The 115,343-nt window shown below is 56.8% G+C and carries 105 protein-coding genes, 1 tRNA gene, 1 other RNA gene and 1 pseudogene (1 of these 108 running past the window's edge); 31 read left to right on the plus strand and 77 right to left on the minus strand.

Annotated elements, in window-relative coordinates:
* Nucleotides 1-163: 163 nt before the first annotated feature.
* A complete protein-coding gene (amiC, locus tag AC3WOK_RS11025) occupies nt 164-1,417 on the minus strand; it encodes an N-acetylmuramoyl-L-alanine amidase AmiC (RefSeq protein ID WP_023309036.1) in 1,254 nt (417 codons plus the stop codon).
* Nucleotides 1,418-1,644: 227 nt separating this feature from the next.
* Here amiC and argA point away from each other — a divergent pair, with 227 nt between their 5' ends.
* Nucleotides 1,645-2,976: an amino-acid N-acetyltransferase gene (gene argA / locus AC3WOK_RS11030; protein WP_059311720.1), complete on the plus strand. Its 1,332-nt coding sequence runs from the start codon at nt 1,645-1,647 to the stop codon at nt 2,974-2,976.
* A gap of 53 nt (nt 2,977-3,029) precedes the next feature.
* On the opposite strand, the gene recD is transcribed toward argA, so the two are convergent.
* The 12 genes from recD to rppH form a co-directional block, all read right to left on the minus strand.
* On the minus strand, nt 3,030-4,850 hold the full coding sequence (gene recD / locus AC3WOK_RS11035) for an exodeoxyribonuclease V subunit alpha (protein WP_492354521.1): 1,821 nt from the start codon (nt 4,848-4,850) through the stop codon (nt 3,030-3,032).
* Complete coding sequence (gene recB / locus AC3WOK_RS11040; protein ID WP_492354522.1) at nt 4,847-8,389, minus strand: exodeoxyribonuclease V subunit beta; 3,543 nt, start codon at nt 8,387-8,389, stop codon at nt 4,847-4,849. Before recB ends, recD begins: the two co-directional genes overlap by 4 nt.
* Nucleotides 8,386-11,268 carry a pitrilysin gene (gene ptrA / locus AC3WOK_RS11045; RefSeq protein WP_492354523.1) on the minus strand — a complete coding sequence of 961 codons (2,883 nt, stop codon included), beginning with the start codon at nt 11,266-11,268 and terminating at the stop codon, nt 8,386-8,388. Before ptrA ends, recB begins: the two co-directional genes overlap by 4 nt.
* Nucleotides 11,269-11,532: 264 nt before the next feature.
* Nucleotides 11,533-14,907 carry an exodeoxyribonuclease V subunit gamma gene (recC, locus tag AC3WOK_RS11050; protein WP_492354524.1) on the minus strand — a complete coding sequence of 1,125 codons (3,375 nt, stop codon included), beginning with the start codon at nt 14,905-14,907 and terminating at the stop codon, nt 11,533-11,535.
* A gap of 12 nt (nt 14,908-14,919) precedes the next feature.
* A complete protein-coding gene (locus tag AC3WOK_RS11055) occupies nt 14,920-15,243 on the minus strand; it encodes a prepilin-type N-terminal cleavage/methylation domain-containing protein (RefSeq protein ID WP_059311715.1) in 324 nt (107 codons plus the stop codon).
* Nucleotides 15,228-15,629: a DUF2509 family protein gene (locus AC3WOK_RS11060; RefSeq protein ID WP_492354525.1), complete on the minus strand. Its 402-nt coding sequence runs from the start codon at nt 15,627-15,629 to the stop codon at nt 15,228-15,230. Before AC3WOK_RS11060 ends, AC3WOK_RS11055 begins: the two co-directional genes overlap by 16 nt.
* Entirely contained in the window at nt 15,626-16,186 is a 561-nt protein-coding gene (locus tag AC3WOK_RS11065) for a prepilin peptidase-dependent protein (RefSeq protein ID WP_059311713.1), read from the minus strand. Before AC3WOK_RS11065 ends, AC3WOK_RS11060 begins: the two co-directional genes overlap by 4 nt.
* Nucleotides 16,180-16,641, minus strand: a complete 462-nt coding sequence (locus tag AC3WOK_RS11070) for a prepilin peptidase-dependent protein (RefSeq protein WP_063956925.1) — start codon at nt 16,639-16,641, stop codon at nt 16,180-16,182. Before AC3WOK_RS11070 ends, AC3WOK_RS11065 begins: the two co-directional genes overlap by 7 nt.
* Before the next feature lie 184 nt (nt 16,642-16,825).
* Nucleotides 16,826-17,620, minus strand: coding sequence for a thymidylate synthase (gene thyA, locus AC3WOK_RS11075; protein WP_063429820.1), 795 nt, complete (start codon nt 17,618-17,620; stop codon nt 16,826-16,828).
* Nucleotides 17,621-17,626: 6 nt separating this feature from the next.
* Nucleotides 17,627-18,502 (minus strand): prolipoprotein diacylglyceryl transferase, encoded by an 876-nt coding sequence (gene lgt / locus AC3WOK_RS11080; protein ID WP_063429818.1) that lies wholly within the window; start codon nt 18,500-18,502, stop codon nt 17,627-17,629.
* A 206-nt stretch (nt 18,503-18,708) separates the two neighbouring features.
* Nucleotides 18,709-20,955 (minus strand): phosphoenolpyruvate--protein phosphotransferase, encoded by a 2,247-nt coding sequence (ptsP, locus tag AC3WOK_RS11085; RefSeq protein WP_063429816.1) that lies wholly within the window; start codon nt 20,953-20,955, stop codon nt 18,709-18,711.
* Between the two features lie 12 nt (nt 20,956-20,967).
* The gene (gene rppH, locus AC3WOK_RS11090) at nt 20,968-21,498 is read right to left on the minus strand and encodes an RNA pyrophosphohydrolase (protein ID WP_013098553.1); all 531 of its coding nucleotides are present in this window, start codon (nt 21,496-21,498) and stop codon (nt 20,968-20,970) included.
* 442 nt (nt 21,499-21,940) lie between these two features.
* Between rppH and AC3WOK_RS11095 the strand changes: the two are divergent.
* The 4 genes and pseudogenes from AC3WOK_RS11095 to AC3WOK_RS11110 all read left to right on the plus strand — a co-directional run bounded on the left by AC3WOK_RS11095 (nt 21,941) and on the right by AC3WOK_RS11110 (nt 24,393).
* Nucleotides 21,941-22,096: pseudogene (locus AC3WOK_RS11095) on the plus strand (hypothetical protein).
* 85 nt (nt 22,097-22,181) lie between these two features.
* A complete protein-coding gene (gene mutH, locus AC3WOK_RS11100) occupies nt 22,182-22,874 on the plus strand; it encodes a DNA mismatch repair endonuclease MutH (RefSeq protein WP_492354526.1) in 693 nt (230 codons plus the stop codon).
* A gap of 128 nt (nt 22,875-23,002) precedes the next feature.
* Nucleotides 23,003-23,221, plus strand: a complete 219-nt coding sequence (locus AC3WOK_RS11105) for a YgdI/YgdR family lipoprotein (RefSeq protein ID WP_032643191.1) — start codon at nt 23,003-23,005, stop codon at nt 23,219-23,221.
* 131 nt (nt 23,222-23,352) lie between these two features.
* Nucleotides 23,353-24,393 carry an NADP(H)-dependent aldo-keto reductase gene (locus tag AC3WOK_RS11110; protein WP_047347983.1) on the plus strand — a complete coding sequence of 347 codons (1,041 nt, stop codon included), beginning with the start codon at nt 23,353-23,355 and terminating at the stop codon, nt 24,391-24,393.
* A 93-nt stretch (nt 24,394-24,486) separates the two neighbouring features.
* On the opposite strand, the gene lplT is transcribed toward AC3WOK_RS11110, so the two are convergent.
* A complete protein-coding gene (gene lplT, locus AC3WOK_RS11115; protein ID WP_492354527.1) occupies nt 24,487-25,680 on the minus strand; it encodes a lysophospholipid transporter LplT in 1,194 nt (397 codons plus the stop codon).
* Nucleotides 25,673-27,832, minus strand: a complete 2,160-nt coding sequence (aas, locus tag AC3WOK_RS11120) for a bifunctional acyl-ACP--phospholipid O-acyltransferase/long-chain-fatty-acid--ACP ligase (RefSeq protein ID WP_492354528.1) — start codon at nt 27,830-27,832, stop codon at nt 25,673-25,675. The genes lplT and aas overlap by 8 nt, the downstream gene beginning before the upstream one ends.
* A gap of 625 nt (nt 27,833-28,457) precedes the next feature.
* On the opposite strand from aas, the gene galR reads away from it, so the two are divergent.
* Entirely contained in the window at nt 28,458-29,474 is a 1,017-nt protein-coding gene (galR, locus tag AC3WOK_RS11125) for an HTH-type transcriptional regulator GalR (protein ID WP_047347980.1), read from the plus strand.
* Here the strand turns inward: galR and AC3WOK_RS11130 are convergent.
* The 4 genes from AC3WOK_RS11130 to AC3WOK_RS11145 form a co-directional block, all read right to left on the minus strand.
* Entirely contained in the window at nt 29,435-29,911 is a 477-nt protein-coding gene (locus AC3WOK_RS11130) for a GNAT family N-acetyltransferase (RefSeq protein ID WP_063429806.1), read from the minus strand. The genes galR and AC3WOK_RS11130 overlap by 40 nt on opposite strands.
* Nucleotides 29,908-30,681, minus strand: coding sequence for a GntR family transcriptional regulator (locus AC3WOK_RS11135; protein ID WP_447856157.1), 774 nt, complete (start codon nt 30,679-30,681; stop codon nt 29,908-29,910). Before AC3WOK_RS11135 ends, AC3WOK_RS11130 begins: the two co-directional genes overlap by 4 nt.
* 90 nt (nt 30,682-30,771) lie before the next feature.
* Nucleotides 30,772-32,199, minus strand: coding sequence for a glycoside hydrolase family 1 protein (locus AC3WOK_RS11140; protein WP_492354529.1), 1,428 nt, complete (start codon nt 32,197-32,199; stop codon nt 30,772-30,774).
* A gap of 7 nt (nt 32,200-32,206) precedes the next feature.
* Nucleotides 32,207-33,532, minus strand: a complete 1,326-nt coding sequence (locus AC3WOK_RS11145; RefSeq protein ID WP_447856159.1) for a PTS sugar transporter subunit IIC — start codon at nt 33,530-33,532, stop codon at nt 32,207-32,209.
* Between the two features lie 300 nt (nt 33,533-33,832).
* On the opposite strand from AC3WOK_RS11145, the gene AC3WOK_RS11150 reads away from it, so the two are divergent.
* Nucleotides 33,833-34,870 (plus strand): LacI family DNA-binding transcriptional regulator, encoded by a 1,038-nt coding sequence (locus tag AC3WOK_RS11150; protein WP_047347975.1) that lies wholly within the window; start codon nt 33,833-33,835, stop codon nt 34,868-34,870.
* Here the strand turns inward: AC3WOK_RS11150 and lysA are convergent.
* Nucleotides 34,840-36,102 (minus strand): diaminopimelate decarboxylase, encoded by a 1,263-nt coding sequence (lysA, locus tag AC3WOK_RS11155; RefSeq protein WP_059311702.1) that lies wholly within the window; start codon nt 36,100-36,102, stop codon nt 34,840-34,842. The genes AC3WOK_RS11150 and lysA overlap by 31 nt on opposite strands.
* Nucleotides 36,103-36,223: 121 nt before the next feature.
* Here lysA and AC3WOK_RS11160 point away from each other — a divergent pair, with 121 nt between their 5' ends.
* Nucleotides 36,224-37,150: a LysR family transcriptional regulator gene (locus AC3WOK_RS11160; RefSeq protein WP_059311701.1), complete on the plus strand. Its 927-nt coding sequence runs from the start codon at nt 36,224-36,226 to the stop codon at nt 37,148-37,150.
* Here AC3WOK_RS11160 and AC3WOK_RS11165 read toward each other — a convergent pair.
* The 7 genes from AC3WOK_RS11165 to AC3WOK_RS11195 form a co-directional block, all read right to left on the minus strand.
* On the minus strand, nt 37,145-37,837 hold the full coding sequence (locus tag AC3WOK_RS11165) for an aspartate/glutamate racemase (protein WP_492354654.1): 693 nt from the start codon (nt 37,835-37,837) through the stop codon (nt 37,145-37,147). The two genes, AC3WOK_RS11160 and AC3WOK_RS11165, sit on opposite strands and share 6 nt — an antisense overlap.
* A gap of 91 nt (nt 37,838-37,928) precedes the next feature.
* The gene (gene wzz(fepE) / locus AC3WOK_RS11170) at nt 37,929-39,053 is read right to left on the minus strand and encodes an LPS O-antigen length regulator Wzz(fepE) (protein WP_059311699.1); all 1,125 of its coding nucleotides are present in this window, start codon (nt 39,051-39,053) and stop codon (nt 37,929-37,931) included.
* Nucleotides 39,054-39,262: 209 nt separating this feature from the next.
* Entirely contained in the window at nt 39,263-40,696 is a 1,434-nt protein-coding gene (araE, locus tag AC3WOK_RS11175) for an arabinose-proton symporter AraE (protein ID WP_346417728.1), read from the minus strand.
* Nucleotides 40,697-40,989: 293 nt separating this feature from the next.
* Nucleotides 40,990-41,751 (minus strand): 2-dehydro-3-deoxy-D-gluconate 5-dehydrogenase KduD, encoded by a 762-nt coding sequence (gene kduD, locus AC3WOK_RS11180; protein WP_059311697.1) that lies wholly within the window; start codon nt 41,749-41,751, stop codon nt 40,990-40,992.
* A 63-nt stretch (nt 41,752-41,814) separates the two neighbouring features.
* The gene (gene kduI / locus AC3WOK_RS11185) at nt 41,815-42,651 is read right to left on the minus strand and encodes a 5-dehydro-4-deoxy-D-glucuronate isomerase (RefSeq protein WP_492354530.1); all 837 of its coding nucleotides are present in this window, start codon (nt 42,649-42,651) and stop codon (nt 41,815-41,817) included.
* A gap of 236 nt (nt 42,652-42,887) precedes the next feature.
* Nucleotides 42,888-44,066, minus strand: coding sequence for an acetyl-CoA C-acetyltransferase (locus tag AC3WOK_RS11190; RefSeq protein ID WP_047347967.1), 1,179 nt, complete (start codon nt 44,064-44,066; stop codon nt 42,888-42,890).
* Nucleotides 44,067-44,159: 93 nt separating this feature from the next.
* On the minus strand, nt 44,160-45,026 hold the full coding sequence (locus tag AC3WOK_RS11195) for a LysR family transcriptional regulator (RefSeq protein ID WP_059311695.1): 867 nt from the start codon (nt 45,024-45,026) through the stop codon (nt 44,160-44,162).
* Nucleotides 45,027-45,131: 105 nt separating this feature from the next.
* On the opposite strand from AC3WOK_RS11195, the gene AC3WOK_RS11200 reads away from it, so the two are divergent.
* Both AC3WOK_RS11200 and AC3WOK_RS11205 read left to right on the plus strand, forming a co-directional pair.
* Nucleotides 45,132-45,593, plus strand: a complete 462-nt coding sequence (locus AC3WOK_RS11200; protein WP_492354655.1) for a multidrug/biocide efflux PACE transporter — start codon at nt 45,132-45,134, stop codon at nt 45,591-45,593.
* A gap of 119 nt (nt 45,594-45,712) precedes the next feature.
* The gene (locus tag AC3WOK_RS11205) at nt 45,713-46,942 is read left to right on the plus strand and encodes an amino acid permease (protein ID WP_059311694.1); all 1,230 of its coding nucleotides are present in this window, start codon (nt 45,713-45,715) and stop codon (nt 46,940-46,942) included.
* A gap of 37 nt (nt 46,943-46,979) precedes the next feature.
* Here the strand turns inward: AC3WOK_RS11205 and AC3WOK_RS11210 are convergent, their stop codons facing one another.
* A complete protein-coding gene (locus AC3WOK_RS11210) occupies nt 46,980-47,432 on the minus strand; it encodes an Lrp/AsnC family transcriptional regulator (protein ID WP_021242030.1) in 453 nt (150 codons plus the stop codon).
* Between the two features lie 115 nt (nt 47,433-47,547).
* Here AC3WOK_RS11210 and AC3WOK_RS11215 point away from each other — a divergent pair, with 115 nt between their 5' ends.
* The gene (locus AC3WOK_RS11215; protein ID WP_447856161.1) at nt 47,548-48,159 is read left to right on the plus strand and encodes a LysE family translocator; all 612 of its coding nucleotides are present in this window, start codon (nt 47,548-47,550) and stop codon (nt 48,157-48,159) included.
* 27 nt (nt 48,160-48,186) lie between these two features.
* Here the strand turns inward: AC3WOK_RS11215 and AC3WOK_RS11220 are convergent, their stop codons facing one another.
* Nucleotides 48,187-48,459: a GNAT family N-acetyltransferase gene (locus AC3WOK_RS11220; RefSeq protein WP_008499687.1), complete on the minus strand. Its 273-nt coding sequence runs from the start codon at nt 48,457-48,459 to the stop codon at nt 48,187-48,189.
* Nucleotides 48,460-48,469: 10 nt separating this feature from the next.
* The gene (yjdI, locus tag AC3WOK_RS11225; protein WP_008499689.1) at nt 48,470-48,700 is read right to left on the minus strand and encodes a 4Fe-4S mono-cluster protein YjdI; all 231 of its coding nucleotides are present in this window, start codon (nt 48,698-48,700) and stop codon (nt 48,470-48,472) included.
* A 176-nt stretch (nt 48,701-48,876) separates the two neighbouring features.
* Between yjdI and AC3WOK_RS11230 the strand changes: the two genes are divergently transcribed.
* The 8 genes from AC3WOK_RS11230 (at nt 48,877) to AC3WOK_RS11265 (ending at nt 57,693) form a co-directional block, all read left to right on the plus strand.
* Nucleotides 48,877-50,517: an ATP-binding protein gene (locus tag AC3WOK_RS11230; protein ID WP_492354531.1), complete on the plus strand. Its 1,641-nt coding sequence runs from the start codon at nt 48,877-48,879 to the stop codon at nt 50,515-50,517.
* Nucleotides 50,501-51,196: a response regulator gene (locus AC3WOK_RS11235; protein WP_059311690.1), complete on the plus strand. Its 696-nt coding sequence runs from the start codon at nt 50,501-50,503 to the stop codon at nt 51,194-51,196. Before AC3WOK_RS11230 ends, AC3WOK_RS11235 begins: the two co-directional genes overlap by 17 nt.
* Before the next feature lie 168 nt (nt 51,197-51,364).
* The gene (locus AC3WOK_RS11240; protein WP_492354532.1) at nt 51,365-52,453 is read left to right on the plus strand and encodes an ABC transporter substrate-binding protein; all 1,089 of its coding nucleotides are present in this window, start codon (nt 51,365-51,367) and stop codon (nt 52,451-52,453) included.
* Nucleotides 52,454-52,533: 80 nt separating this feature from the next.
* Nucleotides 52,534-54,303, plus strand: a complete 1,770-nt coding sequence (locus tag AC3WOK_RS11245) for an ABC transporter permease (RefSeq protein WP_492354533.1) — start codon at nt 52,534-52,536, stop codon at nt 54,301-54,303.
* Nucleotides 54,296-55,366 carry an ABC transporter ATP-binding protein gene (locus AC3WOK_RS11250; protein ID WP_492354534.1) on the plus strand — a complete coding sequence of 357 codons (1,071 nt, stop codon included), beginning with the start codon at nt 54,296-54,298 and terminating at the stop codon, nt 55,364-55,366. The genes AC3WOK_RS11245 and AC3WOK_RS11250 overlap by 8 nt, the downstream gene beginning before the upstream one ends.
* Before the next feature lie 404 nt (nt 55,367-55,770).
* The gene (locus AC3WOK_RS11255) at nt 55,771-56,601 is read left to right on the plus strand and encodes a winged helix-turn-helix domain-containing protein (protein ID WP_059311686.1); all 831 of its coding nucleotides are present in this window, start codon (nt 55,771-55,773) and stop codon (nt 56,599-56,601) included.
* Complete coding sequence (locus AC3WOK_RS11260; RefSeq protein ID WP_492354535.1) at nt 56,598-57,080, plus strand: YqeJ family protein; 483 nt, start codon at nt 56,598-56,600, stop codon at nt 57,078-57,080. Before AC3WOK_RS11255 ends, AC3WOK_RS11260 begins: the two co-directional genes overlap by 4 nt.
* A 346-nt stretch (nt 57,081-57,426) precedes the next feature.
* Entirely contained in the window at nt 57,427-57,693 is a 267-nt protein-coding gene (locus tag AC3WOK_RS11265; RefSeq protein WP_063428517.1) for a hypothetical protein, read from the plus strand.
* Between the two features lie 18 nt (nt 57,694-57,711).
* On the opposite strand, the gene AC3WOK_RS11270 is transcribed toward AC3WOK_RS11265, so the two are convergent.
* Together AC3WOK_RS11270 and actS are read right to left on the minus strand one after the other, a co-directional pair.
* Nucleotides 57,712-57,785, minus strand: a tRNA-Gly gene (locus AC3WOK_RS11270).
* 80 nt (nt 57,786-57,865) lie between these two features.
* Nucleotides 57,866-58,609 (minus strand): amidase activator ActS, encoded by a 744-nt coding sequence (gene actS / locus AC3WOK_RS11275; RefSeq protein WP_059311680.1) that lies wholly within the window; start codon nt 58,607-58,609, stop codon nt 57,866-57,868.
* A gap of 164 nt (nt 58,610-58,773) precedes the next feature.
* Here actS and idi point away from each other — a divergent pair, with 164 nt between their 5' ends.
* Nucleotides 58,774-59,316, plus strand: a complete 543-nt coding sequence (idi, locus tag AC3WOK_RS11280; protein WP_492354536.1) for an isopentenyl-diphosphate Delta-isomerase — start codon at nt 58,774-58,776, stop codon at nt 59,314-59,316.
* Nucleotides 59,317-59,354: 38 nt separating this feature from the next.
* On the opposite strand, the gene lysS is transcribed toward idi, so the two are convergent.
* The 5 genes from lysS to xerD all read right to left on the minus strand — a co-directional run bounded on the left by lysS (nt 59,355) and on the right by xerD (nt 65,448).
* Nucleotides 59,355-60,872, minus strand: a complete 1,518-nt coding sequence (lysS, locus tag AC3WOK_RS11285) for a lysine--tRNA ligase (RefSeq protein ID WP_492354537.1) — start codon at nt 60,870-60,872, stop codon at nt 59,355-59,357.
* Between the two features lie 9 nt (nt 60,873-60,881).
* Nucleotides 60,882-61,980 (minus strand): peptide chain release factor 2 gene (gene prfB, locus AC3WOK_RS11290; protein ID WP_129995030.1). Its coding sequence is split into 2 segments (ribosomal slippage): nt 60,882-61,904 and nt 61,906-61,980, totalling 1,098 coding nucleotides; the frame shifts between segments, so codons are not numbered across the junction.
* A 90-nt stretch (nt 61,981-62,070) separates the two neighbouring features.
* Nucleotides 62,071-63,804, minus strand: coding sequence for a single-stranded-DNA-specific exonuclease RecJ (gene recJ / locus AC3WOK_RS11295; protein WP_063428499.1), 1,734 nt, complete (start codon nt 63,802-63,804; stop codon nt 62,071-62,073).
* A gap of 5 nt (nt 63,805-63,809) precedes the next feature.
* Entirely contained in the window at nt 63,810-64,523 is a 714-nt protein-coding gene (gene dsbC / locus AC3WOK_RS11300; protein WP_492354538.1) for a bifunctional protein-disulfide isomerase/oxidoreductase DsbC, read from the minus strand.
* Between the two features lie 28 nt (nt 64,524-64,551).
* Entirely contained in the window at nt 64,552-65,448 is an 897-nt protein-coding gene (xerD, locus tag AC3WOK_RS11305; RefSeq protein ID WP_047347949.1) for a site-specific tyrosine recombinase XerD, read from the minus strand.
* Between the two features lie 101 nt (nt 65,449-65,549).
* On the opposite strand from xerD, the gene fldB reads away from it, so the two are divergent.
* Complete coding sequence (fldB, locus tag AC3WOK_RS11310) at nt 65,550-66,071, plus strand: flavodoxin FldB (RefSeq protein WP_059311675.1); 522 nt, start codon at nt 65,550-65,552, stop codon at nt 66,069-66,071.
* Between the two features lie 6 nt (nt 66,072-66,077).
* On the opposite strand, the gene AC3WOK_RS11315 is transcribed toward fldB, so the two are convergent.
* Complete coding sequence (locus AC3WOK_RS11315; protein WP_059311674.1) at nt 66,078-66,488, minus strand: protein YgfX; 411 nt, start codon at nt 66,486-66,488, stop codon at nt 66,078-66,080.
* The gene (sdhE, locus tag AC3WOK_RS11320; protein WP_013098615.1) at nt 66,469-66,735 is read right to left on the minus strand and encodes an FAD assembly factor SdhE; all 267 of its coding nucleotides are present in this window, start codon (nt 66,733-66,735) and stop codon (nt 66,469-66,471) included. The genes AC3WOK_RS11315 and sdhE overlap by 20 nt, the downstream gene beginning before the upstream one ends.
* Nucleotides 66,736-67,029: 294 nt before the next feature.
* On the opposite strand from sdhE, the gene ygfZ reads away from it, so the two are divergent.
* On the plus strand, nt 67,030-68,010 hold the full coding sequence (gene ygfZ / locus AC3WOK_RS11325; RefSeq protein WP_447856163.1) for a tRNA-modifying protein YgfZ: 981 nt from the start codon (nt 67,030-67,032) through the stop codon (nt 68,008-68,010).
* Between the two features lie 84 nt (nt 68,011-68,094).
* Here ygfZ and trhA read toward each other — a convergent pair whose 3' ends face one another.
* Nucleotides 68,095-68,754: a PAQR family membrane homeostasis protein TrhA gene (trhA, locus tag AC3WOK_RS11330; RefSeq protein ID WP_047347945.1), complete on the minus strand. Its 660-nt coding sequence runs from the start codon at nt 68,752-68,754 to the stop codon at nt 68,095-68,097.
* A gap of 165 nt (nt 68,755-68,919) precedes the next feature.
* Entirely contained in the window at nt 68,920-69,231 is a 312-nt protein-coding gene (gene yqfB / locus AC3WOK_RS11335; protein WP_492354539.1) for a N(4)-acetylcytidine aminohydrolase, read from the minus strand.
* A gap of 51 nt (nt 69,232-69,282) precedes the next feature.
* Here yqfB and AC3WOK_RS11340 point away from each other — a divergent pair, with 51 nt between their 5' ends.
* A complete protein-coding gene (locus tag AC3WOK_RS11340) occupies nt 69,283-70,014 on the plus strand; it encodes a MurR/RpiR family transcriptional regulator (protein ID WP_252000882.1) in 732 nt (243 codons plus the stop codon).
* Between the two features lie 116 nt (nt 70,015-70,130).
* The gene (locus tag AC3WOK_RS11345; protein WP_492354540.1) at nt 70,131-71,564 is read left to right on the plus strand and encodes a 6-phospho-beta-glucosidase; all 1,434 of its coding nucleotides are present in this window, start codon (nt 70,131-70,133) and stop codon (nt 71,562-71,564) included.
* A gap of 78 nt (nt 71,565-71,642) precedes the next feature.
* On the opposite strand, the gene AC3WOK_RS11350 is transcribed toward AC3WOK_RS11345, so the two are convergent.
* The 8 genes from AC3WOK_RS11350 to AC3WOK_RS11385 form a co-directional block, all read right to left on the minus strand.
* Nucleotides 71,643-72,386, minus strand: a complete 744-nt coding sequence (locus AC3WOK_RS11350) for an SDR family oxidoreductase (RefSeq protein ID WP_492354541.1) — start codon at nt 72,384-72,386, stop codon at nt 71,643-71,645.
* Nucleotides 72,387-72,456: 70 nt separating this feature from the next.
* Nucleotides 72,457-75,330 carry an aminomethyl-transferring glycine dehydrogenase gene (gene gcvP / locus AC3WOK_RS11355; RefSeq protein ID WP_447856165.1) on the minus strand — a complete coding sequence of 958 codons (2,874 nt, stop codon included), beginning with the start codon at nt 75,328-75,330 and terminating at the stop codon, nt 72,457-72,459.
* A gap of 127 nt (nt 75,331-75,457) precedes the next feature.
* Nucleotides 75,458-75,847, minus strand: a complete 390-nt coding sequence (gene gcvH / locus AC3WOK_RS11360) for a glycine cleavage system protein GcvH (protein WP_014885143.1) — start codon at nt 75,845-75,847, stop codon at nt 75,458-75,460.
* Nucleotides 75,848-75,870: 23 nt separating this feature from the next.
* Complete coding sequence (gcvT, locus tag AC3WOK_RS11365; RefSeq protein WP_063428535.1) at nt 75,871-76,965, minus strand: glycine cleavage system aminomethyltransferase GcvT; 1,095 nt, start codon at nt 76,963-76,965, stop codon at nt 75,871-75,873.
* A gap of 398 nt (nt 76,966-77,363) precedes the next feature.
* Complete coding sequence (gene ubiI, locus AC3WOK_RS11370) at nt 77,364-78,566, minus strand: FAD-dependent 2-octaprenylphenol hydroxylase (protein WP_063428481.1); 1,203 nt, start codon at nt 78,564-78,566, stop codon at nt 77,364-77,366.
* 12 nt (nt 78,567-78,578) lie between these two features.
* The gene (ubiH, locus tag AC3WOK_RS11375) at nt 78,579-79,757 is read right to left on the minus strand and encodes a 2-octaprenyl-6-methoxyphenyl hydroxylase (protein ID WP_447856166.1); all 1,179 of its coding nucleotides are present in this window, start codon (nt 79,755-79,757) and stop codon (nt 78,579-78,581) included.
* Nucleotides 79,754-81,067: a Xaa-Pro aminopeptidase gene (gene pepP, locus AC3WOK_RS11380; RefSeq protein ID WP_123138897.1), complete on the minus strand. Its 1,314-nt coding sequence runs from the start codon at nt 81,065-81,067 to the stop codon at nt 79,754-79,756. Before pepP ends, ubiH begins: the two co-directional genes overlap by 4 nt.
* 31 nt (nt 81,068-81,098) lie before the next feature.
* The gene (locus tag AC3WOK_RS11385; protein ID WP_072250677.1) at nt 81,099-81,677 is read right to left on the minus strand and encodes a YecA/YgfB family protein; all 579 of its coding nucleotides are present in this window, start codon (nt 81,675-81,677) and stop codon (nt 81,099-81,101) included.
* A gap of 167 nt (nt 81,678-81,844) precedes the next feature.
* On the opposite strand from AC3WOK_RS11385, the gene zapA reads away from it, so the two are divergent.
* The 3 genes from zapA to AC3WOK_RS11400 all read left to right on the plus strand — a co-directional run bounded on the left by zapA (nt 81,845) and on the right by AC3WOK_RS11400 (nt 83,020).
* Complete coding sequence (gene zapA, locus AC3WOK_RS11390) at nt 81,845-82,174, plus strand: cell division protein ZapA (protein ID WP_014071673.1); 330 nt, start codon at nt 81,845-81,847, stop codon at nt 82,172-82,174.
* A 41-nt stretch (nt 82,175-82,215) separates the two neighbouring features.
* Nucleotides 82,216-82,399, plus strand: a non-coding RNA gene (gene ssrS / locus AC3WOK_RS11395) — 6S RNA.
* 24 nt (nt 82,400-82,423) lie between these two features.
* Entirely contained in the window at nt 82,424-83,020 is a 597-nt protein-coding gene (locus tag AC3WOK_RS11400; RefSeq protein WP_063428471.1) for a 5-formyltetrahydrofolate cyclo-ligase, read from the plus strand.
* 96 nt (nt 83,021-83,116) lie between these two features.
* Here AC3WOK_RS11400 and serA read toward each other — a convergent pair whose 3' ends face one another.
* Nucleotides 83,117-84,349, minus strand: coding sequence for a phosphoglycerate dehydrogenase (gene serA, locus AC3WOK_RS11405; RefSeq protein ID WP_047347934.1), 1,233 nt, complete (start codon nt 84,347-84,349; stop codon nt 83,117-83,119).
* Nucleotides 84,350-84,616: 267 nt separating this feature from the next.
* The gene (rpiA, locus tag AC3WOK_RS11410; RefSeq protein WP_047347933.1) at nt 84,617-85,276 is read right to left on the minus strand and encodes a ribose-5-phosphate isomerase RpiA; all 660 of its coding nucleotides are present in this window, start codon (nt 85,274-85,276) and stop codon (nt 84,617-84,619) included.
* Between the two features lie 127 nt (nt 85,277-85,403).
* Between rpiA and argP the strand changes: the two genes are divergently transcribed.
* Nucleotides 85,404-86,297, plus strand: coding sequence for a DNA-binding transcriptional regulator ArgP (gene argP, locus AC3WOK_RS11415; protein WP_003860089.1), 894 nt, complete (start codon nt 85,404-85,406; stop codon nt 86,295-86,297).
* Nucleotides 86,298-86,339: 42 nt separating this feature from the next.
* On the opposite strand, the gene AC3WOK_RS11420 is transcribed toward argP, so the two are convergent.
* The 7 genes from AC3WOK_RS11420 to tkt all read right to left on the minus strand — a co-directional run bounded on the left by AC3WOK_RS11420 (nt 86,340) and on the right by tkt (nt 94,705).
* Nucleotides 86,340-87,071: an oxidative stress defense protein gene (locus AC3WOK_RS11420; protein WP_063428467.1), complete on the minus strand. Its 732-nt coding sequence runs from the start codon at nt 87,069-87,071 to the stop codon at nt 86,340-86,342.
* 91 nt (nt 87,072-87,162) lie between these two features.
* Nucleotides 87,163-87,798: an arginine exporter ArgO gene (argO, locus tag AC3WOK_RS11425; protein ID WP_447856167.1), complete on the minus strand. Its 636-nt coding sequence runs from the start codon at nt 87,796-87,798 to the stop codon at nt 87,163-87,165.
* A 145-nt stretch (nt 87,799-87,943) separates the two neighbouring features.
* Nucleotides 87,944-88,798, minus strand: a complete 855-nt coding sequence (gene mscS, locus AC3WOK_RS11430) for a small-conductance mechanosensitive channel MscS (RefSeq protein WP_047347930.1) — start codon at nt 88,796-88,798, stop codon at nt 87,944-87,946.
* 185 nt (nt 88,799-88,983) lie between these two features.
* Complete coding sequence (gene fbaA, locus AC3WOK_RS11435) at nt 88,984-90,063, minus strand: class II fructose-bisphosphate aldolase (protein ID WP_042715531.1); 1,080 nt, start codon at nt 90,061-90,063, stop codon at nt 88,984-88,986.
* Between the two features lie 92 nt (nt 90,064-90,155).
* Nucleotides 90,156-91,319 carry a phosphoglycerate kinase gene (gene pgk, locus AC3WOK_RS11440; RefSeq protein ID WP_492354542.1) on the minus strand — a complete coding sequence of 388 codons (1,164 nt, stop codon included), beginning with the start codon at nt 91,317-91,319 and terminating at the stop codon, nt 90,156-90,158.
* Between the two features lie 49 nt (nt 91,320-91,368).
* Nucleotides 91,369-92,388: an erythrose-4-phosphate dehydrogenase gene (gene epd / locus AC3WOK_RS11445; RefSeq protein WP_059311658.1), complete on the minus strand. Its 1,020-nt coding sequence runs from the start codon at nt 92,386-92,388 to the stop codon at nt 91,369-91,371.
* Nucleotides 92,389-92,713: 325 nt separating this feature from the next.
* Entirely contained in the window at nt 92,714-94,705 is a 1,992-nt protein-coding gene (gene tkt / locus AC3WOK_RS11450) for a transketolase (RefSeq protein ID WP_492354543.1), read from the minus strand.
* A 272-nt stretch (nt 94,706-94,977) separates the two neighbouring features.
* Here tkt and loiP point away from each other — a divergent pair, with 272 nt between their 5' ends.
* On the plus strand, nt 94,978-95,736 hold the full coding sequence (gene loiP / locus AC3WOK_RS11455) for a metalloprotease LoiP (protein ID WP_248225861.1): 759 nt from the start codon (nt 94,978-94,980) through the stop codon (nt 95,734-95,736).
* Between the two features lie 208 nt (nt 95,737-95,944).
* Nucleotides 95,945-97,213, plus strand: coding sequence for an OprD family outer membrane porin (locus AC3WOK_RS11460; protein ID WP_063428465.1), 1,269 nt, complete (start codon nt 95,945-95,947; stop codon nt 97,211-97,213).
* Nucleotides 97,214-97,301: 88 nt separating this feature from the next.
* Here AC3WOK_RS11460 and AC3WOK_RS11465 read toward each other — a convergent pair whose 3' ends face one another.
* The 14 genes from AC3WOK_RS11465 to AC3WOK_RS11530 all read right to left on the minus strand — a co-directional run bounded on the left by AC3WOK_RS11465 (nt 97,302) and on the right by AC3WOK_RS11530 (nt 109,996).
* On the minus strand, nt 97,302-98,942 hold the full coding sequence (locus AC3WOK_RS11465; RefSeq protein WP_492354544.1) for a thiamine pyrophosphate-binding protein: 1,641 nt from the start codon (nt 98,940-98,942) through the stop codon (nt 97,302-97,304).
* 13 nt (nt 98,943-98,955) lie between these two features.
* Nucleotides 98,956-100,425: an aldehyde dehydrogenase gene (locus AC3WOK_RS11470; protein ID WP_492354545.1), complete on the minus strand. Its 1,470-nt coding sequence runs from the start codon at nt 100,423-100,425 to the stop codon at nt 98,956-98,958.
* A 9-nt stretch (nt 100,426-100,434) separates the two neighbouring features.
* Nucleotides 100,435-101,205 carry an aspartate dehydrogenase gene (locus AC3WOK_RS11475; protein WP_492354546.1) on the minus strand — a complete coding sequence of 257 codons (771 nt, stop codon included), beginning with the start codon at nt 101,203-101,205 and terminating at the stop codon, nt 100,435-100,437.
* A 9-nt stretch (nt 101,206-101,214) separates the two neighbouring features.
* Complete coding sequence (locus tag AC3WOK_RS11480) at nt 101,215-102,009, minus strand: SDR family oxidoreductase (RefSeq protein WP_063957011.1); 795 nt, start codon at nt 102,007-102,009, stop codon at nt 101,215-101,217.
* A complete protein-coding gene (locus AC3WOK_RS11485; RefSeq protein WP_492354656.1) occupies nt 101,993-102,763 on the minus strand; it encodes an alpha/beta fold hydrolase in 771 nt (256 codons plus the stop codon). Before AC3WOK_RS11485 ends, AC3WOK_RS11480 begins: the two co-directional genes overlap by 17 nt.
* 9 nt (nt 102,764-102,772) lie before the next feature.
* Nucleotides 102,773-103,303, minus strand: coding sequence for a cupin domain-containing protein (locus AC3WOK_RS11490; RefSeq protein ID WP_059311651.1), 531 nt, complete (start codon nt 103,301-103,303; stop codon nt 102,773-102,775).
* Nucleotides 103,304-103,313: 10 nt separating this feature from the next.
* Nucleotides 103,314-104,570: an MFS transporter gene (locus AC3WOK_RS11495; protein ID WP_059311650.1), complete on the minus strand. Its 1,257-nt coding sequence runs from the start codon at nt 104,568-104,570 to the stop codon at nt 103,314-103,316.
* Nucleotides 104,571-104,595: 25 nt separating this feature from the next.
* On the minus strand, nt 104,596-105,783 hold the full coding sequence (locus tag AC3WOK_RS11500) for an NAD(P)/FAD-dependent oxidoreductase (protein WP_492354547.1): 1,188 nt from the start codon (nt 105,781-105,783) through the stop codon (nt 104,596-104,598).
* Nucleotides 105,780-106,706 (minus strand): VOC family protein, encoded by a 927-nt coding sequence (locus AC3WOK_RS11505; protein WP_063428446.1) that lies wholly within the window; start codon nt 106,704-106,706, stop codon nt 105,780-105,782. Before AC3WOK_RS11505 ends, AC3WOK_RS11500 begins: the two co-directional genes overlap by 4 nt.
* Before the next feature lie 78 nt (nt 106,707-106,784).
* The gene (locus AC3WOK_RS11510) at nt 106,785-107,573 is read right to left on the minus strand and encodes an IclR family transcriptional regulator (protein WP_047348187.1); all 789 of its coding nucleotides are present in this window, start codon (nt 107,571-107,573) and stop codon (nt 106,785-106,787) included.
* Between the two features lie 12 nt (nt 107,574-107,585).
* On the minus strand, nt 107,586-108,335 hold the full coding sequence (locus tag AC3WOK_RS11515; protein ID WP_063957019.1) for an SDR family oxidoreductase: 750 nt from the start codon (nt 108,333-108,335) through the stop codon (nt 107,586-107,588).
* Nucleotides 108,335-109,357: a Rieske 2Fe-2S domain-containing protein gene (locus tag AC3WOK_RS11520; protein WP_059311646.1), complete on the minus strand. Its 1,023-nt coding sequence runs from the start codon at nt 109,355-109,357 to the stop codon at nt 108,335-108,337. The genes AC3WOK_RS11515 and AC3WOK_RS11520 overlap by 1 nt, the downstream gene beginning before the upstream one ends.
* A gap of 10 nt (nt 109,358-109,367) precedes the next feature.
* Nucleotides 109,368-109,676 (minus strand): recombinase-like helix-turn-helix domain-containing protein, encoded by a 309-nt coding sequence (locus tag AC3WOK_RS11525; protein ID WP_059311645.1) that lies wholly within the window; start codon nt 109,674-109,676, stop codon nt 109,368-109,370.
* Nucleotides 109,673-109,996 carry a Rieske (2Fe-2S) protein gene (locus tag AC3WOK_RS11530; protein WP_023333340.1) on the minus strand — a complete coding sequence of 108 codons (324 nt, stop codon included), beginning with the start codon at nt 109,994-109,996 and terminating at the stop codon, nt 109,673-109,675. Before AC3WOK_RS11530 ends, AC3WOK_RS11525 begins: the two co-directional genes overlap by 4 nt.
* A 414-nt stretch (nt 109,997-110,410) precedes the next feature.
* On the opposite strand from AC3WOK_RS11530, the gene AC3WOK_RS11535 reads away from it, so the two are divergent.
* Nucleotides 110,411-111,622: an MFS transporter gene (locus AC3WOK_RS11535; RefSeq protein ID WP_492354548.1), complete on the plus strand. Its 1,212-nt coding sequence runs from the start codon at nt 110,411-110,413 to the stop codon at nt 111,620-111,622.
* Between the two features lie 3 nt (nt 111,623-111,625).
* Here AC3WOK_RS11535 and speB read toward each other — a convergent pair whose 3' ends face one another.
* From speB to AC3WOK_RS11560, 5 genes are all read right to left on the minus strand, one after another.
* Complete coding sequence (gene speB, locus AC3WOK_RS11540) at nt 111,626-112,546, minus strand: agmatinase (protein WP_014071686.1); 921 nt, start codon at nt 112,544-112,546, stop codon at nt 111,626-111,628.
* Nucleotides 112,547-112,832: 286 nt separating this feature from the next.
* Nucleotides 112,833-114,809, minus strand: coding sequence for a biosynthetic arginine decarboxylase (gene speA / locus AC3WOK_RS11545; protein ID WP_492354549.1), 1,977 nt, complete (start codon nt 114,807-114,809; stop codon nt 112,833-112,835).
* A gap of 8 nt (nt 114,810-114,817) precedes the next feature.
* Nucleotides 114,818-114,949, minus strand: a complete 132-nt coding sequence (yqgB, locus tag AC3WOK_RS11550; protein WP_127312443.1) for an acid stress response protein YqgB — start codon at nt 114,947-114,949, stop codon at nt 114,818-114,820.
* A gap of 94 nt (nt 114,950-115,043) precedes the next feature.
* Complete coding sequence (locus AC3WOK_RS11555) at nt 115,044-115,187, minus strand: hypothetical protein (protein WP_420095149.1); 144 nt, start codon at nt 115,185-115,187, stop codon at nt 115,044-115,046.
* Nucleotides 115,188-115,303: 116 nt separating this feature from the next.
* A protein-coding gene (locus AC3WOK_RS11560) for a hypothetical protein (protein WP_059311643.1) crosses the window boundary here: on the minus strand, nt 115,304-115,343 show its end. 131 nt of this gene lie beyond the right edge of the window; only the last 40 of its 171 coding nucleotides appear in the window; its start codon lies beyond the right edge, outside the window; its stop codon occupies nt 115,304-115,306.

Below are 115,343 nucleotides of genomic sequence, written 5' to 3' on the forward strand. Positions count from 1 at the left end.
GCGGGGTGGAGCAGCCTGGTAGCTCGTCGGGCTCATAACCCGAAGGTCGTCGGTTCAAATCCGGCCCCCGCAACCAACACTTCTAAAACAATAAACACCCTCAAGGGTGTTTTTTTGTATCTGTCATTTGTGAATTTGCCGGGTGTTAACCCGGCTGAAAGATTTACCCGCGTCTCGCCAGCGTCGCCCCGTCTGAGAAATACGCACGTATCCCTGCCAGAATCGACTCCGCTACCTCCTGCTGGAATTTTGCCGTCTTGAGCTTGCGCTCCTCTTCCACATTACTGATAAACGCGGTCTCAACCAGAATGGACGGGATGTCCGGCGCCTTGAGTACCGCAAATCCGGCCTGTTCTACGCTGTTTTTATGCAGCTTATTGATGTTGCCCAGCTTGCCCAGCACCGCTTTACCAAATTTCAGGCTGTCGTTGATGGTCAACGACTGCACCATATCGAACATGGTGTGGTCGACGTAGCGGTCACCGCTTTTGCTCACGCCACCAATAAGGTCCGAGGCGTTCTGGGTGTCCGCAAGGTATCTCGCGGCGGTACTGGTCGCGCCTTTGGTTGAGAGTGCAAACACCGACGAGCCGCTTGGCTGACGGCTGGTAAACGCATCCGCATGGATCGACACGAACAAATCTGCGCGCTGCTTCTGCGCCTTCGCCACCCGAACCTTGAGCGGAATAAAGATGTCTTCATTACGCGTCATATAGGCGCGCATATTGCCTTCTTTATCAATCAACGCCTTCAGACGACGGGCAATTTGCAGCACCACGTCTTTTTCACGCGTGCGATATTTCCCCACCGCACCGGAGTCCTCGCCGCCGTGGCCGGGATCGAGCATGATCACAATCGGACGATCGCGCCCTGCTTTCCCCGGCTGCGGACCGCTTTGCGCAGGCGGAACCTGACGCTGCAGATCGCCTTTGTTGTAATCCTCCAGCAGCGCAAGCAGCGGATCCTGAATATCCGTCGCATTTGCCGGGTAGAGATCCATCACCAGACGCTCTTTAAACGTGGCGACAGGCGCAAGGGCAAACAGCTGCGGCTTAACGTTCTGCTTCAGCTCAAACACCATGCGCACGGTTTGCGGATCAAACTGCCCGACGCGCGCCGATTTAATAAACGGATCGTCGCCGCGGATCTGCGCCGCCATTCCTTTAAGCACGGAGTTGAGGTTAACGCCTTCGAGATCCACCACCACACGTTCAGGGTTGCTGAGGGCAAATTGCTTATATTTCAGTACGCGATTCGATTCGACCGTCACGCGCGTATAGGTCGAAGACGGCCAGACGCGCACCGCGACAACCTGACTCGTGGCGGCAAGGCCGACCTGACTGACGCTAAGCAACCACATTGCCCCGGCCCCTTTTAACAAACGGCGGCGGCTTATTGCTGAATTGGATCCCGACATGCTTCTCCCGAGCAAGAACACTGACTGATATACAAAATGTCCAGATTGACCGAAAACTTTAACGAATGACGCATAAACTGTCATCTATAAAAGGGTAAACAATCATACGCTAACGCACGGATTACTTATCATTTTCTGTGGGTCGCGGAAAATTTGCGCTTGCACACGCGCGCACAATCGAATAAAAATACAGAAATTACGAATAAACATTCATTAAGGGTTGTGCCATGGTGAAGGAACGTAGAACCGAACTGGTCCAGGGATTCCGCCATTCTGTTCCCTATATCAACGCCCATCGGGGAAAAACGTTTGTCATCATGCTTGGCGGCGAAGCCATTGAGCATGAAAATTTTTCCAGCATCGTCAATGACATTGGTCTGCTGCACAGCCTCGGGATCCGCCTGGTCGTGGTCTATGGCGCACGTCCGCAGATTGATGCCAACCTGGCCGCTCATCACCACGAGCCGATTTACCACAAACATACCCGTGTTACCGATGCGAAAACCCTTGAGCTGGTGAAGCAGGCGGCGGGTCTGCTGCAGCTGGATATTACGGCGCGCCTGTCGATGAGCCTGAACAACACGCCGCTGCAGGGGGCGCATATCAACGTCGTGAGCGGCAACTTTATCATTGCCCAGCCGCTCGGCGTGGACGACGGCGTCGATTATTGCCACAGCGGGCGCATTCGTCGTATTGATGAAGAAGCCATTCACCGCCAGCTGGACAGCGGTGCCATCGTGCTGATGGGCCCGGTGGCGGTTTCCGTCACCGGTGAAAGCTTTAACCTCACCTCAGAAGAGATTGCCACGCAGCTGGCAATCAAGCTGAAGGCGGAGAAAATGATTGGGTTTTGCTCCTCCCAGGGGGTCGTGAACGCTGAAGGAGCGATTGTGCCGGAACTCTTCCCGAATGAAGCCCAGGCCCGCGTTGAAGCGCTGGAAGAAGAAGGAGACTACCACTCCGGCACCGTGCGTTTTTTGCGCGGTGCGGTGAAGGCCTGCCGCAGCGGCGTGCGCCGTAGCCACCTGATCAGCTATCAGGAAGACGGGGCCCTGCTGCAGGAGCTGTTCTCCCGCGACGGCATCGGCACCCAGATCGTGATGGAGAGCGCGGAGCAGATACGCCGCGCCACCATCAATGACATCGGCGGCATTCTGGAGCTGATCCGCCCGCTCGAACAGCAGGGAATTCTGGTGCGTCGCTCGCGCGAGCAGCTGGAGATGGAGATCGACAAATTCACTATTATTCAGCGCGATAACCTGACCATTGCCTGCGCCGCCCTCTATCCGTTCCCGGAAGAGAAGATCGGTGAAATGGCCTGCGTGGCGGTGCACCCTGATTACCGAAGCTCATCGCGCGGCGAAATGCTGCTTGAGCGCGTGGCAGCACAGGCGCGCCAGATGGGCCTGAGCAAGCTGTTCGTTCTGACGACGCGCAGCATTCACTGGTTCCAGGAGCGCGGATTTACGCCTGTGGATATTGACTCTCTGCCGGAAACGAAGAAAGAGATGTACAACTATCAGCGCCGCTCAAAAGTGCTGATGGCTGACCTGGGATAATGCAACACTTCCGGGTGGCGCTGCGCCTACCCGGCCTGCATTTCTGATGTGGTTCAGAGGGACTCAAATATCGCGCTCAGCCCGCTTCGGCGTTCCGTGCGGGTGGCAATCGCCTGCACCAGCACGCGCTCGTCGGTATACAGCGACAGGCGCTGACGCGCGCGCGTGATGGCGGTATAAATCAGCTCGCGGGTAATGACGGGTGAAAGCTGCGTGGGCAGGATCAGCGCCGCATGGTTAAACTCGGAGCCCTGGGATTTATGCACCGTCATCGCCCACGCGGTTTCATGCTCGGGCAAACGGCTGGGCTGGAAAGACTTCACGCTGCCGTCCGGCATCTGGAACCAGACGCGCAGGCCCTGACCGCGATCGAGCGCAATCCCGATATCCCCGTTAAACAACCCCAGCGCGCTGTCGTTGCGGGAGATCATCACCGGACGCCCTTCATACCAGCGCGAATGCAGGGTACGGTATATTTTACGCTTTTGCGCCAGCAGCTGTTCCAGCCTGTCGTTCAGGCCGCTAACGCCAAATGGCCCTTCCCTCAGCGCACAGAGCAGCTGGTATTCGCCAAACGCGGCAATCACCCGCTCCGGCGTGCTTTGCTGCTGTACGCCCGTCAGGAAGTGCTGATACCCCAGCAGGGCATCATCAAGCATCGCCTGATACTCTTCCCCGCTTTGCAGCGATTTCTTCTCAATGTCCGTAAAGGTGCCGTCAAATACCGCACAGGTTGTGTGCCGGTCACCGCGGTTCACCGCTGCCGCAAGCTGGCCGATGCCGGAGCTGCTGCCGAAACGGTAGCTCTTTTGCAGCAGGCACAGGCTGTCGCGCAGCGCCCCCGCGAGGGAGTGATTTTCAGAGGCGAGCGAACATCCGGTCAGACGGGCCAGCTCCTCCGCGCGTTCAGCGGTGTACCCCAGGCTGGCATACGTGCAGATATCGCCGAGTACGGCGCCTGCCTCCACGGAGGCAAGCTGGTCGCGATCGCCGAGAAAAATGACGCGCGCGTGAGGCGGAAGCGCATCGATCAAACGCGACATCATCGTCAGGTCAATCATCGATGCTTCATCCACCACCAGCACATCAAGGTGCAAGGGGTTACCGGCATGATAACGCAGACGCTGGCTGCCCGGCTGCGCGCCAAGCAACCGGTGCAGCGTGCTGGCTTCGTTGGGGAAAAGCGCAAGGTGCTCCCCGGTAAGCGGCAGTTTTTGCAGCGCCCCGCCTAACGACTCCGTCAGACGAGCCGCCGCTTTACCGGTAGGGGCCGCCAGGCGAATACGACACTTTTGTTCGCCCGAAAGCTGAATCAGGGCCGCAAGCAGCTTTGCCACGGTGGTCGTTTTCCCGGTGCCAGGGCCGCCAGAAATGACCGAGATCCGTCGCGTTAACGCCACGGCTGCCGCCACTTTCTGCCAGTCTGTTTCATCGTCAGAGGTAAACAGCGTGTCCAGCACGTGCCGAAGCTGCGCTTCATCGCAGGGAAGCGGGGCATTCGTCTCGCTGAAGAAGCGCGCCACCGTCAGTTCGTTACGCCACAGCCGGTTAAGATACAAACGCTCACCGATAAGGATCATTGGCGTCCCGGTATCGGTTCCGCTAACAGCAGGGGAACTGAGCAATATCGCTTCCCAGTCCACGTTTTCACCCAGCAAAGCGAAACACGCCTGTAAAGCCGGAGCCATTTTCTCGTCCACCGCCAGACGCGACAGCGGCAGACACACGTGACCTTCCCCCGCGTCTTTACTCAGAATGGCGGCGGCGAGCATCACGGCAGGCTCTTCGCCCGCCACCATCATGGCGAACTGCACGTCAAGGTGGCGCAGTAATCGTTGTTCAACCGCTTCCAGCAGTAGCGCCTGCATCGTCATGCCACCTCCTCCGTGCTTGCAGCAAACAGGTTATCCATTTTTTCAATCAGTTCCGCAGCAGGCCGCGTACTAAACACGCCGGATCGCGGGTCGCTCGCATCCACGCCGCGCAGGAACAGGTAAATTACGCCGCCAAAATGGTCTTCGTAACGGTAATCGGCAATGCGATGGCGCAGGTAACGGTGCAGCGCCAGGGTATAAAGCTGGTACTGCAGATCGTAGCGATGCATTTGCATGGCCGACGCCATCGCCTGTTGGGTATAGGCTTCGCTGTTTTCGCCCAGCCAGTTCGATTTGTAATCCAGCAGGTAATAGCGCCCCTGATGGCGGAAAACGAGGTCAATAAAGCCTTTTAACATCCCCTGCACCTGACGAAAGTTCAGCGGCGGGCAGCCCGCGGATAGCGGATCGTACTCGCGGATCAGCGCATCAAGCGCCTCGGCCCTGAGCGGGCTGGCGATGGGGAGGTAAAACTCCATCTCCACCTGTTTATCTTTGGCGGTCAACTGGCTGAGGGCGATCCCCTGCTCCGTGAGCGGAGCGTGCAGAACCGCGTGGATCCAGTCACGCAGAACCGGCACCCATAGAGGGTCATAGCCCCCACTCTGCAACATCTTCAGCACCCACTCTTCAGAGACAGGCTGGGTAAAATCCAGCTCTTCAAACAGGCTGTGCAAAAACGTGCCCGGAGAAGCACCGCGCGGGAACTGGTGCGGCGTTAGCACCGGCTCAACGGGAACGCTACCGGTCCCCGATGCATCCACGTCCAGTTTTGGCATCAGATCCAGCGCAATACTCTGTCCGTGCTGCTGTAAACCGGAGTAGCTGGTGACGCGCCAGTCATCGGCAATCGTGCGGACAACCTGGCGGGCATGCAGCTCTGCCTCACGCGGGTCCGGCATTAGCCAGCGGCTATTATCAGGCTGCGCCGGAATATGCAGGGCAACATGCTCTGTACAAAGGGATTCGATACACTGGCGCAGACCCGCTGCGTCTTTGGGTTCGCCGTGCTGAATTAACCGCCCCAGCGCGCTCAGGTGAAAATCGCTCTCCCCGGTTTTTTCGCCACGACGTCGGAACAAAGGGGCAACGCCCAGGCTGCAGTGCCAGACAGAACGGGTCAGCGCCACGTAGAGCAGGCGTAAATCTTCCGCCAGACGTTCGGCCTCTGCCAGTTCAACGCTGGACTCCGCGTTGCTGAGATCGAGCACCGCCTCGAACGACTCGCGATCGTGGTAAAAAGCCTGATCCTGCACGCGGTAATTGGCGATAAACGGCAGCCAGACCAGCGGATACTCCAGCCCTTTTGACTTGTGAATGGTGACGATCTGCACCAGATGCTTATCGCTCTCAAGCCGCATCTGCTGGCTGGACGAATTGCTGTTCGGGTCGGCAATCTGCTGCGCCAGCCAGCGCACCAGCGCGTGCTCGCTTTCCAGCTGCGTGCCCGCTTCCTGCAAGAGTTCGCTGATATGTAAGATATCGGTCAGCCGGCGCTCACCGCCCGCTGTAGCCAGCATATTCTCCGCAATGTGGCGCTGTGCCATGAGCTCGCGCACCATTGCCATCACGCCGCGCTTCTGCCATTTATCCCGGTAGCGAACAAACTCTTCCACCACGGCATCCCACGCGGCCTCGTCATTGTTGAGCGCATCGATATCACGCGCGTTCAGCCCGAGCATCGCGCTGGCTAATGCGCTGCGCAGCGTGCTTTCCCGCTCCGGGGCAAGTACGGCCTGCAGCAGCCATAGCATCTCCTGGGCTTCCAGCGTTTCGAAGACGCTGTCGCGGTTTGAAAGGTATACGGAGGGAATATTCAGTAAGGTCAGGGCATCACGGATAAGCGAGGCCTCCTGACGGCTACGCACCAGCACCGTGATATCCGATGCCTTTACGGGGTTGGCATCCTGGCCTTTCCAGAGTACCGCCTCGCCGCGTGCGCCCGCGCTGAGCCAGTCACGGATTTGCGCGGCACAGTGCTGGGCCATGGCATTTTGATAGTCGGCGACGCCGCAGCCATCCCCATCCAGCAGCCAGAAGCGCATGGCAGGCTGCGTCTCGCCGTTCAGTTCGAAGCGCAACGAGGCATTTTTCTCAGCAAACTTTACCGGCTGGAACGGGATCTCCCGGAACATAAACGCCGTATCCATGCGGCTGAACAGCGCGTTGACGCTTTCCACCATGCCGGGAGATGAACGCCAGTTGGTATCCAGCGTGTAGTGCGCCTCAACTTCGCTGCGGGCCTTCATGTAGGTGAAAATATCCGCACCGCGGAAGGCGTAGATGGCCTGTTTAGGATCGCCGATTAACAACAGCGCGGTGCCGGGCTGCTGGCGCCAGATACGGCGAAAAATACGGTACTGTTGAGGGTCGGTATCCTGAAATTCATCAATCATCGCCACCGGGAAGCGGGTGCGAATAGCGGCGGCAAGCGCCTCGCCATTTTCACTGCACAACGCTGCATCAAGGCGGCTTAGCATATCGTCGAACCCCAGTTCGCCCCGGCGGCGTTTCTCGCGGGCGACGGCTTTGCGGATCTCCGTCATGGCACGAGTGATCATCAGATCGTTGAGCGTTAAGGGCTCAGCCAGCAGGGTTTCAATCGCCACAAACAGGGGATGCTCGGGCACAATCCCGTCGGGTTTGGTTCGCTCAACGAGGAAACGCCGGGAGAATTTCTCCAGCGCGTCCGGGAGCTGGTAGCCCCGCGTCTCTTCCTGCGCCCAGGCGCTGATCTTGTCGATCCATTTCGCCTGATTGCCGCGGTTAAACTTGCGACGGTCAATCCCGGAATTTTCAATGATCGCGTCAATTTCGCCGACTGACTCAATCCATTTTTGCTTGATGTCGACAATTCGCGCGATGATTTTTTCATGGCGTGACGCCAGGGTTTCATCCGCCGGCGGCGGAGATTTGATTACCGGCGCTTCTCCCTGAAGATAGCGATCGATCGCGCGCAGCAGCGCCTCAGGGCCTTTCCACAGCGCGTGTACCGCTTCGGCGATATCGCGCTGTAACGGGTAGCAGTGGCGACGCCAGAAGTCCGCACAGGCCTGATAGCGAAGCACGGTTTCATCTTCAATGAGCTGCTGTTCAAACAGCATGCCGGACTCAAACGCATTCAGGCTCAGCATGCGCTGGCAAAAACCGTGAATGGTGAAGACGGACGCTTCGTCCATCTGCCGCTCGGCCAGAAGCAGCCACTGTGCGGCCTGCTGCTTGTCGGCAATCTCTTCCAGAAGACTGGCATAAAGGGGGTTATCTGAACTCTGACGCAGACAGGCGATGCGCAGCTCGTGGATGTTGGCGCGAATACGGCCGCGCAGCTCTGCGGTGGCGGCCTCGGTGAAGGTTACCACAAGCAGTTCCTCCACGCTCAATGGACGAGGAAAAGCGGCGTTGCCACCGAGCCCTAACAGCAGGCGCAGATAGAGCGCGGCGATGGTGAAGGTTTTTCCCGTTCCCGCTGAGGCTTCAATCAATCGTTCACCCTGCAGAGGTAAACGTAAGGGATCAAGGGACTCAGCGGTATCGGTCATTCTTTCTTACTCCAGGGCATAGATTGCTGCAGCGCGCTGACGCTCTTCCAGACTTTCCAGCCATGCGGGTTAACGTACTCCGTTTTCCCGTTCTGGCTACCGGAAACCTGAGAAAGGATGGTCATTCCCTGCGGCTTAATCACCGCCTGATGGAAGAAGTCGGCAACCTTCTGCGGCGTCAGCTGTTTTATCTCGGCCACTACTTTATCACGCGAATCAAATTTCAGATTACCGCGATCGAAATCTTTGCTCAGCTGTGAGGCTTCTTCACCCAGCGTCTGCGGCGGCTGCATCACCTGCGCGATAACGGCCTGCTGGATCTGGGCGAACTCTTCCGGCTTCATCGCGCGCAGTTTTGCTTCCACCTGCGGGAAGAAGGCCTGATAACGCTGCCAGAGATACGCCGGCTGCTTATCGCTGCTTTGCAGCAGGAAACCCAGCCCCCACTGACGACCGACATTCATGGAGAAAGCGAACACCGCGTAGCCAAGCTGCTCTTCCGTGCGTAACTGGTTATAGAACCACGGCTGAATAATTTGGCCCAGCACGGCACTCTGCGCTGAACTGGAGAATTCATCATACCCCGTTGGCACAAATACCGCAGCCAGGGCGGAATCCGTGCTGTTTCCCGCCTTTTCAAAAATCACATTCTGTTTTTTCTCAACCAGTACGTCCTGGTTGCGGCACCACTCGTCGCCTTTCGAGCCGAGCTGAGTGCGCACGTTCTCCGCCAGCGTTTTGGCCTGTTCCTCGCTCATGTTACCGACAATCAGGAACTCCGGGCGCGTATTGGTTTTCAGCGCGTCACGGTAAGCGAGCACGTCTTTTAACGTGATAGAGGGCAGTAAGGCGCGGCGATCTTCACGCTGAAAATAGGGAATTTGCGACAGCATCTGCGCCGGCATGAGTGCCAGGTCGTAAGCTTTGCCCTTCTCCGCAGAGTCCATCATTTGCGCATACCACGATTTGGCCTGCTCAAACTGTTCTTCCGTAGGCGTATAGCTGAAATAGCCCTCCAGCAGTGCCTGGAACAGCTGAGGCAGACGCTGGGTGTAGCCGTTTGCATTGAGCATCAACCCGTTATTGGCATTGGTCGAGAAGCTGATTCCCCCTACGGCCGCCTGGTTGCTAAGCTGGTCGAGCGCGATACCGGCGAGATAGTCGTTGAGCGCAAACATCACCTGGTTTTTAGCGCTATTCATTGCTTTCGGGTTACGCAGCACCACGCTGACATCGACTTTTGGCTCGCTGGCGAAATAGCGGCTTGGGGTATACACCACGCGCAGCGTCGGCTCATCAATGATAAGCGCCGGGTGCGGATAGTCCTTCGTGGTTTTGATCAGCGAGAAATCATCCGGGATATAGGGGTTCAGCTCAGGCAGCTGCAACGCTATCTCTCCGGCTTTCTTCTGCCAGTCGGTGAAGGTTTGAGCGCTGATTTTATCCACCTGATACGGGGCATCGACAAAATAAGCCGTTTTGTTATGCGGTTCGTCCGGGCTGATGTACCAAATACGGGCATTCTCCGGCGTCATCATCGCCAGGCGCGCTTTTACCGCCTCGGCATCATACCGGTCAGCAATATTCACCGCGTCAAGGGTGTGTTCCACCGGCACGCGAATCATGGTGTCCGCCAGCCACTCCACGTAATCCATGTCGCGGGTAATGGACGGATAACGGAAATCGAGATCCAGCACGTGCGCAAGTTCATCAAAGTAGCGTTTGTCGACGCCTTTATCGCGCAGCAGAGTGAGATAGCTGAAGATTGCCGCCACCACCTCATCACGGTTTGCCAGCCCTTTGTCGGTGAGGGTTGCGGATATCGCCAGCACGCCGCTATTGCCGTTCACAACCGGATCGGAGTCGGCGCGAATGCCTTCTACCAGCCCTTGTTTTTGCAGCCAGTCAGAAAGCGTACCCGGGCTACGGTTACCAATCAGATAGGTCACCAGCTCATCGGTTTTACTGCGAAACTGCGCCGTATTGTTATCAATGCGGAATTCAACGCGCAACACTTTGCGCGGCAGGGCGGGCACGTAGTGGATCACGATGCCTTTCTGCGCCTCCGTCACCACCGGAACATTAATTTGCGGCAGGTCGATATTTTTATTTGGCACCCGACCAAACGTTTTGGCCGCCATGCCGGCCAGCTCTGGCAGTGGTTTATTACTGTAGATAACCGCTTTCATCAGGTTGGCGGAGTAGTATTTATCGCGAAACGCGTGCAGCGCATCAAGTACCGGGCTGTTCGGTTTGTCGCTCAATGTCTCCAGGTTACCGCCGGAGAAACGAGAACCCGGGTGCGCAGGGTTGATGGTTTCGGCGCTCACCTGCGCCATGCGCATGCCGTCTCGCGTGCGGGCCATGGTCAGCTCGGCATTCACCGCATTGCGTTCACGATCGGCATATTTTTTATCCAGCAACGGGGCGGCAATGGCATCAGCAAGGCGATCGACAGCCCCTTCCAGCGCATCGTTCTCGACTTCGAGATAGAAGGCCGTGCGGTACGGTGCCGTACTGGCATTGTGGCTGCCGCCATGCATCTTGAGAAATTCGGACAGGCTATCTGGCTGCGGGTATGTTTTTGACCCCATCAGCGTCATATGTTCCAGATAGTGTGCAAGCCCAGGGTGGGTTTCAGGATCTTCCAGCGACCCAACCGGCACCACCAGTGCCGAGAGAGATTTTACCGCCTGCGGGTCGGAAACCAGCAGCACGGTCATCCCGTTATCAAGGCGAATAGCCTGATACTGACGGGTATCTTTTTCGCTCTTACGGATAGTTTCCTGAACGGGTTGCCAACCGGAGTCTGCCTGAGTGACAGGTGCCCAAAGGGCGACAAACAAAACCAACGCTTTAAACAAGGTGCTGCCTGGCATTACGACCTCTTTATCACGGCTATCCCCGTCATACTTCAAGTTGCATGTGCGTTGGCTTCACGCGTTCACCCCAGTCACTTACTTGTGTAAGCTCCGGGGGATTCACGCCCTTGCCGCCTTCCTGCAACTCGAATTATTTAGGGCATACATCATTAACAAACTGCGTGCTGGACACGCCAGCATCTCTTTCTTTGGGTACATCAGTCCGTGATAAGAAGTGCATCATAAATGAACACCCCATGCTGCGCAATTTTTATACAGCGCTCAGGACTGATTAAATTTGAACAACGGTAACAGATAGCGTTGCGCCTCTTCCTTGATGGTCTCGAAGTACTCTGGCTCAAGCGTGCGCCATAAGCGCTGATACCAGACATCTTCACCTTCCCCCCGCACCATCATGTTTCCTTCGTAGGCCTGCATAAATTTACTGCGCGCTTTCTGCAGTGACGCCTCGTCCGTTAACATCGCATCATTCTGCGCGTCATAACAGGCTTTTATCCATGCACCGCCGCTTTCCGGCAGCAGCAGGAGCGGTTTGTTCATTCCCTGACGATAACCCTCAACGTACAAAGACAGGTAACTTAACGCCTGCTCCGCCTCCATCGGCGGGAAGCGCCACTCGCCCTCTTTGCGCACGAAAATCCGGCTTTCGCCTTTATGACCACCCGCACTGTAGACAAGATGTTCCAGCCAGAGTTGCAGCCCCTGTGAAACGCTCAGCATAGAGGGCCGCCAGCGCAGCAGCCCGTCCGGCTGAACCTGGGTTAACCAGCCCGTGAGCTGTACACCGTTGCACATGAGATCGATTTCAAGACTTTTCCCGGGCTGACGGCACTCTCTCACGCGCTCGGCCAGAGCGGTCATCTCCAGGCACTGTGCCTCCCAGACGATCTCCCCGAACGCCCCATACGGCAGTTGCCCTGCCGCACGGTAGCGGCGGTAGAGTTTGTCAGCGTCTTCCTCTTCAACCAGCGCATTCAACAGCTGCAGATTTAACTGATAGCGCTCCAGCCCTTCCAGCGTAAAGGGTTCTGCCTCAGGAATTTCGCTTTCTTCAGAACGGAAGTTAACCTGCAATCGTTGCTGGAAGAAAGCGCGCACCGGATGCGCCCAAAACCGCTGAAGCTGTTCGAAGGTCAGGGTATCAATCGGCCGCGGGTCAAGTTCCTGAATGAAATCGGTATGCGCGCTCCCCTCTTTTTTCGCCGCCGGTAGCCACTCCTGCGCATAGCTCTGGCGCTCGCTGGCAACGTAGTTCACCGGGTCAAACGGCATGCGGCTGTGGAAACAGGTGATATGGGCTTTCACCCTCTGCTCGCTTTCATCACAGTTGCGCTCTTCATCGCCCGGCAGGTAGTGGCTCTGGCCGATATAATCCACCAGTTCCTGCACCAGAACGGAAGGGAAACGCTCGCTGTTGTCCTGAATGGAACGGCCGATGTAGCTGATATAAAGCGTGTTCTGTGCGGAAATGAGCGCTTCGAGGAAGAGATAGCGGTCATCATCGCGCCGGCTACGGTCGCCCCGCTTTGGATCTGCGCTCATCAAATCAAACCCCAGCGGCGCCAGCGCGCGTGGATAAACACCGTCATTCATGCCCAACAGGCAGACCACTTTAAACGGGATAGAACGCATTGGCATCAGAGTGCAGATATTGATGGGGCCGGCCAGAAAACGCTGGCTGATTCGCTCCTGGTCAAGCCGCTGCGTCAGCTCGTCTCTCAGCAGTGATAAAGGAATCGCCTCGTGATAGTGGGAGTTTACGCCCTCGTCGACGATAGCCTGCCACTGCGTTTCAATGAGCGCCATCGCCGCTTCGGTGTCGCTGTCCGGCAGGAAGAAATCAGTGAGTAATGCCCTGCAAATCGGGAGCCACTCTTCAAGCGGGCGCGGCTGCATCAGCTCGCGTCGCCAGCGGTTAAGCTGCATCAGTAGCGACGCTAAATGCCCAACCAGTTCAGCAATTAACCCGCTGGACTCATCGTAAGGCAGAACCTCGTTCCACTCGCCCTGGCTGCTTTCCATGGCGTAGCCCAACAGCATACGCGTCAGGCCAAATCGCCACGTGTGTTGCCCGGTTGGGGGAAGCTCGAACTCCTGGACGTTATCGTCGTCAATGCCCCAACGCACGCCGGACTCATTCACCCACTGGCGAAGGTAGCGCAACCCTTCTTCGTTGATGTTGAAGCGGGCGGCCAGCACGGGCACATCCAGTAACGCCAGGACATCTTCGGAGATAAACCGGCTATCCGGCAGGGACAGCAAGGTGATAAACGCCTGTAATACCGGATGAGATTGACGGGCGCGACGGTCCGAAATGGCGTAAGGCAGGTATCGCTCGCCCGTCGCACTGCCAAAGACGGCCTGAATGAAGGGGCTGTAGCTGTCGATATCCGACACCATCACCACGATATCGCGCGGAGTCAGCTCAGGATCATCCTGCAGCATCGCCAGCAGCTGGTCGTGAAGCACTTCAACCTCACGCTGCGGGCTATGGCAAACGTGGAGGCTGATACTGCGATCGTCAACCTCCAGCTTCCGTTTCCTGTCGCTGCGTTCAAACTCGTTCGCCGTCACGCCCATGACGGCACGGTTTTCCAGATCCAGAATATCTAACTGAATATTGTGCAGCAGGCTATCCGGGGCAATCTCGACAAAGGCATCCACGTCCCCTTCACCTGAGGACGTAATGTCTGAGAGCATGTGAATGTAATCACGCCCCAGTTTTCCCCATGAGGCAAGCAGTGGATTCGGCAGGTTCTGGATACCGTTTTCATCGAACAGCTGCGCGGCAGAGGCTCCGTCTTTAAACAGAGGCACGGTACGCTCTTCAAAAAGGCGTCGCCTCTGGCGGGTCACAAGCCGGGAAAGCCAGCGGCCATCCTGAATATCTCCCCAGTACTGGCGACATGGATTCGTAAATAAAATATGAATGTCGATATGCTTACCCAGCGCATTCAGCGCCTGCAGGTAAACCGGCGGCAACGCCGAAATACCGCAAATAAACACGCGAGAGGGCAGCCGCGCCGGCCGTTCATTGCAGTTTTGCAAAATGGAGATAAACCGTTGATAGAGGTTGGCACGGTGCCACTTAGGCTGACCAAGTTTCTCCGTATGTTCCACCAGCGCTTTCCACAGAGGGGCCTGCCAGATCTGCGCTTCCGGTAATCCTTCCACAAGCTCGCCGGCTTCCCAGCGGGTCAGCCATTCCGGGCGGTAAACCAGATACTGGTCATATAGATCGGCAGTGCGCGAGGCCAGCTGGAACAGCTTGCGTTTATCGGTATCGTCATTGAGGTAGTGGCGCAGCATGGCGAACTCATCATGCTGCAGCATTTCTGGCAGCAGCGCCATAAGCTTCCAGCTCATGCCTTGCTTGTTAAAGGCGCTTTGCTCCGGGATGTCCGGCAATACGCGGACAAACATCTCCCAGATAAAGCTCGCGGGCAGCGGGAAATCAATATTCGCGGCTATACCAAATTTACGGGAGAGCGACATTTGCAGCCACTGTGCCATACCGGTGCTCTGCACCAGCACCATCTCAGGCTCAAAAGGATCGTCAAGCCGCTCGCGCTCAACGATAAATTCCATCAGTGCTTCCAGCACATCCAGACGATTTGAGTGGTAAACCCTTAACATAGACGCTCCCGACTACTGGCTAACCGGGCAATGCAGACGCGTTAACTCACCGCGCCGCCCCAGAGGAGAAATAAGTGTAACCGTGATGCTGACACATCCGGCGTGCGTTGTCTGCCCCCGACTGGCCTGCCAGCCTGCGGGGAGAACATTTGTTGAGAGCTGTGACTGATTCCAGGCATGATGCCAGAGCTGGCGATACTGGTTAAACACGGTAAACCGCGCTGCCAGCGCCCGGTGATAACCCGAAAGCGCCGTCACGACCACCACCAGCAGCATCATCGCCAGCAGCACCTCTACCATGCTAAACCCCTTTTCTCGGCTTACGGCAACTGACATAACGCGCTCTCCTTCAGTGGACAAAAATCACTCCAGCCGTGAGGCGAAAAGCGAATTTCCCCGTTCACACTCTCTCCTGCGCGCCAGAGCAGCAGGTCGTTGTCTCCGGCAATCAGTAACACCTGTGCCTCGTTCAGTCGCCGCAAACAGACCCGCCCCGAAGATGCTTTTTTGCACTGAACCTGCGGCTCTGCTGACCAGCGCTGAACGCGTCCCCACTCAAGCACCGACTGCACAGACGCCTGTTGCTGAAGCGAGCGACTCTCACCGCCAACGAGCGCACTAAACGTTGTAAGCTGCTGGCTGAGTCCGGTGAGGATCAGGGTACCGAGCACCAGTAAAAGCAGAACCAGAGCCAGAGAGGACATCCCGCGCTGTCGGTTCACAGGTTGTACCCCGTAACCGTGTACCACGCCTGCCAGGGTTCCCCCTGTTCGCCTTTACGAATGGCAGCCAGGTCGATATTCAGCTCTGGCGCAAAACCGGCATGCTCAACTTTGCTCACCACAAAGCGCGTGATGGCAAGCCTGTCCGGATCAGTGAGCTTTTCCCATCCTTTTCCTTCACACGACGTTGCGCCACGCAGGGTTTCCAGCGCGCCTGATTCCAGACGAAAACCGGTGCTGTCATTTTCTGATGCTGTGCTATCCCATTTGCCGTTGCTGTTGGCGTCCCACCGCACAATGACGCAGCTGCCCTGCCTTGCCGTCACCAGCGCTTGTCCCTGACAGTTACCCGCGCAGTATCCCGCGCGCTGAAGCTGTTTTCCGAGGGCAAACAAGCGTTGCCAGACCTCTTCTTCCAGCTCTCGCTGGCCGGATTGCAGTAATACAGCCCGCTGGAGTCCGGGTAAAAATCGCGATGCGCTTATCAATAAAAGGCTGCTTATCGCCGTGGCAATCAGAACCTCAGTCAGTGAGAAACCGCGCTGTCTCCTCAACATAAACCTCCCTCTGAGACCTTACACATCCTGATGCGCCCTCCGTTTGAGACAATAACCAGCCATTCTCCTGCCCGGCTTTGAACGCGTATCCGCCCTGCCCACGCAGTATCCCTTAATCCATAGAACCCGAGAGACGGCGTTGACTCACTCACGTTGACGTCAGGCCAGAGCGGGATCAGTACAAAGGGGCTGCCTTTCTCACAGCCTTGCACAGCAGAACTCACCAGACAGTCTCTTCCCCCCTCCCGCAGAAGGGTAATTTGGTAGTCGCGGTTGTGCCGGTTGGCATGGTTGCGCAGAAACAGCAGGTAATCTCGCACCTGACAGGCGGTTTGCCACAGCCGCTGCTGCCGTTGCCAGCTGTCCCAGCCGGACAGTCCTGAGGCGCTCAGGATAACGACAAGGGAAATGGCGACCAGCGTTTCGATAAGCGTAAAACCGTTCTCTTTTTTCATACCGGGAGTGTGGCGAAGCGCCGTGGACATGACGAACAGCGAATTATTGTTTTACGAGGAGTTATCCGCAGAATTGGGAGAGTTGCAGCGCGTTGCACGCTTTCTGGATAGCGCTTCGGGAAACGGGATGAAGACGAAAAAAAACCGGCGCTAAAAAGCACCGGTTGTGTCACGCTTTATCGCATCAGATAGCAACAGGTGCTTTGATGCCAGGGTGCGGGTCGTAACCTTCAATATCAAAATCATCAAAGCGGTAATCGAAGATTGACGCCGGTTTGCGTTTGATAATCAGTTTCGGCAGCGCACGCGGTTCGCGCGTGAGCTGGAGATGCGTCTGTTCCATATGGTTGCTGTAGAGATGGGTGTCCCCACCGGTCCAGACGAAATCGCCCACTTCCAGGTCACACTGCTGCGCCATCATGTGGACTAACAGCGCATAGCTGGCGATGTTAAACGGCAGACCGAGGAACACGTCGCAAGAACGCTGATAAAGCTGGCAGGAGAGCTTGCCATCCGCCACATAGAACTGGAAGAACGCGTGGCACGGTGCCAGCGCCATTTTATCCAGCTCGCCCACGTTCCAGGCGGAAACGATGATTCGGCGCGAGTCCGGATCGTTTTTCAGCTGGTTCATCACGGTGGTGATCTGGTCAATGTGGCGGCCGTCAGGCGTTGGCCACGCGCGCCACTGCTTGCCGTAAACCGGGCCCAGGTTGCCGTTTTCATCTGCCCATTCGTCCCAGATGGAGACGTTATTTTCGTGCAGATACGCAACGTTGGTATCGCCTTGCAGGAACCAGAGCAGTTCATGAATGATCGAGCGCAGGTGGCAGCGCTTTGTCGTCACCAGCGGGAAGCCTTCTTGCAGATTGAAGCGCATCTGGTGGCCAAAAATGGAGAGCGTACCGGTACCGGTGCGGTCATTTTTCGGCGTGCCCTCATCGAGCACTTTTTTCATCAATTCAAGATACTGTTTCATGGTTCCTCAGGAAAGTTGTTGCTGTGGACGACGACGATACGCCCAAATCATCATAATGGCACCCGCGACAATCATCGGAATGGAGAGGATCTGCCCCATGCTGATGTACTGTACCCACTCGCCGGTAAACTGCGCATCCGGCTGACGGAAGAACTCGACGATGATACGGAATGCGCCATAGCCAATCAGGAACAGACCGGATACAGCCCCCATTGGACGCGGTTTGCGGATAAACAGGTTCAGAATGATAAACAGCACCACGCCTTCCAGCGCCAGCTCGTACAGCTGAGACATATGGCGCGGCAGCACGCCGTAGGTATCGAAAAGGGATTGCCACTCCGGGTGTGATGGCAGCAGCGCCATATCTTCTGCGCGAGAGCCCGGGAAGAGCATCGTGTACGGCACGCTCGGGTCGACGCGGCCCCACAGCTCACCGTTGATGAAGTTGCCCAGTCGACCAGCCCCCAGCCCAAACGGGATCAGCGGTGCAATAAAATCTGAAACCTGGAAGAAATTGCGTTTGGTGCGTTTGGCAAAAATCACCATCACCAGGATCACACCGATCAGGCCGCCATGGAAGGACATGCCGCCGTCCCACACGCGGAACAGATAGAGCGGATCGTTCAGGAATACCGGGAAGTTATAGAACAGTACGTACCCAATACGGCCACCGAGGAACACGCCGAGGAAGCCCGCATACAGCAGGTTTTCAACTTCGTTTTTAGTCCAGCCACTGCCAGGACGACTGGCGCGACGGCCAGCGAGCCACATGGCAAAAATGAAGCCCACCAGGTACATCAGACCGTACCAGTGAAGCGAAACAGGTCCTACTGAGAAAATGACCGGATCAAATTCCGGAAAATGCAGATAACCACTGTTCATCTGTCACCACAAGATGTTGTTATTCCGCTGAAAGTGGACAGCGGTAGAAATGCGATTCTGCCGTAAGCAGAGGCTCCAAAGTTGCGAATCATAGCATAAGGCGGGCGCGGAGGATGCGCCAGAGATGTAAAAGATGTGTATAGGGTATTGTGCGGCCTGATGCCCTCACCCCAGCCCTCTCCCACGGGGAGAGGGAGAAATGCAAATTAGCGGCCGCCGCGGATCAGGCCGCCCATGCCGCGTCGTTCCATAAACGCCGCGACCTGGTGGCGAACCTCAGCGGCCAGCTGCGCGTCAAGGCTGCGTTCAGCCAGCTCGCGGGCATCGTCAATATCGATATGCCGCAACAGGTACTTCACGCGTGCGACGGCGCGGCCGTTCATCGACAGGTGGCGATATCCCAGACCAATCAGGATCGCAACGCACATTGAATCTCCTGCCATTTCACCGCACAGGCGTAAATCAATGCCGTACTGCTCCGCTTCACGAGCAATCATCGCCAGCGCGCGAATGATCGCCGGATGCAGGCTATCATAGATACTGGCGACGCGGGTGTTGTTACGGTCGACGGCCAGAATATACTGCGTCAGGTCGTTCGTGCCGACGGAGATAAAATCAACGCGGCTTGCCAGCTGCGGCAGCATAAAGACCATGGAAGGCACTTCGAGCATCACGCCAATCCGCGGTTTCGGGATAGCATAGCCAATCATCTCTTCCACTTCACGGCCAGCGCGTTCGATCAGTCGACGTGACTCGTCGATCTCATCAATGCTGGTGACCATCGGCAGTAAGATGCTGAGGTTACCCGTCGCCGCATTTGCGCGCAGCATGGCGCGCACCTGGATCAGGAAGATCTCAGGCTGATCGAGCGTAATGCGGATCCCACGCCAGCCCAGACACGGGTTTTCTTCGCTGATCGGCATATAGGGCAGCTGTTTATCCGCTCCGACGTCCAGGGTACGCAGGGTGACAGGTTTGTCGTTAAACATCTGCAGCATGCCCTGATACTGCGCCACCTGCTCCTCTTCGGAGGGAAAACCGCTCTGCAGCATGAACGGAATTTCAGTGCGGTACAGGCCAATACCGTCGATACGGCTGCCGAGCTTTTCTTCGTGCTCGGGGCTTAAACCCGCATTGAGCATCACTTTGATCCGCTCACCGCTTTTAAGCTGCGCGGGCAGGTTAACGTCATCTTCTGCCAGCTTGCTTAATTCATTCTCTTCGCTGATAAGACGCTGGTATTCCTGGAGCAGAACCGGCTCAGGATCGACCAGCAGCTCACCGCGGTAGCCGTCGACCACCAGCGTACGCCGGTGCAGTACCGACGGCTGGATATCCGCCCCCATAACGGTGGGAATACCCAGCGCGCGCACCATAATGGCCGCATGTGAGTTGGCTGCACCATCGCGCACCACGACACCGGCCAGCCTGTCCTGAGGCAGTTCGGCCAGCGTCGTTGCTGAGAGTTCGTCGGCAACCAGAACAAACCGTTTTGGCCAGGCATTTGCCCCCTGAATGGTGTCATCCAGGTGGAACAGCAGGCGTTGTCCGAGGGCCCGGAGATCCCCTGCCCGCTCTTTCAGGTAACCGTCGGTCAGTGCCGCAAATTGGTCGGCAAATTTTTCGATAACCTTCTTAACCGCCCACTCCGCGACAGAACCTTGATCCACTTCTGCAAAAAGCTCACGGCGCAGACGCGCATCGGAGAGCAGGTGCGAATAGAGGTCAAAAATGGCCGCCGTCTCTTTTTGCGCGCCTGCGGCAAAGCGCTTGCTGTAACGGCGAAATTCATTTGCCGCCTCTTCCAGCGCGGCGGTAAGGCGCTCGCGCTCAAGCGCTTCATCAAGCGTTGAGGCTTCGTAAACCTGCTCCATTAACGGCAGCGTGGCGTCCATCCAGCCTTCAGCAATCGCCACGCCTGGCGATGCCGGAAGAGCGCGAATGCGCGTATGGCGATACTGGCCAAAAAGCGCGGCAAGCTGAGACTGAGAGAGGATTGCCGCCATCTGCGTGGCCAGCGTCACGAGGAAAGACTCTTCGCTTTCATCGTACTGACGTAGCTCGCGCTGCTGAACAACCAGCACACCGAGCAGCTGGCGACGCTGGATAATCGGCACGCCAAGGAAAGCGCGGAAGCGCTCTTCTTTTACGGAAGGGATGTATTTAAAGCTGGGGTGTTTTTGCGCGTCAGCAAGGTTGATGGGTTCAGCCAGTCGCCCAACCAGCCCCACGATACCTTCATCAAATGCGAGCGTGACGGTGCGTCCACGTGGTTTTTTCAAACCACGGGTCGCCATCAGGTAATAGCAGCGCCGATCGTGGTCGGCCAGATACACCGAACAGACCTCGGTTTCCATCGCAAGGCAGATGTCAGTGACCAGAATATTCAGCGCCTCGTTCAGACGCGGCGCGCTGGCCACCTTCTCGACTATTTCTCGCAAGCGGGTGAGCATGATTTGCGTAGCTTAACCTCTTTTACGTCGCCAGGCAGGTGCGCTCTGCGGCTTAGGCGGGATCTCCTGAAGCTGCATCACCACACTTGCAAACTCTTTCATCACCCTACGGTAAACATCGCGTTTAAATGACACGACCTGACGAACAGGATACCAATAGCTCACCCAGCGCCAGCCATCGAACTCCGGCGTACTGCTGGTTTGCATATTGATGTCTGAATCGTTGCCCACCAACTGCAACAGAAACCACTTCTGTTTCTGGCCGATACAAACCGGCTTTGTGTCCCAACGCACCAAACGTTTCGGTAACTTGTAACGCAACCAGTTGCGGGTCGAAGCCAGGATGCGAACATCTTTACGGCTTAAACCGACCTCTTCAAAAAGCTCCCGGTACATCGCTTGTTCTGGGGACTCTCCCGGATTGATCCCGCCTTGCGGGAACTGCCAGGAGTGCTGACCATATCGCCGGGCCCACATTACCTGGCCCTGACGATTACAAATTACTATTCCTACGTTCGGGCGGTAGCCATCGTCATCAATCACCGGACTACCCCAAACTAAACCTTATATATGAATGATTGTTTCACACTACAGTGAGGCGGTAAACCACTCTCTTACAGGGCTACAGCCTAATAACATTTGAATAACTCACAAATAAGTGCTGAGTTATAAACAGATGAGAGACAGCAAAGGGAATTTTATTCACCTTTTCTGTGGATATAGTTGTGAAGAAGTGTCTGATTACCGATGAACAACCTTCATCGCCGTCTAACATCATCTTTAAGCCATTTTATATAAAATTATAATTTTCATATAGTTAAACATGTCCCCATCAACAAAAAGCAGAATAGCGTGACGATCGTCACATCAGGGATCGTCGTGCTGATGAAAGATCGAACAGCGTCGGTTTTATCCACAGATTGTGCCAATAAGTTAGTCACAATTTGTCTGAAAATTCGATTTTCATCGCACGTCAAGGCTGTAAATTGAAACAGTAGTCAGGGTTATGCCCAGTTATCCCACTTTTCTGTGGATAACATGGTGTAAGATCCTGTTCATTGTCAGTGACCAGATTTGAACAACCCGTTTTCTGACGAAAGTGAAACGATTTCAAACCTATAAAAAATCCTATAAATCATAGAGATGTCATATTGGTACAGAAAAAGTTAAACTCTATCCACAGGGGACAATTTCTTCGTTTATTTTTTAATCAAAAGGTTACCGTCATGCATCCGCTTACACCCTTGCTCTCACCTCCCTCTAGCGAAACCCAGCTGCTCCAGCAGGCACAGCGCCTGGCAGGCTTTTCGCTTGGTGAGCTGGCGGCAATGGCAGGGCTTCAGATCCCGAAGGATCTGAAACGGGATAAAGGCTGGATCGGCATGCTGCTTGAGCTGTGGCTGGGTGCCAGCGCGGGGAGCAAACCAGAGCAGGATTTTGCCGCGCTTGGCGTAGAGTTAAAAACCATTCCCATCGACAGCCAGGGGAAGCCCCTTGAGACCACCTTCGTCTGCGTCGCGCCATTAACCGGCAATACCGGCGTGACGTGGGAAACCAGCCACGTCCGCCACAAGCTGAAGCGCGTCCTGTGGGTGCCGGTTGAAGGTGAGCGTCAGATCCCGCTGGCCGATCGTCGCGTTGGCGCACCGCTGCTCTGGAGCCCAAGCGACGATGAAGAGCACCAGCTGCGTCTGGACTGGGAGGAACTGATGGACATGATTGTGCTTGGGCAGGTCGAACGCATTACCGCCCGTCACGGTGAAGTGTTACAGCTGCGCCCGAAAGCGGCCAACAGTAAGGCGCTCACCGAGGCAATCGGCGCGCAGGGTGAGCCGATACTGACCTTACCGCGCGGTTTTTATCTTAAAAAGAATTTCACCGGGGCGCTTCTTGCTCGTCATTTTCTTCTAAAAACATAGTTTTTTACTTATTTTGCGAGCTCCCAAACATAATCACCTGGTTTTTAAGATTTTACCGCTTCCTCCTGTTGCCATATCGGGTTAAAACTAAACTATGATTTGATACGAGCCAGATGAGGACGATAACGATGAAAAAATGGGCAGTGTTAGTTTCAGCAGTCGGTTTAGCATTTGCCGTATCGGGCTGTAGTAGCGATTACGTTATGGCGACAAAAGATGGGCGAATGATCCTGACTGACGGTAAACCCGAAGTCGACGATGATACCGGTCTGGTCAGCTATCGCGATCAGCAAGGCAACAAAATGCAGATCAATCGCGACGAAGTCTCGCAAATTATCGAGCGATAAACAGAGAGAGGTCAGTAGCTTGCTGGCCTTTTTGATTTTTTTCTTCCCCTTTTGCTTCCCCTCTGCCATGTTTATATTCCTTTGTCGGGTACACCCTGACGCGGTCTATATGTCTAATGAGGAAGCCGGCTATGCATTATCACCGTATCCCCCACAGCGCTCTGGAAATAAGCCAACTGGGGTTGGGCACGATGACATTTGGTGAACAAAACAGCGAAGCCGATGCCCATGCACAACTCGATTATGCCGTCAGCCAGGGCATTAACTTGATTGATGTCGCAGAGATGTACCCTGTTCCGCCACGTCCGGAAACGCAGGGACTCACCGAAACCTACGTCGGTAACTGGCTGGCAAAACACGGTAACCGTGAAAAGCTGGTGATTGCCTCAAAAGTCAGTGGCCCCGCGCGCAACAACGATGCCGGGATCCGCCCGAATCAAGTTCTCGATCGCAAGAATATCCGCGCCGCGCTGGATGCCAGCCTGAAGCGTCTGCAAACCGACTATCTCGACCTCTACCAGGTGCACTGGCCGCAGCGTCCAACCAACTGCTTCGGTAAGCTCGGCTACAGCTGGAACGAGAGCGCCCCCGCCGTTACGCTGCTGGAAACCCTGGAGGCGCTGACCGAGTGCCAGCGCGCGGGGAAAATTCGCTATATAGGCGTATCTAACGAAACGGCCTTTGGGGTAATGCGCTATCTGCACCTGGCGGATAAACACGATCTGCCGCGCATCGTCACCATCCAGAATCCGTACAGCCTGCTTAACCGCAGCTATGAGGTGGGTCTGGCCGAAGTAACGCAGTATGAAGAAGTGGAACTGCTCGCCTATTCCTGTCTCGGCTTTGGCACGCTGACGGGGAAATACCTGAACGGCGCGAAGCCGGCCGGAGCGCGTAACACCCTCTTTAGCCGCTTTACCCGCTACAGCGGCGAGCAGACCCAAAAAGCCGTTGCAGCCTATGTGGATATCGCAAAGCGTCACGGTCTTGACCCTGCGCAGATGGCGCTAGCCTTCGTGCGTCGTCAGCCGTTTGTTGCCAGCACCCTGCTGGGCGCGACCACCATGGAACAGCTGAAAACCAATATTGAGAGTTTCCATCTGAACCTGAGTGAAGAAGTGTTAGCGGAGATTGAAGCGGTGCATCAGGTTTATACGTATCCTGCGCCGTAATAAAAGCAAAACGGCAACGCACGTTGCCGTTTTTAGGGTTTGCGCCCTCTCCCTGTGGGAGAGGGCCGGGGTGAGGGCATCAGGCCGCACATATCAACGCCGACGCTGCCAAATCCACAAGCCCGCAATCGCCAGAGCGAACAGCCCGCCAAATCCGACGCCAATCCCCACCACCGGCGCACCGACTTTTACCGCCAGCGAGTAAAGCCCCAGCATCAACAGCATTGCCAGGTTTTCACCCAGGTTTTGAACCGCGATGGCATTTCCCGCTCCGACGGTCTGCTTGCCACGCTCCTGCAGCAACGCGTTCAGCGGCACCACGAAGAAGCCTCCCAGAATGCCAATCAGGACGAGGAGGACATAAGCGGGCAATAACGCATGCTGCAGGGAAAAAATAAGCACCACGACGCCAATCAGAATTCCAGCGGGCATGCAGCGAGCTACCGTCTCGAGCGTCACCAGCTTCGCCGCAGCGCCGGCCCCAACCACAATGCCGATGGCCACCATCGCATTAAGATAGGTCGGCGTCGCGTTGTCAGTAATCCCCAGCGCCACCGGTACCCACAGGACCAGCAGGAAGCGCAGCGTAACGCCCGCGCCCCAGAACATACTGGTCCCCATCAGGGAGAAACGCGTTTCTCCGTTACGCCACAGCACGCGGCAGGCATTAAAGAAACTGCCGGTCATTGGCTTAAAGCGCCAGGATTGCCCCGGGCGAGCCACCGGGAGCTTTGGAATGAACAGGTTAGCGACGACCGCGCCGCCATACACCACCGCACATACGCCCAGCGCTGCCAGGACATGCCAGTCGGCCAGTACGCCGCCCGCAACGGAGCCAAGCAGGATAGCGGCAATGGTTGACGACTCCATCAGGCCATTGGCTTTCACCAGCTTATCGCCCGTGGTCAGTTCTCCGAGAATGCCATACTTCGCCGGGGAGTAGGCGGCGGCGCCAATGCCCACCAGCGTGTAGCCAATAAACGGATTGAAACCAAAGCAAATGCTGGCGGCCCCCAGCAGCTTGAGGCCGTTGGCAAACATCATCACCCGACCTTTCGGGAAGCTGTCCGCCACCTGCCCCACAAACGGGGCAAAGATAATGTAAGCGCCCACAAACACCATCTGCAGGATCGGCTGACTCCAGTCGGGGTAAAACTCGGCTTTCAGCAGCGCCAGAGTGGCAAACAACAGCGCGTTATCGCCGAATGCAGAGAGAAACTGCGCGGCAATGACGGCCATCATGCCTTTCGACCTCAGTGAAGTGTTAGTGTGTACTGACTCACGCATTTTGCTGCTCCGCCTCTTCAACCATGCCTTTCAGGGTCACGAAATCGGGCTTCCCGCTCCCCAGCACCGGGAGCTGCTTCAGGTAGCGAATATCGCGCGGGACGGCCAGTTCAGGGATACCATGTTCACGCGCATAGCTCAGCAGCCTGTCGCGCTTAAGCTCGCTATCGGTCGTGAACAGCACCAGCGCCTCGCCTTTGCTGGCATCACTTTTCACCACGGTCGCATGCATTTTATCAGCGGATACGGCCGTCGCCAGTTGCTCAACCATTTCCAGAGAGACCATTTCACCGGCAATTTTGGCGAAGCGTTTTGCACGCCCCTGAATCTGAACAAAGCCTTGTTCATCAAAACGGACAATATCACCGGTGTCGTACCAGCCGGTTTCAATCTCGCCGTTGACGTTTTCCGCCGTCGGGACCTCCAGCACGCCGGGGTTTTCCACGCGCAGATAACCGTTCATCACGTTTGGCCCCTTCAGCTGCAGACGGCCGCCGTCCTCAATGCCCGGCACGGCCAGCAGACGCGCATCCATCCCCGGCAGAATTCGGCCAACCGTACCCGGTTTCGCCGCCATCGGCACGTTAATCGAGACCACGGGCGCGCACTCGGTAACGCCATAGCCTTCGAGGATGCGCAGGCCAAACTTGTCCTGCCAAATCTGACGCGTACTCTCCTGCAGTTTTTCCGCGCCAGCCACCACATACCGCACGCGGTAGAAATCATACGGGTTGGCAAAACGCGCATAGTTACCCAGGAAGGTTGAGGTCCCGAACAGGACGGTGCAGTTACGGTCATACACCAGCTCAGGCACGATGCGGTAATGCAGCGGGCTTGGATAGAGGAACACTTCTGCGCCGGTCAGCAGCGGCGTAAACAGCCCCACCGTCAGGCCAAAGGAGTGGAACAGCGGCAGCGCCGACATAAAACGGTCATCCGCGGTAAAGTCAGCAATGCTTTTGATCTGCTCAACATTCGCCAGAATGCTTTTGTGGCTGTGGACAACGCCTTTCGGGTTGCCCTCTGACCCCGACGTGAAGAGTATAATCGCGTCATCTTCCGGCTGCTGTTTGACCTGGGCCAGGTGCGGCATCAGCAGGTGAGCAAAAATCCACAGCTTGTCGCCGGTGGTAACGTCCGCTTTCAGATCTTCCAGGAAGACCCAGCGCACCTGGGTGAGCTGCTCGGGGAGATGCCAGAGCTTGCCCTTGTCCAGGAACTGACGGGAGGTAAAGACGGTATTAATCTGGGCGGCGGTAATGGCGCTGGTCAGCCCTTTCACGCCCGCCGTGTAGTTCATCATTGCCGGAATACGGCCCCGGGAAACCGCACCAAAAATCACCGCCGCGCTGATGCCCGCGTTAGGCAGCATCAGGCCAATCTTTTCGCCCTTCTTGCTGTACTTCTCAAGAATGCGGCCTACAAACAGGGTCTTGGTCAGCAGCTTGCGATAGGTATCCGGGGTAAAGTTGATGTCTTCGATACAGTTTTTCTTCGCGCCGTAGCGGTACTGCGCTGAAAGCAGAGATTCGTACAGCGTTTCGCGCGGACGAACGGCCATACGCGCTTCCATCATAATCTGATGCAGCATTTCCCCGGCGATTTTACGGCGATCGCGGGCGCGCGGCGCGTCGGGCATCGGTAGCGACGTTGGCGGCAGAAGATGCAGCGTGATTTTTGGGAACAGACGCTGTTTCACCCGCCCCTTCAGACGGCTGAAATGGGTCAGCTCTGCGCCTTCAATACGCAGCGGCACCACTGTCGCTTTTGACTTCGCCGCGACAAACCCCGCGCCGTCGTAGATCTTCATCAGTGAACCGGTCACTGAAATGCGCCCTTCCGGGAAAATAACCACCGGACGCCCCTGCTCTACCAGACGCACCAGATGCTTAATCATCATCGGCTTTGTCGGGTCGAGTGGCACAAAATCAATCAACGGCGTGAGCCAGCGCATGTACCACTGCTGGCTGATGGAGGTATACACCGCAAACACCGGACGCACGGGCAAAAACAGCGCCAGCAGGATGCCATCGATAAAGGAAACATGATTTGGAGTGATTAAAACGCGTTCACCGCGAAGCGCCTGGGCATCGCCAGTCACGCGGATGCGAAAGAGAATACGGAAAAGTGTACGGAAGAACCCAAATAGCATCTCAACTCCCTTTGCCAGCCAGTGTGAAGGGTTGATAGTAAATGGTGGCAGATTACACGAGAAGTGATACGGGAGCGACAAGCAAAAATAGAGGCGAAAAAAAACCTGCGCATCCGCGCAGGTTGGTGCAAGAGATGAGTACGAAACCGTACTAAGAATTCTCACCAATCAATACCTCTGGGATCTTGATTTTGGCGGTTGGCACTGCGCTTCGCCAGCAGGAAAACGCAAGGGAATGAGCCTAAGTGCAACCAGGTGTGAATATTCTCTGTTGCTGTTACAGGTTGAACTGTCAGGCAAAAAAAAACCTGCGTAAAAACGCAGGTTGGTGTAAATCGTGTTAATCAACCGGAGCTGATTCCACCTATCAATACCTCTGGGATCTCGACTGTATCAACCTCATTAACGCCCTCGCTATCAGACAATCGCAACAGCCTGAGGCAAAGTGTAACTAAAGGTTCAGATTGACATTCTTCAGACATGACTACGCGTGTAACGATTACACCATCAGGGTTGTCCTGCGTCACGTTTGTGGAGTGCAGAATCCCGCTCCCCTTGAATGCGCGCTGCTTTTCCGCAACACTATTTGGTGTGTAAACGCTTACCCCCAATAAGAAGGTAATGAATGGCGACAATAAAGGATGTGGCCCGTCTGGCAGGCGTGTCGGTGGCAACCGTCTCGCGCGTGATTAACAACTCCCCAAAAGCCAGTGACGCATCACGCCAGGCGGTACAAAGCGCCATGGAATCCCTTAACTATCATCCCAACGCCAACGCCCGCGCGCTCGCACAGCAGTCCACTGAAACCATTGGGCTGGTGGTGGGAGATGTTTCTGACCCCTTTTTCGGCGCCATGGTAAAAGCGGTTGAACAGGTTTCGTATCAGACAGGCAATTTTTTGCTGATCGGCAATGGCTATCACAATGAACAAAAAGAACGCCAGGCCATTGAGCAGCTGATCCGCCACCGCTGCGCGGCGCTGGTTGTGCACGCCAAAATGATCCCGGATGCCGAACTGATTCATCTGATGAAGCAAATCCCCGGGATGGTAATCATCAACCGTATTATTCCCGGGTTTGAAAAACGCTGCGTGGCGCTCGACGACCGTTACGGTGCTTGGCTTGCGACCCGCCATCTGATTCAACAGGGCCATACCCGAATTGGTTATCTCTGTTCCAATCACCCGATTTCTGATGCGGAAGACCGCCTGCAGGGCTATTACGATGCCCTGCGCGAAAACGGTCTACCGTGCAATGACCGTCTGGTGGCCTACGGTGAGCCGGATGAGAGCGGCGGTGAACAGGCTATGACCGAGCTGCTGGGCCGCGGGCGCAATTTCACGGCGGTGGCCAGCTATAACGACTCCATGGCCGCAGGCGCAATGGGGGTGCTGAACGACAACGGGGTGGAGGTGCCGGCAGAAATCTCGCTGATTGGCTTTGATGATGTGCTGGTCTCCCGCTACGTGCGACCGCGCCTGACCACCGTACGTTACCCAATCATCACGATGGCAACGCAGGCCGCCGAGCTGGCGCTAGCGCTGGCGGAGCAACGCCAGCCGCCGGATATTACCCATCTCTTCAGCCCAACCCTGGTGCGCCGTCACTCCGTTGCATCCCCTGCAGAAGCGCAGAGCGAATAGCGGTAAAGGTGTACCGTCTTGTTCGGGTATTCGAGCGCATCGCCAACGTACTGCCAGCCGTAACGTTCATAGAAGTCGCGGCAGGCAGACCACAGATGGAGCTCCTCGAACCCGGCCTGCGCGGCATAGGTCATAACATACTGCTGAAGCTGCCCCGCCAGCCCTTTTCCACGCGCCGCGTCGTCAACGAACAGCGCCGCCAGCCACGGGCAGAGATCCTGTCGGGTGATCAAATCGCAGCGCCAGAGCCCCACCGTGCCGAGAAGTCGTTCGCCTTCAACGGCAATAAAGGTCAAAGGTAATGCTCCCGGCGTCTGGCTGTGCTCAACGATGCTGTGGAAAAATTCACGGGGAAGCCCTTCGCCAAAGGCCTGCCAGATCCAGTCTGTCACCAGCTCCGCATACTGAGGCGCGGCGTAAAGAGGCAAAATCGTCATACCAGTTTCCCCTGGAAAATCGGTACGGACTCAAACAGATAGCCGTCAAAATCTGGCGCATCTTCATCCGAGAGTTCAAGCAAGCTCTTTTTGACATTTTCGAGATGCTGGAACATCGCCTGCCAGGCCCCCATCACGTCACGACGACGGAGCGCCGCAAGGATAGTTTGCCTGTCGCCCAGCCATTTCAGACGGTATGCGCGGCTGGCGATGTGGACATTAAACTGCTGCCATAGCGGGCTGCTGTCCATGTGGTGCCAGATGCTTTCCACCGTCGCCAGCAGCATCTGGTTTTGCGTTGCGCCCGCCAGCACCAGGTGGAACATCTTGTTGTTATCCTGGCTGTGGTCGTCGACGGCTATCGCCCGCTGCTCCTGCTCGATGATTCGGCGCAGGTTGTCGATATCGGCACGTGTTGCCATTTTGGCGGCAAACGCGGCAATATTGCTTTCAAGAAGCTGGCGCGCCTGCAGGATCTCAAACGGCCCCACGTCGCTGTTAAGAAAACGCTCTTCTTCGTTTTCGTGTTCTTCCGGGATGCGCATGACGTACACGCCGGACCCCTGACGGATATCGACCGTACCCTGTAACTCCAGCATCAACAGCGCCTCGCGCACGATGGTGCGGCTCACGCCATAGGTTTCAGCGATATTACGCTCCGGCGGCAGACGGGAACCAACGGGATAGTGCCCCTGGATAATCTGCGCCCGCAAATCCTCGCCAATTTCCTGGTACTGTTTTTTTTCCGGCAGGATGACAGCCTTATCCACGTTACCACCTGTTTTTTCAGTTAATGCGCAGGCCAGGCGTCCTCCCGGCCAGTTTGTAGACTATTTTACCAGAACCCGCCTGGTTTTCGCCTACTTCCATTCATCGTCAACGCCGAGCGTGAGGACGCGGGTATCGCGCAGCTGGCGAAACCAGGTTGCCGATTTTTTCGCTCGCCGGGCGCGGTTATCGTCCAGATCAATCTCAATCAGACCATAGCGATTTTTGAAGGCGTTCATGGGCGAGACATTGTCGGTAAAGGCCCACAGCATATAGCCGTGACAGTTCGCCCCCGCCTCTCGCGCCAGCAGCGCGTAGTAAAGGTGCTCGCTGATAAACGCAATGCGGTAGCTGTCGTCGATGATGCCGTCATCGTTGCGAAACCGCGCTTCGTTTTCTACGCCCATCCCGCTCTCCGCCACGAACCAGTTGATGTTGCGGTATTCCTGCTTAATCCGCATCGCCATGTCGTAGATAATGCGCGGGTAGATCTCCCAGCCGCGAGAGGGGTTCATCCGCCGCCCCGGCAGCTCAAACGGCTCGTAGTAGTACGCCGGGTGGAACGGCGTCTCCGGGTGCCAGGCGCGGGAGGGCGCTTTTACGCGGTGCGGGTAATACAGGTTAATCCCCAGCTCATCAACGGTGTTTTCCGCGATCAGCGCCAGCTCGTCTGCCGTGTAGTCCCACGGAACCTGGTGCTGCTCCAGCAGGGTAAAAAGCGCAGGTGGATAATGCCCGTGCACCAGCGGATCGAGAAAGACGCGGTTGTAGAACAGATCGTACATTTCTGCCGCCCGCACGTCATGCGGCGCGCGGGAGCGCGGATACGTGACTTCCGGGTTAAGAATACAGCCCACCGAGCCGCGGTAGCCTTTGGCACGAAACAGCTTCACTACCTTCGCCGTCGCCAGCACCTTGTGGTGATTCCACTGCATCCAGGTACCGGTGTTCTGCTCGTACGGCCAGCGCAGCGCGTCAAGGTAGACGCGGGTCTGGACCACAATCGGTTCGTTGAAGGTAAACCAGCGGGTCACTTTGCCGTGGAAGCGTTCAAACACCTTTTCCGCATAGCGGACAAACAGCTCAACCACGTGCTTCGACGCCCAGCCGCCGTATTTTTCAAGCAGCACGCCGGGAAGCTCGTAGTGTTCCAGGCAGATCATCGGCTCAATGCCCTGACGGCGCATTTCATCAAACAGGTCGGCGTAATACGCGGCGTACTCCTCATCCACCGTCGCATTTTCATAATCGGTCAAAAAACGGGACCAGTTGATCGAGGTCCGGTAATGCGTCAGCCCCGCCTGCTTCATCAGAGCCACATCTTCGCGGAAGCGATTGATAAAATCGGTCGCCACCGCCGGGCCATAGCCGTTGTGCCAGACGTGACGATCGTTCTTATACCAGAGGTCTATCCACGAATCCTGGCCCGGTCTTTTGCCGCTCCAGCCTTCGGTTTGCCAGGCTGACGCCGCCGCGCCGAGAATAAAATCCTGCGGCAGGGTTATCTTTTTTGTGCTCATCACATCCTCACACGTTATCGGGGGCTTGCTGCAGCGCGGCCTGCTCTGCGCGGCGAGAGGCAATCTTCACAAACGGCAGATAGATAATGACGGCAGTAACGATGCAAATAAGCTGGGTGACCACCGCCCCCATCGACCCTGCAGTTGAAAGCCAGGCGTTAATCAGCGGCGGCGTGGTCCAGGGCACCATCACCACGGCTTTACCGGCAAAACCGGTTACCGTTGCAAAGTAGCCAATCGATCCGGTCACCAGAGGGGTGATGATGAAGGGAATGGCGAGGATCGGGTTAAGCATGATTGGCATGCCGAAGATCACCGGCTCGTTAATGTTAAAGATGCCGGGGCCGATAGAGAGTTTGGCGATCTCCTTCATCTCTTTGCGTTTGGTAGCGATCATCACCGCGATCAGCAAACCGATGGTGAGCCCCGATCCGCCGATGCTCATATACACGTCCCAGAAAGGCATAGTGATGATGTTCGGGACCTCTTTACCCTGCTCGAAGGCGCTCATGTTGACGGTGATCGCCCCCAGCAGCAGCGGCTCGCGGATGGGCTTAATCATCTGGTTGCCATGAATGCCAATCACCCAGAACAGCTGAGCCACAAACATCAGCAGCAGAATGCCCGGCAGACTTTGCACCACGCGCTCCAGCGGCTGTTGCACCACCTGATAGACCGCATCGTAGAGATACATGCCGGTGATTTGATGGAATACAAAGCCGAAGGTGGCAATGGCAGTGGTTGTGATGATCGCCGGGATCAGCGCGGAGAAGGACGCGGCCACGTTAGGCGGCACCGTATCCGGCATTCTGATCTTTAGCCCTTTGCGGTTTTCCAGCCAGCAGTAAATTTCTACCGAAAGAATGGCGATAAACATGCCGAGGAACAGGCTGCGGGTATCGGAGAACTGACGCAGCAGGACATCCTTCACCACGTGCATTTCGCCATCCACCAGCATTTCCACGGTGGTCGGCGTCACGCAGATAAAGCAGATCACCGCCAGCAGGCCGGGGAACAATGATTTTATGCCGTTAATACGCCCCAGTTCGATGCCGATTAAAAACACCGCGCCAATATTGAGGAAATTCAGGGTCGCGTAATTAAGCGCGCTGGTGATCGGTTTCAGCACTGCGAGGAATGACAGGGACTGGAAGCTCGCCAGGCCGTTTTTCGGATCCAGTACCATGTTGGAGATCAGTACCGAAAATGCGCCAACGATGATGACCGGCATTAAGGTAATGAAGGCAGACTTGATCGCCATAATATAGCGATAGCTGTTGAACGTAGTGGCGAAACTGCCCAGAGAATCGATCAGTTTTTCCTGTAATGCCATAGGGTAATACCTCAGTAAAAGGGCTTTTATGGAATAAGAGGGTCAGCCGGATACTATTGGCATACCAAAAATAGCTTTAAGGGGCTTTACGATCTGTGATTAAGCTCTCAACGAGGCAAGAGGTATTCCAGATGAATATTTTTTCCCATTTTGGCATACCACTTAAAGACGTTTATCCCGCGCTCAGCGATCCTTACCAAAAAGCGTGATCGTGGCGGAATTTTTGCGCCTCCCGCGTCGCTTATACGCCGTGAGGTCTGTGTTAAACTGCAGATCATTACGTGGAATCAGGAATGTAGAATGGCAACAATGCTGGATGTCTCACTGCGTGCGGGCGTGTCAAAGGCCACGGTATCGCGCGTGCTGAACGGCACAGGTCAGGTTAAAGAGAGTACGCGCCAGCAGGTGTTTGCTGCGATGGAAGAGCTGGGCTACCGCCCAAACTTTCTCGCGCGCTCGCTGGCAAACCAGACCAGCAACAGCATTGGTCTGGTCGTCTCCACCTTCGATGGCTTTTACTTTGGTCGCCTTCTGCAACAGGCGTCGCGGCAGACCGAAACCCACGGAAAACAGCTGATCGTCACCGACGGCCACGACGCGCCGGAGCAGGAAGAGCAGGCGGTGCAGATGCTGGCCGATCGCCAGTGCGATGCCATCGTGCTTTACACGCGCTATATGAGCGAAAAAGCGATCATCAAGCTGATGAACACCGTGCAAACGCCGCTGGTGGTCATTAACCGTGAAGTCAGCCTGGCGCCGGATCGCTGCGTGTTCTTCGAACAGCAGGATGCCGCGTTTAAGGCCGTGGATTACCTGATCAATCAGGGCCACCGGGAGATCGCCTGTATCACCGTCCCGATCCACACCCCAACCGGGAAAGCGAGGCTGATGGGCTATCGCAAGGCGCTGGAAAAGCACGGCATACGTCTGGACGAGCGTCGGATAAAGTACGGTGATGCGGGAATGACGCGGGGATATGAGCTATGCAAAGAGCTGATTGCCGACGGAGTTTCGTTCAGCGCCCTGTTTGCCTGTAACGATGATATGGCGCTGGGTGCGTCCAAAGCGTTGCACCAGGCGGGGCTGAAAATCCCGCAGGATATTTCACTGTTTGGCTTTGACGATGCCCCAAGCGCGAAATGGCTGGAGCCTGCGCTCTCATCGGTGTATCTGCCTATCGATAATATGATTGTCACGGCCATCGATCAGGCGATCCGGCTGGCAAAAAACCAGCCGGTCGATGCCATCCCGCCGTTTACCGGCACGCTGGTATTACGCGATTCGGTCACCACCGGGCCCTACTTTACTCAAACGAGCTCCAGCGCCAGCAGCTCCTGAATGGTCTGGCGACGGCGGATCAGCCGCGCCTTGCCGTTATCAAACAGCACTTCCGGCAGCAGCGGGCGGCTATTGTAGTTTGATGACATAGACGCCCCGTAGGCTCCGGTATCATGCAGCACGAGATAATCACCCGGCTTGACCTCTGGCAGCGCGCGGGTTTCCACTTTGCCGCCTTCCTGCTGGGTAAACACATCGCCCGACTCACACAGCGGCCCCGCAACGACCGTCTCAACGCGCGGCGCCTGCGTTAAATCGCGGCCGTCGGCAGCCAGCGCCGTAATGTGGTGATAGCTGCCGTACATCGACGGACGCATCAGATCGTTAAAACCTGCGTCAATCAACACGAAGTGGCGAGACCCCATCTCTTTCACGCTGCGCACCTGCGAAACCAGTACGCCTGCCTCGGCTACCAGGAAACGACCCGGCTCAATTTCCAGCTTCACCGCGTGGCCCAGATGCGCGGCGATTTGGTCACGCGCGGCGCTCCACAGGCCGTAATAGTGATCGGTATCGATCGCCTCTTCCCCTTCGCGATAAGGAATAGAGAGACCGCCGCCGGCAGAGATCGCCTCCAGATCCTGACCAAAATCGACCACCTGGCGCACCATCGCCCCGCACACCTGCTCGAGGTGGCCGTAATCCACGCCCGACCCAATGTGCATATGAATACCCACCAGCTTCAGGCCGTAACGCTGGAGCACCTCCAGCGCAGCAGGCATATCGGCATACCAGATCCCGTGCTTGCTGTTTTCACCGCCGGTGTTGGTTTTTTGGCTGTGCCCATGACCAAAGCCCGGGTTCACGCGCAGCCAGACGCGGTGGCCAGGAGAAACCTGTCCAAGCTGCTCCAGCATATCCACAGAGCCCGCATTCACCGGGATCTGCAGTTCGTGGACGCGCGCCAGGGTGGCATCGTCAATCACATCGGCGGTAAAGACGATCGCATCGCTGTCGGCTTTCGGATCGAATCCGGCCGCCAGCGCGCGCTCGATTTCGCCGAGCGAAACGGAGTCAACCTTTACTCCCTGCTCACGCATCAGGCGCAAAATATGGATATTGGAGCACGCCTTCTGGGCAAAGCGCACCACGTCAAACTGATGCAGTGCCGCAATTTTCTCGCGAACGATCTGCGCGTCGTAGACCCAGACGGGGCAGCCAAACTCGGCAGGCAGGCGCAGGAGGTTATCAGCGTTCAAATCGGTATCGGTCTGGTTCAGCGGGCGTGGCATGGTCTTCTCCGGATAAAGGCGTTTTGATGATTACGCCACAGCGTGAAGAGAATAAAAAATATCGTTTTATCGCGAGTCTATGCAAAAATGATATGGATACCATTACGCCTTCAGGTGACCTATGCCCGCCGTCAACTTACGCCACATCGAGATTTTTCATGCCGTCATGACCACCGGCAATCTCACCGAAGCCGCGCAGATGCTGCATACCTCGCAGCCGACGGTGAGCCGCGAGCTGGCGCGCTTCGAAAAGGTGCTGGGGCTGAAGCTGTTCGAACGTACCCGAGGCAGGCTTCACCCGACGGTGCAGGGGTTACGTCTGTTCGAAGAAGTACAGCGCTCCTGGTACGGGCTGGACAGAATAGTGAGTGCAGCGGAAAGCCTGCGCGAGTTTCGTCAGGGCGAGTTATCCATCGTCTGTCTGCCCGTCTTTTCGCAGTCGTTCCTGCCCATGCTGCTGCAGCCTTTTCTGGCCCGGTATCCGGAGGTCAGCCTCACCATCGTGCCGCAGGAATCGCCCCTGCTGGAAGAGTGGCTTTCGGCACAGCGTCATGATTTAGGGCTAACCGAAACCCTCTCCACCCCAGCAGGAACGGAACGCCTGGAATTGCTCTCTTTAGATGAAGTGTGCGTTCTCCCCGCCGGGCATCCGCTTGCCGGTAAGGCGGTGCTCACGCCAGAGGATTTTCATGGGGAAAACTACATTAGCCTGTCGCAGACTGACAGCTACCGGCAGCTCCTGGACACCCTGTTTGCCGAGCATCAGGTAAAACGGCGAATGGTTGTGGAGACGCACAGCGCGGCCTCGATTTGCGCAATGGTGCGGGCGGGCGTCGGCGTCGCGGTCGTTAACCCGCTTACGGCGCTGGACTATGCCGGAAACGGGATTGTCATCCGCCGCTTTAGCGTTTCCGTCCCGTTCACCGTTAGCCTGATTCGCCCGCTGCACCGTCCGGCTTCCGCGCTGGTGGAGGCTTTTACCGAACACTTGATTGAGCACGCCCGTCAGGTGGCGCTTCGCTTACCTGACCTGCAAAACCCGTTATGACAGCATAAACTCCACGGCGTCCGCTGCATGGATGGCGGCGGTATCAAATACCGGGACGGGGCTTCGAGCGGCCGGCACCAGCAGGCCAATCTCGGTGCAGCCGAAAATTACGCCTTCTGCCCCCTGCTGCGCCAGCTTTTCAATCACGCTGACGTAATACGCCCGGGAAGACTCGCTGAAGGTACCGAGGCAGAGTTCGTCAAAGATAATCTGGTTGATGCGCGCCCGGTCGGCCTCATCCGGGATCAGGCTTTCGATACCAAACTCATCCTGCAAACGCCCGCGATAAAAATCCTGTTCCATGGTGTAGCGCGTGCCCAGCAGCGCCACGCGCTTCATCCCGGATGCCGTAATTGCACGCCCGGTCGCGTCAGCGATATGCAGGAACGGCAGCGAACAGCGCGCCTCGATATGCGACGCCACTTTGTGCATGGTATTGGTACAAAGCAATATCCCCTCGGCGCCGGCACGCTCCAGTCCCAGCGCAGCCTGGGCCAGCATCTCCCCGGCTTTATCCCACTCGCCGCTCGACTGGCAGGCTTCGATTTCATGGAAATCAACGCTGTGCAGCAGCAGGCTCGCGGAATGCAGACCACCCAGGCGCTGCTTTACCCCTTCGTTAATCAGGCGGTAATACGGGATTGTCGATTCCCAGCTCATTCCACCTAACAGGCCAATCGTTTTCATCATCCCTCCTTATCTCTGGTCTCTCTTTCTAGCACAAGCAACGCCAATAAAAAAAGGCGCTGTATTCAGCGCCTTTTTTAAACTGCAGAGTTTATTCCGTCACCGGCTCCGGCAGCGGATTACGGGTGAGCATCGCTTCGCGCAGTAAAACGCTACCGCAGGCAAACAGCCCGCCCAGGATCGCCGACAGAAGGACAATCAGGGCTTTACCCGGGCCATCTTTTTTCACCGGCATAGAAGGAGAAAGCTGGTACCTGAATGGCTCAAGCTGGACATCGGCAAAGGAGAGTTTTTTCAGCTGTGCCAGATAGTATTCCCGGTTCTGGAAATCCGCATTCAGCTCGGTCACATCCTTCAGATTTTTTTCAATCTGCAGTTTTTGCGCAATCCCGTCAGCGCCGAGCGCAACAGAGTAATCAGGATCATCCTTCACCGCCTGGCCGTTGCTGTAAACCGGCTTCTTGATACCTGCAGCATTCGCCACTGACAGCGAATAATTCAGTCGCTGCAGGTTGGTATTGTGAATATTGGTCAGGCGGACGCGATCCAGCTCCAGCTGCTGCTCAACGGCTTTCGTTTTCAGAGCGATCTGGCTGCGGATATTCTGCACCGTCTCTTTCTCGACAATCGCTGCGATATAATTGATATATCCCTGCAGGACGGATTGGGCATCGCCCGCTGTCGGCGCGGTAAAGCTTAATGTCCAGGAGACATACGGCATTTTATCCGCATCTTTTGCCTGAGTGTCGTTCACCGCTTTCATTCTTTCTGAGATGTTGACTATCGCCCGATGCAGCTCAAGCGGGTCCACCTCGGCGCCTTCCAGCTGCGACGTCACGTAAGGAGAGGTTTTCATGTACTCTTCGAGCAATGACTGAGACTGAAACTTTTTGATAAACAGGTCAAAGACTTCCGGGCGGGAAATTTTCGCATCCACGTCAAGCACCTGTAACGCAACCAGCATCTGGCGCAATGGGTTCCACTGCAGCTCTTCTGCCTGCGTGATCACGGCTTTACTGGTCCATTTCTGCGGCAGCAAAAATGAAACGGCAAGCCCTACCAGGGTGAACGCAAGGGTAACGGCAACGATGCGCTTTTTCGCCGCCAATAGCACCTGAACCAGTCCCAAAAGATCTATCTCTTTAGCGTGTACAACCGGGGTGGCATAACGGGGAAAATCAAGATCTGTGCTTTTTTTGATATCCATCTCAGACATAGGCATTTTTCTTTTTAGGATGCGTTTCATTTTGCGCAAATAATAGCGGTGGTCCGATGATACATTATCCTAAGAATTATCTTAAGTTCAAATCCCCTATATTTATCTCCCCCTGCCAGAGTTGGTAGTGAGTTTCATTACGTAACTATTGTAATAAAGCACTGACTTACCAACTCTGACTGTATTAAACGCTTAAACAGGCCAGACGATCACACGCCGATATTGCGCAGTTTCTCTCCTGCCATCAGCTTGCGCTCGATATGTTCCAGCGTCACGCCTTTGGTTTCAGGAATCAGCCAGAACGTGACGCCAATAAACGCCACGTTCAGCACCGTGTAGAGCCAGAACGTTCCCGCCGCGCCAATCGCGTCCAGCAGGGTCAGGAAAGTCGCACCGATGATCATGTTGGACACCCAGTTGGTGGTCGTGGAACAGGTGATGCCAAAGTCACGGCATTTGAGCGGCTGAATTTCGGAGCACAGGATCCACACCACGGGCGCGGCGCTCATCGCGTATCCTGCAATACACATCATGGTCATACCGACAGAGAGCCAGGAGAGACCGCTTGAGGCCGTGCCGTTATCAAACTGCATCAGGCAGTAGCCGAGGATCAGCGTGCCGAGCGCCATCACGCTGAAGCCAATTTTCAGCGCCGGCTTACGTCCGGCTTTATCCACGGTGAATACGGCGATAAAGGTAGCGAACATGAAGGTCAGCCCGACCACCAGGGTGGCTATCATCTGCTGTTCCGTGGTGGTGAACCCGGCCATTTTGAAAATGCGCGGCGCGTAGTACATGATGATGTTCATGCCGGTGAATTGCTGCATCGCCTGCAGCAGCATGCCGAGGAAGACCGCGCGGCGCACGTTGCGGTTGATTTTGAATAACGCCCAGCCCCCCTGCTTCAGCTTCAGGCTTTCGCGGATCTCATTCAGCTCTTCGCGCGCTTTTTCCGAGGTGTCGCGCAGCATGCGCAGCACCTCTTCCGCCTCCACGTGGCGCCCTTTTTGCGCCAGCCAGCGCGGACTGTTCGGCAGGAAAACCACCAGCACGATCAGCACCAGTGCCGGTAGCGCCAGCACGCCCAGCATTGCGCGCCAGTTGCCGCTGTAGCTGAAGTACGTGTCGGACAGGAACGCCAGCACAATACCCAGCGTGACCATCAGCTGGTACATGCTGATCATCTTCCCGCGCACGTTCTCACTCGCCATTTCGGAGAGATAAAGCGGCGCCGTATAAGAGGCAATCCCCACCGCCACGCCCAGCAGCACGCGGGAGAGCAGCAGCACTTCAACGTTCGCGGCAAACGCGGAGCCAATGGAGCCCGCAACAAACAGAACCGCTCCGACCATCAGGCTGTATTTGCGCCCCAGACGAAACGAGAGCCAGCCGTTGAACAGCGCGCCGATAGCCGCGCCGAGCATCATGCTGCTCACCACCCACTCCTGCAGGCGGCTACTCAGGGTAAAGTGATCGGTAATAAACGGTAATGCGCCGGCAATCACGCCGATATCCAGCCCGAATAACAGGCCCGCCACGGCGGCGGCGATGGAGACAAACTGATTCATGCGGCGCGTATCGCGCAGCGCCGCGGGCATAAGGGTAGAGTCATTTATTGATGTCATGGTTTCCTGCCTGAACAGTGAAATGCGTTAACTGAAATTACGAGATAGCGAGAAAAAGTGTCAGGTGGGAAAAGGTGAAGATATGGATTATTTCGCTGCGACATAGCGATCTGTGATGGACATTACAATTTCAACTAACGCTGAATAATCACATTATTTTACTAATTCATTCATTTTTCAGAATTAAAAGTGTGATGGCAGTCATTCATGATTTTTTAGTATGGATTTTTCGTGTTTATCCATATGGACTTTGACAATTTTTGAGCAAAAAAAACCTCCGCCCGAAAGCAGAGGTGTCTGCCCGAAACGAGCTACCGCGCCAGCCAGCCGCCGTCGACCGCTACGGTGTAGCCGTTGATATAGTCCGATGCCGACGAGGCCAGAAAGACCACTGGCCCCATCAGATCGCGCGGGAGGCCCCAGCGCCCCGCCGGAATGCGGTCGAGGATTTCCGCGCTGCGCTGCTCGTCTGCGCGCAGCTGCTGCGTGTTGTTGGTCGCCATGTAGCCCGGCGCAATGGCATTCACATTGATATTATGCTTCGCCCATTCGTTCGCCAGCAGGCGGGTCACGCCCATCACTGCGCTTTTGGACGCGGTGTAAGACGGCACGCGGATGCCGCCCTGGAACGAGAGCATGGAGGCAATATTAACGATCTTGCCGCCTTTCCCCTGGGCAATAAAATGCTTTGCCGCCGCCTGGGACATAAAAAATACGCTCTTGATGTTCAAATCCATCACGTCGTCCCAGTCGCGCTCGCTGAAGCTGATCGCATCTTCGCGGCGAATCAGCCCGGCATTGTTCACCAGAATGTCGATATGCCCGAATTCAGCCACCGCGCGATCCAGCAGTTCAGGAATGGCGTCGATTTTACGCAGGTCAGCGGTCAGGCTCAGGAAACGGCGGCCCAGTGCGGTCACGCGCTCGATGGTTTCCGTTGGCTCAACAATGTTGATACCCACGATATCGCAGCCCGCTTCCGCCAGGCCTAACGCCATCCCCTGCCCCAGCCCGGTGTCACACCCGGAAACCACGGCCACTTTACCCTGCAGAGAGAATGCATCCAGAATCATGTTTGTTCCTTACTCTTTGAGAGCCTGTCACTCACAGGCAGGTTTTTACTTTACCGCCCGCGACTAGCGCAGATCGCTGACCGCAAGGTGGTCCATGTCATCAAAGACCTGGTTTTCCCCCACCATTCCCCAGATAAAGGTATAGGCTTTCGTCCCTACGCCGGAGTGAATGGACCAGCTCGGCGAAATCACCGCCTGCTCGTTGTGCATCACGATATGGCGCGTTTCCTGCGGCTGTCCCATCATGTGGAACACGCAGGCGTCCTCTTCCATATTGAAGTAGAAGTAGACTTCCATCCGGCGCTCGTGGGTATGGCACGGCATGGTGTTCCACAGGTTGCCCGGCGCAAGCTCGGTCAGTCCCATGCTGAGCTGGCAGGTCTCCAGCACGTCCGGCACGAAGTACTTATTGATGGTGCGGCGGTTGCTGGTGAGGTTGTCGCCAAGCGTGACGGGCGCGACGTCTGCCGGGGTCACTTTTTTGGTTGGAAAGGTGACGTGAGCCGGCGCGCAGTTGTAGTAAAACTTCGCAGGCCTGCTGCCGTCGATGCTGGCAAAGACCACGTCTTTCGCACCTTTACCCACGTACAACGCCTCGCGATGACCAATCTCATAGCATTGTCCGTCTACGGTGATGGTGCCCGGCCCGCCGATGTTAATCACGCCGAGCTCGCGACGCTCGAGGAAATAGCTTACCCCCAGCTGTTTACCGACTTCGCCGCCCACGGAGACGGCTTTCGCGACGGGCATAATCCCGCCCACGATAATGCGGTCGATATGGCTATAAACCATGGTGTACTTATCGGCCTCGAACACCTGCTCGACTAAAAACGCATTGCGCAGCCCCTGAGTATCCAGCGTTTTGGCGTGCGCACTGTGGATGCTTTCTCTGACGTCCACGGTAACCTCCAGATGTGGTCATGCCCGAAGGCAGAAAATAAACGAAACAGCGTTCCGTTTTCGTATTGAACACATACTATCGGCATAAAGTGGGCTTTTCAATTATATTTAAAACATCGTTTCATTTTTATTTTTGTTTATCGCGAAAATGATGTGCGGATCACGATATAACCGCCGGGAGAAAAAAAGCACGATAAAAAAAACCTCCCGGAGGAGGTTTTTTCAGTGAGGAAAGATTAACGTTCGATGGCCAGCGCCACCCCTTGCCCACCGCCTATACAGAGGGTGGCAATCCCTTTACGGGCGTTGCGCTTTTTCATTTCGTGGACCAGCGAAACCAGGATTCGGCACCCGGACGCGCCGATAGGATGCCCCAGCGCGATCGCCCCACCGTTAACGTTGACCCGCAGCGGATCCCACTCCAGCATTTTGCCGACCGAGATCGCCTGTGCGGCAAAGGCTTCGTTCACCTCAATCAGATCCACATCAGCGAGCTGCCACCCCGCGCGATCCAGGCAGCGGCGCGTCGCGTAGACCGGCGCAATCCCCATTAGCGCAGGATCAACCCCCACGCTGGCGAAGGCCTTAATGCGGGCTAACACGGGAAGGTCGAGTTCGAGGGCTTTGCTTTCGCTCATCATCATGACGGCTGCGGCACCGTCGTTAATAGAAGAAGCGTTTCCCGCCGTGACCGAGCCCTGCGTTTCAAAAGCCGGATTCAGCCTCGCCAGGCCTTCCGCGCTGGCGTCGGTGCGCGGCTGTTCATCGGTATCCACGACGATAACCTCGCCGCTCTGACGCCGGGTGCTGACCGGGACAATTTCGTCGCGAAAACGCCCGGAATCAATCGCCGCGCGCGCTTTTTGCTGCGAGCTTAGCGCATACGCGTCCTGCAGCTCACGGCTAATGCCGTACTCGCGCGCCAGGTTTTCCGCCGTCACGCCCATATGGTAGTCGTTGAACGCATCCCACAGCCCGTCATGCACCAGGCTGTCGAGCAGCTGGCTGTTGCCCAGCTGCGCGCCGGTACGGCTGTCGGTCAATACGTGCGGCGCGCGGCTCATATTCTCCTGTCCGCCGGCGATGACCACGTCCGCTTCGCCGCACTGAATGGCCTGCGTGGCGAGATGCAGCGCTTTTAATCCTGACCCACAGACGTCGTTGATGGTAATGGCGGAAACGGTATTGGGCAGCCCGCCCTTCAGCGCGGCCTGGCGCGCAGGGTTTTGCCCGGCGCCGGCCGTGAGCACCTGTCCCAGGATCACCTCATCCACTTCATGTGCTGCGATCCCGCTGCGTTCCACCAGCGCTTTCACCACCACGCTGCCCAGGTCAACCGCCGAGTGACGCGCAAGCGCTCCCTGAAAACAGCCGATAGCTGTACGCAACGCACCCACTATTACGACATCTTTCATCACGACCTCTGTGTTAAATGACATGACGATAGTAGAGGATTGTTACTGGCAATTATCTTAATTGTTTAAAAATAGTGAGTTTAATCACAAGGATCAGCGCGCATCCTGCAGATACTGCCGCAGCCAGCTTCCGGCCACGCCGGGAGGGGATCGTTTATTCCACAGCAGATCGATGCCGATCGCCCGCGGCCAACCTGGAACATTAAGCTGTACCAGAGATTTCGCGGCGGCAAATTCATCCACCAGCGCGCACGGTAGCACGCACCAGCCAAATCCCTGTACCGCCATACTCAAGAGTAACAGGTAATTTGGTGCTGACCAGACGGGCCCGCGCGCGATCTCAGCCTCGCGCTCAAGATAGGTGCTAAGCCGCAGCTCCCGCCAGCCGTGGAGCTCGTCATGCTGAACGTCATCCTGACCGGCCAGCGGGTGCGTGGTCGAGACATAAATCGCCATGCGGGTCTGCATCGGCAGCCGGGTGGCGCCGATATCGGTGGGATAGCCGTCTCGCGCTTCCGTCAGACCAATCTGCGCTCGCTCTTTTTGCAGCAGATCGATCACGTCCTCCTCCTCGCCAATCAGACATTCGAATTCCGTATGGGGGAAGCGCGCGTCAAACTGTTTCATCATCTTTTCCAGCACGTCCGGGTTGAGGGTATCGGAAAGGACAAACGTCAGGCGCGCCTCCGTTTGCGCCGTGAGCGACACCGCCAGCTCATCCAGCCGCGTGCTGGCGGCAAGGATGGCCTGCACGTAGCCCAGCACCTGTTCCCCCTGAGCCGTTAACACCGGCTGGCGCGCCGAGCGGTCAAACAGCTCGAATCCCAGGTCGGCTTCAAGATTGGCAATAGACGTGCTGATCGTCGACTGGCTTTTACGCAGCCGGCGTGCGGCTGCCGAAAAAGATCCGGCCGCAACGGTCTCAACAAAGGCGGTAAGGGCTTCGGGTGAATAACGCATAACCTATCTACTTTAGCGATGGATACTATCTTTAATATATCAGCTTTACCGATGAAAATAGGCTGCATCAACGCCCATACCGGCGAATTAATGAGGCCTATGACTATGCAACATCAGGATGCACTCCAACGTAAACTGCCGGAGCGGATCTTTCACGCTGTGTGTTTCGAAGGGATCGCAACGGCGCTCCTCGCCCCCACGGCGGCGTGGCTTATGCAGCGTTCCGTGGTAGAGATGGGTGGGTTGACCATTATCCTGGCCACTACGGCTATGGTCTGGAACATCATTTATAACTTCGGCTTCGACCGTTTCTGGCCGGTTCAGCGCGTGAAACGTACGGCGAAAGTGCGTGCGCTGCATGCGCTGGGGTTCGAATGCGGCTTTATTGTGATTGGCGTATCGATTGTTGCCGCCGTCCTGGGCGTCACGCTGCTTCAGGCATTCACACTGGAAATAGGTTTCTTCCTGTTCTTCCTGCCGTACACCATGTTCTACAACTGGGCGTACGATAGCCTGCGCGAGAAATTCCTTAAGCGTCGCCAGCAACGGCGCGCCCTGGCAGGCTAAACCTCCTCTGGCCGGACGCCCGTTCCGGCCAGTCGCCTTCGAAGCAACTGCGCTCTCCACGCATAACTATGGTAAATTGCACTCCATTCCGATGGTTTGATAGTTGAAACGTTGCTCTAATGTCGAAAATTTGGTCAAAAGATGAGACTCTCTGGAGTTTCGCTCTCTACGGCACGGCCGTGGGCGCAGGAACGCTTTTCCTGCCCATTCAGCTGGGCTCCGCAGGCGCTATTGTCCTGTTTATTACCGCCCTTGTGGCCTACCCATTAACCTACTGGCCGCACCGGGCGCTGGCGCAATTTATCCTGTCGTCAAAAACAAAAGGTAATGAAGGGATCACCGGCGCCGTCTCGCATTACTACGGCAGGAAGATTGGCAATCTGATCACCACGCTCTATTTCATCGCCTTCTTTGTGGTGGTGCAGATTTATGCGGTGGCCATCACCAACTCGTTAACGGAGCAGCTGGCGAAACGCCTGACGGTAGACACCACCGTTCGCGTGCTGGTCAGCCTTGGCGTGGTGCTGGTTCTGAACCTGATCTTCCTGATGGGGCGGCATATCACGATAAAGGTGATGGGCTTCCTGGTGTTTCCGCTAATTGCCTATTTCCTGTTTGTTTCGCTCTATCTGACCGGCAGCTGGCAGCCCTCGCTGCTCACCAGCCAGATGGCGTTCGATCGCCATACTCTGCATCAGGTGTGGATTTCGATTCCGGTGATGGTGTTCGCGTTCAGCCATACCCCGATTATCTCGACGTTCGCCGTTGACCGCCGCGAGAAGTTCGGGGACGAGGCCATGGCTAAATGCAAGAAAATCATGAAGGTGGCGTACCTGATTATCTGCCTGAGCGTGCTGTTCTTCGTCTTCAGCTGCCTGCTCTCTATCCCGCCTTCGTACATTGTGGCCGCCAAAGAGGAAGGGGTAACAATCCTGTCGGCGCTATCGATGATGCCCTCTTCTCCGGCCTGGCTGGGCATTTCCGGGATTATCGTGGCGATTATTGCGATGTCGAAATCGTTCCTCGGCACCTATTTTGGGGTGATTGAAGGGGCAACGGAGATCGTGAAGTCGTCGCTCAATCAGGTGGGTGTGAAAAAGAGCCGCGCCTTTAACCGCGCGATTTCCATTATGGGGGTGTCGTTAATCACCTTTGCAGTCTGCTGCATTAACCCGAACGCCATTTCGATGATTTACGCCATCAGCGGCCCGCTTATCGCCATGATCCTGTTCATCATGCCGACGCTGTCGACGTATCTCATCCCCTCGCTGAAACAGTACCGCTCCATTGGCAACCTGCTGACGCTTATCGTCGGCGTGCTGTGCGTGTCGGTGATGTTTGTCGGCTAATTCCCTTTCCTGCCCGGCGCGCTGCCGGGCAGGCCATTTATAGCGGAAAAGGCCTGTCCTGCACCACCGTTTTCATAACAAGCGTTGAGCGAAGATGCTGCACGCCGGGCATGGCGGAGAGCTTCTCGTCGTAAAGCTTCTGGAAAGCGGAAAGGTCGCGGGTCACGACGTGCATCAGATAGTCAGGATCGCCAAACAGGCGCTGGGCCAGCACGATCTGCGGGATCTCTTCCACCGCCTCTTCAAACGCGCTAACCGCCTTGCGGTCACCCTCTTTCAGCGTCGCAAACACTATCGCCAGGAAGTTAAACCCCATTTTGGCGGGGTCGAGGCTGGCCCGGTATCCCGTTATGGCCCCGCTTTGCTCCAGCGCCCGCACGCGACGATGGCAGGGCGAGAGGCTCAGATTCACCCGCTCAGCCAGCTCGGTAAGCGACAGGCGGCCATCAGACTGCAGCTCAGCAAGAATTTTTCGATCGATGCTATCCATGTGGAAGATTTTCTCAATTTAACCGTGTTATGAGCATAACATTGAAAGCCTATTTCGCAGGGTTAGCGATATTCTTTTTCGCAACGTTTGACGCACTGCGGGAGTTTTCAGGACGATGGAAATGAGTATTGTGGCCGGCTTTTGGGTGGTTTCTTTTCTGCTCATCATGACCCCTGGGGCCGACTGGGCCTACGCCATTAGCGCCGGGATTAACGGGCGCCGCGTGGTCCCGGCGGTGATGGGGCTTATGTCCGGGCATCTATTAGCCACGCTGATTGTGGTGGCAGGCGTGGGGGTATTGATTGCCCAACATCCGCTGGCGTTAGCCGGGCTGACCGTGGCGGGAGCCCTTTATCTGCTGTGGCTTGGCATAACGTTACTGCGACACCCGGCCGCACCGGAAAAGGCCACCCAACACGCGGGAAACTGGACGCAGTGGGCGATGAAAGGGCTCTGCATTAGCGGCCTAAACCCGAAAGTTTTTTTACTGTTCCTGGCCCTGCTTCCGCAATTTACAGACCCGACCGGAAGCTGGTCGATAGCGATGCAGATGTCTGCGCTTGGGATAATGCATCTTATCACCTGTACCCTGGTCTACCTGCTGGTGGGGTATGGTTCGAAAGCGGTGCTGGCGACTCGGCCACAGGCGGCGCGGCTGGTGAGCAGGGCATCGGGAGGGTTGATGGTGCTGATCGCGCTGGTATTGCTTTTTGAGCAGATGAGATAAAAAAACACCGGCCATCGCCGGTGTTAGTTACGCCCGAATATCGTCATATTCCCGCGTTTTATCAAATTCATGTTTCGCGAACGGGCACAGCGGGATAATTTTACGGTTCTCACCGCGCATCTTCTCCACCACTTTCGCCACCAGCTGTTTACCGACGCCCTGCCCTTTCAGGCTTTCATCCACATCAGTGTGCTCGATAATGCTCAGGTGCTCGCCGGTCGGCACGAAGACAATCTCCGCGACCTGGTTGCCGTTCGCATCATTCACGTAAAACTTATTATGGCCTTCCAGAATATCCATGGTTCCTCGCTTATTTTTGGCGATACTTCAGCGCACCGCTCGGGCAGGTATCAATCACGCGTACAACCGTTTCAACGTCCACTTCATCGGGAATAATCCACGGTTTACGCTTCAGATTAAACAGCTTTGCGCTCCCACGCACGCAGTTACCCGAGTGTTTGCAGATCCCGGTGTTGAAGTAAACGTCAATTTTCTCGCCGGTATAGGCCCGGTAGCCCGCGTCCAGTAGTTCTTTATCCATGACATTGCCTCTGTAATTATTATCGTGCTGAATGAAGCATAGCCTTACGGGATCCTGATAGCTATAACGCCGAAAACGAAAAGCCAGGTCACAACTCTTTTCTCGCCAGATTGCGTCCGCTATGAGCCCATGTCAGGCTCCGCAAATGTGTCACTGATAAAGCTACCGTAGGTTGAATGAAACGCAGACTCTCTTTTCAGGTAAAGCTATTTTTAGCGCTGGTGTGCTTCTCCTGCCTGCTGTTAGTTCTGCTGGGAACGATCCTGTTTCATTTTATTGACCGGCAGCTTCATCACGACCTCGGCCAGCGCGCCCGGGTTCAGGCCAGCCAGATCGCGCTGATGCCGGGCCTGGCGGCCATGGTAGCGGCCAGAGATATTCCGGGGATAGCCCGGTTAATTCAGCCGCTGCGCGCCGAAAGCGATGCCAGCTATATTGTGATTGGCGATACGCGCGAGCAGCACCTTTATCACTCGGAATCTCCGGAGCGCATTAATTTACCGATGATCGGCGGGGATAACGCGGAGGTGTTAAAAGGCATAACCATTATCTCCGTACGTCAGGGCGGAATTGGCGTGTCGCTGCGCAGCAAAGCCCCGATATTTAACGCGCAGCATCAGGTGATTGGCATTGTCTCGGTCGGCTATCTGACGTCGTATATTGCCAATATTAACGCCCGCATACTCTGGCAGTCCGGGCTGTACGGCATTGCGCTTCTGCTGCTGCTGTTTATTTTCTCCTGGTTGTTTACCCGCAACCTCAAAAAACAGATGTTCCGTCTTGAGCCAAAAGATATCGCTCAGCTGGTGTTGCAGCAAAGGGCGCTATTAGAAGCGATGTACGAAGGGATATTTGCCGTCAATCAGGAGAAGCAGCTGATTCTAATAAACCGCGCCGCGCGAGAGATGCTGGATATTCGGCAAAGTGAGAAAGAGCTTATCGGCAAACCGCTGGAAGACGTTCTGCAGACGTCGCCGGGGTTTTTATCCCAGCGCTACGCCTCGGTGAGCAGTGGCAGTCATGACCAGATTGCCGTGCTGAACCAGCGGGAGGTGATCGTCAACCGCGTCGCGATTGAGGTTGAGCCCGGCGTTGAAAGCGGCTGGGTGTATAGCTTTCGCGACAAAAACGACATTAACACGCTCAGCAGTCAGCTTAGTCAGATCAAGCGCTATGCGGATAACCTGCGCATTATGCGCCACGAACAGCTGAACTGGACCGCCACGCTGGTGGGGCTGCTGCAGATGAAGCACTATGACGAGGCCATCCGCTACATTCAGGTGCAGTCAGAAGGCGCGCAGCGCGTGCTGGATTTTGTCTCTGCCCGCTTTGTCTCCCCCGCGCTGTGCGGGCTGCTGCTCGGAAAATACGTCAGCGCGCGCGAAAAAGGCATTGAGCTGCTGTTTGATCCCGCCTGCCAGCTTATCCGCATGCCTGCCGCGCTCAATGAAACGGAGCTGATGTCGGTTATCGGTAATTTGCTGGATAACGCCGTGGATGCGACCCTCAACGCACCGGTCCCCGCGCCGGTAGAACTCTACATTTCTGACCGTAACCAGGAGCTGCTGATCGAGGTGGCCGACCGGGGCTGCGGGGTGGACGATGCGATGAAGCCGCATATTTTTCGCCAGGGGTTCAGCAGCAAGCCGGAACGTGAAAACGACATTGTGGGTACCGAGCACGGTATTGGCCTGTTTCTGGTGGCAGGATATATCGAGAAGGCCGGCGGCAGCATTGAGATTGCCGACAACACGCCACAAGGGACTATTTTTTCTGTGTTTATTCCGAATGGGCTAAAGCATGACCCGAGCACTTGATGTTGTGATCGTTGAGGATGAGCCGCACCTGGCGGAGCTGCATCGCGAGTATATCGAGCAGAATTTTCATCTGCGCGTGGTGGGCATCGCCGCGTCAATCGAACAGGCGCACGGCCTGATCCGCCAATATCAGCCGCGGCTTATCCTGCTGGATAACTATCTCCCGGACGGCAAAGGGGTGGAGTTAATCGACAACCCGCTGCTGAAAAGCTATGAATGCTCGGTGATCTTCATCACCGCCGCCAGCGATATGCAGACCTGCAGCCACGCCATGCGTAGCGGCGCGTTTGACTACCTGATTAAGCCCGTCTTTTTCCAGCGTCTGCACGCCTCGCTGGAGCGGTTTATGCGCTTCATCCACACCGTGCAGCAGGTGAAGGTGGTCGATCAGCATGCGCTGGATCGTCTGTTTAACCTGCCTGCCGCGGAGTCCTCGCTGACGCCGTCGACGAAGGGCATTGAGCCCCAGACGCTGGAGCGGATTAAACGCCTGTTCGCCGACCGTCCCGACAGTGCAATGTCGGTTGAAGAGGTGGTGGAAAGCGTGGGGATCAGCAAAACCACGGGGCGTCGCTATCTCGAATACTGCGTGGAGAGCGGGTTAATTTGCGTCGAAATGCTATATGGCAATATTGGTCATCCGCGAAGGTTATACCGCAAAACCCCCGATAAACCGTAATCCGAAACCGTTCACAGGCTAACGTTCGCGGATTTTATGGTGTTAATTGCTGAAACGACGGCGACAATCACACTTCGGAACCATTATCCGCTCCCCCCTATTGTGGGCGGAGCGCACTGCGCTATGTTGACAATTAGTTCCTCAAATGTAACTAAAAGGTTAACTATAATGTCGAACACATTCCGAATTTCTCTGATTACCGCTACCGTACTGTTCTCTGCTTCTGCACTCGCTGCCCTGCCGCAGGGTTATCCTGCCGAGTATCAAAAGGTTGTCGATGCCGCGACAAAAGAGGGCAAGGTTGTCATTTACTCGACCACCGACATCAAAGCTGCCGGACCGCTGATCCAGGGCTTCGAAAAAACCTACCCGGGCATTAAAGTTGAATACAACGATATGAACAGCACCGAGCTGTACAACCGTTTCATCAGCGAACAGGCCTCCGGCGGCGTGAGCGGCGACGTGGTCTGGAGCTCCTCTATGGACACCGGCCTGAAGCTCGCCACCGACTACGCCATGGAGTACAAATCTCCGGAGCAAAGCCAGCTGCCGAAATGGGCGGTCTGGAAAGATAAGGCCTACGGCACCACCTATGAGCCGGTGGTCTTTATCTACAACAAGCGCCTGATCCCGGCCGGTGACGTACCGGACTCTCACGCCGCGCTGGCGAAGCTGATTGCCAGCCAGACGGACAAATTCAAGAACAAAGTCACCACCTACGACATCGAAAAGTCGGGTCTGGGCTTTATGCTCTCGGTCCAGGATCACAATGCCGATCCTAATTACTTTAAAACTCTGGCCGACGTCGCCAAAGGTGGCTTATCGGTGCAGTCGTCTACCGGTACCATGATGGAGCGCGTCTCCTCCGGGGAAAACCTGATCGGCTTTAATATCCTCGGTTCTTATGCGGAAGCGCGTGCGAAGAACGATCCGTCGCTCGGCATTTCCTATCCAAAAGACTACACCCTGGTGCTGTCGCGCGTGTCGTTCATCAGCCAGCAATCGCAAAACAGCAATGCGGCAAAACTGTGGCTGGACTACGTGCTGTCTGAACATGGGCAAAGCATTCTCGCCAATCAGGCGGACATTCCCTCCATTCGTAACGATATCGAAGGGAAAAATGATATCGATGGCCTGACCAAAATCCTCGGCAACGCGCTGAAGCCGATCCCGGTTGATGAAACGCTGCTGGAATATCTGCAGCCGAAAAAACGCCTGGAGTACATCAAAGAGTGGCGTACCGCCGCCGGCAAATAAGCGTCTGAGCGCGGCGCAGGCCGCCGCGCTCACTTATCGACCGAGTTCATTTATCTGGGCTGCAATACCAGGGATACCCCATGAACACATTACGCAGAAAGTGGCAAAGCCTGCCGCGAGGCATCGTCGTGCTGATAACCGCCCTGGTTATCTACACGCCGCTGTCGTTTATCGTGATCCAGAGCTTCCTGTCCGCCCCGTTCTTTTCGCCGTCAAAAGAGTGGAGCTTTGAATCATTTGATTTTATTTTTACCGATCCTGATTTTTATAAGGCCCTGAAAAGCGGCTTTATTCTGGCTTTCGGGCTGGTCTTTATATCTATCCCACTGGGCGGCGTGCTGGCTTTCCTGATGGTGCGTACCGACCTGCCCGGCCGCCGGTTGATTGAGCCGCTGATCCTGGTCCCGATTTTCGTGTCACCGATGGTGCTGGGCTTCGGCTATGTGGTGGCCGCCGGTCCGGTGGGCTTTCTCTCCCAGTGGGCTGAGGCGCTGATTGGCTTTGTGCCGTGGAATATCTACGACATGTCGAGCATTGTGGTCATTGCCGGCCTGACGCACGTCCCGCACGCCTATCTGTATATCTCGTCAGCGCTGCGCAGCGTGGGCTCCGATGTGGAAGAGGCCGCGCGTACCGCGGGAGCCTCTCCCTGGCAGGTAATGTCCTCCGTCAGCCTGCCGATGGTGCGCCCGTCCATTCTGTACGCCACCGTGCTGCTGTTCTTCCTCGGGCTGGAGGTGTTCGGCCTGATGCTGGTGCTCGGCGACCCGGAAGGCAACATGGTGCTGGCGACCTATCTTTATAAGCTGACGAACAAGATGGGTACCCCTTCCTATAACCTGATGGCGGCGGTTGCCGTGGTGCTGATCTGCATCACCATCCCGCTGGTGATGCTCCAGCGTCGCCTGATGCGCACCGCCAACCGCTTCGTCACCATGAAGGGCAAGGCTTCTCAGGCGCGCGCGCTACCGCTGGGCAAATGGCGCTGGGTGGCTGGCGCGGTGATTGCCTTCTGGCTCACCGTGACCATCGGTGTTCCGCTGCTCGGCGTGGTGCTGCGCGCGTTTATCTCCAACTGGGGCGTGGGCGTTTCGCTGTGGGATGAACTTTCGCTGAACACCTTCCGCACCATCTGGTCCCAGCCCAACCTGCTGCGCGCCATCGTCAACTCCATGGCGATTGGGGTAATTGGCGGCGCGCTGGCCGTGGTGTGCTACCTGTTTGTCGGCATTGCCATGCACCGCAAGCCGGACAACACCACGCGTTTCCTCGACTACAGCGTGCTGGTGCCGCGCGCCGTGCCCGGCCTGCTGGCGGGTCTGGCGTTCCTGTGGGTGTTCCTGTTCCTGCCGATGTGGCTCGATAACGCGCTGAAATCCGGCTGGCTTTTCGGCTTTGCCTGGTCCGACTGGATGCGCGAAAACCTCATCGTCTGGCTGCGCTCGCTTCGCAGCACCATTTTCAGCGTCTGGCTGGCCTATACCGTGGTGTGGATGGCTTACGGGCTGAGGCTTATCTCTTCCACGCTGTTACAGGTGGCGCCGGAGCTTGAAGAGGCGGCGCGCAGCACCGGGGCGACGCGCGGGCAGATCACCCGCCACGTCACCATTCCGCTCTCCCGCTACGGTCTTATCGGTTCGTGGCTGCTGATGTTCCTGATCTTTGAGCGCGAATACTCAACGGGTGTGTACCTGCTTTCACCCGGCACGGAAACCATCGGCTCGATGCTGGTTTCCCTCTGGGCCGCGGGTGCCATCGATATCGTGGCGGCGCTCTCTTTCATTAACATCCTGCTGGTCGTGGTAGGTCTGGGCATTGCCCTTCGTTTCGGAGTCAAAATACATGATTGAATTAGCGGTTGACGATCTGCACTTAACCTACGGCGACAATCCTGTTTTAAAAGGTGTCTCCATGAACCTGAAGCGCGGCGAAGTGGTCTCCCTGCTGGGCCCCTCCGGCAGCGGCAAAACCACCCTGCTGCGCGCCGTCGCGGGTCTGGAAAAACCGACCCAGGGGTCGATTGTCATTGGTAAAAATAAAGTTTACGACGGCACGCCGCGCAGCGAGGTCCCGGCGGAAGAGCGTAACCTGGGGCTGGTGTTCCAGTCCTATGCCCTGTGGCCGCACAAAACCGTTTTTGAAAACGTGGCCTATCCGCTCAAGCTGCGCAAAGTCCCGGCCAAAGAGATCCAGCAGCGCGTGCAGGACGTGCTGGACCAGCTTGGTCTGGGCCATCTTGGCAAACGTCACCCGCACCAGCTCTCCGGTGGGCAGCAGCAGCGCGTGGCGATTGGCCGGGCGCTGGTCTACAACCCGCCGGTGATTTTGCTGGACGAACCGCTCTCTAACCTCGACGCCAAGCTGCGCGAAGAGGCCCGCGTGTTCCTGCGCGAGCTGATTATCAAGCTCGGGCTATCGGCGCTGATGGTGACGCACGACCAGAACGAAGCGATGGCCATTTCCGACCGTATCCTGCTGCTGAACAACGGGAAAATTGAGCAACAGGGCACGCCTCAGGAGATGTACGGCTCGCCTAAAACGCTGTTTACCGCCGAGTTTATGGGCAGCAACAACCGCCTGCACGGCAAAGTCACCGAAGTGCGCGACGGCAGAGCGCGTATCGAAGGAAAAGGCTGGGTGCTTTGGGGCCAGGCCGGTGAAGGGGTGCAGAGCGGTGATGAAGCCACGGCGGTGATCCGCGTCGAGCGCGTCGCGGTAGTGGAGGGGCCTGGGGACAATCAGCTTGAGCTGCCGCTGCTCACCAGCATGTATCTCGGTGACCGCTGGGAGTACCTGTTCCGCACGGTGGGGGATGATTTTGTCATCCGCGCGTATGGGCATGAGGTTCGCGACCCTCAGCACTGCCATCTTTCGCTGCCGGAGAAGCATGTGTGGGTGTTCCCTAAAAAGTGATAAAAAAGGCTGCGTAATGCAGCCTTTTTATTCTTCACATTTTAATTCAGCAAACAGCACGACCCTGTTAAAATATTTAAATAGCGAGAGCCTTTAAAATAAAATCACAGAATTAACATTAATGCCATTTAATACCCTTCGCACCACTTCATATTATATTACGCCCTTATTTTCCGTCGTTCCGGCGCGCCTGCAGCCTCTGTTTATTACAGCCAGGGCATACGCAGCCCTTCCCTGCAGAGGCAGGTGGCGAATGACCTTATTGAAAGATATTCTTAAAAGAGGACTAAAAAACTACGCTAAAAGATGTTTTGAGACGCTTACGCACGGCTTTGACAATGTAAACATTGAGGATATAATTCTTAAATAATGTGAAATCCTCTTTTCGAGACGGTAACTGATATATGTTCTGGATAATTAACGACAGGATAAAGTTCCATCCAGAAAAAAACACGTTAGCCTCAGTAAGCAAACCCGAGCTGAGCGTAATCATTACCGCCCCGGCCAGCCGTTGCTTAACACTATTACTGGAATCCTGGCCCAACGTCGTTACGCAAAAAGAATTATTCACCTTTGTATGGGCTGAAGACGGCATGCTCGTTCCGACAAATACGCTTTATCAGAACATATCTATCATTCGTCGCGGACTTCGCACCGTAGCAGAAGCCGACGAAACGCTCGTGTCCACGGTGCCGCGCAAGGGTTTCCAGATTGACAGCAGCGTTAAGGTGACCAGAGTCGCTACCGAAGAAGAGACGCCGGAACAGCAGTTTGTTGACCCGTCACCGGTTGAAGCATTAATACCTGAGCCTGAAATGACGGCGAATACATTACCTGCATCCGTAGCAAAGACAGGCACAGTAAACAGGAAATGGGTGCAATACTCGCGCATTGCCCTTCTGCTATTGCTTTCCTTTGGCCTTGGTTTATCCATGTTCCATCTGCCGTGGACGCCACATTCAGAAAGGGATTTTTTTAACGACTATACCATCATAAGAAATGAGAATGAGTGCCATTTTGTCTCTCAAAATGATGACATCAAAAAAACGGGCGGTTTTACCAAAGCCAAAAACACGATCCTGCAGACCGGTCTGGATTGTAAAAAATATCCGTGGATTTACTTCCTCTCGTCCAGTACTGCTCCTGCACTTTCGGCATTAATTTGCAGAGAACCTTTTGAAACCTCAGAAAACTCACGGTGCGTCACGCTCTATTTTCGGTGGAAAAATCAGTGACTAAAAAAACGATTGCCGTCGCCTGCCTGCTGCTTTTTGTCTCAGGCTTATTCATCTCATGGCTATTGCATCTGCGGGCAGAAAAGAGGCAAAACTCTGAGATCTGTTCAGCGTCCATTGTTGTCTATCACAAAAATGTTCGAGCCAACGTGACGCTTGATTTCATTTACTCTCTTAAAACGCAAACCGGCGTGGTATCAATAAACGGGACTTATGCTCAGAATGATACGGTTCTGGGGGGTATCCGCCGGGACGTGTCCTATACCTGGACTGAAAACAAAGACGCCCTTCATTTTTACTCGGTAAAAGTGAATAAAATATTTAACGATGACTCCGTCTCTGATGAGAATCTGAGTGAAGTGCTTCCAGATTTTTATGTATACCCAGAGAAAAGTATCACCTATACCGTCCTGCCGCAGGGGGAGAACAGCTTTCTGTTTACTGTAGGAAAGCGTCCCGTATTTCTCTGCTACCGCTGAATCACGCTTTTTGAAAGCGTTCTTACTCCGCAAATCAATATGTCCGCCCCCTCCAGGCCAGCGAAGACGTACGCTGGCTTATCTCATTGAATTAAAAATCTTAAATCGCGCCGGGCATTTTGCAATTTAAATTCATGCAGAATAAAAAAACCTAAATACTGGACATTTAAATAAAGAACTCAACTAATTACTTTTCAATAGCCATCAACAATCTTAAATGAAATACATTTAATACAATCAAATAGAAATTTTATTATCCGACTCTGTCTGATATTTCTTATAAGTTATTCCAGGCAATAGAATACCGGGACAACCTGTCCTTACTTAAAACCAGGAAGAAAATGCTATGAAAAAAGTTATTGCTCTGGTAACGGTGTTTACCAATAGGGATATTGAACAGGCTATGGACGTTACGGCCTTTAAACAGACGTGCTGTCCAATCGCCAGGACGCTGACCCAGATAGATACCTATGGCGTTCTCGGTCGGGGCCTCTCCCCGGGCTGGCGACGAGCAATGGTTGATTTCCCGGTGCCGGGCAGACCGCCAAAGATCAGTAACATAGTTATCCCATTGTGGAATGCTGAGACTGCTGATTTATTCTGGGAAAATTGAGAGTAGTAGACGTGAAGCTGGAGCGGGCGAAGGGAATCGAACCCTCGTATAGAGCTTGGGAAGCTCTCGTTCTACCATTGAACTACGCCCGCTTTGTGGTGCGTAAGGCATTATAGACCTTACGCCTCTTCATACAAGCCTCTTCACAACTAACCGGCGATTAAATAATCACTTAGCACTTCGGCTTACTGCCGGGCGCAGGAAGATAACGCTGCGGATCGATGGCCGTTGCCTTATAGCGAATCTGGAAGTGCAGCTTCACCGAGTCCGTGCCCGTGCTGCCCATAGTGGCAATCTTCTGCCCTGCTTTGACGTTCTGCCCGTTGTTCACCAGCATCGTGTCGTTGTGCGCATAGGCCGTGATGTAGTCTTCGCCATGCTTAATCATGATCAGGTTACCGTAGCCGCGCAGCTGGTTACCGACGTACACCACCTTCCCGGCACCGGAAGCATAAACCGGTGTACCGCGCGCGGCAGCGATATCGATGCCTTTGTTACCGCCCTCAGACAGGGAGTACGGCAGCACCACTTTACCGCTGGCAGGCCAGATCCAGCAGCGTTGACCGACCGGCGGCCAGGATGACTGCGGCACCGCGTAAGACGGCGTCACCTTAGCGGTTTTGCCCTTTGAGGAGGATTTTTTGCCTGAGGACGATCCGCCGCTAACCTTCAGCTGCTGCCCCACCTCAATGGTGTAGGGCGGAGAAATATTATTCAGCCGTGCCAGGTCCTTCACGCTGGTCCCCGTTGCGCGCGAAATGCGATACAGCGTATCCCCGCGCTTAACGGTATAGACCGAACCGGAATAGCTGCCCATATCCGACGATTTGCTTCCTGAACAGCCTGCCAGTAAAAGCGTCAGCGTCAGGCAAAAAATGGCGGTGATGGGGTTTCTCGTCAGGCTTCCTGCAAACAAAACAGATCCTCGGTCAGCGTGAATGGCGGCCTATAATACCAGCCCGGAGAGATAAGGGTCAGCCCTTTTCCGCTCCTGGAGACAAACCGTTCGTATAAGAATGCCGTATAATACCGTCCTGCTGATGGTGCAGAACCATCCGCATCGTTGGCACTGGAGCAGGAATGAGTATTCAAGAACACGTTATTTTGGTAAATGACCAGGGAATGGTGATTGGCACTCAGGAAAAGTACGCCGCGCACACGACCCAAACCCCTCTGCATCTGGCGTTCTCCTCCTGGCTGTTTAACGCCAGCGGTGAATGTCTGGTGACCCGGCGCGCGTTAAGCAAAAAAGCCTGGCCGGGCGTCTGGACGAACTCCGTCTGTGGACACCCGCAATCGGGTGACGCGACGGAAGAGGCCATTATCCGGCGCTGCCGCTTTGAGATCGGCGCTGAAATTACCGATATCACCCCCGTGGCGTCCGAGTTTCGTTACCGCGAAACCGATCCTTCCGGGATCGTTGAAAACGAAATTTGCCCGGTATTCGCGGCCCGCATCACCAGCGAACTGCGGATTAATCACGATGAAGTGATGGCCTTCGAGTGGGTTACGCTGGAATCGTTATTCCGCGCCCTGGATGCCGCACCCTGGAGCTTTAGCCCGTGGATGGTGCTGGAAGCGACGGCCGCGCGAGACGCCCTCAGAGCGTTCGCCGCGCAATAAAAAAGCCCCTTTCGGGGCTTTTTTCACATCTTAGCGTCTTATTTCACCGGGCGCATCGCCGGGAACAGGATCACGTCACGGATGGTGTGGCTGTTGGTGAACAGCATCACCATACGGTCGATACCAATACCCAGACCCGCCGTTGGCGGCAGACCGTGCTCCAGCGCGGTCACGTAGTCTTCGTCGAAGAACATCGCTTCGTCGTCGCCTGCCGCTTTCGCGTCAACCTGATCCTGGAAGCGCTGAGCCTGGTCTTCCGCATCGTTCAGCTCGCTAAAGCCGTTGCCGATTTCGCGGCCGCCGATGAAGAACTCAAAGCGATCGGTAATTTCCGGGTTCTCGTCATTACGACGCGCCAGCGGAGAGACTTCAGCCGGGTATTCGGTGATGAAGGTCGGCTGAATCAGGTGCGCTTCGGCCACTTCTTCGAAGATCTCGGTCACGATACGGCCCAGACCCCAGCTCTTCTCAACCTTGATACCGATGCTTTCCGCGATCGCTTTCGCAGAATCGAAGTTATCCAGATCGGCCATGTTGGTTTCCGGACGGTATTTCTTGATCGCTTCGCGCATGGTCAGTTTTTCGAACGGCTTGCCGAAGTCGAAGACTTCTTCACCGTAAGGGACCTGCGTGGTGCCCAGAATATCCTGCGCCAGGGTACGGAACAGGGATTCAGTCAGTTCGATCAGATCTTTGTAATCCGCATACGCCATATAGAGTTCCATCATGGTGAACTCTGGGTTATGACGAACGGAGATACCTTCGTTACGGAAGTTACGGTTGATCTCGAACACGCGGTCAAAACCACCAACCACCAGACGCTTCAGGTACAGTTCCGGCGCGATACGCAGGTACATGTCCAGGTCCAGGGCGTTGTGATGGGTGATGAACGGACGCGCAGACGCGCCGCCGGGGATCACCTGCATCATCGGGGTTTCTACTTCCATAAAGTCGCGGTTAACCATGAACTGGCGAATACCGGCCATGATCTGGGAGCGAATTTTGAAGGTCTTGCGGGATTCATCGTTAGAGATGAGATCCAGGTAGCGCTGACGATAGCGCGCTTCCTGATCCTGCAGGCCGTGGAATTTGTCCGGCAGCGGGCGCAGGGCTTTGGTCAGCAGACGCAGCCCGGTGCAGTGGATAGACAGTTCACCGGTTTTGGTTTTGAACAGCTTACCTTTCGCACCCAGGATATCGCCCAGGTCCCACTTCTTGAACTGCTCGTTGTAGATGCCTTCCGGCAGATCGTCACGGGAAACGTACAGCTGAATACGGCCGCCAACGTCCTGCAGAGTCACGAAGGAGGCTTTACCCATAATACGACGGGTCATCATGCGGCCTGCAACGGCCACTTCAACGTTCAGCGCTTCCAGCTCTTCGTTCTCTTTAGCGTCGAAGTCTGCGTGCAGTTGGTCTGAGGTGTGGTCACGACGAAAATCGTTCGGGAACGGCACGCCCTGCTCGCGCAGCGCTGCCAGCTTCTCGCGGCGGGTTTTCAGTTCGTTGTTAAGATCGACTACCGCGTCAGCGCCCTGTGCTTGTTGTTCAGACATGTTGGTTCCTCATAACCCTGCTTTCAAACTTGCTTCGATAAATTGGTCCAGGCTGCCGTCCAGCACCGCCTGCGTGTTGCGGGTTTCAACCCCGGTACGCAGGTCTTTGATGCGGGAGTCATCAAGGACGTAAGAACGGATCTGGCTGCCCCAACCGATGTCAGACTTGTTATCTTCCATCGCCTGTTTCTCAGCATTTTTCTTCTGCATCTCCAGCTCATAAAGCTTCGCTTTCATCTGCTTCATGGCCTGGTCTTTGTTCTTATGCTGGGAACGGTCGTTCTGGCACTGCGTTACCAGCCCGGTTGGAATGTGGGTAATACGCACCGCAGATTCCGTACGGTTAACGTGCTGACCACCCGCGCCGGATGCACGGTAAACGTCGATACGCAGGTCCGCCGGGTTAATTTCGATATCAATATCTTCATCAACTTCCGGATAGACAAACGCGGAGCTGAAGGAAGTATGACGACGACCGCCGGAGTCGAACGGGCTCTTACGCACCAGGCGGTGAACGCCGGTTTCGGTACGCAGCCAGCCGTAAGCGTAGTCACCGATGATCTTGATGGTGACGGATTTCAGACCCGCAACTTCACCTTCAGACTCTTCGATAATTTCGGTTTTGAAGCCGCGCGCTTCAGCCCAACGCAGGTACATACGCGTCAGCATGCTGGCCCAGTCCTGCGCTTCGGTACCGCCAGAACCTGCCTGAATATCGAGATAGCAGTCAGCGCTGTCGTATTCGCCGGAGAACATACGACGGAATTCAAGCTGCGCCAGCTTCTCTTCCAGCACGTCGAGTTCTGCCACGGCTTCGTTAAAGGTTTCTTCGTCGTCGGCTTCAACGGCCAGCTCCAGCAAACCGGAAACATCTTCCAGCCCCTGAGCCATTTGATCCAGCGTATCTACGATAGCTTCGAGAGAGGAACGCTCTTTACCCAGCGACTGTGCGCGTTCAGGTTCGTTCCAGACGTCCGGCTGTTCCAGCTCGGCGTTTACTTCTTCAAGACGCTCTTTCTTGGCATCGTAGTCAAAGATACCCCCTAAGAACGTCAGAGCGCTCCGTGAGGTCCTGAATACGGTTTTTTACCGGATTAATTTCAAACATGGTCTGTTTTCTTTTATGGACTTGTCAAAATGCGGTGATAAGAGCGGGATTGTACCGAATCCACGCCCTTTTTTATAGAGATTACTGCCGCTAAATTGGCCAGATATTGTCGATGATGATCTGAAGGGTGCGGTTACCGCGAAACTCGTTGATGTCCAGTTTGTACGCCAGCTCAACCTCGCGCACGCCGTTGTCCGGCCATACCGCCGTGTCAACGTTGAAGGCAATGCCGTCCAGCAGCGGTCCACCGCCCACGGGCTCGACCATCACCTTCAGATGACGTTCGCCGACGATACGCTGCTGCAACAGGCGGAAACGGCCGTCGAACAACGGTTCCGGGAACATCTGCCCCCACGGGCCAGCATCGCGCAGCATTTGCGCCACGTCCATCGTCATCTCAAGCGGTGAGAGCTCGCCGTCGGACACCACTTCCCCCTGCAACAGGGCCGGGTCAATCCACTCGGTCACTAGCTCACCAAAGAGGCGCTGAAACTCGTCGAACTTCGCCTCTTCCAGCGACAGGCCCGCCGCCATCGCATGGCCGCCGAACTTGATCATCAGACCCGGATACAGCGTGTCAAGCCGCTCCAGCGCGTCGCGCATGTGCAGCCCCTGAATCGAACGGCCAGAGCCTTTCAGCGTGCCGTCGCCTGCCGGGGCGAACGCAATCACCGGCCGGTGGAAACGCTCTTTAATGCGCGACGCCAGTATGCCGACCACGCCCTGGTGCCACTCGGGATGGTACATCGCCAGACCACCCGGCAGCGTTTCGCCGCTGCGCTCAAGCTTTTCGCACAGGGTCAGCGCTTCGGCCTGCATTCCCTGCTCAATCTCTTTACGGGTCTGGTTCAGGGCGTCCAGCTCGTTGGCCAGCACGCGCGCTTCACCAATGTTGTCGCACAGCAGCAGCGCGACCCCGACGGACATATCGTCCAGCCTTCCGGCAGCGTTCAGGCGCGGCCCGAGGGCAAAGCCCAAATCGCTTGCCGCCAGCTTGAGCGGATCGCGGTTGGCAATCTCCAGCAGCGCCTTGATCCCCGGGCGGCACTTGCCCGCCCGAATGCGGCTTAAGCCCTGCCAGGTCAAAATGCGGTTATTGGTATCGAGCGGGACCACGTCCGCTACCGTACCCAGCGCCACCAGGTCAAGGTATTCGGCCAGGTTCGGCACGGCAATACCGCGAGAATCGAACCAGCCCTTGTCGCGTAACAGGGTACGCAACGCCAGCATCAGATAAAACGCCACCCCCACGCCGGCCAGCGATTTCGAGGGGAAATCGCAGTCGCGCAGGTTCGGGTTAATGATGGCTTCCGCATCCGGCAGCGTTTCGCCCGGCAGGTGGTGATCGGTGACCAGCACCGGGATCCCCAGCGCATGAGCATGATCGACACCCGCATGGGAGGAGATGCCGTTATCCACGGTCATGATCATCTGCGCACCGCGGGCGTGGGCCTGATCGACCACTTCCGGGCTGAGGCCGTAGCCGTCTTCAAAACGGTTCGGCACCAGATAGGTGACGTTATCGCAGCCCAGCGCGCGCAGGCTGAGCACGCTCAGCGCGGTGCTGGTTGCGCCGTCGGCATCAAAGTCCCCTACCACCACAATGCGCGTTCCTTCACGCAGCGCGTTGTAGAGCATGTCGGTGGCTTTTTCGATACCGTTCAGCTGCTGCCACGGCAGCATCCCTTTTACGCTGCGTTCAAGATCCTCAGCGGAACGCACGCCGCGGCTGGCGTAGAGGCGCTTCAGCAGCGCAGGGAGATCGTCCGGCAAATCAACCTGTTCAACCGCCTCGCGGCGGCGCAATTTTATGGGGGCTTTCACGCGGATTATTTACCACCAAACTGTTTCTGGTGCGCGTCGAGGAACTCTTTCATCTCTTTTGGTCCCTGATAGCCCGGAACAACATAGCCGTTGCTCAGGACAATCGCTGGCGTACCGTTCACGCCAAACTGCACGCCCAGCGCGTAGTGGTTAGCGATATCAATGTCGCAGGAAGCGGGTTTAACCCCTTTACCGTTCATCGCGTCGTCAAACGCTTTGTTGCGTTCTTTTGCACACCAGATAGCCTTCATGTCCTGCTCCGGCTGGCTCTGCACGCCCGCGCGTGGGAAGGCCAGGTAACGCACGGTAATGCCCAGCGCGTTGTAGTCTTTCATCTCTTCATGCAGCTTGTGGCAGTAGCCGCAGGTGATGTCGGTGAAGACGGTAATGACGTGTTTTTCCTGCGCGGCTTTATAGACGATCATCTCTTTTTCGAGCGCGTTCAGGTTTTTCATTAGCAGCTGGTTGGTAACGTTGACCGGCTGCGCGCCGCTCACGTCGTACATTGGCCCCTGAATAATGTGCTTGCCGTCTTCGGTAACGTACAGCACGCCGCTGTTGGTCAGCACCGTTTTCATGCCGGCAACCGGCGCAGGCTGAATATCGCTACCGGTGACGCCAAGCTTGGCCAGCGACTGTTTGATGGCGGCGTCGTCAGCATGGGCGAAACCGGTAAATGAGGCTGCCAGCAGGGTGAACAGCGCGAAAGACTTTTTCATAGTTGATCCTGTTACAATTCGTCGGCACTCACGCACGAGGGTGGTGCTGTTGGTGTAGCTGCCGCAGGCGTTCCGTCGCGACATGGGTGTAAATTTGCGTCGTGGAAAGATCGCTGTGTCCCAGCAGCATCTGCACCACGCGTAAATCAGCGCCGTGGTTTAACAGATGCGTCGCGAAGGCATGACGCAATACGTGCGGCGACAGCTTTTCACTGTCGATACCGGCCAGCGTGGCGTAATGCTTAATGCGATGCCAGAACGTTTGCCGGGTCATCTGCTGCGCGCGCTGGCTCGGAAAAAGAACGTCGATAGACACCCCGTTGAGCAACCACGGGCGACCATGCTCCAGATACGTTTCCAGCCAGTAAACCGCCTCTTCCCCCAGCGGTACCAGTCTTTCCTTGTTTCCTTTGCCGATGACACGCACCACGCCCTGACGCAGGCTTATGTCGCTCATCGTCAGGCCAACCAGTTCCGAAACGCGCAAGCCGGTAGCATACAATAGCTCAAGCATGGCTTTATCGCGTAACTCCAGCGGCAGGTCAACAGCCGGTGACTGTAATAATCTCTCAACTTGTGCTTCGCTGAGATCTTTCGGCAGCCGCTGCGGGAGTTTGGGGGACGCCAGCAGCGCGCTGGGATCGTCTTCGCGAATTTTCTCCCGGTAAAGGTGCTGGAACAGGCGACGCATTGCGCTAAGCAAACGTGCGGAGCTGGTGGCTTTGTAGCCCCCCGCGATACGTTCCCCAAGCAGCGCCTGCAGATCGTCGCTTTGCGCGCTCGCCAGGGACAACCCGCGGTGCGCAAGCCACTCCACCAGCATGGTGAGATCGCGACGGTAGGCGCTGAGCGTATTCTCAGCCAGATTTTTCTCCAGCCACAGTGCATCGAGAAACTGTTCGATCAGTGCGAGATCCTTTTCCACAATGGCCCCTTTGATTCTGCAGTCAGGCCATTATGCCTGATTGCGAGCTGTTTCTGGTACACTACGCGCAAAGTCAAAGCAAGAATTGAGATAGATACGCGATGAATATTGGTCTGTTTTATGGTTCCAGCACCTGCTACACCGAAATGGCGGCAGAGAAAATTCGCGACATCATTGGCCCGGAACTGGTGACGTTGCATAACCTGAAAGATGACGCGCTCACGCTGATGGAGCAGTACGACGTGTTGATCCTCGGCATCCCGACATGGGATTTCGGCGAGATACAGGAAGACTGGGAAGCCATCTGGGACCAGCTTGATACGCTCAACCTCGACGGCAAAATCGTTGCCATGTACGGCATGGGGGATCAGCTGGGTTACGGGGAATGGTTCCTGGACGCTCTCGGCATGCTGCACGACAAACTGGCGCCAAAAGGGGTGTCGTTCATCGGCTACTGGCCAACCGAAGGCTACGAGTTCACCAGTAAAAAACCGATTATTGCCGACGGCGAGCTGTTTGTTGGACTCGCGCTGGATGAAACCAACCAGTACGATCTTAGCGATGAGCGCCTGCAAACCTGGTGCGAGCAGATTCTGGGCGAAATGGCAGAAAAGTTTAGCTAACGCGTATTACCCCTGCGTCGTCTGTTGCAATAACATCCGGCGCAGGTCTCGCCACTCGGCAGCATCCATACTGTCAGCCGCCAGCCACAGATGCTGGCAACGCCCGCCGTCTACATTGCGTAACCGCAACATCATGCCGGAGTTAAGCATCCAGGGCATACCGACAATATCCCACTCTTTTCCCTGCCAGCGCAGGCGGGAATCCATCAGTAATTTGATCTCTCCCTGACGGGCATTGATGCGACGCTGGCTGCGTACGCTGTCGAAAACGACAAACGAAAGCAATAGCAGCCACAGAGGCGTATAGCTCAGCGGCCACGGCATTAGTAGCACTAAGGCCGCAACCAGGCCGTGGAGCAATAAGGACATCCACTGCGAGCGCCACGAGACGCGAAGATCAGATTGCCACAGGACCACGTTCCCGATTCCGTGTTTGAATTAATTGCACCATCCGTTGCAACTCGGTGTCGGCGGGTTTGCCGTGGTTCATCAGCCAGTTGAATAAATCCGGGTCGTCAGACTCAAGCAGGCGAACAAACAGACGCTTATCCTCATCGCTTAAGCTGTCATACTCATATTCGAAGAAAGGCATAATGGAAATATCAAGTTCACGCATGCCGCGACGGCACGCCCAGTGAATACGGGCCTTGTTGTTAATATCCATGTTCAGTTTCCTGCATTACGTTTGGCACAGTCGGCACCCCGTTCCGTGTTCTTAATTTCTCTACGGGGACACCAGCTAGTGTAACGTGTTTTTGACCGTTTCTTTACTGGAATATTGCGATCGACGAGCTGGCTTCCAGAATAATCCCTACAAAGACAGCGGATTACACTATTTTGCGTAGCGCTACGCATAACCGGTTTATGGCACAAATGACCTGTTGAAAGCGCTTGCATTGCCTGCAGGCTCTTTTACCATTAGGTATTATCAAAGCGTTAAGCAATTCAGGATATCGTTATGGCATTTACACCATTTTCTCCTCGCCAGCCCGCCGCCTCTGCGCGTCTGCCGCTGACGCTTATTTCTCTTGATGACTGGGCACTGGCAACGCTCTCCGGTGCCGACGCCGAAAAATACCTGCAGGGCCAGGTGACCGCTGACGTCAGCCAGATGACCGAACACCAGCACCTGCTGGCCGCGCATTGCGACCCCAAGGGCAAAATGTGGAGCAACCTGCGCCTGTTCCGCCGTCAGGACGGCTTTGCCTTTATTGAGCGCCGCAGCCTGCGTGATGCCCAGCTTAAAGAGCTGAAAAAGTACGCCGTCTTTTCCAAAGTCACCATCGCCGCGGACGACGAACATGTCCTGCTGGGCGTGGCGGGCTTCCAGGCGCGTGCAGCATTGAAAAATCTCTTTAGCGAACTGCCGGATGCAGAAAAGCAGGTGGTCAGCGAAGGCGCGACCTCCATCCTGTGGTTTGAACATCCGGCGGAGCGTTTCCTGTTAGTCACGGATGCCGCCACTGCCGAACGCGTGACCGAGGCGCTGCGCGGCGAAGCGCAGCTCAACAGCAGTCAACAGTGGCTGGCGCTGAACATCGAAGCGGGTTTGCCGGTCATTGACGCCGCAAACAGCGCGCAGTTTATTCCGCAGGCAACCAACCTGCAGGCGCTGGGCGGCATCAGCTTTAAAAAAGGCTGCTACACCGGCCAGGAGATGGTTGCGCGGGCAAAATTCCGCGGGGCTAACAAGCGCGCGCTGTGGACGCTCGCGGGCCACGCCAGCCGCGTACCGGAAGCAGGAGAAGATTTAGAGCTGAAGATGGGTGAAAACTGGCGCCGTACCGGCACTGTTTTGGCCGCCGTACAGCTGGATGATGGACGTCTTCTGGTGCAGGCCGTTATGAATAACGACATGGAAGCCGACAGCGTGTTCCGCGTGCGCGACGACGCGAATACGCTGAGTATCGAGCCGCTGCCGTATTCACTGGAAGAGTGATGCTGTATCGCCCGGCGACGCTGCGCTTACCGGGCCTACCGATCCCGTAGGTCGGGTAAGGCGAAGCCGCCACCCGACAACAAACTACACCTGCCCCACATACAAATAAATCGCCAGAAAGTGGCACACGCTGCCGCCCAGTACAAAGCCGTGCCAGATGGCATGGTTGTATGGAATACGCTTGCAGACGTAGAAAATCACGCCGAGCGAATACACTACGCCGCCTAAGGCCAGAAGCGTCACGCCCCCTACCGCCAGTTTAATCGCCAGCTGATACACCACAATCAGCGACAGCCAGCCCATCGTCAGATAGGTGACCAGCGACAGCACCTTAAAGCGGTGTGCGATGGTCAGCTTAAACAGGATCCCCAGCAGCGCCAGACTCCAGATTACAATCATCAGGCCACGCGAGAGCGGTGAATTGAGCCCCACCAGCAGAAACGGCGTGTAGGTGCCTGCAATAAGAAGATAGATCGCGCAGTGGTCAAATTTCTTGAGCCACATCTTAGCCCGCTGATGCGGAACCGCGTGATACAGCGTAGACGCCAGGAACAGCAGGATCATACTCCCGCCATACAGGCTGTAGCTGGTAATGGCCATCGCGCTGGCATTGGCGTCAACCGCCTGCACCAGCAATAACACTAAACCGACAATCCCAAACACCAGGCCAATGCCGTGGCTGATGCTGTTGGCTATTTCCTCAGCCAGCGAATATCCCTGTGCGATTAATGGTCTGCTCACCATACAAAACTCCGGGAAAACAAAAGATGATTATTCATCGCAAGACTATGCTAACTGAGAATGATTCCAGTGAACACCTGTTAGCTAAAATAAAGTTAAACATAACATTTCTAAATTACAATCAGATAGTTACATTTTGATTTCAGCGAACGCGCGTTTCGAATTAAATTATAGACGTTTAAAATCAATCACATAAAACTGGTCCTGATCGGGATAGATCTCTGCAATCACGTTTTTCAGCGTATCCAGGGTCATGTTCTCCTGTTCTGCGTGTTTTTGCGTCAATGTCGCGAGCGTCACGGTCGACGTCCCAGTGACTTCGATGGTGCAAAAGTAACCATCATCCTCATAACGCCCTACCCGCAGGATATCGCCGGTTTTGAAATGGGACTCACTTTTATCCCGGATAGTGATGGTTTTACGTCCCGCCAGAATGTCGTCCTGAAAGCGCTGAAAAAAAGTGATGTCGTTTGACTGCATGTTATTATTCCCTGAAGAAAAGTCTGATGAGTGAGTTTAGCCACTGTGAGCATGTTCTCCCACTCCGCCATTGCCAGTCTCAATAATCTGGAGATGATGGTTTACAACTATGTCATTAAAAATCGTGACAAAGTGATGTACATGACCATCCGCGAGCTGGCGGATGCGGCGGGCGTCTCAACCACCACTATCCTGCGCTTTTGCCGCAAACTCAACTGCGAAGGCTACTCGGAGTTTCGCGTGCGCTTTAAGCTCTATTTAGAGCAGAATGAGCCCCAGCAGGCTAATTTCGGTGCCAGTGAAATTATCAGCTTCTTTAAAAGCGTTAACAATGAAGAGTTCGATATATTATTAGATGAGGCTGTAGAGATTATATTGTCTTCCGAGCGAATTATATTCGTCGGCGCGGGAACATCGGGCTCGCTGGCAAAATATGGCGCACGTTTCTTTTCTAATATTGGAAAATTCAGTAACCATATTGACGACCCTTATTTCCCGGTCACCAACGATATGGCAAAAAATGCGCTGGCGATTGTGCTCTCGGTTTCGGGCGAGACCGAGGAGATCTTGCGCTTCGCCAGCCAGTTCAGCCTGCATCACTGCAAGGTGCTCTCCATTACCAGCCACGAGCACTCGCGCCTGGCAAAACTGGCGGACTTTAATCTCTCCTGGCATGTGCCCCAGACGCGTATTGGGGGCGTCTACGATATTACCACGCAAATTCCCGTCATCTATATTCTGGAATCTCTCGGGCGTAAGCTGGCGAAGAAACTCACAGAATAAAACACCCTGTTTTTTAGATGTAACAAATCACATTATGCCCAATTTGTTATATCGTGACATTTAATTTCCCTTTGCTAGACTCGATGCCAATAAGCCATTTATTGAGAATAGCAGCGATGAAAAAATTGACCTTACCAAAAGATTTTTTATGGGGTGGCGCCGTTGCCGCTCACCAGGTTGAAGGCGGCTGGAACAAAGGCGGTAAAGGGCCCAGCATTTGTGACGTATTGACCGGTGGCGCCCACGGCGTGCCGCGTGAAATCACGCAGAACGTGGTGCCGGGTAAATATTACCCGAACCATGAAGCCATCGACTTCCATGGCCACTATAAAGAAGACATCAAGCTGTTTGCCGAGATGGGCTTCAAGTGTTTCCGCACCTCTGTTGCCTGGACGCGCATCTTCCCGAAGGGTGACGAAACGCAGCCAAACGAAGAGGGGCTGAAGTTTTACGACGACATGTTCGATGAGCTGCTGAAGTACAACATCGAACCGGTGATCACCCTCTCCCACTTCGAAATGCCGCTGCACCTGGTGCAGGAGTACGGCAGCTGGACCAACCGTAAAGTGGTCGATTTCTTTGTGCGCTTCGCGGAAGTGGTTTTTGAGCGCTACAAAAACAAGGTCAAATACTGGATGACCTTCAACGAAATAAACAACCAGCGTAACTGGCGTGCGCCGCTGTTCGGCTACTGCTGCTCAGGTGTGGTCTATACCGAACACGAAAATCCTGAAGAGACCATGTATCAGGTGCTGCACCACCAGTTTGTGGCCAGCGCTCTGGCGGTGAAAGCCGCGCGACGCATCAACCCGGAGATGAAAGTCGGCTGCATGCTGGCCATGGTGGCGCTCTATCCATTCTCCTGCAAGCCGGAAGACGTGATGTTCGCCCAGGAATCCATGCGCGAGCGCTATGTCTTTACCGACGTCCAGCTGCGGGGTTACTACCCGTCTTACGTCCTGAATGAGTGGGAGCGCCGCGGGTTCTCCATCAGGATGGAGGCGAACGACGAGCAGATCCTGCGCGAAGGTACCTGCGATTACTTAGGTTTCAGCTACTACATGACCAACGCAGTGAAAGCGGAGGGCGGCACCGGGGATGCGATTTCCGGTTTCGAGGGCAGCGTGCCGAACCCGCACGTGAAGGCGTCCGACTGGGGCTGGCAGATCGATCCGGTAGGCCTGCGCTATTCTCTGTGCGAACTGTATGAGCGTTACCAGAAGCCGCTGTTTATCGTTGAAAACGGTTTTGGCGCTTACGATAAAGTCGAAGAGGACGGCAGCATCAACGATGACTATCGTATCGACTACCTGCGTGCCCACGTGGAAGAGATGATCAAAGCCGTGACGCACGATGGCGTGGATCTGATGGGCTACACGCCATGGGGCTGTATCGACTGCGTGTCGTTCACTACCGGTCAGTACAGCAAGCGCTACGGCTTTATCTACGTGAATAAACACGACGATGGTACGGGCGACATGTCGCGTTCACGCAAGAAAAGCTTCGAGTGGTATAAGGGCGTGATTGCCAGCAACGGCGAGGCGCTGTAATTTTTGCCCGGTGGCGCTGCGCTTACCGGGCCTACGATTGATCCCCTCTCCCTTTGGGAGAGGGTTAGGGTGAGGGGGTTATTTCCCGCCCGCTAGCTCAATAAAACTTCCCGTCACGTACGACGCCTTCTCGCTCAGCAGCCAGACAATTGCCTGGGCCACCTCTTCCGGCTGGCCGCCGCGCTGCATCGGCAGCAGCGATTTCACGCGATCCACGCGTCCCGGCTCCCCGCCTGAGGCGTGGATGTCGGTATAAATCAGTCCCGGTCGCACGCAGTTTACGCGAATGCCCTGCGCCGCCACCTCCAGCGCTAAACCGGTTGTCAGCGAATCCACCGCTCCCTTGGACGCGGCATAATCCACATATTCACCCGGCGCGCCCAGGCGGGACGCCGCTGACGAGACGTTCACTACCGCCCCGCCCTTGCCGCCATGTTTAAAGGACATGCGCTTTACCGCTTCCCGGCAGCAGAGAAAATAGCCCGTAACGTTGGTCGCCAGGACGCGGTTAATGCGCTCCGCGGATAGATTCTCGATAGTCGATTGCTCAAACAGAATCCCCGCATTATTGACCAGCGCGGTAAGCGGCTCACCTTCACGATCGATACTGTTAAACATAGCCAGCACCTGGGCTTCATCGCTAATGTCTGCGCGAACGGCGAAGGCTTTGCCACCCGCATCGACAATCTGTTTGATAACGTCCGTCGCGGCCTTAATGTTGTGATGGTAGTTCACCGCCACGGTATAGCCTTCGCGTGCCAGCTGCAGCGCGGTGGCTTTCCCAATGCCCCGGCTCGCGCCGGTAACCAGTGCAATAGCCATTCGTTTCTCCCAATAAAAAAGCCGGGTGGCGGCTTCGCCTTACCCGGCCTACATTACTACATCAGCAATATTACTGGTATTCGCTCATCGGCACGCAGGAGCAGAACAGGTTACGGTCGCCGTACACGTCATCAAGACGCTTCACGGTCGGCCAGTATTTGTTTGCCACGCCTGCCGGGAAGACCGCCAGCTCGCGGGAATAGCCGTGGTTCCACTCTGCCACCATTTCGTGCTGTGTGTGCGGGGCGTTAACCAGCGGGTTATCTTCCAGCGTCCATTCGCCGTCCTGCACGCGATCGATCTCCATGCGGATGGCCAGCATCGCGTCGATAAAGCGGTCCAGCTCGGCTTTGCTCTCGGACTCCGTTGGCTCCACCATCAGCGTACCCGCTACCGGGAACGACATGGTTGGCGCGTGGAAACCGTAGTCGATCAGGCGCTTGGCGATATCCAGCTCGCTAATGCCGGTCTGCTCTTTCAGCGGACGAATATCCAGAATGCACTCGTGCGCCACGCGACCGTCGCGGCCGGTATAGAGCACCGGGAAGGCAGACTTCAGGCGAGTCGCAATGTAGTTGGCATTCAGGATCGCCACCTGGCTCGCCTGCTTCAGCCCTTCCGCGCCCATCATGCGGATGTACATCCAGCTGATTGGCAGGATAGAGGCGCTGCCGAACGGTGCCGCAGAGACCGCGCCCTGACGGGTCAGCATGCCTTCGATCTGCACAACGCTGTGGCCTGGGACAAACGGCGCCAGGTGCGCTTTCACGCCGATAGGACCCATGCCCGGGCCGCCACCGCCGTGCGGGATGCAGAAGGTTTTGTGTAGGTTCAGGTGCGACACGTCTGCACCGATAAAGCCCGGAGAGGTAATGCCCACCTGCGCATTCATGTTCGCGCCGTCGAGGTATACCTGACCGCCGAACTGATGCACCACTTCGCACACTTCGCGGATGGTCTCTTCGTACACGCCGTGGGTGGACGGATAGGTCACCATGATGCAGGAGAGCTTGTCGCCCGCCTGCTCGGCTTTCGCGCGCAGGTCGGCCAAATCGATGTTGCCGTTCTTATCGCACGCCACGACCACCACTTCCATGCCCGCCATCTGGGCAGAGGCCGGGTTGGTGCCGTGCGCGGAGCTTGGGATCAGGCAGATATCGCGGTGCCCTTCGTTGCGGCTTTCGTGGTAGTGACGGATTGCCAGCAGACCCGCGTATTCCCCCTGCGCGCCGGAGTTCGGCTGCATGCAGAGCGCGTCATAGCCGGTCAGCTTCACAAGCCAGTCGGAAAGCTGGTTGATCATCATATGATAACCTTCCGCCTGCTCTGGCGGGCAGAACGGGTGAAGCTCGGAGAATTCAGGCCAGGTGATTGGGATCATCTCTGCAGCGGCGTTCAGCTTCATGGTGCAGGAACCCAGCGGGATCATCGCCTGATTCAGCGCCAGATCTTTGCGCTCCAGTGAGTGCATGTAACGCATCATCTCGGTTTCGCTGTGATAGCGATTAAAGACCGGGTGCGTCAGGATGGCATCGTTACGCAGCATGCTTTCCTGAATGGAGCGGCTGTCGAGCGCGACCTCTTTGTCGAGCGCGTCAATGTCCAGACCGTGCGCGTCACCCAGCAGCACGCTGAACAGGTTCAGGATATCGTCGCGGGTGGTGCTTTCATCCAGCGTAATGCCGACGGCGTTGTGGATGTCGCTGCGCAGGTTGATCTCTGCTGCATTCGCACGAGCCAGCACGGCCGCTTTGTCCGCCACGTCCACACACAGCGTGTCGAAGTAGTGGCCATGGCGCAGCTTAAGGCCTTTCTGCTGCAGGCCGCAGGCCAGAATATCCGCCAGGCGGTGAATGCGGCTGGCAATGCGTTTCAGGCCAGCCGGGCCGTGGAACACGGCATACAGGCTGGCGATGTTGGCCAGCAGCACCTGGGAGGTACAGATATTGGAGTTCGCTTTCTCGCGGCGAATATGCTGCTCGCGGGTCTGCATCGCCATGCGCAGCGCGGTGTTACCGGCGGCATCTTTCGATACGCCGATGATGCGGCCAGGCATGGAGCGTTTGAATTCATCTTTCGCGCCGAAGAACGCCGCGTGCGGGCCGCCGTAGCCCATCGGTACGCCGAAGCGCTGCGCAGAGCCGAAGACAATGTCCGCGCCCTGTTTGCCTGGCGCCGTCAGCAGCACCAGCGCCATAAAATCGGCAGCAACGCTGACAACCACTTTACGGGATTTCAGCTCGGCAATCAGCGCGCTGTAATCATGCACCTCACCAGTGGTGCCCACCTGCTGCAACAGCACGCCGAAGACGTCCTGGTGATCCAGCACCTTGTCAGCGTCGTCGACAATCACGTCAAAGCCGAAGGTTTCCGCACGGGTGCGCACCACATCCAGCGTCTGCGGATGCACGTCCGCCGCCACGAAGAAGCGGTTAGCGTTTTTCAGCTTGCTGACGCGTTTTGCCATCGCCATGGCTTCGGCGGCGGCGGTCGCTTCGTCCAGCAGAGACGCGGAGGCGATATCCATACCGGTCAGATCCAGCGTTACCTGCTGGAAGTTCAGCAGCGCTTCCAGGCGGCCCTGAGAGACTTCTGGCTGATACGGGGTGTAAGCGGTGTACCAGCCCGGGTTTTCCAGCATGTTGCGCAGGATAACCGGCGGCAACTGCACGTTGGTGTAGCCCATGCCAATGTAAGACTTATAGCGCTTGTTCAGGCCTGCAATAGCCTTCAGCTCCGCCAGCGCGGCGAATTCCGTGGTGGCTTCCCCCACCTGAGGCGGTGTGGCAAGCTGGATGTCTTTTGGCACAATCTGGCCGATCAGTGCGTTTAATGAATCCGCGCCAACCGTCTTCAGCATCTCCTGCTGTTGCTGAGCATCCGGCCCAATGTGACGTTCAATGAAGGCGCCACGGTTTTCAAGCTGGCTTAAAGTCTGTGTCATGAGCGATGGTTCCTGAAACGTGCAGTGAATCGTAGTTATCTGTAACGCTGTTGCCCGGTGGCGCTAACGCTTACCGGGCCTACGTTGACCTGTAGGCCGGATAAGCGCAGCGCCATCCGGCAAAACGTTATTCGTCTTCCAGTAGGGCTTCGTACGCGGTCGCATCCAGCAGCGCGGCAACCTGCGATTCGTCGCTGGCTTTGATCTTGAAGATCCAGCCGCCTTCATAAGGCTCGCTGTTGACCAGCTCCGGGGAGTCGCTCAGCGCGTCGTTGACGGCGACAATTTCACCGCTTACCGGTGCGTAGATGTCGGATGCCGCTTTTACGGACTCCGCCACGGCGCAGTCGTCGCCTGCGCTGACGGTTGCGCCTACTTCAGGCAGGTCAACAAACACCATGTCGCCCAGCAGCTCCTGTGCGTGCTCGGTGATCCCTACGGTGTAAGTGCCGTCCGCCTCTTTGCGCAGCCACTCGTGTTCTTTGCTGTATTTCAGTTCTGCTGGCACATTGCTCATTGAAGTTCTCCTGATAAAAATGATTAGGCGACCGGCTTACCGGCGCGAACAAAAATCGGTTTGGTTACGTTGACCGGCATTTCACGGTTGCGGATTTGCACCACCGCCGTTTCGCCAATGCCTGCCGGCACGCGTGCCAGTGCAATACTGTAGCCCAGCGTCGGGGAGAAGGTTCCGCTGGTGATCACGCCTTCGCGGTGATTGCCGTCGGCATCGGTAAAACGTACAGGCAGTTCACCGCGCAGCACGCCCTTCTCAGTCATCACCAGGCCCACCAGCTGTTCAGTGCCTTTTTCGCGCTGCATCTCCAGCGCTTCACGGCCAATAAATTCACGGTCAGCCGGTTCCCACGCGATGGTCCAGCCCATATTGGCCGCCAGCGGTGAAACACCCTCATCCATCTCCTGACCGTAGAGGTTCATGCCCGCCTCCAGACGCAGCGTATCGCGCGCGCCAAGGCCCGCAGGCTTCACGCCCGCTTCCACCAGCGCACGCCAGAAATCAGCAGCCTTCTCGTTTGGCATCGCAATTTCGTAGCCCGCTTCACCGGTGTAGCCGGTGGTGGCGATGAACAGATCCCCCGCCTGTACGCCGAAGAACGGCTTCATGCCTTCTGTGGCTTTACGCTGCTCGTCGTTGAACAGAGACGCGGCTTTCGCCTGCGCGTTCGGCCCCTGCACGGCGATCAGCGACAGATCGTCACGGACGGTGATGTCGATGGCGTAAGGTTCGGCGTGTTGGGTGATCCAGGAGAGGTCTTTTTCGCGGGTGGCGGAGTTTACAACGAGGCGGAAGAAATCTTCAGTGAAGTAATAGACGATGAGGTCGTCAATCACGCCGCCGGAGGCATTCAGCATGCCAGTATAGAGCGCTTTACCCGGCGTCTTCAGTTTGGCGACGTCATTTGCCAGCAGATAGCGCAAAAACTCCCGGGTGCGGCTGCCGCGCAGATCGACAATTGTCATGTGGGACACGTCGAACATACCGGCATCGGTGCGCACCGCGTGGTGCTCATCAATCTGCGAGCCGTAGTGCAGCGGCATCATCCAGCCGTGGAAGTCCACCATGCGGGCGCCGCATAACACGTGTTGTTCGTACAAAGGAGTCTGTTGAGCCATCTTGTCCTCGTTGAAAAAATTCACCGTGAAACCCGGTATCGGCCCCGTTATCAGGCACCGACGCAAACGTTCTCTTTTACCTGAACTTACCACCGAAACCGGCGGTTAACCATAAGGTAAAACGGGTCATCACATTAGCTTATGACCAAAAAACGCTAAAAAGCCTACAGAGTTATTCACTGGAAAAATGCGATTAAACCCGCACAAAATTAACATCACGCTAACAGGATTTAGCACATGGTGATATTTCATGCGGAAAAATGGGCCGAATTTCCGTGACGGGAAAAACACGACATTAGATTATCTAATGCGAAAAAAGCAGTGAAATTAGATTATTTCAAACGAGGGAATTTCCCCGGCGCAGAGGCCGGGAAAATAAAGTGTGACGGGGGTCTAAATTAGCGTAGCCAGTCCGGCAGGTCGTTAAGACCCATTGCCTGGCGAAGGAGCTGAGGCTTAACACCCGGAAGGGTATCGGCAAGCTTGAGGCCGATGTCGCGCAGCAGTTTTTTCGCCGGATTAGCACCGGCAAACAGCTCGCGGAAGCCCTGCATACCCGCCAGCATCATCGCCGCGCTGTGCTTGCGGCTGCGTTCGTAGCGACGCAGATAAAGATGCTGGCCGATGTCCTTCCCTTCGCGATGCAGGCGACGCAGTTCTTCCACCAGCTCCGCCGCATCCATAAAGCCAAGATTAACGCCCTGCCCGGCCAGCGGATGTATGGTGTGAGCCGCATCTCCTACCAGCGCCAGACGGTGCGCCGCAAACTGGCGCGCGTAGCGGCCGGTTAACGGGAAGACCTGCCGCTCGCTTTCAAGCGTGCACAGCCCAAGACGATTATCAAACGCCACGCACAGTGCCTGATTGAAAGCATCAGGGGTAGCCTCCTGCATCAGCCGGGCTTTTTCCGGCACCAGCGACCAGACAATCGAGCACAGGTGCGGATCTGCAAGCGGCAGGAACGCCAGAATGCCGTCGTTGTGGAAAATCTGCCGCGCCACGCCGCCGTGCGGCTCTTCGGTGCGGATCGTCGCGACCAGCGCGTGATGACGGTAATCCCAGTAGGTCAGCGGAATATCCGCTTTGTTGCGCAGCCAGGAGTTCGCGCCGTCAGCCCCCACTACCAGACGTGCGGTCAGCATGTCGCCGCTTTGCAGGGTGATAAACGCCTCGTTTTCGCCCCACGCCACCTGCTGGATTTGCGCGGGTGCCATCAGGGTAATATCGCTACATGACTGCGCCTTTTGCCACAGCGCATGATGGATAACGGCATTCTCGATAATGTGGCCAAGGTGGCTATAGCCCATGCTTTCATCATCAAAAGCAATATGACCGAAGCTGTCTTTATCCCACACTTCCATGCCGTGATAGCAGCTGGCGCGCTGCGCCACGATATCCGACCAGACGCCAAGGTGCGTCAGCAGCTTTTCGCTGGCTGCATTAATGGCCGAGACGCGCAGTTCCGGCGGCGCATCCTGGGCTACGGGCTGAGGCTGCTTTTGCTCCAGCACCGCCACGCGCAGGCCGCTGCCCTGTAAGCCACAGGCCAGCGCCAGTCCTACCATACCGCCGCCAACGATGGCGACATCAACATTTTGCACGGTGATAACTCCTTAACGCGCGACCCAACCAAGAGTCCGCTGCGCCAGCACGTCACGTGCCGGAATGAATAATTCCATCGCCATCAGCCCGAGGTTGCGGCCCGCAACCAGCGGCGCCCAGCGATTGGCAAACAGATGAACCAGGCCATCGGTGACGCCAATCGTCGCCTCTTTATCCGCCTGGCGGCGCTTCTGGTAATGGCTGAGCACCGGGTATGCGCCACAGTCTTTTTGCTCGTCCCACGCCTGAGAAAGCGTTTCCGCCAGACTCATCACGTCGCGTAACCCAAGGTTGAACCCCTGACCGGCGATAGGATGCAGCGTCTGCGCGGCATTCCCGACAAGCGCCAGACGATGGGAGATGGACTGCGAGGACGTGGTCAGCGAAAGCGGGTATACCGTCCGCTTGCCTGCATGGGTAATACGCCCCAGCCGCCAGCCAAAGGCTCTTTGCAGCTCGGTACAAAAACGTTCGTCTGACCAGGCCTTAACCTCTTCAGCCCTATCCTGCGGGTGGCACCAGACCAGGGAGCAGCGCCCATCCGACATCGGCAGCATCGCCAGCGGGCCGTGCTGCGTAAAGCGCTCAAACGCCCGGCCGTTATGTTCGGCTGCGGTAGAAACGTTCGCAATGACCGCCACCTGCCCGTAAGGCTGCTGACGCCACTCTACGCCACACTGGGCACCGAGCGCCGAGCGCGAGCCGTCCGCGGCAACCAGAAGCTGGCCATCAAGCACGGTGCCGTTTTCCAGCGTCACGCTAACCAACGCTTCACTTCGGCTTACGCTTGCCACGCGCGCCGGACAATGCAACGTGACCCCCGGCGCGTCCTGAAGCAGGCGGAACAGGCGTAATCCTACGTCGTGTAGCTCAACGACCTGACCCAGGGCATCAATACGGTAATCCTGCGCGTCCAGCGTGACAAAGCCTGCATGGCCGCGATCGCTGACGTGAACGGTACCGATCGCAGTGGCTCGGTCGGCTATCGCCTGCCAGATACCAATGCGCGAAAGCTGCTGGCACGTCCCCTGCGCCAGCGCAATGGCGCGGGCATCAAAACCGGGGTGGTTCGACGCCTCTGGCGCAACGGCCTCCACCAGGTGCACCGGCAGCTGCCCCTTCGTCAAATGCGAAATGGCCAGCGCCAGCGTGGCTCCGGTCATGCCGCCGCCCACGACGATCACGCTCATGCGCGCGCCGCTGCCATCAGCGCCTCGATATCGTCAGCGCTTTTCACGACGCTCGCGGTCAGGTTTTCGTTCCCGCTTTCGGTAATGACAATGTCGTCTTCAATACGGATGCCAATCCCGCGGTACTCTTCAGGCACGTCGGCATCCGGGGCGATATAGAGACCAGGCTCCACGGTTAACACCATGCCCGGCTCCAGCACCCGCGAGCGGTCAGTGCCGTAAGCCCCAACGTCATGCACGTCCAGCCCCAGCCAGTGGCTCAGGCCGTGCATGAAGTAAGGTCGATGCGCATTTTCAGCAACCAGGGTCTCCACATCGCCTTTCAGGATGCCGAGCCTGACCAGGCCGGTAATCATGATGCGCACCACTTCGCCAGTCACTTCCTGCATGGAGGTACCCGGACGATACAGCCTGAGCGCCGTTTCAAGCGATTCCAGAACGATGTCGTAAATCGCTCGCTGCGCCGGTGAGAACTTACCGTTCACCGGGAAGGTGCGGGTGATGTCCCCCGCGTAGCCCTGATACTCGCAGCCGGCATCGATGAGCACCAGATCGCCGTCGCGCAGCGCACTTTCGTTTTCGGTGTAGTGCAGAATGCAGCCGTTTTCCCCGCCGCCGACAATGGTGTTGTAGGAGGGGTAACGCGCGCCGTGGCGGTTAAATTCGTGGTGAATTTCGCCTTCAAGCTGGTATTCGAACATGCCGGGACGGCACTTCTCCATGGCGCGAGTATGCGCCAGGGCGCTGATTTCGCCCGCACGGCGCATCACGTTCAGCTCTTCTTCAGACTTGAACAGGCGCATCTCATGCACCACCGGACGCCAGTCAGTGAGAGTTGCGGGCGCGGACAGGTTCTGCCGCGAGCCCTTGCGCAGCTTATCCAGCGCGGTGAAAACAATCTCATCGGCGTACGCATATTCGCCCTGCGCGTGATAGAGCACGTCGAGGCCGTTAAGCAGTTGATAGAGCTGCTGGTTGATTTCGCTAAACGCCAGCGCGCGGTCAACGCCCAGCTTCGCCGGTGCGGCCTCCTGTCCCAGGCGGCGGCCAAACCAGATTTCGGCCGTCAGATCGCGCACGCGGTTGAATATCACGCTGTGGTTGTGGGTGTCATTGCTCTTAATCAGCACCAGTACCGCTTCCGGCTCGTTAAAGCCGGTGAAGTACCAGAAATCGCTGCTCTGGCGATAGGGATATTCGCTGTCGGCGCTGCGCGTCACTTCGGGCGCAGCAAAAATCAGCGCCGCGCTGCCCGGCTGCATTTTCGCCAGCAGCGCCTGACGGCGGCGCGAATACTCTTGACTCGAGATAACCATGACACCCTCCTGTGCGTTATTTTTCTTAATGTAAGGTTGGCTTGCGGACTTCCGGCGCGGTCGGCTGCGAGCGCGTAAAGTTGTCGTGGCACAGCAGTGCCGCCACGCGCACGTACTCGATAATCTCCTCGAGAGACATTTCCAGCTCTTCCTGGTCTTCGTCTTCATCGTAGCCAAGCTGGGCAATGTTGCGCAGATCGTCGATCGCTTCACCCGCTTCGCCGGTCACTTTATCCAGTTTAGGCTGCGTGACGCCCAGACCCAGCAGATAGTGGTTTACCCAACCCGCCAGCGCATCGGCGCGATCGAACACGCTGACGTCGTCGCCTTCAGGCAGATAAAGCTGAAAAAGAAAGCCATCGTCTTCCAGCGAATCGCTGATGGCGGCGTGCATTTTACGCAGCGCTTCCGCCAGCTCGTGACCAAACGCCAGCCCTTCATTCGTGAGGTCGTGGATCAGCGGCTGCCATGAGCTGTCGCTGTTTCCGCCACACAGCATGCCACTGATCAGACCGTGCATTTCGGCAGAGGTTAAACCGATTCCCTGCTGGTTCAGTAACTGGTTTAAATCCTTGTAACCAGGCATTTCGTTCTGTATAGACATGAGCATTCGTCATCAAAGGGGGAAGTTTCATGATATGCTACCACTTTGGACCCTGGTGATACCAGAAAAGGGCTTGTATCTTCACATCAGGGTAGCTATAGTGTCGCCCCTTCGCAGCCCCCGGGGCAGTAAGCGAAGGCAGCGCAGTCAATCAGCAGGAAGGTGGCATGTCTGCACAACCCGTCGATCTCCAGATTTTTGGCCGTTCACTGCGAGTGAATTGTCCGCCTGAACAAAGGGATGCTTTGAATCAGGCAGCGGACGATTTGAATCAGCGGTTGCAAGATCTAAAAGAACGCACTAGAGTCACAAATACTGAGCAGCTGGTTTTCATCGCCGCGTTGAACATCAGCTATGAACTGACTCAGGAAAAAGCGAAGACCCGCGACTACGCGGCAAGCATGGAGCAACGCATTAAAATGCTCCAGCAGACCATAGAACAGGCATTGCTTGATCAAGGTCGCACTCCCGAAAGACCGGGACCAAAGTTTGAATAACACTTCTCAGTTGACTATGGTAGAGTAACTGTGAAGACAAAATTTCTCTGAGATGTTCGCAAGCGGGCCAGTCCCCTGAGCCGATATTTCATACCACAAGAATGTGGCGCTCCATGGTTGGTGAGCATGCTCGGTTCGTCCGAGAAGCCTTAAAACTATGACGACACATTCACCTTGAACCAAGGGTTCAAGGGTTACAGCCTGCGGCGGCATCTCGGAGATTCCCTCTCTTTTCTTCTACCGACTACCATGACTCAACTTCCTGAAGTTTCCGCTTCACGCCAGGACATCCGTCAGTTAATCCGTCAACGCCGCCGTGCGTTAACCTCCAATCAGCAAGCGCATTTTGCCCAGCAGGCTGCCGCCCGTATGATGGCTTACCCCCCTGTCGTTATGGCGCATACTGTTGCCCTGTTTCTCTCGTTTGACGGCGAACTGGATACCCAACCGCTCATCGAGCAACTCTGGCGCGCCGGGAAGAAGGTTTATCTGCCGGTGCTGCATCCGTTCAGCGAAGGCAATCTGCTGTTCCTGCACTATCACCCGCACAGCGAGCTGGTGGTGAACCGTCTGAAAATCACCGAGCCGAAACTCGACGTGCGCGACGTACTCCCGCTGGCAGAGCTTGACGTGCTGGTCACGCCGCTGGTGGCGTTTGATGAGCAGGGTCAGCGCCTGGGAATGGGCGGCGGTTTTTACGACAGGACGCTGCAAAACTGGCAGCAGTACGGGCTACAGCCGGTGGGTTATGCGCATGATTGTCAGGGCGTGGAGGCGTTGCCGGTGGAGAAATGGGATGTGCCGTTGCCGGCGGTGGTAACGCCCAGTAAAACCTGGACCTGGTAGAATAAAGCCGGGTGGCGCTTACGCTTACCCGGCCTACAAAACCTCAACGTAGGTCGGGTAAGGCGCAGCCGCCACCCGACACCACAGACCGCACGATCAGTACAGCAGACGCGCGCGAATCGTCCCCGGAATGGCCTTCATGCTCTGCAGCGCTTTCTCGGCAACGTCTTCATCCGCTTCGATATCAATAACCACGTAGCCCATCTGCGAGTTGGTTTGCAGATACTGCGCGGCAATGTTGACGCTCTGCTCGGCAAAGATCTGGTTGATGGCGGTCAGCACGCCCGGACGGTTTTCGTGAATGTGCAGCAGACGACGGCCGCCGTGCAGCGGCAAAGACACTTCCGGGAAGTTCACCGCAGAGAGCGTAGAGCCGTTGTCGGAGTATTTGCTCAGTTTGCCCGCCACTTCCAGACCGATGTTCTCCTGAGCTTCCTGAGTTGAACCACCGATGTGCGGCGTCAGGATCACGTTATCGAACTCGCACAGCGGAGAGGTAAACGGATCGCTGTTGGTCGCTGGCTCCGTCGGGAAGACGTCAATCGCCGCGCCCGCCAGATGCTTGCGTTTTAGCGCATCACACAGCGCCGGAATATCGACAACCGTACCGCGCGCGGCGTTGATCAGCAGCGAACCCGGCTTCATCAGCGCCAGCTCTTCCGCGCCCATCATGTTTTTGGTGGAGGCATTTTCCGGCACGTGCAGGCTGACCACATCGCTCATGTTCAGCAGGTCAGAAAGGTGTTGAACCTGGGTCGCATTGCCCAGCGGCAGTTTGCTTTCAATGTCGTAGAAAAAGACATGCATCCCGAGAGATTCCGCCAGGATGCCCAGCTGCGTACCGATATGGCCGTACCCGATAATCCCCAGCTTTTTACCGCGCGCTTCGAAAGAGCCAGACGCCAGCTTGTTCCACACGCCACGGTGCGCTTTGGCGTTAGCTTCAGGAATACCGCGCAGCAGCAGCAGCAGCTCGCCAATCACTAACTCCGCCACGGAACGGGTGTTGGAGAACGGGGCGTTAAATACAGGAATACCGCGCTTAGCGGCTGCATTCAGGTCAACCTGGTTGGTACCAATGCAGAAACAGCCGATGGCGACCAGCTTTTCCGCCGCGGCAATCACATCTTCAGTCAGGTGGGTACGGGATCGCAGGCCAATGAAGTGGGCATCACGGATGGACGCTTTCAGCTCTTCGGTATCCAGCGCGCCTTTGTGAAATTCGATGTTGGTGTAACCCGCTGCGCGAAGGCTATCGAGTGCTTTTTGATGCACGCCTTCTACCAGCAGAAATTTAATCTTGTCTTTCTCCAGTGATACCTTTGCCATTTACCCGACCCTGTATTTTATCTGAACTGTTGTTGTGCTGGATTGAAATCCGCTGTAGCCAACATATCAAAAAAAACTATTGCAGCAATATGAACGTTTGCGTCGGCACTCTGAAGAAAAGTCATACAGGGCAAAATGGCAGAGGAAAATGCTACGGAATTTTACGTACGTGGCAGGATCGGCAAACGAGGCATAAAAACGTGACACAAGTCACCGAATTTAGCTTTTCAAAATATTTTTAGCGGGGGGAGGACTCCCCCCGTCAGATCATTTTACGATGGTTTTCACGCCGTCAGCCGTACCAATCAGCGCGACATCCGCGCCACGGTTGGCGAATAACCCTACGGTTACTACGCCTGGAATGCCGTTGATGGCGTTTTCCAGCGCAATCGCGTCGAGAATTTCCAGACCGTGAACGTCGAGGATCACGTTGCCGTTATCGGTCACCACGCCCTGGCGATATTCCGGACGCCCGCCCAGTTTTACCAGCTCGCGCGCCACGGCGCTGCGCGCCATCGGGATCACCTCGACCGGCAGCGGGAAATTACCCAGAATATCGACCTGTTTGGAGGCATCGGCGATGCAGATGAATTTATCCGCAACGGAGGCGATGATTTTTTCACGCGTCAGCGCCGCACCGCCGCCTTTGATCATCTGCATATGGCCGTTGATCTCATCGGCGCCATCAACGTAAATGCCCAGACGGTCAACTTCGTTCAGATCGAAAACGGTAATGCCGAGGCTTTTCAGCTTTTCCGTGGAAGCATCAGAGCTGGACACCGCGCCCTCAATCTGCCCTTTCATCGTGCCCAGCGCATCGATAAAGTGTGCCGCCGTCGACCCGGTACCAACTCCGACAATGGTACCCGGCTGTACGTACTGGAGAGCGGCCCATCCTACTGCTTTTTTCAGTTCATCCTGCGTCATGATCGTTTTGCCTGTGGTGTGAAAACTCAGGGCGCATTATAGAACACGTCGAATGGAATTCGTCTGCCACGAAGGGAAAATTGTGTCATAGTGCAGATTAAGCAAAATTAAGGAGCCAGCCAGAGCAATGAAACGTCCGGACTACAGAACACTACAGGCACTTGATGCAGTTATTCGTGAACGAGGTTTTGAGCGCGCGGCGCAAAAGCTTTGCATCACGCAGTCCGCCGTATCGCAGCGTATCAAACAGCTTGAAAACATGTTCGGCCAGCCACTGCTGGTGCGTACCGTGCCGCCTCGCCCAACGGAACAAGGGCAAAAGCTCCTTGCCCTGCTGCGTCAGGTTGAACTGCTGGAAGATGAGTGGCTGGGTGACGAACAAACGGGCTCAACGCCGCTGCTGCTCTCGCTGGCGGTCAACGCCGACAGTCTGGCAACCTGGCTGCTGCCGGCCCTTGCGCCGGTCTTAGCAGATTCCCCTATCCGCCTGAATTTGCAGGTTGAAGATGAAACCCGTACCCAGGAACGCCTGCGTCGCGGTGAAGTGGTCGGGGCGGTCAGTATCCAGCCTCAGGCGCTGCCAAGCTGCCTGGTGGATCAGCTGGGCGCGCTGGATTACCTTTTTGTCGGTTCAAAAGCCTTTGCCGAGCGCTATTTCCCCAACGGCGTGACCCGCGCCGCGCTGCTGAAAGCGCCTGCCGTAGCGTTCGACCATCTGGACGATATGCACCAGGCGTTCCTGCAGCAAAACTTCGATTTGCCGCCGGGCAGCGTGCCGTGTCATATCGTTAACTCGTCCGAAGCGTTTGTGCAGCTTGCGCGCCAGGGCACCACCTGCTGCATGATCCCGCATCTGCAGATTGAGAAAGAGTTGAAAAGCGGTGAGCTGATTGACCTGACGCCGGGGCTGTATCAGCGCCGGATGCTCTACTGGCACCGTTTTGCGCCGGAAAGCCGCATGATGCGCAACGTCACCGACGCGCTGCTGGCGTTTGGGCATAAGGTGTTGAGGCAGGATTAAAAAATAAGCCGGGTGGCGGCTTCGCCTTACCCGGCCTACAGATTACTGAGCCGGTTTCGGCTGTGCTGCAACAGGCTCCAGCTGGAACACCACATCCACCTGATCGTCGAACTGGATCGTTGGCTGCTCGTAAGTTTCCTGAGCGGATACCGGCGCCGCATCGGCCTTCATCATCCGCACCATCGGGCTTGGCTGGTAGTTAGAGACGTGGTAACGCACGCTGTATACCGGGCCGAGCTTGCTCTTAAAGCCAGAAGCCAGCTGTTCCGCCTGGTGAATGGCATCGTTAATCGCCGCTTTACGCGCTTCGTCTTTGTATTTCTCAGGTTGCGCAACGCCCAGCGACACGGAACGGATTTCGTTCAGTCCCGCCTTCAGCGCACCGTCCAGCAAGGCGTTCAGCTTATCCAGCTGGCGCACGGTCACTTCAACGGTACGCACGGCACGGTAGCCTTTCAGGATGCTTTTGCCATTCTGGTAGTCGTAATCGGGTTGAGTGCGCAGGTTAGCAGAGTTGATATCTTTTTTACCGACACCATTCTGCTCGAGGAATGAGAGATATTGCGCAACACGATCGTCAGCCTGTTTCTTGGCTGACGCCGCATCTTTCGCAGCCACATTCACTTCAATTGCCAGCGTTGCAACATCGGGTACCGCATCCACGCTTGCGGTGCCTGAAGTGACGATGTGCGGGCCATCCGGCAGTTCACCAGCCTGAACAGATACCGCACCCAAACTTACTAATGCCGCCAGGGCCATCACTTTAAACTTCACTGTTATTCCTCCATGTTGCAAAGAGTGCCCGATAACAGGGCGCATGCCAGCAAGCTTAGCGGGTCTTGCTCAGTTGTCCATAAGACAAGGATTAGTTGAACAATTCCTGGACGTGGTGAATGCCCTCTTTTGCCAGCTGAAAAGCAATAAACCACATCACCAGCCCAACCAGGGTATTAATGATGCGCTGGGCTTTGGCAGTCCTCAGACGAGGCGCCAGCCATGCCGCCAGAATGGCGAGACCGAAGAACCAGAGGAAAGAGGCGCTGACTGTGCCGAGCGCAAACCAGCGCTTAGGCTCAACGTCCAGCTGTCCGCCCAGGCTGCCCAGCACTACGAAGGTATCAAGATAGACATGCGGGTTAAGCCAGGTCACCGCTAGCATGGTGACGATAATCTTCCAGCGCCCCTGCTTCATCACTTCTGCGCTCGCCAGTTCGAGGTTACTGCTCATTGCCGTTTTCAGCGCGCCAAAGCCATACCAGAGCAGAAACGCCACGCCACCCCAGGTGACCAGCGCCAGCAGCCAGGGAGACTGCATCAGCAGTGCGCTACCGCCAAAGATCCCTGTGCAAATCAGCAGTAAATCGCTTACCGCGCACAGAAGGGCAATCATCAGATGATACTGGCGGCGGATGCCCTGGTTCATCACAAACGCATTTTGCGGGCCGAGGGGAAGGATCATAGCCGCGCCTAAGGCAAGCCCTTGAAAGTAATACGATAACATGACGAAATTCTCACAGTGTTGTCCTGGGAGCAGACTATACTGCGCGAACCACATTAGAGGAAATGGATAATATTAATTGGGTATTAGCCACGCTAATAATTGAAAAGCCCGGTGGCGCTAGCGCTTACCGGGCCTGCTGATGAAGTTATTCTGCTTCTTTAACTTTTTTGACGTTTACGTCCATCTGCGGGTACGGGAAGCTGATGCCGTTGGCGTCGAAGTCGCGCTTGATGCGCTCCAGCACGTCCCAGTACACGTTTTGCAGATCGCTGCTCTTGCTCCAGATACGCACTACGAAGTTAATCGAGGAAGCGCCCAGTTCGTTCAGGCGAACGGTCTGCTCTTTATCCTTCAGAATGCGATCGTCTGAGGCAATGATGTTGCTAATCAGCGACTTCACCTGATCGATGTCGGAGTCGTACGCTACGCTGACGATCAGCTCGTTACGACGCACCGGCTCGCGGGAGAAGTTAATGATGTTGCCTGCAATGATTTTCCCGTTCGGCACGACCACGATGCGGCCATCGACGGTACGCATAGTCGTTGAGAAAATCTGCACCTGCAGCACGGTTCCGGCAATGCCGCCAAGATCAACGTATTCGCCGGAGCGGAACGGACGGAAGGTGACCAGCAGAACGCCTGCCGCCAGGTTCGACAGCGAGCCCTGCAGCGCCAGACCGATGGCCAGACCGGCGGCACCGAGAACGGCAATCACGGATGCGGTCTGTACTCCTACGCGCCCCAGCGCGGCAATCAGCGTAAAAGCGATAATGCCGTAGCGGACCAGTGCAGAGAGGAAGTCAGCGACCGTGGCGTCAATGTGACGGGCCAGCATCACGCGGTTGACCGCGTTCGATACAATACGCGCCACGATCATCCCGACGATGATGATGGCAATCGCCGCGACGATATTCACGGCATAGCTCAGTAACAGTGCCTGGTTACGCACCAGCCAGTTACCGGCATTATTGATGCTGTCTACAACATCGAGTTGTTCCATTTATTCTTCCTTTTGTTAAACCAAAACACAAAATCCATCCCCCATGGAGACAGGCAGGTCAGTAAAGGGTAAACAAAAAGCGCCCGATTTGCCAAACAGATCACAAAACTGCGCTGGCAGGATATTGAAAATGCATAAAAAAAGGCCCGCATTTGCGGGCCTTCTGATGCTGTTAGCAGCTCAAATTACAGAACGTCGATCGCGTTCAGTTCTTTGAAAGCCTGCTCCAGACGAGTCACCATGGACGTCTGCGCTGCGCGCAGCCATACGCGTGGATCGTAGTATTTCTTGTTCGGCTGGTCTTCGCCTTTCGGGTTGCCCAGCTGGCCCTGCAGGTAAGCTTCGTTGGTTTTGTAGTATTGCAGGATACCGTCCCAGGTTGCCCACTGGGTGTCGGTATCGATGTTCATTTTCACTACGCCGTAGCTTACGGAGTCTTTGATTTCCTGAGCAGAAGAACCGGAACCGCCGTGGAAGACGAAGTTCAGGCTGTTGTGCGGCAGGTTGTGTTTCTTAGAAACGTATTCCTGAGAATCACGCAGAATGGTTGGGGTCAGAACCACGTTACCTGGTTTGTAAACGCCGTGCACGTTACCGAAGGACGCTGCAATGGTGAAGCGTGGGCTGATTTTGCTCAGCTCGGTGTAAGCGTAATCAACGTCTTCTGGCTGGGTGTACAGTGCAGAAGCATCCATGTGGCTGTTATCCACGCCGTCTTCTTCACCACCGGTGCAACCCAGTTCGATTTCCAGGGTCATGTCCATTTTGGCCATGCGTGCCAGGTATTTGGAGCAGATTTCGATGTTTTCGTGCAGGGACTCTTCAGACAGGTCGATCATGTGAGAAGAGAACAGTGGCTTACCGGTCGCCGCGAAGTGTTTTTCACCCGCGTCCAGCAGACCGTCGATCCACGGCAGCAGTTTCTTCGCGCAGTGGTCAGTGTGCAGAATAACCGGAACACCGTAGTGTTCAGCCATCTGGTGTACGTGGTGCGCACCAGAGATAGCACCCAGGATTGCAGCGCCCTGAGGAACATCGGTTTTCACGCCTTTACCTGCGATGAACGCAGCGCCGCCGTTGGAGAACTGAACGATAACCGGTGCTTTAACTTTAGCAGCAGTTTCCAGTACGGCGTTGATGGAGTCGGTACCCACGCAGTTAACTGCTGGCAGAGCGAAGTTGTTTTCTTTAGCTACCTGGAACACTTTCTGTACGTCATCACCAGTGATAACGCCAGGTTTTACGAAATCAAAAATTTTAGACATGTTGCTTAGTCCTGTATCTTCGGCCGTTAGAAAAGGTGCGAGCTCTTAAAAGCGCGCTGAAATTTGGGCAGGTTTCCCTGCCCTTGAATGGCTTACTTCTTAGCGCGCTCTTCGAGCATTGCTACTGCTGGCAGTACTTTGCCTTCCACGAATTCGAGGAATGCGCCGCCACCAGTGGAGATGTAGGAGATCTTGTCAGCGATACCGAACAGGTCGATTGCTGCCAGGGTGTCACCACCGCCTGCGATAGAGAACGCTTCGCTGTCTGCGATAGCGTTAGCAACGATTTCAGTACCTTTGCGGAAGTTCGGGAATTCGAACACGCCAACAGGACCGTTCCACAGGATAGTTTTTGCGTTTTTCAGGATTTCAGCCAGTTTCTGTGCAGAAACGTCGCCCAGGTCCAGAATCTGCTCTTCGTCTTTGATGTCGTTTACAGACTTCAGGGTCGCCGTCGCAGTTTCAGAGAACTCGGTCGCTACGCGAACGTCAGTTGGAACCGGGATATCGCAGGTGCTCAGCAGGCGTTTCGCTTCGTCAACCAGGTCTGCTTCGTACAGGGATTTACCGACGTTGTGGCCCTGGGCGGCAACGAAGGTGTTCGCGATACCACCGCCAACGATCAGCTGGTCAGCGATTTTAGACAGGGAATCCAGAACGGTCAGTTTGGTAGAAACTTTAGAACCACCAACGATAGCAACCATTGGACGAGCAGGTTCTTTCAGTGCTTTACCCAGCGCTTCCAGTTCGTCAGCCAGCAGAGGACCGGCACACGCAACGTCAGCAAATTTACCGATACCGTGGGTAGACGCCTGCGCACGGTGAGCCGTACCGAAGGCATCCATCACGAATACGTCGCACAGTGCAGCGTATTTTTTGGAGAGTGCTTCGTCGTCTTTCTTCTCGCCTTTGTTGAAGCGAACGTTTTCCAGAACAACCAGTTCACCGGCAGCGACTTCAACGCCGTCCAGGTAATCTTTCACCAGGCGAACAGGGTTAGACAGTTTGTCTTTCAGGTAATTAACAACCGGCAGCAGAGAGAACTCTTCGTTGTACTCGCCTTCGGTTGGACGACCCAGGTGGGAGGTTACCATCACTTTAGCGCCCTGCTTCAGAGCCAGTTCGATGGTCGGCAGAGATGCACGAATACGCGCGTCGCTGGCCACTTTGCCATCTTTAACCGGTACGTTCAGATCGGCACGGATGAAAACGCGTTTACCAGCCAGATCCAGATCGGTCATCTTAATTACAGACATGGTGAATCCTCTCGTTGATTCTTAAAGTTTTGCAGACGCACGATGCGTCTTACCTGAAACCTTGAGCGGCCATTGCTAACGTGGTGTCGAGCATTCGGTTAGCAAAGCCCCATTCGTTATCACACCAGACCAGCGTCTTGATAAGGTGTGCGCCACTGACGCGCGTTTGAGTGCCATCAACAATGGCGCTGTGCGGGTCGTGATTAAAATCCACTGAGACCAACGGTAATTCCGTATAGTCAACTATACCATGAAATGCCCCCTGTGCCGCTTTTTGCAGCAAGAGGTTGACTTCACAGGCTTTTACCGGTTTTTTTACCGTCACGCTAAGGTCGATTGCGGTGACGTTGATCGTCGGAACGCGCACGGCAATCGCTTCAAAACGGTCATTGAACTGCGGAAAAATTCGGGTGATCCCTGCAGCCAGCTTTGTGTCCACCGGAATGATTGACTGGCTCGCTGCACGCGTGCGCCGTAAATCCGGGTGGTAAGCGTCAATAACCTGCTGATCGTGCATGGCGGAATGAATCGTGGTCACGGTGCCAGATTCAATGCCATACGCATCGTCTAACAGTTTGATGACCGGAATAATGCAGTTAGTCGTGCAGGAGGCGTTGGAGACAATGCGGTGTTCGGCTTGCAGCTCATGCTGGTTGACGCCAAACACGACGGTCGCGTCGAGGTCGTTACTGCCGGGATGAGAAAACAGGACTTTTTTCGCGCCTGCCGCAAGGTGCGCTTCACCGTGTTCGCGGCTGCCGTACACGCCAGTACAGTCAAGCACCACATCCACACCCAGTTCACGCCACGGTAGCCCGGCGATGCTGCTCTCATGCAGTACGCGGATGGCATCGTCGCCGACAAACAGCCGATCTCTTTCCTGGCGAACATCCCAGGCGAATCGTCCGTGGCTGGTATCGTATTTCAACAAATGCGCCATGCCCGTAGCATCCGCCAGTTCATTGATTGCCACCACGGTTATTTCCGCCCGACGTCCGGATTCATACAAAGCACGAACCACATTACGCCCGATGCGACCGAAGCCATTAATCGCTACGCGTACGGTCATAGATCTCCTGCAAAGCTATCCCTGAGTCTGAGGTGGCTGAAAGAGTAATCCAGCTACGCCCGAAGGGGAATCCTTGCTGTCACAAACTGCGATTGATTGGTCAATTGTCGAACATTTAATCGACTGAAACGCTTCAGCAAGAATAAGCGAATCGGGGAATAAAAGGAATGTCTGTCCAGATGAATAAGCGAGCTATATGACTTGCGTCACATTTTAGGTGGAATAATGCCGACAAAAAAGCCGGGTGACGCGCTAGCGCTTACCCGGCCTACTTTCGTGCCATTTGTAGGCCCGGTAAGCGTAGCGCCACCGGGCAAAGCAGCAATTACAGCAGTTCTTTCGCCTTCGCGACAACGTTCTCAACGGTGAAGCCGAACTCTTCGAACAGCAGCTCTGCCGGAGCAGATTCACCGAAGGTGGTCATGCCGACGATAGCGCCGTTCAGGCCCACGTATTTGAACCAGTAGTCAGCGATGCCCGCTTCCACTGCCACACGAGCGGTAACAGCCTTAGGCAGAACGGATTCACGGTAAGCGGCATCCTGCTTGTCGAACGCATCGGTAGACGGCATGGATACCACGCGCGCCTTCACGCCTTCGGCAGTCAGTTTGTCCCAGGCCGCGACAGCCAGCTCAACTTCAGAACCGGTTGCGATGAAGATCAGCTCAGGCTGGCCTGCGCAATCTTTCAGCACGTAGCCACCGCGAGCGATGTTCGCCAGCTGCTCTGGAGTACGATCCTGCTGCGCCAGGTTCTGACGGGAGAGGATCAGTGCAGTTGGGCCGTCGTGACGCTCAACGCCGTATTTCCACGCAACGGCAGATTCAACCTGGTCACATGGACGCCATGTGCTCATGTTCGGGGTTACGCGCAGGGAAGCCACCTGCTCTACCGGCTGGTGAGTCGGGCCGTCTTCGCCCAGACCGATGGAGTCATGGGTGTAGACCATCACCTGACGCTGTTTCATCAGCGCAGCCATACGCACGGCGTTACGTGCATATTCCACGAACATCAGGAAGGTAGAGGTGTACGGCAGGAAACCGCCGTGCAGGGAGATACCGTTTGCGATAGCCGTCATACCGAATTCACGTACACCGTAATGGATGTAGTTACCGGCGGTATTTTCGTTGATTGGCTTAGAACCGGACCACAGGGTCAAGTTGGAAGGCGCCAGGTCAGCGGAGCCGCCCAGGAATTCTGGAAGCCAAGGACCGAACGCTTCGATCGCGTTCTGAGATGCTTTACGGCTGGCGATTTTAGATGGGTTCGCCTGCAGCTTAGCGATGAACTCGTTCGCTTTCGTGTCGAAGTCAGACGGCATGTCGCCTTTCATACGACGGGTGAATTCAGCCGCTTCCTGTGGGAAGGCTTTCGCGTAAGCAGCGAACTTCTCGTTCCATGCAGCTTCTTTCGCCTGGCCCGCTTCTTTTGCATCCCACTGCGCATAAATGTCAGATGGGATTTCGAATGCAGGGTGTTTCCAGCCCAGTGCTTCACGGGTCAGCGCGATTTCCGCGTCGCCCAGTGGCGCACCGTGGGAGTCGTGAGTGCCCGCTTTGTTCGGTGAACCGAAGCCGATGATGGTTTTGCACATCAGCAGGGACGGTTTGTCAGTCACTGCGCGCGCTTCTTCTACCGCACGTTTAATCGAGTCCGCATCGTGGCCATCAACGCCACGCACAACGTGCCAGCCGTAGGCTTCGAAACGTTTAGCGGTGTCATCAGTGAACCAGCCTTCAACGTGACCGTCGATGGAGATACCGTTGTCGTCATAGAACGCAACCAGTTTGCCCAGCTTCAGGGTACCTGCCAGGGAGCACACTTCGTGAGAAATGCCTTCCATCATGCAGCCGTCGCCCATGAACGCGTAGGTGAAGTGGTCAACGATGTCGTGACCAGGACGGTTGAACTGTGCCGCCAGGGTCTTCTCAGCAATCGCCATACCCACGGCGTTAGCAATACCCTGACCCAGTGGGCCGGTGGTGGTTTCTACGCCAGCGGTGTAGCCCACTTCCGGGTGACCTGGAGTTTTGGAGTGCAGCTGACGGAAGTTTTTCAGCTCTTCGATAGGCAGATCGTAGCCAGTGAGATGCAGCAGGCTATAAATCAGCATAGAGCCGTGGCCGTTAGACAGTACGAAACGGTCGCGGTCAGCCCAAGACGGGTTCTGCGGGTTGTGGTTCAGGAAATCGCGCCACAGGACTTCGGCGATATCAGCCATACCCATAGGGGCGCCTGGGTGACCGGATTTGGCTTTCTGTACTGCGTCCATGCTCAGCGCACGAATAGCATTAGCAAGCTCTTTACGTGAGGACATTTTAACTCCAGATCGGACTGTTAAAGGCCATGCCCTTGACGACAGCGCGTTTTGGGCTACGCCGGAAAAAAGTGCCAACAATGTAACCCAAGCGGCATGCCATGTACATGGAGCATTCTTTTGCAGCTTAAGAAATCTCTGGATCATGCTCGCATGTTGCGCAATCTGCTCGCCCGGCCTCGTAGATCTTCCTTATACTTAGCCCGACACCGGCTTCGCTGACGGTGCATTTTTCGGATTTTATTCAGATTAACGAGTACGGAAGCAACATCATGAAAATGCGTGCAATAGTGCTGGCCCTGGGTACAACGCTCCTGCTGAGCGGCTGTCAGAATATGGATTCTAACGGCCTGATGACCTCAGGCGCAGAAGCCTTTCAGGCCTATTCCCTGAGCGACGCGCAGGTAAAAGCGCTGAGCGACCAGGCCTGTAAAGATATGGACGGAAAAGCCACGCTTGCGCCGGCTAACAGTACCTACACGCAGCGTCTGAATAAGATCGCTTCCGCGCTGGGCGATAACATCAACGGCCAGCCGGTGAACTACAAGGTTTACATGGCGAAAGACGTGAACGCGTTCGCGATGGCGAATGGCTGTATCCGCGTTTATAGCGGGCTGATGGATATGATGACCGACAATGAAGTCGAAGCGGTCATCGGCCATGAAATGGGCCACGTTGCACTCGGCCACGTGAAGAAAGGGATGCAGGTTGCGCTGGGCACCAATGCTATCCGCGCAGCGGCGGCCTCTGCGGGCGGTATCGTTGGCAGCCTGTCACAGTCACAGCTTGGCGATGTCGGTGAAAAACTGGTTAACTCCCAGTTCTCACAGCGTCAGGAGTCCGAAGCGGATGACTACTCCTACGACCTGTTGCGCAAACGCGGTATTAATCCGTCAGGTTTAGCCACCAGCTTCGAAAAGCTGGCCAAACTGGAAGCGGGACGCCAAAGCTCCATGTTTGACGATCACCCAGCCTCAGAAGCGCGCGCACAACATATTCGCGACCGTATGGCCGCAGACGGAATTAAATAATTTGGGAAGGAGGCAGATTTGCCTCCTTTTTATTTCGCATGAATTGTTAACTTAACCGCACGTATCGATAACTCCCCGCAAAGCCCCGCCAAATCTGCACTTACCATTGAAATGTCTGGTCACATAATTATTGCAAACGTTACTCTTTCCGGTAATTATCCCTTCGCAGTTATTCAAATTAATATATCCAGACAGAGACGTTCCCTCCGTGAAAAAAGAATTATCATTAGTTGCTTTAAGCTTATTTGCCGCATTACCCGCCGCTGCAAGCCAGCAGTCCGACAGCCAGGGTTTTATTGACGACAGCCATCTGAACCTGTTTTTACGCAATGCGTACATCAGCCGCGATTATCATCAGGGCCAGCAGGATAAGGCCGAATGGGGCCAGGGTATTATTGCCACCTTTGAATCCGGTTATACCGAAGGGCTGGTGGGATTTGGCGTGGACGGAATCGCGCAGTACGGCGTGCGCCTGGACGGCGGCCGCGGCAAGAGCGGCGCGGGCGGCATCGACTTCTTTAAGCAGGAAGACGACGGCCGGGCAAAATCCGATCTGGCAAAGTTTGGCGCAACCGCCAAAATGCGCATCTCGAATACCGTACTGAGCTACGGGAATCAGCGCCCTGAGCTGCCCATCGTAAATGCCGACAGCTCCCGCCTGCTGTTTGAAAGCTATACCGGCACCATGCTGACCTCAAAAGAGATCGACGGTCTGGAAATCAACGCCGGTTACTTCACCGACGAGCAGCGTAAAAGCGACGATCGCCACGACAGCGGGCTGAAGAGCCTCTCCTTCGGCGGCGCGAGCTACCAGTTCAACGACCAGTTCAGCGGCGCGCTGTACGCCTCTCATAACGAAGAGGTGATGAACAAGCAGTACCTGGGCATGAACTTCAAACAGCCGTTCAGCACCGGACAGCAGCTGGTGCTCGACTTCAACGGCTATAACTCCCGTCTCGACCAGGGTTACGCTGACAGCCTCAACACCGGCCGCAGCAACACCATCTGGAGCCTGGCGGCAAGCTACATCTGGGATATTCACACGTTCAAAGTGGCGTACCAGCAGAGCAGCGGCAGCACCGGCTACAACTACGGCGGCTACCGCGATCGGGGCGGCGTGGGTGACGGCGGCAACACCATCTGGCTGGCGAACTCCTACTGGTCAGATTTCAACGGTGAAGACGAACGCTCGTGGCAGGCCTCGTACGGTCTGGACTTTGCGGGTCTAGGCCTGCCGGGTCTGAGCTGGACCACCGCCTACGTGCGCGGCGACAACATCAAAACGTCTGAAACCAGCAACGGCAAAGAGCACGAGTGGTTTAACCAGATCCAGTACCAGGTGCAGGATGGCCCGGCGAAAGATCTGAAGCTGAAGCTGCGCTATTCCGTCCTGCGCGTCTCCAGCAACGCCAGCGATTACAACGTGGGCGGGGACGAGATCCGCGCTTATGTGGAATACCCGTTTAACGTGTTCTGATGAAAAAAGCCGGGTGGCGGCTTTGCCTTACCCGGCCTACAGTTTTCTCCCTCTCCCTTTGGGAGAGGGTTGGGGTGAGGGGAAACAGCTAGTAAAGCGTCTTCTGCGGCGGCCCGGCAAACTTCAGCGCGCCAATCTGCCCCATTCGCACTTCCACCACCGACGGCCCCGGCATCGCCAGCGCTTCCGTCATCACGGCATCAAAATCCTCCGCTCGCTCAACGCTCCACGCCTGCAGGCCAATTGCCTGTGCCAGCAGGGTGAAGTCCGGGGTATGCAGCTCGTTGTAATACTGCCGCCCGCCGAAATACTTATCCTGAATGCCGCGCATCACGCCGTAGCCGCCATCGTTCATGATAAGCAGCGTCACGTTGGCTTTCTCCTGTGCCAGCGTCGCCAGCTCGCCCAAGTTCAGGCTCAGGCCGCCGTCGCCCACCAGCCCCACCACCCTGCGCTGCGGGTTAGCAATCGCGGTGCCGATCGCCATCGGCAGCCCCATGCCAATCGCCCCGGCCAGAGAGTGAATGTTCATCAGCGGGCCGTTGGCGCGGAACAGTCGGCTCCCCCACAGGCTGCCGGACACGGTGATATCGCGCACCAGCAGGCCGTCCTTCGGCAGCGCCTTCTCGATGGCGTCGTTGAGCTTCGCGTAGGCGCCGCACTGCTCGCGCAGCCCCTGTTCGGCTTGCTCAACCGCCTGCTGCACCTGCGTATCCCACTGTGCGTTGCCCCACTCGCGGCCCTGAATTTTGTCTGCAAGCGCGCCAAGCAACGCGGAACAGTCGGCGACCAGCGTGTTGTCCATCAGGTAGTTACGGCTGGCCGCTGCCGGGTCGATATCAATCTGCACGCGCGGGGACGGCAGCTCAAGCGTCCAGGAGCGGGTTTCGTTGCTGCGCAGGCGCGAGCCCGCCACCAGCGTAAAGTCACACTGCGCGATGAGCCCCTCAACCGACGGCGAGTTGTGGAACGCCCGCAGGCTGGCGCGATGGCCGTCCGGCAGCACGCCGCGCGCGTGGGTGCTGGAGATAACAGTGATACCCGCATCCGCCAGTTTTTTCACGGCATCAGCGCTGCCCAGCGCCCCGCCGCCCAGCCACAGCAGCGGCTGTTTTGCCTGCTTCAGCTGCGCCCACAGCGTATCGACAACGCTCGAATCAACGCTTACACCCGACACCGGTTTCACCGGGGCGGTCACCAGCGACAGCGGAATTTTCGCCCCCTGAATATCAATCGGGATTTCCACGGAGACCGGCCCGCACGGCGGCGTCTGGGCATCCTGAATCGCTTTATGCAGAATCGCTATCGCCTGGCTGGCGTTGCTGATGCGGTACGCCCGCTTTGAGCTGGCCTTCAGGAAGGTCAGCTGGTCGCGGGTTTCATGGATGAACCCGGTGTCGGCATCCAGCCAGGCCTTTTCCACCTGCCCGGTTAAGTGCAGCAGCGGCGTGCAGGCGTTCATCGCTTCCACCAGCGCGCCTACCGCATTCCCCGCCCCCGCGCCGGTGCTGGTCAGCGCCACGCCGAGGCCGGAAAAGCGCCCGTGGGCATCAGCCATGGTGACGGAACCGGCTTCGCCGCGCGCGGGCACGAAGCGGATGTTGCCGCGCTGCCCTACCGCATCGGCGATCGGCAGGTTGTGAATGGAGATGACGCCGTAGATGGCCTCAACCTGATACTGCTCCAGCGTTCTGGCGATGGCGTCGCCGACGGTTATCATTTCGCTCATTGCTCACCCTTTCTCAGTCGCACCAGTGGTTGACGCCGTTACCCGTCGCCAGATAAATGCTCTTTTGCTGCATCCAGGCTTTCAGCCCCTGAATGCCTTTTTCGCGGCCCAGACCGCTCTCTTTAAAGCCCCCGAACGGGGTCGAAATGGCAAAGACCTTATAGGTGTTGATCCACACCGTGCCCGCTTCCAGCTGCTCGCTCAGGCGCAGCGCGCGTCCGGTATCGCGCGTCCAGATCCCCGCGGCCAGGCCGTAAACCGAGTCGTTCGCCTCGCGGATAAGCGTGGCTTCATCGCGAAACGGCATCGCCACCAGCACCGGGCCGAAGATCTCCTCCTGGCAGGCGCGGGCGCTGTTGCTCAGCCCTTCGATAATCGTGGGCTGGAAGAAGCTGCCGTTCGCAAGATTAGGATCGGCCGGGATCTCCCCGCCGCACAGCACGCGGCCCCCCTCGCGCTTCGCCAGCTCGACATATTCCTGCACGCTCTGACGATGCCTGTCATTGATCAGCGGCCCAACGTGGACGCCGTCGGTAAACGGGTGCCCGACGCGCAGGCCGCGGGTTAACTCCAGCAGCCGCGCCATCAGCGGGGCGTAAATGCTCTCGTGGATAAACAGCCGCGAACCCGCGATGCACGCCTGTCCCGCGGAGCTGAAAATGCCGTAGCAGATCCCGCGCGCGGCCCGTTCAATATCGGCATCGTCCAGCACGATAGTCGGAGATTTGCCGCCCAGTTCCAGCGATGCCGGGATCAGCTTTTCTGCCGCGACGTGCGCCAGATGGCGGCCCGTGGTGGTGCCGCCGGTAAAGGAGATTTTGCGCACTTTAGGATGGCGCGCCAGCGCATCGCCAATCACCGAACCTTTGCCCGGCAGCACGCTCAGCAGCCCGGCGGGCAGCCCGGCCTGCTCAAAGATGCGCGCCAGCTCCAGCGCCATCAGCGGCGTCGCTTCGGCAGGCTTCAGGATCACCGCGTTACCGGCAGCAATGGCCGGCGCAACTTTTTGCATTTCGCTGGCAATCGGCGAGTTCCACGGCGTGATGGCGGCCACCACGCCGAGCGGCTCATAGCGGCTCAGCGTCAGCACATCAGGCTGACGCGGGGTTGGAAGCTCCCCTTCCAGCAGCTCGCAGGCGGCGGCGAAATAGCGTGCCGTTCCCGCCGCGCTCATCACCAGCCCGCGCGCTTCCGCCAGCGGCTTCCCGTTATCGCGGCTCTGCATCTGCGCCAGCTCGTCGACGCGGGATTCAATTAAATCCGCAACCTTGTGCAGGATCTTCGCGCGGATGTGCGGCAGGCTGTTGCGCCAGGCTGGCTCTCGCCAGGCGCGCTCTCCGGCGTTAATCGCCTCCTGCAGGTCGTCCAGACTCGCCGCGTTCAGCGCAGCGTTAATTGACCCGTCAGCCGGGAAGTGGCTCTGCATCGGGTTGCCGCTGCCGCGTCGCCAGTGACCGCCGATAAAAATCTTCAGTTCGTCCATCGTCACTCCTCAGCTCAGGGCCAGCTCGCGGCAGGCGCGTACCGCGCTCAGTGCCGCCAGGGTGGAGGTTTTGGGATTAGAGGCCAGCGGCAGCCCGCTCAGCTCCAGGTGGAACTCGCCAAACATCCCTTCGACGTGCAGCGTGTGGGTGTTGCGTGTCGTTTCCGGGTCGACCATCAGCTGCACGCGGGTCTCATCCATCCCCACACCGCCGAGCGCCACGGTTGCCGCCACGTTGGCGTTGGCCGGAAACAGACGCGCAGCCTCGCGGGCGCTGCCCTCAAAGAAAACCTTCGCCTCTGATACCGAACTGAGATCGATGAGTTGTTCGGCGTAGCTGCCGCGCCAGCTGGCCGGGCTTTTGCGCGACCGGTAGGTCACGCGCTCAAGCCCGCCCTCTTTCGCCGCCGCCAGCCCGTCGATGCCGGCAACCGCACCCGAGAGCAGCGTCAGCCTGCCGCCCGCCGCGAGCAGACGCAGCTCCAGCGCGCTGTCCGCCAGCGCGCCGGTGGAAATAACCGCCAGATGCCAGCCGCGACGCAGAATGCCTTCGCCGTACTGCGCTACCGCCTGCTGGCTGGCGCACTCCAGCACCAGGTCCGGCGTTTGCACGCAATCCATCGGAGAGGCCAGCGCTACCACCGCATCGCCAAACTGTGCCTGAATGGCGGCGTGGTGAGCTTCACGCGCCACAATCCAGCCGATAGCCACCCCGGCAGGCAGACGCTCAATCACCGCCTGCGCCATGGCGCCAAAACCAATCAACATAACCTTTTTCATGATGCGTCCTTACAGATGGCGGCAGAAGCCGCCGGAAACGTCCAGCGCGGCACCGGTGGTAAACGAGGCCAGCGGCGAGGCGAGGAACAGCAGCGCCTGCGCGGGCTCCTGCGGCTTGCCGAGGCGTGCCATCGGAATGCCTCTTTTGCGCGCGATTTCAGCCGTCCACTCCGGCCAGCTCTGGCTTTTGTCCGTCCGGCTCTCAAAGCGGCGCTGCCACTGCCCGGACTCCACCATGCCGAGCAAAATGGAGTTCACGCGGATGCCTTTGCCCACCAGCTCTTTCGAAAGCGTGAGCGTCATGTTCAGCAGCGCGGCGCGGGCGGCAGAGGTGGCGATCATGTGCTCCTCGGGCTGCAGCGCCAGCAGGGAGTTCACGCAGGTAATGGAGGCGATATCCGACTGCTCCAGCAGAGGCTGAAACGCCTGTACCGGGTTGATCACCCCAAACAGCTTGAGCTCGGCTTCGTGCAGCCACGCCTCGCGCGGGGTATCCTGGAAGTGCGCCACGTAGCCCTGCCCGGCGTTGTTAATCAGCATATCCGCCGCGCCGAAGCGCGCCTGGACGGCGTCCGCAAAGGCCTGAACCTCGTCGGCCTTCAGCACGTCGCAGCGGTAAGAGAAAACCTCCCCGTTGGGGTATTCGTTTTGCAGCGCCGCGTGGGCGCTGGCGAGCCGGTCCGGATCGCGGCCGCAGAAGGCCACTTTTGCCCCTTCGCCCAGCAGCAGGCGCAGCGTTTCAAAGCCAATGCCAGAAGAACCGCCGGTAACGACCGCTACGCGCCCGTCAATTTGTGCATTCATCGCGCACCTCTTCGTTAATGCGTAAAAGCTGTTGGTTAAAAAACGCGTCGTTATCGAGATAGCTGGCGTGCCCGGCCTGGGGAATAGCGGTAAACGGCATGCCGTAGCGCAGCGCCAGCCCGTGTACCAGCTCCGGCTGGGTGATGGCATCCTGCTCGCCGCACCAGACTTCGAAATTACCGGCGTAGCGCTTGAGCCAGCCGTGAATGTCGTCATGCGCCAGCATCCACGCGGCGGCGAGATAGCCTTCAGGGCGCAGCCCGCGCATGCCCGCCGCGACGACAGCGATATCTTCCGCGCGCGCGCCGGGGCGCAGCAGCTTCGCGGCGCGGGTCTGAGCGAGGATGTCGCCGCCGAGCGCTATCTGCTGCTCGCGGCTGCGCCAGACCTGCTCGCGCTGCGCCGGTGCGGCATTGCCGTAGCCCTGCGCGGCGTCCGCCAGCACCAGATGGATGACGCGATCCGGGAACTTCGCCGCAAAGGCGCTGGCGACCAGTGCGCCGAGCGAATGCCCGACCAGCACCGCCTGCCAGACGCCCGCGCGGTCAAGCATCGCCGCCAGCGCGTCGGCGTAATCCCCCGCGTTCGCGCGCTCAACCGCCAGCATCGGGCTTTCGCCATAGCCGGGCATGTCCCACGCCAGCACGCGAAAACCTGCCAGTTCCATCTGCTTATGCCAGGAGGCCGCGCCTGAACTGATGCCGTGCAGCAGCATCAGCGGAATGCCGCTTCCCTGTTCACGAAAACCCGTCATCATGCCCCCTTAGCTCCGCTTCACTTTCGAAAGCGGATGATCGGATGGATAGGTCGGGATTTCTGGCTTGTTGGTCCCCAGCATGACGCACATCAGCGCCTCTTCTTCCCCGTGGTTAAACAGCCCGCGATAGATGCCCGGCGGGACGGAGATCAGGTCACGCTCGCGCAGCACGGTTTCGGTGTAGTTCTCGCCGTCCTGGATCATCAGCGTGATCTGCCCTTTAAGCATGAAGAACACCTCTTCCACGTCGTCGTGCAGGTGCAGCGGCCCTTCGCACTTCGACGGCAGCACCATGGTGGAGAAGGTAAAATGGTCCGCCTGCACGGTGTTGGTGTCGTTCGCCACGCCCGTTGCCCCGGTGCCGATGTAGCGCATCTGCGCGCGGCGGTATTTCGGGTCAAAATCGGCCTGGAACTTCAGCGCGTTCCAGTCGTACTTGCGGCCTTCGAAGCGCGCAATGCGCGACTCGACCCACTCTTCCATCGTCAGGTGGTCAGGCTTGATGCCTGATGTGTTGGTTACGGTTGAATCAGTCATGACACTCTCCTCAGTAACGTCTCAGCAGCGGCAGTAACAGGACGCAGCCCACCGCCGCCATCACCGCCAGAAAAATCAGCCCGGAATCCATGCTGTGGGTGAAGGCGATTAACGCACCCATCACCGCTGGCGACAGCGCGCCCGCAAAATTTCCCAGCCCGTTGAAAATGCCGCCCGCCGTGGCGCTCACCCGCGGATGGGTGGCCTTCGCCAGCAGGGCGAAAATGTTGGGTGCGCCGGTACCCCACATAAAGGTGCTGAAGCTCATCGCCGCGATGACGGCCAGCGGGGTATCGAGGTGCATCACCGCCGCCAGCCCGACGGCCGCCCCCGCCATCGAGATAAAGCAGGCCGCCGCGCGCTTATCGACCCGGTCAGAGAGCCACGCGCCGATGACTTCCCCCGCCAGCATGGCGATGAACGGCATCGACGACAGCCAGCCCGCGTGCTCCAGGTGAATGCCTTTGCCCTTAATCAGGTAGCCCGGCAGCCAGCCGTTGATGCCCCACAGGTAGGTCAGGAAGGCGATGTTAAAGATGCAAATGATCCAGAAGTGCGGGCTGACGAACAGCTCGCGGCGCGCGGCGCGGCGCTCGTCCTGAGACGTCTGCGAAGTGCCGGGCTTCGTATCCAGACGGATCCCGCGCAGGCCGATGCGCACAAAGATCAGCACCGGCACGGTGAGCATCGCCATCACGAAGAAGGTGCTTTGCCAGCCGAAGGTGTTCAGCAGCCAGAGGGAAAGCGGGAAGCCAATCGCCGCGCCCACCGGCGTGCCCAGCAGCCAGAGCATGGTGGCTCGCGCCTGCAGATGCTGCGGGAAGTTGTGGCGAACGATGGCGAAGGCCAGCGGGAACAGCGGCCCTTCCGCCACGCCCAGCAGAATGCGCAGCACGATCATCAGCGTGTAGTTATGGGTGAAGCCCATCGCCACCATCAGCACGCACCACACCGCCATCATCCCGGTGAGCAGGCGCAGCGGCGCAATTTTGTCGCCCAGCCCGCTTAAAAACACCGACGAAAAGCCGTAGCTGAGCAGAAAGGCGCTCATCAGAATGCCGAGGCGCGTGGTGTCGAAATCGATGCCCATCGCCTGCTGGAAATGGCCGTCGGAAAACAGCGCCGCGATGCTGATTTTGTCGAAGAACGCCAGCAGCACGCAGGCCAGCAGCGACAGCGGGATGGCCCAGCGCACCGCTTTTTCGGGCGTGCGGGTTCCCTCACCGCTCGCCTCAGCGGGCGCGGTGTTAGTCTCTAATGTGGTCATGTCTCCCCCTACGGGTGCGGGTTAGCTATCGCAATGACATCAGTGAAAAAGCCGGGTCGCCGAGCGGTACATCCGATAAATCCCGCTCCGCTGCCATCCAGCGCTTCGCCAGCTTGACGGTGCGCGCGTCGTTGAACGCCACCAGCTGCGTCAGCCGCCCGTTGTCGTCCAGCGAGAAGTACAGCGCCTCTTCACGCACGACCGTTCTGCTGCCCGGCTGCGGAATGCCGAGGATCTGGATATTGTGCTGATATTGATCCGACCACAGCCACGGCGCGTCTTCGTAGCCTGGCGCATCGGGGTTGAGCATCGCTTTCGCCGTCGCCACCGCCTGGTTCTGGGCGAAGGCCCAGGACTGAATGCACAGGCCGTAGTGATGATGCTGCGCCACATCGCCGGCGGCAAAGATGAACGGATCCGACGTTCGCCCCTGGGCATCCACGACGATCCCGCGCTCGGTTTTCAGCCCGGCGTCGCGGGCCAGCTCCAGATTGAGATCGACGCCGATCCCCACCACCACCGCATCAAAGGTTTCACGCTGGCCGTCGCAGTGAATAACCGGCAGGCCGTTATCGTCCTCCAGCTCCAGCGCGCCGCAGCCGGTGCGGATATCCACGCCCTGCTCGCGATGGATAGCCTCTAAGCGCTGCGACACCTCGCCGCTCACCGAGCGCATGCACAGGGCGGGCTGCTGCTCGAACAGCGTGACCGCTACGCCGCTTTTCCGCGCAGAGGCGGCAATCTCAAGGCCAATCCAGCCGCCGCCGATAATCGCCAGTTTGTGACTTTCCGCCAGGCGACGCTTCAGGCGCTGCGCGTCCTGCCAGTGGCGCAGGGTGTAGACCTGCGGATGTCCTGACCACGCCTCGCCCGGCAGGCGCGCCCGCCCTCCGGTGGCAATTAAAAGAATGTTGTAACTAAGGCATTCGCCGTTGCTCAAACGCACGGTTTTCGCCTCGCGGTCGATCTGCTCTGCGCGCAGCGGGCGGTACCAGCTCAGGTTCAGCGCCTGCTGCGCCTCGTCGGTAAACAGCCTTGGGAGCGCCGCGTCCGGCTCCAGCAGAGACGCTTTTGACAGCGGCGGGCGCTCGTAGAAATCCCACTCTTCTTCTGCCACCACGCAAATCTCCCCGTCGAAGCCCTCGTCGCGCAGGGTTTTCGCGGCCCAGCCGCCCGCCTGGCCGCCGCCGATAATGACAATGCGCGACGTCATACCGCCTCCGGCTTTTTCTGCTGGCGGCGCGTGTCGTGGTCAATCCCACCTTCCACCGCCCATTCGGTAAAGGAGACCAGCGAGTGCTCCAGCTCGCGCGGCTGCCAGTTTTCAGTCAAATAGTCGTCGTTGGTGTAATACTCAAACGCGCCGCCGGTCGGGCTGTTGACGTACCAGAAGTACGCCGACGACACCGGATGGCGGCCCGGGCCGATGAAGGTGCTCCAGTCATTTTTATTCATCGCGATACCGCCGCCGATCACCTCGTGGATGTCGCGCACGGTGAAGGCCACGTGGTTCAGACCCCGCTTGCGGTTCGGCAGCTGCAGCAGGAACAGGTTGTGATGGCCGCCGCGCGCGCCGCAGCGCAGGAACACGGCGCGGTTGATGTAGCGGTCCGAGACCTGGAAGCCGAGCACCTCGCGGTAGAATTTTTCCACCGCCGCCAGCTCCTCCACGAAGAACACCACGTGCCCCACGTTGATGGGCTGGGCGCGATCGTAAACCGGGCTGGGCGTGTCGATCCGGCGAACGTCGCCCCACTGGTTGATCGGCTCAACGTTCAGCTCCACGTCGGTCTGCTGGCTAACCTGCACACGCAGCGTCATGCCGTTCGGGTCGAGGCACTCCAGCGCGTCACCCACTTCGCGAAAGCCAGGCTGCTGCGCAAGCTTCGGGCGCAGCGCCTCCAGGTCTTCCCGGGTAGCCACCGCCCAGGTCATGCGGCGCAGGGTGTTGCCCGCTTCAAACGCCGGCGGCAGGTCGGGGCTGTCGATCGGGTTAAGCTCCACGCGCGCGCCGCTCAGGGTGGTAAAACGCTGGCCGCTGGCATCGCCCGTCAGGCCAAAATCACGCATAAATTTGGCGCAGTGCGTCAGGTCTTCCACGCCAAATTCCAGCTTTTCAATTCCGGTTACACTCATCGTTCGTTGCCTCATCTGGCCCAAATTGGGCGTAAAACATGCCCGACGCGGTCAAGCGCCTGACGTTAACTCACTGATTTAACTGGCCTGTGACAGGTACCCTAAGAAGCCAGAAATTTTATCCGCCGCGAGGCGAACCTCGTTTTGCAGGCGCTCGCGGTCGGCCTGCGGGATCTCCTCCGACGGCACCAGAATGCTGACCACCGCCGCCACGCGGTGGCTTCGGTCATACACCGGGTAAACAATGGAGGAGATGCCGTGGCGGAAGAAGGATTCGCCAATCACGTACCCGCGGGCTTTGTCCTGCTGCACCATCTGCCACAGGGCTTCGCGGTCGTGTAGCTGCCCCGGCGTGTTGCCCGGCAGGCGCTCATGCGGGAACAGCTGTTCAAAATCGGCGCGGGAAATATCGGTCAGCAGCATGCGGCCGAGCGAGGTACAGTGCACCGGCAGGCGGGTGCCGATACTGACCTGGTTGATGCGCGACCCGGCGGCGCTGACGCGGGCGATGTAGATAATGTCGCGCCCGTCGCGGATCGCCAAGTGGCTGCTGCACTGGCTTACGTCGCGCAGCTGCTCGATCACCGGCTGGCCGACCTGCGCCACGTCCAGCGAGGCGATGTACTCAAAGCCGAGACGCAGCACGTTCATGCCCAGCGAGAAGGTATTGGTGCGCGCGTTGCGCTCCAGAAAGCCCATAAACTCCAGGGTCTGCACCACGCGGTAGGCGGTCGCCTTCGGCATATCCACCAGCCGGTGCAGCTCGGCAAAGGTCAGTTCGCGATGCTGCTCGCCGAAGGCCAACAGCAGCTGCAGGCCGCGCTCCAGCCCCGGCACCAGATACTTCACTTCCCGATCGTTTGCCATCATCGCCCTACCTTAGTTAAAGACAAAACCGCCGTTGACCGGGATCAGCTGTCCGGTGATGAACCGCGACAGATCGCTTAACAGCCAGACCACGCTGCCGGTGACATCTTCCGGCTGCTGCGCCCCCATTAATGCGCGACCGTTTTCGTAAAGCTGATGCCGCTCGGCCGGAACGTATTCGGTTGCCTCGACGCGGGTTAATCCCGGGGCGATGGCGTTGATACGAATGCGTTTTTCACCCAGCTCGCGCGCCATTGAGCGGGTCATGGCAATCACCGCGCCCTTGCTGGCGACGTAGGCCATCAGGCGCGGCGCGCCCCACAGCGCGGTGTCGGACGCCACGTTTACAATCCCGGCCCCTTCGCGCAGCAGCGGCACGGCGGCGCGCGTCACCAGCCAGGTGCCTTTGACGTTCACGCTCATCACGCGGTCCCACAGGTCAGGATCGTAATCGAGCATGTTTTTGCCGCCCACGCCCGTCGCCATCGCCGCGTTGTTCACCAGGCCGTCGATCTGCCCCTGCTCGCCAATGGCGCTAAACGCCTGCTCAATGGAATGCGGATCGGCCAGATCGATAACGTGCGATTCGATCGCGTAACCCTGCTCGCCCAGCCCGTGCACGCTTTCAGCCAGCTCGCCTTCGAGGATGTCACACATCACCACTGCGGCGCCCTGCTCCGCGCAGGCTTTGGCAAAGTGATAGCCCAGCCCGCGCGCGGCGCCGGTCACCACGATGCGCCTGCCGCTCAGCAGCCCGTTCATCAGGCGGCTCCCTGCTGTTCTTCGCGCAGCGCCAGCTGCTCTTTCGCTGCCTTTTGCATCATGCGGCGCAGGCGGGAGAGACCGACATCGTGCTGGTACAGGTATTCATGGTCGCGGGCGTTTGGGGCCAGGCTTTCCAGCACCACGCGGTCCTGCTCCAGCACTTCCCAGTGCAGTTTTTCCAGACGGTTGCGGTACATGAAGCGCCACATATCGCGCTGCCAGCCCTGCACGCGGCGGATGCGCCAGAAGAAGACGCGGCAGTTGTCGTTATCTTCCGGCACCACCATGCCGACGATAAAGAAGTGGCCGCCCGGTCCGAAGCGCTTCTTGTAAGGAATAGAGAGGCGCATCCAGCAGGTGCCGCTGTTGCCGAGCTCAACCCAGTCGAAGTTGACGCCGCTCTGCCCTTTCTTCTCAAAGATGAAGCCGGTTTTGGTCGGCTGGAGCACCATGTCGGCCTTGCGATCCCCCTCCGCCATCGAGTGCGACGATGAATGCAGATAGGTGCCGTGCATCGGGTCCATCACGTTTTCCAGCGCGTACTGGTAATTGCATTTCCACGCGGCGGTGCAGAGGAAGTTGCTGAAATTCTCCGTGTCGGCGAGCTCATCCGGGAAGGCCAGCTCGTCCGGCTGCTGGTCAGCGGTGACGCCGAACCACAGGAAGATCGCGCCGTGCGCTTCCTGCACGCTATAGCTGCGCACGCACTGCTGACCGACCAGCGGACATTTGTCCACGGCGGGCACATCTTTCACCTCGCCGTTGCCCGCCACTTCCACGCCGTGATACCAGCAGGCGATGCGGTCACCCAGGTTCCAGCCCATCGACAGGCGCGCGCCGCGGTGCGGACAGCGGTCTTCCAGCGCCTGCACCTGGCCGTCTTTATTGCGCCAGACCACAATCTGCTCGCCCAGGCGGGTAATGCCCACAGGAGCAGACTGCACTTCCCAGCTCGCCAGCACCGGATACCAGAGGCCGCGCAGGCCTTTATCGAGATAGTTTTGTACGGTAGTCGTCATCGCGTTGTCCTCAGTAGCCGTTAACCTGTAAGAATGCCTGGAAGCTGGCGTCGCTCCACGGCTCGCCCTGCTGGTCGTGCATGCGCACCGCGTTCAGGCCGTTCACCAGTTCCGGTAGGGTTTCAACGCCCTGTTCGAAGAGATTTTCCAGCGTGGCAATCAGGTTCACTTCCCAGCTCTCCGGCTCGCGGCTGCGGGTTTGCCAGATCAGGTTCTGGTACTCACCCGGCTTATGGATGGCACCGTTGCCGCCCTCGGCAGGCGGAGTAAACTGACGGCTTTCCGGCAGCGCCGGGTTGTAGTTCAGGGTATTGCTCATGCCACGGTCTCCTCGACGAAGGTAATCTGGATTTGGTTTTCAAACACCCGAACCGGGTAGCGGTTGAGGTTGCGACCTCCGGGGCCGTGCAGGCACTGGCCGGTTTTGACGTCGAACACCGCCTCATGCAGGGGGCATTCAACTTTTCCGTCTTCCACAAAGCCCTGGCTCAGCAGGGCATAAGCGTGCGGGCATACGTCTTCCAGCGCGTAATATTCACCGTCAATCAAATAAACGCCGATCTCTTTACCGTCTACGCTGCCGCTAAAAGGGAAATCTTCCTGTACTTGTTCTGCGTCACATACGCCTATCCAGCTCATCACGATCCTCCAGGCTTTTGTTTCATATATGAAACTCTGTTTCTTATTTAATACGGTCAATATAAAAGCGATGAATGTTTCGTCAAGCGCCAATGTGACAAATTTGTTAATAACAAGGTAATTAATTAGCTAAGTGTGCAAAGGATCACGAAAAAATGCAGCGATATGAAATTTTCATTATTGCTGCGTGAATGAATACGTTTTATCGATGGTTTTAAATTTAAAGAAAGAGATATTGACTTCTTTTGTTTTTCTTCCTTAAAAATAAAAGAGTTGCAGAGCATAGCGTTTCACCTGTGAAACTCATTTTTATTTTATTTTTAATAAACAATGAGTTTCACAGGTGAATCATTTTAGCTCCGTGACAATCACTCTCATAAAAATATAAATAACCGCACGCACAAGGCAGGATTTATGACGGCAAGATGGCAAGGCACAATTGCACTGTTATTACTCATTATTATTTCCTACGTTGACCGGGTAAATATTTCGGTAATGATTTTAAACCCGGAATTTGCCGAACATTTTCAGCTAAATGAAAACAGAATGTTACAGGGAATGCTCATGACATGCTTTCTGCTGGGTTATGGGTTTTCGGCTTTATTATTAACGCCAGTTATTGAAAGCAAGCTCCATTATCGGCAGGGATTATTAAGCAGCATTGCGATTTGGGCCGCGGTCTGCGCGGTTTCTCCGCTGCTGGGATCGCTGATGGGCATGCTCATCGCTCGCGTGATTTTGGGTATTGCCGAAGGACCGCTCTTTTCACTGAAGACGCGCTTTATCAGCGACAACTTTCGCGCAGAGGAGATCGGCAAACCCAACGCCGTCACCGCGCTGGGCGTCTCGCTCGGGCTGGCCGTGGGCTTTCCAATGGTCACCTGGCTGATGGCCCATCTGGGCTGGGCCGGCTCGTTCTATGCGCTGGCGGCAGTCAATCTTCTGCTGGGCGGCGGGTTAATCTGGCGTTTTCTTCCTGCACCTCGCAGCCGCTCAACGGTGAAAAAACCGGGGTTTGCCCGCACCCTCACGCTCGCCTGGCAGACGCCGCTGCTGGGCTGGATCCTGCTGGTTGAAATCGCCACGCTGAGCTATCTGTGGGGCAGCAGCGCGTGGCTGCCCGCATGGCTGCGTGACGAGCACCACTTCTCGCTGCACGCCACGGGCATGCTTGCGGCCATTCCCTTCCTCCTGAGCCTGGGGTCCAAGTTCCTGGGCGGCGTGCTGCTCGATAAAATGCGCCCGGAGCAGGCACCGGTGCTGTTTGTGGTGGGCGGGGCGCTGACGGCACTGTCCGTGGTCGCGCTGATGCTCAGCCATCAGCCCGCATGGCTGGCGCTGTTTATGCTGTCCGCCAACGCTTTCTGGGGACTGCAGGGCGCCGCGATACCCGCGGTGATCCAGCACCACGCCGCGCGGGAAGCAGTAGGTAGCGCATACGGCATAATTAATGGGATTGGGAATATTTGCGCGGCGTTTATTCCGCTGCTGATGGGGATAGTGATGAAATCGGCGGGATCGGTCAGTTCAGGTTTTTCGGTGCTGGTCGTGTCGCAGGCTATCACCCTGCTGGCGGGCGGAATGTTGCTGCTGCGCATGCGTCGCGCAGCAGCACTCAGCGCGTAAGGCTTATTCGCCTTTTTTCGCCGCCTGGATGTAGAGCATTTCCAGCGCCAGGGTCGCCGCGGCCAGCGCGGTGATCTCGGACTGGTCATAGGCTGGCGCCACTTCCACCACGTCCATCCCGACAATGTTCAGGTCCTTAAGGCCGCGCACCAGCTTGATGGCGCGGTCTGAGGTCAGGCCGCCGATCACCGGCGTACCGGTACCCGGCGCAAAGGCCGGATCCAGGCAGTCGATGTCGAAGGTCAGATAGACAGGCATATCACCGACGATCTGCTTCACCTGCGCGATGATGTCGTCCACGCCGCGATCGTTGACCTGGCCCGCATCCAGCACGGTGAAGCCGTTGTCTTTGTCGAACTCGGTGCGGATGCCGATCTGCACGGAGTGGTTCGGGTCGATCAGACCTTCGTTCGGCGCGGTGAAGAACATGGTGCCGTGGTCGAACTCGCAGCCGTTCGCGTAGGTGTCGGTATGCGCATCGAAGTGCACCAGCGCCATTTTACCGAAGTGCTTGGCGTGAGCGCGCAGCAGCGGCAGGGTCACGAAGTGGTCACCGCCGAAGGAGAGCATGCGCTTGCCGGCAGCCAGCAGCTTCTCGGCGTGGGCCTGCAGCTTTTCGCTCATCTCACGCGCGTCGCCGAAGGCGTACACCAGGTCACCGCAGTCCACCACGTTCAGGCGCTCGCGCATGTCGAAGTTCCACGGGAAACGGTTATGCTCCCACGCCAGGTTGGTGGATACCTGACGGATCGCCGCCGGGCCGTGACGACCGCCCGCGCGACCGGACGTTGCCATGTCGAACGGCACGCCGGTGATCACCCAGTCAGCGTCGCTGTCGTACGGCTGGAAGTTCATTGGAAGGCGTAAAAAACCAAACGCGTTAGATACCAGAGAGTTATCGTACTGATGACCTAAAGTGCTCATGTCCTGACCTCTTTTAACGTCGATACATTAAAAACAGATGAAAAAAAATCCCCTCCGCGTCGTTAAACCCGACGAGGAAGGGATTGATTCGTAAATCGCTAATTGGGGCGAATTATCGCCGGTAATGCATGCGGGTTCAAGTGAGTATAGCATTCTGCCGGATGACGGCTCCGCCTTATCCGGCCTACATACGTAGGCCCGGTAAGCGCAGCGCCACCGGGCATCAGCGGCACAGCAGCCTGCTGCCCTCACCCCGCCCCTCTCCCACCGGGAGAGGGAGGTTAACCTACTCGTCTTCCAGGTAGGTGTACCCGTACAGACCCGCTTCAAACTCTTCCAGGAACTGCTGCTGCAGCGCGTCGTCCAGACCGGTGTTTTTCACCTGGTCGCGGAACTGGGTCAGCAGCGTTTTCGGATCCAGCTGCACGTATTCCAGCATGTCCGCCACGGTGTCACCTTCGTCGGACAGCTCAACTTCCACGCTGCCGTCAGGGAAGACAAACACGTCAACCGCTTCGGTATCGCCGAACAGGTTATGCATGTTGCCGAGGATCTCCTGATACGCCCCGACCATAAAGAAGCCCAGCATTGGCGGGTTCTCCGGGTCGTATTCCGGCATTGGCATCGTTGTTGCGATACCGTCGCCGTCAACGTAGTGGTCGATAGCGCCGTCGGAGTCACAGGTGATATCCAGCAGCACCGCACGACGTTCCGGAGCGTGGTTCAGCCCTTCCAGCGGCAGAACCGGGAACAGCTGATCGATACCCCAGGCATCCGGCATCGACTGGAACAGCGAGAAGTTGACGTAAATCTTGTCCGCCATGCGCTCCTGCAGCTCGTCGATAATCGGACGGTGCGCGCGGTTGCTCGGGTCGAGCTGCTTCTGCACTTCATGGCACATGTTCAGATAGAGCTGCTCGGCCCACGCGCGCTCCTGCAGGCTGAATGTGCCTGAAGAGTAGCCGACGTGAATGTCGTGCAGATCCATCTGGCTGTCGTGCAGCCATTCGCGCAGGGAGCGGCGCGTGCCCGGCTCGTGCATCTCCTGCCAGGTTTCCCACATGCTTTGCAGGGAACGCGGGGCATCATTTGCCGGAGGCGTCGCTTCGGTAGTTTCGCTGCGCTCAACGCCGATAATGTTAGAGACCAGCACCGTATGGTGCGCGGTCACCGCGCGACCGGATTCGGTGATCACCGTCGGATGCGGCAGGCCGTTCTCTTCACAGGCGTCGCCGATCGCCCAGATGATATTGTTCGCGTATTCGTTCAGGCCATAGTTCACCGAGCAGTCAGACTGCGAGCGGGTCCCTTCATAGTCCACGCCCAGGCCGCCGCCCACGTCGAAGCACTGAATATTCACGCCAAGCTTGTGCAGCTCAACGTAGAAACGCGCCGATTCACGCACGCCGGTGGCGATATCGCGAATGTTGGCCATCTGCGAACCGAGGTGGAAGTGCAGCAGCTGAATGCTGTCCAGACGACCGCGCTCGCGGAGGATCTCCACCAGCTGCAGCACCTGGTTCGCCGCCAGGCCGAACTTGGATTTTTCACCGCCGGAGGACTGCCATTTACCGGAACCCTGCGACGCCAGACGCGCACGCACGCCAAGGCGCGGCACCACGTTCAGACGTTCGGCCTCTTCCAGCACGATCGCGATTTCGGTCATCTTCTCGATAACCAGATAGACCTTGTGGCCCATCTTCTCGCCGATCAGCGCGAGGCGAATGTATTCACGGTCTTTATAGCCGTTGCACACGATCACCGAACGGGTCATGCCCGCGTGCGCCAGAACGGCCATCAGTTCCGCTTTGGAGCCCGCTTCCAGGCCCAGCGGTTCGCCGGAGTGGATCAGGGATTCAATCACGCGGCGGTGCTGGTTCACCTTGATCGGGTAAACCAGGAAGTAGTCGCCCTTGTAGCCGTAGGATTCACGCGCGCGCTTGAACGCGGCGTTAATAGAACGAAGGCGATGTTGCAGGATCTGCGGGAAGCAGAACAGTGCAGGTAAACGCTGGCCCTGTGCTTCGCGGGCCTTTACCAGCTTAGCGAGATCCACGCGCGCTTCAGGGACGTCCGGGTCTGGGCAGACGCTGATGTGGCCCAGTTCGTTGACGTCGTAGTAGTTATTGCCCCACCAGGCAATATTGTAAGTGCGCAGCATCTTGCTGGCTTCCTGGGAGCTCATCGCAACCTCCTGCATAGAACGTAGTACACCCCGTTCGCCCGCTGACGAAGGCGAAAAAGAAGACATGTCGTCAGACATAGCGAACCTCAACTCTTTGTATTAAGTGTAAAACAGTTGACTACTATCGCAGCGTTATACGGCGATAACAACCCATAAACGGCTCCGTTTCCCAGCAGAGTATGCTGAAATCCAGACCGTGCGACCGGTTTCTTATTCATATCATTGTAAAACACGTATCCGAACTCTGTATGACAAGGTTCGGCGAAACCACGAGAAAACTCTTGTATTAACAAGAGCGCCCTTGTTCAGTTTTCACAGAGCGTAACCGGCCCTTGAATCCTGAGAAGCGCCGAGATGGGTATAACATCGGCAGGTTTGCAGACTAGAAATGCGGGTTGCGGGAATCAAATGCGCGCCAGAACGGCTGCGCTGAATGTGCGGAAAACGATGGTTCATTATCTCGTATCACCTCCACGGCCGCCTCTGCTGAAACGGACCACAAGCCAAAGCTAAAAGTTCACTGCTTAACCCGGCTGGAAGTGGCGACACGATGAGTTCATCGAGCGCTTATTTTATATGAGCCGCGCGCCGCGTTTTATACCGAGAAGGGGG

This window comes from Enterobacter sp. FW301-JW81 (genome assembly GCF_058788735.1).

Coding starts and splice junctions, on each gene's coding strand:
- AC3WOK_RS11245 (WP_492354533.1), top strand. CDS start 52,534: ATGAACACATTACGCAGAAAGTGGCAAAGCCTGCCGCGAGGCATCGTC.
- AC3WOK_RS11105 (WP_032643191.1), top strand. CDS start 23,003: ATGAAAAAATGGGCAGTGTTAGTTTCAGCAGTCGGTTTAGCATTTGCC.
- AC3WOK_RS11140 (WP_492354529.1), bottom strand. CDS start 32,199: ATGAGCACAAAAAAGATAACCCTGCCGCAGGATTTTATTCTCGGCGCG.
- AC3WOK_RS11130 (WP_063429806.1), bottom strand. CDS start 29,911: ATGACGATTTTGCCTCTTTACGCCGCGCCTCAGTATGCGGAGCTGGTG.
- AC3WOK_RS11145 (WP_447856159.1), bottom strand. CDS start 33,532: ATGGCATTACAGGAAAAACTGATCGATTCTCTGGGCAGTTTCGCCACT.
- AC3WOK_RS11235 (WP_059311690.1), top strand. CDS start 50,501: ATGACCCGAGCACTTGATGTTGTGATCGTTGAGGATGAGCCGCACCTG.
- thyA (WP_063429820.1), bottom strand. CDS start 17,620: ATGAAACAGTATCTTGAATTGATGAAAAAAGTGCTCGATGAGGGCACG.
- AC3WOK_RS11215 (WP_447856161.1), top strand. CDS start 47,548: ATGGAAATGAGTATTGTGGCCGGCTTTTGGGTGGTTTCTTTTCTGCTC.
- AC3WOK_RS11350 (WP_492354541.1), bottom strand. CDS start 72,386: ATGGCTATTGCACTGGTTACCGGCGCGAGCCGGGGCATTGGGAAAGCC.
- AC3WOK_RS11255 (WP_059311686.1), top strand. CDS start 55,771: ATGTTCTGGATAATTAACGACAGGATAAAGTTCCATCCAGAAAAAAAC.
- argA (WP_059311720.1), top strand. CDS start 1,645: ATGGTGAAGGAACGTAGAACCGAACTGGTCCAGGGATTCCGCCATTCT.
- lysA (WP_059311702.1), bottom strand. CDS start 36,102: ATGCCACGCCCGCTGAACCAGACCGATACCGATTTGAACGCTGATAAC.
- AC3WOK_RS11490 (WP_059311651.1), bottom strand. CDS start 103,303: ATGACTGATTCAACCGTAACCAACACATCAGGCATCAAGCCTGACCAC.
- speB (WP_014071686.1), bottom strand. CDS start 112,546: ATGAGCACTTTAGGTCATCAGTACGATAACTCTCTGGTATCTAACGCG.
- AC3WOK_RS11345 (WP_492354540.1), top strand. CDS start 70,131: ATGAAAAAATTGACCTTACCAAAAGATTTTTTATGGGGTGGCGCCGTT.
- AC3WOK_RS11200 (WP_492354655.1), top strand. CDS start 45,132: ATGCAACATCAGGATGCACTCCAACGTAAACTGCCGGAGCGGATCTTT.
- AC3WOK_RS11470 (WP_492354545.1), bottom strand. CDS start 100,425: ATGGACGAACTGAAGATTTTTATCGGCGGTCACTGGCGACGCGGCAGC.
- AC3WOK_RS11110 (WP_047347983.1), top strand. CDS start 23,353: ATGCATTATCACCGTATCCCCCACAGCGCTCTGGAAATAAGCCAACTG.
- AC3WOK_RS11535 (WP_492354548.1), top strand. CDS start 110,411: ATGACGGCAAGATGGCAAGGCACAATTGCACTGTTATTACTCATTATT.
- ptsP (WP_063429816.1), bottom strand. CDS start 20,955: ATGCTCACCCGCTTGCGAGAAATAGTCGAGAAGGTGGCCAGCGCGCCG.
- gcvH (WP_014885143.1), bottom strand. CDS start 75,847: ATGAGCAATGTGCCAGCAGAACTGAAATACAGCAAAGAACACGAGTGG.
- AC3WOK_RS11530 (WP_023333340.1), bottom strand. CDS start 109,996: ATGAGCTGGATAGGCGTATGTGACGCAGAACAAGTACAGGAAGATTTC.
- AC3WOK_RS11475 (WP_492354546.1), bottom strand. CDS start 101,205: ATGAAAAAGGTTATGTTGATTGGTTTTGGCGCCATGGCGCAGGCGGTG.
- AC3WOK_RS11385 (WP_072250677.1), bottom strand. CDS start 81,677: ATGTCTATACAGAACGAAATGCCTGGTTACAAGGATTTAAACCAGTTA.
- AC3WOK_RS11165 (WP_492354654.1), bottom strand. CDS start 37,837: ATGAAAACGATTGGCCTGTTAGGTGGAATGAGCTGGGAATCGACAATC.
- recC (WP_492354524.1), bottom strand. CDS start 14,907: ATGTTAAGGGTTTACCACTCAAATCGTCTGGATGTGCTGGAAGCACTG.
- AC3WOK_RS11520 (WP_059311646.1), bottom strand. CDS start 109,357: ATGACGACTACCGTACAAAACTATCTCGATAAAGGCCTGCGCGGCCTC.
- argP (WP_003860089.1), top strand. CDS start 85,404: ATGAAACGTCCGGACTACAGAACACTACAGGCACTTGATGCAGTTATT.
- AC3WOK_RS11465 (WP_492354544.1), bottom strand. CDS start 98,942: ATGAGCGAAATGATAACCGTCGGCGACGCCATCGCCAGAACGCTGGAG.
- AC3WOK_RS11150 (WP_047347975.1), top strand. CDS start 33,833: ATGGCAACAATGCTGGATGTCTCACTGCGTGCGGGCGTGTCAAAGGCC.
- AC3WOK_RS11525 (WP_059311645.1), bottom strand. CDS start 109,676: ATGAGCAATACCCTGAACTACAACCCGGCGCTGCCGGAAAGCCGTCAG.
- amiC (WP_023309036.1), bottom strand. CDS start 1,417: ATGTCGGGATCCAATTCAGCAATAAGCCGCCGCCGTTTGTTAAAAGGG.
- recB (WP_492354522.1), bottom strand. CDS start 8,389: ATGACCGATACCGCTGAGTCCCTTGATCCCTTACGTTTACCTCTGCAG.
- AC3WOK_RS11480 (WP_063957011.1), bottom strand. CDS start 102,009: ATGAATGCACAAATTGACGGGCGCGTAGCGGTCGTTACCGGCGGTTCT.
- trhA (WP_047347945.1), bottom strand. CDS start 68,754: ATGGTGAGCAGACCATTAATCGCACAGGGATATTCGCTGGCTGAGGAA.
- AC3WOK_RS11240 (WP_492354532.1), top strand. CDS start 51,365: ATGTCGAACACATTCCGAATTTCTCTGATTACCGCTACCGTACTGTTC.
- tkt (WP_492354543.1), bottom strand. CDS start 94,705: ATGTCCTCACGTAAAGAGCTTGCTAATGCTATTCGTGCGCTGAGCATG.
- yqgB (WP_127312443.1), bottom strand. CDS start 114,949: ATGAATAAGAAACCGGTCGCACGGTCTGGATTTCAGCATACTCTGCTG.
- ubiH (WP_447856166.1), bottom strand. CDS start 79,757: ATGAGCGTGATCGTCGTGGGCGGCGGCATGACCGGAGCCACGCTGGCG.
- AC3WOK_RS11230 (WP_492354531.1), top strand. CDS start 48,877: ATGAAACGCAGACTCTCTTTTCAGGTAAAGCTATTTTTAGCGCTGGTG.
- AC3WOK_RS11220 (WP_008499687.1), bottom strand. CDS start 48,459: ATGGATATTCTGGAAGGCCATAATAAGTTTTACGTGAATGATGCGAAC.
- fldB (WP_059311675.1), top strand. CDS start 65,550: ATGAATATTGGTCTGTTTTATGGTTCCAGCACCTGCTACACCGAAATG.
- speA (WP_492354549.1), bottom strand. CDS start 114,809: ATGTCTGACGACATGTCTTCTTTTTCGCCTTCGTCAGCGGGCGAACGG.
- AC3WOK_RS11055 (WP_059311715.1), bottom strand. CDS start 15,243: ATGTCAGTTGCCGTAAGCCGAGAAAAGGGGTTTAGCATGGTAGAGGTG.
- fbaA (WP_042715531.1), bottom strand. CDS start 90,063: ATGTCTAAAATTTTTGATTTCGTAAAACCTGGCGTTATCACTGGTGAT.
- ptrA (WP_492354523.1), bottom strand. CDS start 11,268: ATGCCAGGCAGCACCTTGTTTAAAGCGTTGGTTTTGTTTGTCGCCCTT.
- galR (WP_047347980.1), top strand. CDS start 28,458: ATGGCGACAATAAAGGATGTGGCCCGTCTGGCAGGCGTGTCGGTGGCA.
- AC3WOK_RS11555 (WP_420095149.1), bottom strand. CDS start 115,187: ATGAACCATCGTTTTCCGCACATTCAGCGCAGCCGTTCTGGCGCGCAT.
- AC3WOK_RS11340 (WP_252000882.1), top strand. CDS start 69,283: ATGTTCTCCCACTCCGCCATTGCCAGTCTCAATAATCTGGAGATGATG.
- ygfZ (WP_447856163.1), top strand. CDS start 67,030: ATGGCATTTACACCATTTTCTCCTCGCCAGCCCGCCGCCTCTGCGCGT.
- AC3WOK_RS11515 (WP_063957019.1), bottom strand. CDS start 108,335: ATGAACGGGCTGCTGAGCGGCAGGCGCATCGTGGTGACCGGCGCCGCG.
- aas (WP_492354528.1), bottom strand. CDS start 27,832: ATGCTATTTGGGTTCTTCCGTACACTTTTCCGTATTCTCTTTCGCATC.
- AC3WOK_RS11485 (WP_492354656.1), bottom strand. CDS start 102,763: ATGACGGGTTTTCGTGAACAGGGAAGCGGCATTCCGCTGATGCTGCTG.
- AC3WOK_RS11495 (WP_059311650.1), bottom strand. CDS start 104,570: ATGACCACATTAGAGACTAACACCGCGCCCGCTGAGGCGAGCGGTGAG.
- yjdI (WP_008499689.1), bottom strand. CDS start 48,700: ATGGATAAAGAACTACTGGACGCGGGCTACCGGGCCTATACCGGCGAG.
- epd (WP_059311658.1), bottom strand. CDS start 92,388: ATGACCGTACGCGTAGCGATTAATGGCTTCGGTCGCATCGGGCGTAAT.
- AC3WOK_RS11400 (WP_063428471.1), top strand. CDS start 82,424: ATGACTCAACTTCCTGAAGTTTCCGCTTCACGCCAGGACATCCGTCAG.
- AC3WOK_RS11070 (WP_063956925.1), bottom strand. CDS start 16,641: ATGAAAAAAGAGAACGGTTTTACGCTTATCGAAACGCTGGTCGCCATT.
- AC3WOK_RS11065 (WP_059311713.1), bottom strand. CDS start 16,186: ATGTTGAGGAGACAGCGCGGTTTCTCACTGACTGAGGTTCTGATTGCC.
- pgk (WP_492354542.1), bottom strand. CDS start 91,319: ATGTCTGTAATTAAGATGACCGATCTGGATCTGGCTGGTAAACGCGTT.
- AC3WOK_RS11195 (WP_059311695.1), bottom strand. CDS start 45,026: ATGCGTTATTCACCCGAAGCCCTTACCGCCTTTGTTGAGACCGTTGCG.
- argO (WP_447856167.1), bottom strand. CDS start 87,798: ATGTTATCGTATTACTTTCAAGGGCTTGCCTTAGGCGCGGCTATGATC.
- AC3WOK_RS11190 (WP_047347967.1), bottom strand. CDS start 44,066: ATGAAAGATGTCGTAATAGTGGGTGCGTTGCGTACAGCTATCGGCTGT.
- recD (WP_492354521.1), bottom strand. CDS start 4,850: ATGACGATGCAGGCGCTACTGCTGGAAGCGGTTGAACAACGATTACTG.
- gcvP (WP_447856165.1), bottom strand. CDS start 75,330: ATGACACAGACTTTAAGCCAGCTTGAAAACCGTGGCGCCTTCATTGAA.
- AC3WOK_RS11505 (WP_063428446.1), bottom strand. CDS start 106,706: ATGAGTGTAACCGGAATTGAAAAGCTGGAATTTGGCGTGGAAGACCTG.
- gcvT (WP_063428535.1), bottom strand. CDS start 76,965: ATGGCTCAACAGACTCCTTTGTACGAACAACACGTGTTATGCGGCGCC.
- yqfB (WP_492354539.1), bottom strand. CDS start 69,231: ATGCAGTCAAACGACATCACTTTTTTTCAGCGCTTTCAGGACGACATT.
- mutH (WP_492354526.1), top strand. CDS start 22,182: ATGCATCCGCTTACACCCTTGCTCTCACCTCCCTCTAGCGAAACCCAG.
- sdhE (WP_013098615.1), bottom strand. CDS start 66,735: ATGGATATTAACAACAAGGCCCGTATTCACTGGGCGTGCCGTCGCGGC.
- lgt (WP_063429818.1), bottom strand. CDS start 18,502: ATGAACAGTGGTTATCTGCATTTTCCGGAATTTGATCCGGTCATTTTC.
- lplT (WP_492354527.1), bottom strand. CDS start 25,680: ATGCGTGAGTCAGTACACACTAACACTTCACTGAGGTCGAAAGGCATG.
- AC3WOK_RS11510 (WP_047348187.1), bottom strand. CDS start 107,573: ATGGCAAACGATCGGGAAGTGAAGTATCTGGTGCCGGGGCTGGAGCGC.
- AC3WOK_RS11205 (WP_059311694.1), top strand. CDS start 45,713: ATGTCGAAAATTTGGTCAAAAGATGAGACTCTCTGGAGTTTCGCTCTC.
- lysS (WP_492354537.1), bottom strand. CDS start 60,872: ATGTCTGAACAACAAGCACAGGGCGCTGACGCGGTAGTCGATCTTAAC.
- AC3WOK_RS11210 (WP_021242030.1), bottom strand. CDS start 47,432: ATGGATAGCATCGATCGAAAAATTCTTGCTGAGCTGCAGTCTGATGGC.
- serA (WP_047347934.1), bottom strand. CDS start 84,349: ATGGCAAAGGTATCACTGGAGAAAGACAAGATTAAATTTCTGCTGGTA.
- AC3WOK_RS11500 (WP_492354547.1), bottom strand. CDS start 105,783: ATGACGTCGCGCATTGTCATTATCGGCGGCGGCCAGGCGGGCGGCTGG.
- idi (WP_492354536.1), top strand. CDS start 58,774: ATGAGTATTCAAGAACACGTTATTTTGGTAAATGACCAGGGAATGGTG.
- AC3WOK_RS11160 (WP_059311701.1), top strand. CDS start 36,224: ATGCCCGCCGTCAACTTACGCCACATCGAGATTTTTCATGCCGTCATG.
- zapA (WP_014071673.1), top strand. CDS start 81,845: ATGTCTGCACAACCCGTCGATCTCCAGATTTTTGGCCGTTCACTGCGA.
- mscS (WP_047347930.1), bottom strand. CDS start 88,798: ATGGAACAACTCGATGTTGTAGACAGCATCAATAATGCCGGTAACTGG.
- kduD (WP_059311697.1), bottom strand. CDS start 41,751: ATGATTCTGGATGCATTCTCTCTGCAGGGTAAAGTGGCCGTGGTTTCC.
- dsbC (WP_492354538.1), bottom strand. CDS start 64,523: ATGAAAAAGTCTTTCGCGCTGTTCACCCTGCTGGCAGCCTCATTTACC.
- rpiA (WP_047347933.1), bottom strand. CDS start 85,276: ATGACGCAGGATGAACTGAAAAAAGCAGTAGGATGGGCCGCTCTCCAG.
- AC3WOK_RS11250 (WP_492354534.1), top strand. CDS start 54,296: ATGATTGAATTAGCGGTTGACGATCTGCACTTAACCTACGGCGACAAT.
- AC3WOK_RS11265 (WP_063428517.1), top strand. CDS start 57,427: ATGAAAAAAGTTATTGCTCTGGTAACGGTGTTTACCAATAGGGATATT.
- loiP (WP_248225861.1), top strand. CDS start 94,978: ATGAAAATGCGTGCAATAGTGCTGGCCCTGGGTACAACGCTCCTGCTG.